This window comes from Pokkaliibacter sp. MBI-7, from assembly GCF_029846635.1.
In the GTDB taxonomy this organism is placed as follows: Bacteria; Pseudomonadota; Gammaproteobacteria; order Pseudomonadales; family Balneatricaceae; genus Pokkaliibacter.
Genome location: NZ_JARVTG010000003.1, coordinates 1 through 107,690, shown reverse-complemented (window position 1 = coordinate 107,690; position 107,690 = coordinate 1). Strand labels below are relative to the sequence as shown.

Sequence of the window (107,690 nt, the reverse complement as noted above, 5' to 3'; positions counted from 1 at the left end):
TCGCCATCCGGCGCCCCGAGTGCTACGCCCACCGCAACAGGCAATACCTGAGTCGCCTGGCCCGCACCTTCTGCCTCGACTCAACCATCGACTGACTGCCTCAGCCTCCCAGGACCGCTCCCAGTCATTTCCACACAAAAACTGCCTCAGCCCTTCCACTATCACGAACTGCCACAGCCAGGCTGGCCTGCCACTGATTCAGCCAGCCTTGTACAACGGATCAGCACCAAACACTTCTTCGGGCGCCTCTGGCCACTCGGCCCGGATGACATCAAACTCTCCCTCCGACCAGCAGCGCAGAAACGCCAGTCCGTCATCCCCTGACCCCAGCTGCAACGCATACTCAATCGCGGCCACCGCAGCCACCACCGGCGCTTCCGCTGTCTCCCTCATCGAGGTCATGCACTATTCTCCTTCACCCTGTCACAGACGGTATTCCGCCATCCTGCCAAAGCCCATGCGCTGCCACAGCAAACAACCCTCACCGCCCGAAGAGGGTTTACACGCGCCGTGGCCATCATCACCCCTGCGACCAAAGGGGAAGAGGGTGGCGGGAACTGCACTGCAACAATGTGATACTCAGCAGTTACATACGTTACGCATTCACCACCGGACGGACCCATGTCACCGAACACCGCACACCCTGCCAGCCCACTGCAACAGGACGCACAGGACTACACCACCTACCAGGACTGCCTGGAGGCACTGAAGCAGACAACACTCACACGGGGAATTTACTGGGCCAGCGGTTGCTAGTGGCCCTGGTGATACTGGCCAGAGGGATACTCTTCGATACAGACGGCGTTAACCTCACTAGCTTCTGGAATGAAGGCAGTATCGCCCTAGTGCTGCACGGGTGGCCATAGCCCAACTGATCAGAACCTACTGCGTATTACCGAACTGGAGCTGCTGCCCAAAAGAACAACTGTGCCAGCAGTGTTGAGCCTCACCACCGGGGCCACTCACCCGGTCTGACAGATCAATCCCTGTGGAATCAACAGATCAAACACCTGCTGCTCAAGGCCGCACTGTAGCCCCAGATTGACCATGGCCACGGCTGATAAACAGATATAGGTCTCCTCCATCTCACGGCCACTGCACAGCGCCCATTGATAATGCACAGCCAACTGTCCCATCAGACCGGCATTAAAGGTGTCCTGATCCTGGTTCAGTATCCCCAGCAGCGCCCAGGCCATGTTCACCAGCCCCTGATACCAGCCGGACAGGGCAGGATCCTCCGGCAGTTGCCCCATGCCAAGCTGCAGTACCTGCCGGGCTATGTCCGCATAGCCCGCCAAACAGGCAGCCATGGCCTGCAGAATACTGTCAGCCATACCATCCAGCACCAGTACCTGGCGCGTGAGGCGAAGGGGGCAGGTCGGGTACTGCTGCAGGATCTCCTCCTGCAGATCACGATCACCCGCAGCCAGCGCGCATACCACCAGACGAAGGACATCACAGGCCGTCGTCCCCTGTATGAGCACCGGGTCATCATCCGGCCTTTCCTGAGCCATGCGCAGCGGCTGTAAACCATACTGACAGGCCCGTTGCCAGTAACAGCGAGCCATCTCCCAGTCCCCCATCAACGCAAAGCCGGTCCCCAGCGTTTCTGCATCCAGCGACGTGGCCACATACAACACCTCCGGCACCCCAGGTTCCAGTGCTGCACGGTGCCGGATCAGCCGTTGCTGAGCCTGACGCAGCCATTGTGTTAGCTGACTGAGAGTAGGGGAGAGACGCAGAATCCCCGCCCCCTCCGGTGACGCTGCAGACGACATTGACCCGGCACCGTCCAGCGACAGCGCCGAACGCATCCAGGCAGACAGAGAAGGAGAGGGATCACCAGCCTGAACAGCGGCAGAAGGAAAGACGAAAGCAGAAGACAAAGACACCATGACCCTCCTTGGACATCGTGAAGAAAGCACTGACTAAACTGGACTACACCAGTCATCGAAACGATTGCTAATTAAGTAAACAAGAACGTCCACCAGTTCCGGTTCATTACAGGGTCATGTCGTTTTGATGACGTTCTGCGGTTGGCTCAACTGAGGTGAGCGCCGGTTATTCAGGCTGATCCTTAGGGGAAGAGGTCATCAGTAACTCTACAAAGCGGTGTAAGGTTTCTTTGTCGAGAAGCGGGGTAAAAATGTGGACACTGGCCATTCCCTGAGTTGAAGGAGATCGAAGTCGTGTCCGAACTGGAACAAGCCCAACAGAATCCTGCCACCCTGGCAGATCAGCCCCTGGCGCCGCCACAGCCTCCCAGCCAGTGTTGCGATGAACCCCTGCTGTTTGCCATGCGCGATAACTACCACGCCTTCTCCATGCCCCTGACTACCATCATGGGGTGTGTGGCTATCGCAGAAGCCCGTGGCATACTGCCACCGCTGCCAGAGTCCTGGTGGGTAGAGGTAGGGAATGCGTACAACTGGCCGATACAACAGTGGCAGCAAGCAGGGGCTGCTACTCTTCAGCCAGCGTCAGAGTAAAACCTAAGGAATTAAACGGTGAGCGATGTCGATCAAATGCTGACGTCGCTTGCTCTCATTGCCTTCCTTGCGCATGAGGCGTTCAAGGAAGTCATGGTCAAAGACCTGACGTTCTTTGTATACGATATGGCCTTCATCAAAGCTCATTCCCTCAGACACCACCATATCCACATACTCTCCCCCCTCGCCATCAGTTTGATGATGAATGAAGCACACGTTTAGTGTCACATATTGTCCAGGCTTATTCTCCAGACGATTGTTCGCATCAAATTGAACCGCAGTGATTTTTTTCAAAATGCTTTGCTGCATTTTTTCATTGGTGATCCGGCGCTTATACATCCCCTGTGAGTTTGAAAAATACGCCAGCATCCAGGGAATATTGATGAGCGATGACCCCACATAGGTGTGAGCACTTTGTTCCAGATAGCGGGTTAGCATGGCTTCGGCCATGTTGTCGCTGATCGAAATACCTGTTGTTTTCTCAAGCACGTACACAACCCGATCAAAATGTTCGCGGAGAATCGTAAGGATTTTGTTGCTGAGAGCTCCGCCAGAAGGCCGTCTCTGTTCTCTGTCATACGTTTTTCGGGCTGCCAGCGGACAGCAATCGTACTCGAACTGACTGTAGCGAGCTAAACCTGGGATCCCATTTCTGAAGTGTTTGCCGTACGGTGCTTTATCGTTGGTATGAGTAGGGATCAGTCCTATCAGCTGAATGGGATTGTCACACGCTGGACAGACGGCGAAATGTGACCCCCCAGAGTAGTAGGGAGTTTGTTTAAGGGTGACCTCTTCAAAAGTCTCTTTATCAATTGGATAGTGCAGAGTGTCGTTGGGTCGTAGCTTGAAAATCTTCAATCGTTACCTCTCATTTTCTATGAATGATGTGTTGGTATATAGCAGTCTGCCAGACAAGAGGCGTCTGGCAATCTAGGGGGGAGTATATGTTTCCACTGTGCGTATATCGAGTGAGCGCCAGGCAGGTCTGGCCTCACTGGCCACGCTCACGCCCTGACCACCAATAACAAAGGGTGACGTGCTCACACACCGTCACCCTTTGCTGTCCCCTCCACGTTATCCTGCCCCTCACGATGCTCTGTCAGCCTACCGACTGCCGCAGTCAGGCTGGGTGTAAACTGCTCCAGCCAGCCCTGCTACGGAGTGACTGACACTCCTGCCGATACAGCTGCGCACCTTCAGTACGGGTGGGGGTACCATGCCGGCTTCTTCGGCGAATAGATCCCGTCTGGATTCAGATGCTGGCAGAGCTCGCTGCTAATGCCGGCAGAACTGTTGACTCCCAATCCCCGCGCCTTGTCCAGCTTCTGAGCGATCATCAGGGCCGCCTCCAGCTCAGAGACACCGTGCTCATCCATCAACCCCTTACGGGCTTTCTTTTCCTCCTTCTCCGTCATCCCCAACGCCAGATACAAACTGGGCGGGACTGAGCGGAACAGCATCTGCAGATTCTTGCTGAGCACCACCCCTTCGGTGTACTTGTGCTTTTCCTTCTGGGCGGACAACACCAGGTGTTTTTGATCGGCACTCAGTGTCTTGAAGCGCGCCACCTGCTCTACTTCGGCAGGCTCCATCACCAGCAGGATCCACCACTCACAAAGCCCCAGTAGCTTCTTGGCAAAGTCCGGGAAGTCGTCCATGTTCTGGGTGGCCAGCCACAACCAGGCCCCCAGCTTTCGCCACATCTTGCCGATCTTGGCCACATAGGGAGCCAGTAGCGAGTTGACCGTCACAATGTGCGCCTCATCGATAGGCACCACGATCTGCCGCCCTGAGAACTGGTCACGCTCGGCAATGTTGTTGATGTGGTTAAACAGTGAGATCAGTGCGAGGGATAACTGCCCCTCGTAACCCTCACGCGATAACGTGGCCAGATCCACCACAGTAACGTCCACTTCTGGCCAGGGGGTACCTTCTTTGGCGAACATCTCTTCCTCAAACGAGCCCGGTGCACACATGAGATCGAGCGCATCCGCCATGCCCTCGATACGTAAGCGGCGGGTCTCAGACTGATCCGGATCACGGGCCATGGCACGCATGGCGCGCTGCAGGTCCGGTGCGGTCATCTGCCGTTTCCCGGCGTACGCCTCTTCCGCTGCCTGCTGAATGGCCCGACGCACCGCCGAGCGGTCCTGCCGCTTGTACTCTTTGATTTCAGCCTCTTCACCGCCGGTAATCATCAGCCGGGCAGCCACTTCCATTTCACCCAGCACATCCCGCTGCGCATCGCCTTCATCATCATCACTGTCGTCAGCCTCATCATCGCTGATGTCATCCGGGTCATAGCTTCGTCCTGACTCGAACAACAAATGGCTGTCGGCAAAGGGGTTCAGACGTACCCCCGAACCCGGTTTGAGCGACACCTTATTGACGCTGAGCCCCAGTGACTGACAGTAGTCCGCAAACAACCCAAAGCTGTTACCGGCCTCAATCAAAAAGACACGGGGACGATGGATGGCCAGCACTTGCGTCAGCATGGCCACCAGGGTGGCGGACTTACCGGCCCCTGTCGGCCCCAGCAACAGCATGTGCGCATTTTTTGCCCGGTCAGCGGTGGAGAGCATGTCAAAGGTAAGAGGGCCACCGCCCCGGTTGAACGCCGTAAAACCGGGATTGCCGGTACCGACGGCGCGGCCAAAGATGGGCACAATCGAGGCCAGATGATCAAAGTACGCCAGATTGACATACCAGTGCTTGCGGTCCTCATGTGGCTTGTAGTTCATAGGCAGCCAGCGCAGATAGCTATTGAGCGGTGCTACCTCATGGCGCGGATCCACCATTTCGATACCTGCTGTCTGCGTGACGGCAATAATCTGGTTGGTACGCTCATTTAACTGGGCCATATCCTGACCACGGACATAGAAGGCCAATGAAAAACGGCACATTTTGTCACCGGCCAGCAGCTTACGCTGTGCCACATCACACTCTTTACGTGCCGCTGTTGCATCATTGGAATGGCCGGACGAGCTGTCCCGGATTTTATCGATATGGGCTTCGATTGAGTCCTGTGGCGTGATCACCATCGTCATGGTCATGATGGTGGACTCCGGGAGGGAGTCGAATAGCGAATTGACCATGCGGCCACGTCGCAACTCCGCCGTCAGGATGCCGGGGCGAGGTACCTGCTTGAATCGATTCATCATGATCACGCGATGGGGCATACGATCAAACAGCCAGACACCGCGATTCACATCCGATGCCGGGTGGGAATACATCAGGCACTCGGAGAAATCGTCCAGCAGCGGACTTCGCCCCTCAGGGGGCTCCTCATCGACATAGTGTGCAAGCCGGCCGAGCGCTTCCGTATCACCCTGCGTCAGCGTGGGGCAGGGGTTAAACCAGGGCAGTAGCCACTGAAACACACTGCGGCCATCACAGCGCTGGACATCGATCCCGATGGACTCCAGGTTTGCCACCAGACGGGCACAGGTGTCATTGATGTCCTGCACCGCCGTCTCAAACTCATCCTCAGTCGAGTGGCCTTTGAGGGAAAAGTTCGCCTCAAAACGTCGGTACAACACCAGGCGAGTGCGGCGGATCTGGCCACGCCAGGGGTTGCGCGTCACTGCCGTGTCCTCAAACAGCCCGCCGGGCTTACTGATCCCCCGCAAATGGCCTTCCATCTGCTTCAGATAGGCCTGAGTAAACTCGGTATCCGCGATCATGGGATCGATATAGGCATCGAGATGTTCCAGGTACGAGCTAAAGCTGGTTTCATCCTGGCAGTAAAGCTGCACTACCCAAGGCTCCGTGTCATATTCATCGAAGGATGACTGCAGTACCTGTTGCACCTGAAAACGGACGTTTTCGATAAATGCATCGTCACGCCCTTCGGTAATCACGGGCTTAAGCTCAAACACCACGCCTACCGAGCTCCCGTCCTCCAGCTCAAACACCTGATGCTTATGGTTGTAATCCACCCAGGGCAGCAGGTCGACAAAGGAGCTGAATTCCTGCCCCTTATTCATAAACGCCTGCTCGTCTGCGATGGTCATGTTTGAGCGCGAAATACGCTCATGCGTGGACCCGTCTGCCAGGGACACAACGTGTTTACCATCGCCCTGCAGAGCAAAGGCGCTCCGCAACTTCTCCATGACTCCCATCATTGCTTCCTCGCTATCAGTAGTCGCCCAGGCGTTCGCCGGGCATCGCGTACTGGATCCGCGAATAGAACGGGATCACCGTGGAGTAACCCGGAATCGGTGCCGGCTCATTACCGGCCAGGTGCGGAAACACATACACCACCAGATCCGGGTTGGGCAGGCGCGGGAACTGGCTGACGATCTCATTGGCCGCCGTGCGGGTGTAATCCCCGTTCACCTCAGCCACCCGATTGCCCCATGCCTGCCTGGCCACCATCACCTCGGCGGTGGGCTTGCCTGCCGTGGCCAACGCCTGCTGATCATAGATACCGTCACCCAGCGGGCGACGAAGTGACGCGCGGGCATCCATCAACTGACGTTGGTTCGTACTGGTACCGCCCATCCCGCTCAGCCCTGCGGTATCAATCCCCTGACCATGGTAGATATCCAGCATGGTTGCCCCATTAGTGGGAAACATCTTGTCTTTGGAGGTCGAGCAGCCTGTCATACCTGCAACAGCAACCATCCCCAGCACCGCAATCCATTTACTTGCCATCATCCCATTCCCCCTCAATCCAACGCCCCAGAACGGCCACCCGCCCCCGACAGATAACTGACCTTGCGGCCATTCAGCTCATAATCGATCTTGAGCTCCCGGGTGATATGCAGCGCCACCGGCTGACCCGGTGGCACGTAGATAGCATCAAAGGTCTGGCCGTAACGCTGAGCGACCCACTCGCTGACTTTCTCCAGGCCGCCGGCGATGCCGCTATTCAGCGCATATTTACCCGCATCGCCTGTGACAGCAGTGACCACGGCATCCGTCCCGGTGACCGACGTGGTCTCTGACTGGGCAGAAGCGGAGGCCGCTGCGGTGGCCATCCCTAAACCGAACTGAGTCGACAGGTACTCCATGGCATTGGATTTTTTCTCACCGGAGATACAGGGAATCCCATAGGGATCGGATAACCATCCCAGGCTTTGTGTCGCTCCCTGCGCTCCGGCACCTGATGCCGATGATCCGTTGCCCTGACTTTGCCCGCCTTCTTCGCTCTGGCCGTTGATAGTGCGAATGGTGCCGTCGGTGAAAACGAAGGTGATGGAAGTGACAGAACCCCGCACACAGCTCAGTACCCAGTCGCCTGTGGCCACACCTGATACCACGGCCTGCGCCACATCCGGCAGCTCGATGCCGTTAGCCATCAGGTTGTCTGAACCGATGACAACCTTGAATGGGTAGGGGTCCTGCACAGAACCATTGATCGGGATACGTCCCAACAGCGCGGTCATAGAGACCGAACCCATCAGGGTGGCGTTCTCTGCGACGGTGTACACTGGCACAGCGTCTTCCTCTGCTGAACTTCCCAGCACCTGAGCCGCCGCACCGTTTGTGGCGCTGTTGAGTGAACTCAGTCCTTTGTCAGCCAGCGAACCCACCTCACCGAATGACGAGGGGAAACTGAACTGACTTCCCGTACTGGACACCATGCCGTTGGCATCGGTCTTACGCATGTCCTGCGGCTCCACCCACATATAGGTTTCCCCGCCGAAGGTCACGGTACCCCCCAGCCCCCCTAAACCCGCATCCGCAGGCAGGGGCACAGAGCCCGCTCCCCCCATGGATGAGCCTGAGACGGCGCCGTCGCTGCCCACTGCGTTCAGCTGGCTGGTGACGGTATTCATGCGGTTCTCGAACTGGGACAGCTGCTCACCGACCTGTCCCATCAGCTCGTTCTTGGCCGATGCCAGCTGACTGGAGACAGCGGTACTGGCTGCACCTTCCACATCCCCGGCCTTCTGCCGTAAGGTGTCGTTTTCCTCCAGCAACTGCTGCATCAGCTGGTTGGATTTCGACTGCGAATCGCGCATTTGATCAATCTTTGCGACCAGTGCGGACACCGTGTCCTGAGCACCGTCCATGCCCAACCGCTTTTTCTCCTCCGACGTCAACTCCCGCACAGAGGTACCCTGGGCTGCCTGCGCCGGCGTGTCGCTACTGCTGTCGTCGCGGCCAGAGTAGGCAATCGCGACGGCACCGATGACCGCAGCAGGAATGATGACCTTCAATAGTCCATTGCTTCTGATCGTCGCCATCATTTCGCTCCTTTAGCTGGGCGGTAGGGCAGGGGCAGCAGGGCGGACTCCAGACCTTTGCCCTGCGTCACCAGATACGCCGTCGTGGTATCCTCGGCGCTACCTGCCGGCCCCAGCGTCGGATGCTGAAAGGCGGCACTATACAGATCCCCATTCAGCAGACGGGGGTCGAGCAGGACCGCACGAGGAGCCCGATTGATCAGGCGTACTGCCGTGACGGTGTAGTCAGCCAGTTTCCAGGCCGCGACGGCACGGGCATCGACATCGAGCGAGGGCAGCAGCGATCCCAGCGGGCCTTTGGCGCGCACGGGTACCGCGCTCACACCAGGCAGTGCCTCGACGGTACGTAACGGGGCGTACATGTTCTGCGCGGCATAGCGCGTGAGAGAAATAGGGGCAGGAGTGCGAGAGGTGGCATCCGTGCGGCCAATGCGACCGGCGACGGCATCATCGGCCGTCGGGCGCGGTGCGGCGGGAGCCGCTGCGCTGTTCGCTGACGAACCTGACGCACGAGCAGACACGGCGCCCGCACCTGCACTGCCCGGCATCCCATCACTGGCATAGTTGGGCGACAGACCTGCCGTGATACCAAAGCTGCTCAGGTCATCCCCTTCCCCGTACAGCACCTTCATCGGCTCATAGGCCGAGCTGTTGGCTGTGACGGTGGCCGCATCCTGCGCGGTCACGTCCAGCAGAATAATCTCGCCTGTTTCCACTACCTGAAGCGGAATACGGGTTTCGGGAAAGGGTGCAGCGGCTTTGAGGTACAGCGCCCCACCGGCATTCTGTACCCGCAGGGTATCGGCCAGGGCCACCGGCAGGGCCAGCTTCACATTACGATCCACATAGACAATCCGTTCCTGGCCGACAGCCAGTGCGGTTTTGATCGGCACCCGATTCCAGTGCACCAGCTCCACGGCAGAAGCCAGGGGAGACAGCACCATCCCCACGACCAGGCTTACACCCATGCGTGTCATCATCTTCATTTCACCTCCTCCATCACACTGCCATCCAGTCGCTCTGGCAGGGAGTCATAGCAATCCAGGGCCAGTCCAAATGGGTTCGTTTCAGGATTCATATCCCAGCGCACCACCTTCAACGGATGCAGCATGGCCAGCTTCTTGACCGACTCACCATGAACGCTTTCGGTCAGCATTAACTCCAGATCCACCACCCAGTGGTCGCGATCCTGGATATGTACCCGGTCATCCGAAACCCCGCGCCCTGGAATCTCTGCGACAGAACGCACCCGGTCGGTCAGCTCCTGGCTCACCTTACGGCGTTCATAGTCGCTATCCAGCCAGGCCTTGCAGGACGGGGTGAGATACGCACGCAGCGTCTCAATCCGCTCGTGATAGTCACTCTCACCATCACGCGGCCAGTAGTTCAGTTGCTGGAAAATATAAAAGGCAAATGAGTAAACCGTGCTGGGTGGCACCTCCCACCAGGCGCGGGTACTGCCACTGCGCAGGTCAGGCGGGTTGTGTACAGTCAAATGACGGGGAGCGGTATACCACCCCCACGACGTGAACCCTGCAATCGCGGCTAACAGCGCAATCACCAGTCGCAGACTGGTGATGTGCGAGTCTCGTGATGACAGCGCAGTGCGATGTCGGCTCATAAAAACTCCAGAGTGAAATAGGAATACAGCGTGGGAAGAAGGTAGCTAGCAGTGGCGCGTTATCTGAGAGGTATCCAGGGCCATCAGTCGAACATGCCCTGGCGTTTCCGTCTCAATCGGCGCCGTACCCCCTCACGGCGGAGCCACCAGGTTGCATCCTGATCGATCAGTGATGCCTTACGAAAAAACAGGCGGCTGACACTGCCGTGATGCAGCCGCCACTCCAACATGCGGTAAAACCAGGCACCGGGCTTATTGCGTTTGGCGGCAGCCAGTCGGTCGCTGCCAAAACGCAGGGCCAGATAGCCACACACCGCCATACTGGTGGGGATGGCCGGCAATTGCCCTGGCAGTAGCAGAACGACGATGAACACTCCCAGCACGAGGCCCACTACCACACCACTGCCGATGACCAGTAACAGCTCGTTGTTGGTTAGCCCACGGATCACCGTGGGCTCCCGATTCAGCCGCTCAGGCAGGTAGCGTGCATCCTCGTTTTTAGTCACGACTCAGCCTCACGCGAGAATGGCGGCGGCTTTGTTGGCCAGGTAAAGCACCAGAATCACCAGTGCGACCCCCATGCCTGCGACCAGACCCAGCTCACTGAGTTCAGCCTTCTGCATACGCCAGGCCTTGTAGGTTGCTATCGTATTGGAGCTACGGCGGTAGCGCAGTACCACCGACGCCTCATTCCAGCGCACCCAGGCAAGTACACCAAAGCCGCACGCCACCCCGTAGCCTACCGACGGCGTGAGAGCCAGCGACCAGGGCGCGGTGGCAGACACAAAGGCCGCAGATACGGCCACTGCCACGGTATTAAGCTCCACCGCCGGGCGCAGCAACGACTCAATAACATGCTTGTCGGTCACGCCTCTGCTCCCTCGTCAGCCAACAATGCCTGTGCTGCCGTCAGTAACAGACACACCCGCTCGGCACTGAACCCCAGCAGCCGTATCAGCGCTGCACAGAGCCCATCATCTATCCGCAGTTGCCGTTCCCGAACCAGCTGCACGATGGCGATCATACGAGCATCCCGTCCCGCACACTCACGGGGAATGGCAGAGCGGTGCAGCTGTGCCTGCCGGTCGGACACCAGCATCCAGGTGAGGGGCTGCATCACATCCAGGTAGTGCGCGGTATATCGTTCACACAGGGCAAACAACCCTGAGCGATCACACATCACCGCCTGCAGATCCGTATTGCTCATTGATTCGCCCAGTACCCCCCGTGCCCGGCGCACCAGCGGAATCAACGCCCTGGACGCATCTTCCACCACCTGTGCGGCCACCCCGGATGCGCAGCGCGACAGATCCGGGTGCATGCTCAGCCGGGCCCAGGCCTGGCTGAACGCCAGCCCCTCTTCGGCCATGCCGGCAGGATCCGCATGCAGTGACGTGGGGCGGGGAGGGCGATCCTCATCCAGCGCCTGCCGCAGGGCCAGCTCAGCCAGACGGCTCTTGCCTACACGAGTCGTTAACATCTTGCGTCCTCTTATTGCTCGATGGCCGTGGCCGTGATCAGTACCGGATAGCCAGACAGCTGAAGACGCGAGCCCATATCATCGGCGGACTCTGGCAGCAACTGCACACCGGGTACCATGCGCTGCAGCTCCGCCAGTTGTGCCGGTGTTTGCACGTTCACGACCACGCCGGTGGCCCGCATCTGCTGCAACTGTCCACCGCGCACCTTCAACCACTGCAGACTCAGGTTGTCGTAGCCGACCAGAAACAACGGCGTCATCCCCGGCAGGCTCACGGCACGCCGTGCCACGCGCCTGGGCTGCAGCTGGCTGGTCACCGGCAGCATGTCGGCAATACTCACCTGATGGGGCAGACCTGCCGCTGCCAGAGGCGGGCGTACCGGCGCGGGTTCTCCAGCGATCTCCGGGTCCGACACGTTATTGATTGGTGAGTAATACGGCTGTGCTGGCACACCACCGTGATCCGCCACAACTTCCAGCGCCATGGCCTGACTCATCGCCACGGCCAACAAGCCCCCGACCACCCACCGCATCGCTTGCATACCTTGCATCACCCCCTCCTTATTCATCACACCTGTAATCCCAACTTGCGCAAAAACCGTCTGACGGTTGCCCGGTACTTCGCCGCAGGCTCACCGCCTGCAGGCCGGTGATACCGACCTGCAGCCCAGATCCAGTCGTCCACCGGGTTTCCCTGGCTGCCCTTGCTGGCCTCAAACTGCTCACGCAGGATCTGCGCGGCTGTACGCAGATTCAGCATTGGATCAAGTCCCGCACAGGGCGATGAAAAACGATGACCGTTGGCACCGATATTCACCTGTGCAATGCCGACATCGATGTTGCCCGGACGGTGACTCGCCAGTGCCTCCTGCAGGGCGCTGCAAGCCTCAGCACGGGAGTGATAACGAAACCCTTTACCCGCGACATTCAGTGTCCATGGCCACGGACTGAAGCTGCCATCCACCAAACCGGCATTGCTCTCGGTTTGCGTCAGGGCGTACAGCAGCACATCGGGAACGGCTGCCTCCTGGGCTACCATCTGAAACGACGGCGGAGGCACAAAACGGGCAGCTGTCGCCACGCCAGGCAACAGTGAAATGCCCCAGAGCAGGAGAGCGGCCGTCACAGTGACCGGCCTCATTCGTGCACGATTCGCCACTCACCGGCGACCTGTTGCATAAGACCGGGCAAATCACCGGCATGAGCAGCTCCGGCCATGGATGCCCAGGTGCCGTTATCATGGTTGAGGGTGATCTGCTTTGACTTGACGGCGGCGGGGCTGATCCCCCGTGCCAGTGCCCACAACTGAATGGTTCGGTCGTTACCCTCACTGCCGACCAGATAGATGTCGATCGGGCGGTTCTGGCTCAGCAGCTTTTTCAGCTCACGATCACAGAGCACGCAGTTATCACGCACAAATAATGAGACTCGTCCGGCGCTCATCACCCCCACCGATGGCACCGCAGGCTGACCAAAAGGTGACGCTGAAGAAGCAGGTGACGAACTGGCCAGCCCCATGATGGGCTGCGTGGTGGGGAGTAGCCGTGCCCAGGCCGCATCAACCGCTTTCTGGAAGGCGAGTTCTTTCTCCACCCGCACCGCCTCGGCTTTGACAAACAGCTCGGCGAAACGCCGTCTCTCTGCGTCTGTCTTAGCGGTGACCCCAAGGGTGGTAATCGGGTCCAGCCCCGGCGACCAGATCCCCCGCTGACCGGCCATGGCCTGCTGATATTGCGTCCACTCACCGGCGCTCAGCCCCCACTCCGCTGCGGTTGCAGAGGAATCGACGGCTTGTGATTGCGCCCCCTGAGACTGGGTCATCTGTGACGTTTCCGCGCGAGAGGTACCCACAGAACCTGCCAGACACTGACCCACAACCGACAGCGACACTCCCATTACCAGCCACTTTAGCGGCGTCATAACGCCACCTCCTGGCTACGCCCGCTGACGTTAAATACAGCGCGTCCATCACCCAGTGACTGCAATTTCCAGCCGGAATACACGCTCCCCACTTTCAGCAACACGACCTGCGATAACGATGAGGTCGCCGAGGGCGCGACGGATAAAAAGGACTCACCGCCCCGCACCTCAGCCCCCAGTACCACAAAGGGGGGCGTCAGGACCCGTGGCTTACTCGTGCGGGTCACCGGCTTTTTTGCAGAAGCCACCGTGACCTGCCGTGCCTGAACAGCGGCAGCGGCATTGGCCTCCACCTGAGCAGACTGCGCATCGAGACGGGCCGACATCACCGTGAGTGATGATTCCGCCACTCCCAGACGGTCACCGAGTCCGGCCAGCGCCTTGTGTAACTCCTCGGTCATGGCACTGCCGGCTCCCTGGCTGCGCTCCAGTTGATCGATTCGACTCGCCAGCCCGACCAGACCATTTGAGGTGGACGACAATGCCGTCAATTTCTGTTCCAGACCCGTGGTATAGCTGCGAAGCTCATTCAACTCCTTCTCCACTGCCGCAGCCTGAGCATTGATTACCGCTGACTGCTGCCGGTCGCTCGAACCCAGCTGCAGGTTCTGATAGATCCCAAAGCCCGACACCCCTAACGCCAGCACGCCGGAGATCAATGCCAGCACGGCCAGACCATTACCTGCACGCGGGGCTACTCGCCCGCTGCGATCCTGACGATCTGCGCCACTTCCAAGCGATGCTTGATGGGGTGCCCGCTGCATTGCGGGCTGGTCATCATCAAGCACATCCAGTGCAGAGGGTTGATAATCCTGACTCATGGCCGTGCTCCTCACTGCTCACCGGACTGACGACGCGGACGCACAGGCGTTGGCACCGCCGCGGCCTCCCTCTCATCCACCGTACCGGCTTCACTCGCCTGACCCACCTTCACTGTCGCCAGCGCCGACGCGCTGACATCCACCACCTCTGCCGGTGCGGCATAGCCCGGGCGAGGCACGTACTGCACCAGGCGGTGCAGCTCATCCACTTGCACCTGCCAGGCAGGACCTCCCAAGACTTGCAGCGCATCCCGCAGAGCCATCGGCCCAATGCGGTAAAGCGGCGCAGGCAATGGGGCGGTATAGAGCGGGTCGGTCACGGAGGAAGGGGCCGCCAGGCTGTAGCCCGACTTGGCCAGGACATAGCGCACGGCATCACCCACACTGGGCGACATGGAGGTAGGAATCTGGATATCGATGATCTGTGCCATCAGATCGCGCTGGGCCACGGTTGGACCCACTGCTACCTCGGTATAACGGCCATAGGTAACAGTCGCAGGGGATGCCCCCGCTTCGACACCCGGCAGATCGCCTGCATAGACATCAGGCGCAATCAGGTAGGGGCTGACCGACGATACAGGTTCAGGGGCCGGTTTAGGTTGCTGCTGGGCACACCCGGCCAGCACACCGCAGGCCAGCGCAACAGCCAGACCGGGTGACAGACAGGCAAACAGGGGAGTACGCCACTGGCGATAACGGATGGGATAGAACGGACTGCTCATAGGAACCTCGCGACAACGTTGTGCGAGGCACAGTGCCGCAGGTGACTGAGCGCGTCAGTAAACAACCCTAACGGAGAAAGCGAGGGTTTATTGCCCCCAAAACAAAATGGGGCTCACGCGGAGCCCCATTCGGTCATCAAAAACAACAGCATCAAAACAGGATCAACTGGACGTCGTGGCCGTGCGTTCAATACCCTGACGACGCAGAGCATCACGCTCCGCTTTAGGTATGCGATGACACAGATTGTCCTGCGTCTTCCCGACTATTTCAGCCACGTCCCGCAGCATGATGTTGTGAGACAGCATCTCACGCGCAACCTCCAGTGCATTGCGGCCCCCGGAGATCATCTGGCGGTACTCATCCAGGCGTTTTGCATCCAGCTCTTCCATCGACTTGGCCGAGTAATAGCTACCAGGCAACTCTGCCACCAACCTTTCTGGGTCAATAGCACACTCGGACGTGTCCCGCTTGGGCCAGAGAGTTTTCTTCTTGCCATACAGGGCGGCGACATCCACCCCAAAAACAGCCACAACGTCCTGAGTCACTCCATCGTGAGTCCCTAAACGTGCGTTCAAGGTATCCATCAAGCGCCCAGTTCTCATGGCGCTGTGTTTTTCAAGAATCGACTGAGCCAGGTCATCTTTACTCTGCAAGGCCTTCTGCTGGCCATACAATTTGAACAGCACGTAGATGACGACCGCACCCTCGACATTGGCCTCGTACAGCGCTGCAACAACAGCAGGGTAATCATAGTCATAGCCTGCACCACCAAACACTACCTCCTGATAGATGCCGATCATATCGACCCCCAAGGCAGTACGGAGGTCCAGCTGCATTCTGCTGTACACCTCGGGACGGCGATGACCGGGGACTTCTAACTTGTCTAGCAGTGTTGGGTAAGGCATACCGACAAAATCAGCCAGGAAGCCCAGTTTGATACCGCGCTTCCGCAACAACACATACAGGCACACGCTGGCAGGCACCTGCAGTTCATACAGCTGCTCAGTCAGCAGAGTGAGTTTAGGATCGTCATGGTAGTCACTCGGTATCATCATCGTTCTCCGTAGCCGTCTCTCCCGTCCCGAATGCATAGCGCAACGTGCGGTGGTGCTGTGTGCTGGTGGCTCATTTAAGTGGTATGTCAATATAAATGATATAGACAAATGCCGCCGAGTTACAAGGTTTCGGGGTTACAAAACACGTCATGATGCCTACCCCAGACCCAACAGAAACAAAAACGGCCCCCGAAGGAGCCGCACATCACGTCGTGTATCACACGACCAAAGAGAAAGGATTATTTTGCCGCTGACGCAGCAAACAGGGCATCCCACTGGGTTTTGAGAATGCACCCCTCACCGGGCACCAGTGTCCAGGGCGCGTCATCTAGTAGACTATGGAGTTCGGCGATACGCAGATCCGTATCGTCTGTCTCCTGGCCCATAGCGCACGCAAGTAGCCGTTGGTCCAGTTCGTCCTGCAGCTGCAGGAATTGAGACTGGGTCATGGGTTGAGTCAGTTCAGCCATGGTGGCCTCCAAAGGTTATGTTGAGTTGAGTGGTTGAGTTAAAACAGTTCGAGTTCAGCCATCGACGAGACGGCTTCTCGGCCTATGACGATATGATCGAGTAGACATATATCCACCAGTGCCAGCGCCGTTTTGAGGCTCTGGGTGATGGCGATATCGGCTTCACTGGGTGCGGGGTCTCCGCTAGGGTGATTGTGAGCAAAGATGACTGCCGCGGCATTGCGTTGCAGAGCCAGCTTGATCACTTCACGTGGGTACACCCGCGTTTTATCGAGGCTGCCGAAAAACAGCTCGTCGTAACTGATGACCCTGTGTCGGGTATCAAGAAACAACACTGCAAACACCTCACGCTCATGAGCGGCCAGCTGCAGCCACAGATAATCGCGTGCGGCGTCCGTCGCATGAATCGAAGCGCCTGGCTCTCGTAGAGACCCCATGAGAATCGCCTTTGCTTGATCGATAATGGCGCGTTCTTCCGCACTGAGAGAGAAACTCATGCTGCCACCTCCGATGACAGCCAGACATCCATCTCTGCAAAGAGCGTAGTGACACACTGCTGCCAGACTGGTGACAGAGAAAGGGCCATCACACACTGCCGATCCGTAGAAGACAGCGCCGCGACTTCCGTGGGCGACAGCCCACCGAACAAACGCCAGTCGACGGCACACTCCCCGGGCTCAGCCCAGGGACATTCGGGCCAAAACATCGCCGAGTGCGTGAATTTTGAGACAGGAAACTGCGCAGCACGCCGCTGCATTAGCATGGCGGCGAACTGAAACAGCGCTAGCACAGTGGTATCCATGATGGACCTCTGGGGTGAACACCCCGGTTGCGCCGGCAGGGAATCTGCCCATAGGGACAGATCCCCATGGGCAGTGAAAGAAAAGACAGTAACGAGAGAGAGAACGCTGATCAGCGCCCCGACTGCAGACGCAGCCCGGGCTCCTCAAAGCGCAGTAAAGCGCGTTCTATATTGAGCACATACTCAGCCACTCGGAGATTGCCAGAGCAACCCAGTCGATCAGCCAGTAACTTGATCTCATGATCCCAGGCCTGGCTTTTCTTGATCACACAGCTGTGGGCCTCACACTCAATGCGATAGGCCAACAGCTCTAGATAATGCGCTTCAAAACCGCCTGTCTGTTCGATGTTCCATGCGCGACAGCTTTCACGCCACCGACGTTTCAGTGCCACAATCTCCTGCGGAGTCTTGGGCACAGCATCGAACATGGACACAACAGCGCGAGTAGAAGAGATAGAGGAAAGAGTAACCATGGTGTTCTCCAAAACAGTAGTCGGAGAAACACCCCCTGGGGGAGTGTTTCCCCCAGGGATGGTTAATGTGAAACGTCAGCGTGTAGTCAGACGTCAGGCAGGTTCAGGTGAACCCGGCAAACGTCCCCATTGTTGAATCGCAGGCTCACCGGCCAGTACACAGGACAAGCTCAGCTGCTCACGCAGCCGATGCTCTTTCTCCTGCCAGGCCGACGCCTCGGCATACTGCTCCTGATGGATCAGCGATACCCAGGTATCGCTGATCTGATCCATCTGTGCCTGCGTAGCCAGCCACTGATGACGAGGAATCAGTACCACATTGTCCTGCCAGCTCCCCTGGGTGTAGCGCTGAAGTACCGCGCCTTCACACAGGATCTCCATGGACTGAGGAATAAGAACAGGGGCATGAGGGCCATGCTGCTCCGCTCTGACCTGAGCCAGGCGTGCCATTTCCCGGAAATGCCCCTCCGCGACCTGCATTGCTTCCGCCACCCTGACCGATGCCTGAAGCGGCAGACGGGTCGTGGTACGGGTACGCAGGGGACCGGAGTAATAAGGTGCACAGCCCAGCTCAAAAGCGATGTCACTGTGAATGACGATCAGGCCATCGGGCACGATCACATCCCACAGACACGTCACTGCTTGTGCCGCGTTCACCCTGGCGATAGTTGAGTTCATAACGTTCTCCCGAAGGTTCAAAGTGAAAAAAGCGTGAAACAGATCAGGCAGGTTCACCCGCCACAAGGCGGGAGAGCCTGAGCCGGTCAGCCAGTACGGCTTCCCGACCCTGCCAGTCTGCTGCTTCAAGCACGTCTCCGTGTCTGATCAGCTCACTGCAGGTGCGACCAAAGAAGTCGATCTTCTCCTGCGTCACACGCCATTGTTCAGGGGGAATCAGGGCATAGTCCTCTTCCCACTGGCCGTCCTGGTAGCGTTGAAAATTCACGCCCCTGAAACTGGCCTCCTGACTGCGAATGGTCATGCTGACAGGAAGAAGAACAGGGGCATGCGGTCCAGCCTGTTCCACGCTGACCTGTGCCAGATGGCGCAGGTATCGGAAATGCCCCTCCGCGTCCCTCATCGCCTCAGCCACACTGAGCGAGGCGTTGAGATCAATAGTCGCCTGCGACGAAAGACGTATCGGCGCCGTGCAGTACGGTGGGCAGACCACATCCAGCGTAATAGTGCTGTCAATGATGATCAGGCAACCAGGCACAATCACCTCAGACACCCGCGTGACGGTGTTAACCGTGTGTGCGGAAAAGGTAGTTGACGTCATAGCATGCTCCCGAAGGTTCCAATGGATAACGGGAAGCACCTGTCCCCGAAGGGAATGGGTGCCTCCGGGGTGGTAGTGAAATGGTTAATGAGAGGTGTCGGAGCTATCCGTTCTCCCCGGCGGCGTATGCCCAGCACTGGGCCTGTTGAGTATCACCTTCGTCCAGATAGGACTGCGCGGACGCTAAATGCTGCTGCATTCTGTCCAGCGCCTGAGCGATCACATGGCGCTCCTCGGCCAGCCACTGTTGCTTGGGCTGTCCGGTTAGCACGGAGGTGTCAGAGGCAAACGCTGAAATAAAGAGAATGCGCATAGTGGATCTCCAGGGTTCAAGGATGACCAGGAGAAACACCCCCAGAGGGAAGCATTTCCCCCAAGGGTGGTTGGTTAAATGGATAAGCGTAGGAGCGATCAGTTCACGTCATCATCGATGTCAGACAGATCAAACCCATGATGGGCATTGACCACCTGAGCTCGCCATGGGCGATCACTCCAGACCTCCCGCTGAATGAAGTACGGGTGTAGTCCCGTGCTCTCCAGTTCCTCCCGAATCCGTTCATATTCACGGACCCAGTAAACCGAAGAACTCCAGCTTTCGCCGTCGAACGACAGGAAACAGCCGTAGCCGCTGATGTCGTAGCCAGTCCAGGGATCGCGAACGGACTCGATACGCACCTCACGGAACGTCGATCCCATCACCGCCGCCATGGCCAGGCTCATGGCCTGTGCCGTGAACACCTGGTGAGGCAGGGGTACATAACGAAAAGGACTGTCATCCGACAGAACCACCACCCGACAGTGCCGAAGCACCCCCAGACGTTTGAACAGATACATATCGGTACCCAGTTCAAGAGACCGACGTTGCTGGGCCAGCCAGCGTTTGTCGTCATCGGTCAGGGCAGCAGTGGAGCGGATATGAACAGCGGCAGTGGATAAGGCTTTCATCGTGGATCTCCAGGGTTCAAGGATGGCCAGGAGAAACACCCCCCCTAGGGAAGCGTTTCCCCCAGTGGTGGTGTAATGAAAAAGCGAAAGAAAAATGCGTTACCGAGCGGTCTGCATCCAGCGCGTCACCGCGTGGATTTGCTTCAGCTCATGTAACTGCCAGTGTAGTCGGGACATTGAAACGGCTTCGCGAAGACGCTGGGCCTCAATCAATAATCTATTCGCAGTGTTGTAATTGCCTTCGCGGCGCTCGTTAATGCGCTGGATATCCAGCGCCTTCGCCATGGCTTCATGAAGTGGTAGATCTGCTATGGGCAGGTAACTATCAAACCATTGACCGTCATGACGCTGAATTACTTCGCCACAACGACTCATGATTAACACCTGCTCTGGGACAAATTGCCCAAAATAGACGCCCTCATCACAGAGGTTATCCAGCCAGATCGTATGTTTCAGGGCGATCCCCCAGGACTGCAATGCCTCCAGCTCCAGATACTGCGGTGCCTGGTAGGGCACGGAGTGAGGGGTGGCCTTGCATGTCCACGGTCGCTGCTTGTCGTACTGCAGTATTTTCTTACCCTGCAGAGCCACAAAAGCCCCGACCAGCGGTGTAGTGCAACGACCAAACCGACTATCGAAGATAGTGGCCATTTCACTCCTCAACCCACGCTGGAGCTGTGACAGAAACAGACGATCTTCTTGGGTCAGGTCGTGAGCACGCTCAGGTTGAGTGACCACGGTATTCCTCCATCATGGGGAATAGCCGTGCCCCCAGGGGAAACGGTTATTCCCCTAGTAGCAGTTGATCAGACAAAAAAAGACCCAGTACCGATCAGAGATCAGAACTGGGCCAATGACTGTGAAGCAAAATAGATTGAGTAGTTATGCCGCGTTAGCACCGGGTGTGCCTGCTGTATCAGCAGGAGCACCGCTCGCGTCGTCCGCTTTAGGCATCTGGTAAATCATTTCGCCATCTTTCTTGATCCAACGAATCATGAGCAGACGGCCTTTCAGACTGACACCTGTTTCACCCTTACGATCACCGGATGCATAGGTGAATACGTCAGGGTAGATGTCACCGATCTTGAAACTGATCAGCATCTTGCTGCCAGCCTCCACCGCTTGTTGACACCGAGCGATCAAACGCGCCGCTTCGGTGCCCGACACGCGGACATCGAAATAGGTGTATTCCACATTGTTCGTATCACCCCGCAAGGCGGCGATAGAACAGGCCCAGAAGGGCTCTCCTTTTTTTGGCTCAACCAGGCGAATGCGGTTGATATAGCCAATGCCAGAAGTGTGTAAATCGAAAAACTGAGAAGCGTTTTGAGTAGTCATGGTAGAGCCTCCAAAAGGTTCGGAACGAAATGAACCCTGTGAAAGCCATGACTCCCTGAAGGGAATAAAGACTCCCAGCAGGGTGATAACGACATGTCGAAATAACGAAAATGGATGGTCAGTCAGATCACTGAATGCGATCTGCCATCTTTCGGGCAAAACGAGCAGCGATCATCAGCCCCGTGTGCGCAGAGCGACGCAGGACAGATAAATCGACCATGGAGCAGGAACTTTCCCAGCGGCGTTGTTGGTGCCGGGCAACAGTTTCAGCGACGGCATCCATGTCATAAGGACAGGCTGCACTGTAGCTTTTGAGCCAGTCTGCGACGTCTGCAAGATGCAGATCGGGGCAGTCAGCAAAGGTAAACGCCTGTTCAGACGCATCAGCGTGAGAACGATGTTGAGTAGACATACAAGGTCACCTGTCGAGTCAATCCAATCAGAAGGCCGACAGGGTAGCGCCCTCAGGACGGCATGCCTGACGGACGGAAACGCGGAACAGTGTGCCCGGACACACCATTGAGGGGCCGGACCAAAGTAGTGCAGTACAACGTAATAAGAGAAAGTGGTATCAGCTGGCAGTGCCAGTGCGTGCCGTAGCCATGAGCCGAGATACTGTCCACGCAAATCACCACTAACCCGCAGGTTAGTCATCGCCTTAGGTGAAGCGACTGGGTTTCAGTCAACAGACTGATAACGTGCGGCCATTTTTTCCGCCGCACCGAGGGAAGTCAAGTCAACGCACATCGGCCAACCCTCAGCTCATCGATGAGGATTAACCCGCAGACAGGGCTTCCCCATCAACAACACATCAAAAAAAGCAAAATAATCAAAATAGGGAAACAAGGTAGGGCGACGTCATAGCGATACACAGCGCCACAACGAAGCGTCGGGACGGGATACAGCAGGTAGGGTAAGCGGCAGCAGCGCCGCCGCTCACATCATGGGAAGGGATAGATACAACGAATCACGTACAACAGCAGTAGAAAAACACAACAGCGGATAACAGAGCGACAGGAAAAGGATGGCTACTGCAATCTGTCGATTGCTGGCCGGTATCGTAGCCCGCGGCCTGATCAATGGCGTGGATCCCCACACAAACGGCTCCTGCAGCAGCTGGCAGGCACAGCGTTGAACAACATGGGGCCAGAGGCACACCCCGAAGTGCACTGCCATCAATCACATACGGCAGAAAACTTCGGTGGTATGCCTGCCCATCAGAAGAGCAGAAAAACGAAAGTCGCGAGAGGAAACAAACAGAGGAAGGCAGTGACCGTCGTCGGTACGGGAACCTCGTTCCCCTGTTTGTTGATCTGGCCTGGAACCCACATCGGGCGACGGGGCGACGCACTCTCACTCAGGCTGCGTCTTTGGGAGCCGCTATTGGACGTCAGCGGTCAACGTTTTGTAAGGCCATTATTACCAGCAAAAGTGAGCAGTGCAACCCATGAACCATGACGTCATGCCGTGCCCTCCACCCTCTTGCGTGCCCGCTTCTTCTTGCCGCCACCATCGACTACCCCCTTACAGTCAGGCCATCGAGTACAGCCCCAAAACGGGCCATTGGCGCCACTGCGCTTGCGCATGGGCGCAGAACACAGCGGACAGGCTTGTGTTGGAGTAGCGGCAATCTGTAACGCCCCGCGACCAGCCTGCTTGGCTTCATGAACAAGATGAGTGATCCATTGCGCCTGAGTCGCCACAAACTGATCAAGTGTCAGCTCACCCCGCTCAATGGCAGACAGCGCCTGCTCCCACAGTGCCGTGGTCCCGGGATCAGTGAGCGGCTGGGGCAGAGCATCAATCAGCGACTGTGCTGCTTCGGTGGTTTTGACCGACCGCTTACTGCTCAACAGAAACCCCCGTTTGATCAGCCCCTCGATAATGGCCGCCCGGGTGGCTTCGGTACCGATGCCAGACGTCTCGCTCAACTTGGCCTTCAGGCGTGGATCCGCCACATAACGCGCAATGCCTTTCATCGCGGCAATCAGCGTTCCCTGAGTAAAAAATTTGGGCGGCGTGGTCTTCTTCTCCACGACTTGGGCATCGGTGACCGGGCAAACTTGTCCTTGCTCCAACGGCGGCAACTCCTGCCCACCGGCATCGCTATCCTCAGCCTCATCAGACTCCGCCGCAGAAGACTTTGCCATCAGCGCCCGCCATCCGGTAACGGCGATCACTTTGCCCACAGCCTTAAACTGCTGCCCCAGCGCGACCAGCATCACCTCAGTCCGGTCATACTCGTGAGCAGGCATAAACTGCATCAGGTAATGAAGACGAATCAGTTCATACACCCGGCGCTCGTCCTCGGTCATCGCTGACAGATCAATCACTCCCATCGTCGGAATAATGGCGTGGTGGTCTGAGGCATTCACCTTCTCATCATTCCAGGCAGCTGACCGCAGCCGACTGTCCAGCTGCATCACCAGTGGCCCTAGGGACGGATCAGACTGAGCCAGTGCCTGCAGGACGGGTTTTACTTCCTCAAGCATCGCCACCGGCAGATAACGGCAATCACTGCGTGGATAGGTGGTGGCTTTATGTTTCTCATACAGCGACTGAGCGATATCCAGTGTCTGCTGAACGCCGAACCCGAATTTACGATCACAGATCTGCTGCAAGGCACTCAGGCTAAAGGGCAGGGGAGGCTGCTCCCGCATTCGCTTTACCTCCACAGAAGCGACCTGTGCCGCCTGCCCCCGGAGTCGGGCAGCCAGTTGCTGCGCAATCGGGCCGTTAATACAGCGGCCCTCCTCATCTGCCACCTGGGCCACGGGTAACCACTGCGCGGCAAAGGTGCGGCCATGGCCTCCGTCTGCCGTGATCACAACCTCAAAAAACGGCTTTGATACAAAGCGGGCGATCTCCCGATCCCGCGCGACCACCAGTGCCAGCGTAGGCGTCTGCACACGCCCGACTGATAGCACCCCCTGATAACCCTGCTGCTTTGCCAGCAGCGAGTACAGGCGGGTCATGTTCATACCGACGATATAGTCGGCTCGTGATCGGGCCAATGCCGACCAGTACAGGGGCTCCTTGGAGGCACCGGGCAACAGTGATGCCAGCGCTTTGCGCAACGTAGCCTCATCTTGAGAAGAAGCCCACAACCGATGCACAGGGCCTTTGCGCCAGTTGCAGTGCTCAATGATCTCACGGGCGATCATCTCCCCCTCACGCCCCGCATCTGTCGCAATCACTACTGAGGTGGCTTGAGTTAACAGAGACTTAATCGCTTTGAATTGCTTTGCCTTGTCAGCGTCCACCCGCATGGACCACTCGCCCGGGATCATGGGTAGCTGCTCCAGGCGCCATTCTTTCCAATTTGGGTTAATCTCGTCGGGTTCCGCCATCCGCAGTAAGTGGCCTATACACCAGGTCACTATGACGCCATTCCCCAGCAAACACCCCTCACCGCGCTTGCTTGCGCCAACGAGTGCGGCGATCTCTTTTGCTTGACTGGGCTTCTCACACAAAATCAGCTGCATTCCCCACCTCATCCCCTGTGCACATCACATATCAACGAGGCACAGGATCAGAAAAGACAGCGACAAATACCGCAGAGAACCCTCACGGGAACAGGAAGGAATGCCGCCACAGACAACTCATCAGCAGCGGCAGAAAGCAACGGAAGGGCAGGAGGAAAACACGGAACGAATCGCACCACCGGCCACGCAGTGGCCAGACGTGATGCCAGCCCCGCAGGGGCCAGCGGTGCCCAGCCACCCCACGGGGCGTTCGGTAGGACACCCACAGACATGCTAGCCCCGTAGGGGCCGGGCGCCGCCTCAGCTACTGGCTGACTTGGGTGTGAGCCTCTACCAGAGGCAGCCCGAGCAATATCTTGTTCAGCACCTGATCCACTGCGACTTTCGCTATCGACATCATCGCTGCAGGCGGTACGGTATCCCGGTTCTCGTAATGGCCACAGTCCTTTGTGACGGTGACGACAGGCGTCTTTTCCTGAAGATCAATGACCAGATGCTGAGCAATGCAGCGTGCGACAAACGCGCTGCCTGTGCGACTGGTGATGCTCTCACCCGGAAATACATCAAATAGCGCGAACGCTTGAAATTCGATCACTCGTTCTGCTCCATCGCGCAATGTCACAGTGGCTGTCGTTGTACCAGGTTCAAATCCCGATGACTCTGACTCAATGCGAACCACACTTGCATCCCTGAGTTGTTTAACTAGCGGATGATGCTCCAGTTGCTCGGACACCTCATGTAGCTGAACACGCCCTGCATCTACCCGGCTGTGCCAACCAGGAATGATGAAGACCCAGCAGATGATCACACATGCGATCAACACGCCCAGCGTGCCAAAAAACTGATCCAGATCATCCAATATACTCCCGCGTGAGTTTTTATCAGTCATACCCGCTCCTCACTCCACACGTTTTCTGCCGACTCCATCTTCGTCAGCCCATCGGTAGCCTGCCGGATCAGCGTGCTGCAGATACTCATCTGCAGATTGAACGCCACACGATCCTGCTCCATAGCCAGCAGTGACCGACGCACGCTGGCATCGACCTGTTTTTGCATGACCGACGCCCACAACGGTACGCCACTCTGCCCAGCTTGGTGATCCGGCAAACGCCAGCGCAGAAAAGTTGCCCCAGATCCTGCCCGCTGCAGTCGTAGAATCGCACCGAGCTGCCAGACATAGTTCAACTCCTCCGACTGCCGGACGATATACCGACCCAGGACCAGGAGCCCCTCACGGGACTCCTCGGCCTGCACACCCAATAGCGCGATTCTCCCCTTACCCTTAAAAGGAAAAAGGCCTTTTAGGGAGGGAACGTTTGCGGCCTGTGACAGCAGCTCTGGGGAGACATCGTTTGCGGGGGTGTAGACGCGAATCACGCCTCGGCCTCGATGTCAGATACCCCTGCCCCAGTCATCTTCGTAGCACCATTGATCACTGCCCCAGTCACTTCCTCTCCCGCCTCGTCCAGCGCTTCGGTAGCAGATACTGCGTCAGTCACTGTGTTGATCGGGGGGCGTCCGGCGGCCAGACCTGCCCGCGTGGCCAGCGCCTCATTCATGGCATCCAGCTGGGCCTTGGGCAGAGGAGGGGAGAACTGTGAGCGCAGGGTTCCATCCAGAATACCTGCCGGCAACTCCCCGTTGCGCTCGATGGCGGCCAGCACCTTGGCGCCACCAAGCACATAGTCGGCACGGGTCAGCCCGGTAAAGCGATAGCGGCGAGACTTATCAAACACACTGCGGACCACCCGGGCTGCATCTCTGATTAAGAGCTTCTTATCCACATTACCGATCAGCCCCACATGGCTGGCCAGCAATATCGACCGGATCAGCTCGTCAAAATCCGATACCAGGTAGCTGCCCTGGAACGCCAGTGGCGTGGCGCTAATGACCGGGAACTGCCGTGGACTGACCGACAGGTTGTCCGTCATGGAGATCGATGACGGCACCTGGCTCAACACCGCGCTGATGGTTTGTTTCTGCTCAAGCAGGGTCTGACGGGCTTTGGCGATGGCTTGCTCGATGTCCAGCATGTGCTTGTCGGCATAGGGATCGTACATCCCTGACGCGACTGTGGTCTGGTGCATATTGGACATGAACACGCGCATGCCGGGGCGATTGAACGGACGCCCATTGGACTCATCGGCATGGTTGTCGTCGTTGATGTTGACGCCTTCCCACAGCCGGCAAGCGTGGAAAGTATGCAGCTGGATAGTGATGGTCGAGCGCAGCGCCCCCAGCTGGGGGGCGGTTACGGAAATAGCAGAATCAGACATGAACACACTCCTGATTGAATGGCGAAGCGAAAATAGAAACGAAACATGAGCAAGAACAATCGAGAAAAGCGGCGCCGGATCTACGTCCGGCTGCCGCTACGCAGTGTGTTCAACAACGACCCGCAACTCAGCAGAAAACCCTCAGAGACAGGCTGAGAGTAGGGAAATGGAGGGGGAGAGGAGGGCATTGCCTCAGCTGACCGATATTTGGCTAAGTGATTCCCAGGGAATCACTTTACTAACCCTTGGTCACTTATCCGGGTGCGTTACAGCTGACCGATATTTGGCTAAGTGATTCCCAGGGAATCACTTTACTAACCCTTGGTCACTTATCCGGGTGCGTTACAGCTGACCGATATTTGGCTAAGTGATTCCCAGGGAATCACTTTACTAACCCTTGGTCACTTATCCGGGTGCGTTACAGCTGACCGATATTTGGCTAAGTGATTCCCAGGGAATCACTTTACTAACCCTTGGTCACTTATCCGGGTGCGTTACAGCTGACCGATATTTGGCTAAGTGATTCCCAGGGAATCACTTTACTAACCCTTGGTCACTTATCCGGGTGCGTTACAGCTGACCGATATTTGGCTAAGTGATTCCCAGGGAATCACTTTACTAACCCTTGGTCACTTATCCGGGTGCGTTATAGCTGACCGATATTTGGCTAAGTGATTCCCAGGGAATCACTTTACTAACCCTTGGTCACTTATCCGGGTGCGTTACAGCTGACCGATATTTGGCTAAGTGATTCCCAGGGAATCACTTTACTAACCCTTGGTCACTTATCCGGGTGCGTTACAGCTGACCGATATTTGGCTAAGTGATTCCCAGGGAATCACTTTACTAACCCTTGGTCACTTATCCGGGTGCGTTACAGCTGACCGATATTTGGCTAAGTGATTCCCAGGGAATCACTTTACTAACCCTTGGTCACTTATCCGGGTGCGTTACAGCTGACCGATATTTGGCTAAGTGATTCCCAGGGAATCACTTTACTAACCCTTGGTCACTTATCCGGGTGCGTTACAGCTGACCGATATTTGGCTAAGTGATTCCCAGGGAATCACTTTACTAACCCTTGGTCACTTATCCGGGTGCGTTACAGCTGACCGATATTTGGCTAAGTGATTCCCAGGGAATCACTTTACTAACCCTTGGTCACTTATCCGGGTGCGTTACAGCTGACCGATATTTGGCTAAGTGATTCCCAGGGAATCACTTTACTAACCCTTGGTCACTTATCCGGGTGCGTTACAGCTGACCGATATTTGGCTAAGTGATTCCCAGGGAATCACTTTACTAACCCTTGGTCACTTATCCGGGTGCGTTATAGCTGACCGATATTTGGCTAAGTGATTCCCAGGGAATCACTTTACTAACCCTTGGTCACTTATCCGGGTGCGTTACAGCTGACCGATATTTGGCTAAGTGATTCCCAGGGAATCACTTTACTAACCCTTGGTCACTTATCCGGGTGCGTTACAGCTGACCGATATTTGGCTAAGTGATTCCCAGGGAATCACTTTACTAACCCTTGGTCACTTATCCGGGTGCGTTACAGCTGACCGATATTTGGCTAAGTGATTCCCAGGGAATCACTTTACTAACCCTTGGTCACTTATCCGGGTGCGTTACAGCTGACCGATATTTGGCTAAGTGATTCCCAGGGAATCACTTTACTAACCCTTGGTCACTTATCCGGGTGCGTTACAGCTGACCGATATTTGGCTAAGTGATTCCCAGGGAATCACTTTACTAACCCTTGGTCACTTATCCGGGTGCGTTACAGCTGACCGATATTTGGCTAAGTGATTCCCAGGGAATCACTTTACTAACCCTTGGTCACTTATCCGGGTGCGTTATAGCTGACCGATATTTGGCTAAGTGATTCCCAGGGAATCACTTAGCAGAAAAAACTGAGGCAGCAACCCACAGACTGCCTCATTGTGTATTGACTTATTGCACTGGATATGGTTTAGGATTTTTTGAGACCTGCCCCAGTCTCTCTGCTTTGCCCAACCTATCAGCCAGCCTTCTCAGTGGCCGCTGCTGCAGTCTTGATGGATTGCCGATCCGCCTTCACCCAGCGATTGATATGCTGCGCCAGTTGTCTGACATCCGTGCCGGCTGCCTGAATATTCCGCTGCAATGCCACAAAGGCAGCCATTCGCTGCTCGGTCGGGGTATACGACGCTAGCACCGGATCGATTCGTTCAAACGCGGCGCACAGGGTGGCGGGGTACCGTGACCATGCAAACAGGCGGGGTACATGCACTTCACTGAGTAACAGCCGCCGTTGCTCAGGTGAGAGATCAGGGCGATCCTCAGGCAGGGCATCCAGCGAGCGCTCACTAAACTGGGCAAACGGCCTCCAGACGGCATAACGCTCTTCCTTATTCCACGTCAGGATGACACTCAGGGGGGCGGGCTTTTCCAGTCTCAACATAAGTCCCAGGATCACCAGCTGGATCATCATCGTCCCAGCCCATTGCACCCATCCCCCTCCGGTGACGCCTACATAGATCGCTGTCACAACACATCCGGCACTGCCTCCCAGGAGCAGCCGTGCCTTAAACGTTTCACGTGCCTGATCCCTGCCTGCCGCTCCATCTCATCAAGCTCTTTTAGCTGTTTCCGCTGATCGTTGGTCATTACTCACTGTCCCCATTCAAACGATACCCAGACATACCGCCGTTGCTCCGGTACCGGATGCTGGCTTGTCGTCACATCCACTAAAAACTGACACTGGGCCAGGATGGCATCGCCATCCGAGACCCATTCACCCGCCGCTTTGCGCTGATCCAGTTCGTGCTGGTTCAAGGTATAGAGTTTGCCCGGTGGATAGCGCGTGCCGTCGGGTGCCAGGCACCCAACAGCCGCACTGTCTGCTGCCGGCGTGGCGAGTGCAGGCAGGGCGGCGGCCCAACACACAGCACTGAGCACCACCGCGCCCCACCCTTGTTTCAGGGAGGGCCTAAAATGGAATGTCATCATCAAAGTCGTCAAAGTTGTTCTGTGGGTAACCGGAGTAATCGGGCGCAGGTGAGGCGGGTTGCTGGTAGGGTTGCTGTGGGACTCCTCCCTGGCGACCGGGGGCATTCGGCGCACTTCCACCCTGGCCTGCTCTCTGACCGTTGTCGGAACGGTTGTCCAGCAGCTGCATCGAGCCGCGCATGTCCACGACGATCTCGGTGGTGTAGCGATCCTGACCACTTTGGTCCTGCCACTTACGAGTCTGCAGTTTGCCTTCCACGTACAGCTTGGAGCCCTTGCGTGCATACTGACCGACCACTTCAGCCAGACGGGCGAAGAACACCACACGGTGCCACTCCGTTCGTTCTTGTACTTGGCCGGACTGTTTGTCTTTCCAGCTTTCGCTGGTTGCCAGGGTAATGTTGGTTACGGCAGTGCCGTTGGGCATGTAGCGGACTTCGGGGTCCGCGCCCAGATTGCCAATCAGGGTAACTTTGTTAACGCCTCGTGCCACGATGGACCTCCGAATGGATGGATGATGGAGATGGATGAATCGTCGGAAAGAGAGCCAGCTGCAGAGCACTGGGATCGGATGTGCCGGTCTGAGCTCTCGGGGCGGATCCTGCCTGCTCTGGCTCCAGTGTCGCGACCACCCCTGACTCCAGACGCTGCAGATCACTCAAGGTACGCTGCAACAGACGACCTGATAACGGCTGCGAATAGACCGTGTGCCAGCGCCATGCGTGCTGTACCGGATACCCGGCAGCCATCCAGCGTAGCTTCATCACCTGTTCCCAATCTGCTTGGTAGACCGACTCCGCCTGTCGCAACAAGACCTGAGCCAGGGCATGACTGACATCGGACAGACCCACCCCCATGGCCATGCTCAGTTGATACAGCGTCGTGATGGACGTGACCGCGGCCACCTCATACCACACCTGCACCAGATTGACAGGGACGACGGCCAGCCTGCGGGCTGCTGCCGTTGAACAGGACAGGCTACAGGTCAGCGCCCGGCAGCCGGGCAGTACCTGCTCTAACACCAACATGGCGGTGGCTTCAGACAGCCCGTCATCAAGGCCAGGCAGCACCGGGAACGTATCCCGGACGCGCTGGATAAAGGCCAGCAGCTGACGAATCTGATCGGCCTGCCAGGGCGTATCAATGCCGTACTGGCCGGACAGATGGGAGCGGGGATGGATCAAATGGTAGATGGCCATCGCAGTACCTCACCGAACGATGGCCGTAGTATTGGGAGAAAGGGGTGAGCCGACAGCAAGAAAGGCTCACTGAGGCTCAGAGGGTTTACGTGCCCGGCACAGGCATAGGGACGTGCTGGCCTTGTTCAGCATGGGGGTTGAGCAGCGTTGTCCAGGGGACATCCGACATCACGAACACCGACACCTGGCCGGCATCATTGGTACTGACCTGATAACGATAGTCCCCGAGCAATCCTGCTCTGACCCAGACCTCGGCCACCTTCATCTTCATAGACGGTTTTCCTTAACGTTGATGGTGGCATGGGGGTGACCTCACTGCTCCGTGGCCGCAGTGAAGTGGTAGTCACATTCCTCTCCGGTGGCAGTGGCCTCGTTCCAGATCCCCAGTCTGGCATAGCAGCAGGCCGACACTTCCATGTAGCTGAAATGGCGCTCCTGCACGATGCCAGCCCGGGAAGTGATGGTGGCCCGATGCTCTTCCAGTAATGTTTTTTCGCACTCCCCGCAGCCCCTGTCACAGCAGTACGTCTCATGTTCTGCCAGAGGCGGTACGGTATAGGTCCCCAGCAGCACTTTTTTAACACCGGGATGGAGGTGTGGCGCCGTCAGCGCTACGTTGTCCGCACTGTTTAACCGTTCACTGATCGACATGGGTATGGCCATGGTGCGACTCCTGATGTGCTGTGATGCAATGTTACGTCTGTGGGAATAGGGGGGTGGTGCAGTTATCCAGCATGCGTTTAGCCTGATCGTGTGACATCGCAGCCCGTGTTTTCCACGACGCTATATGAATCATTATCCAGCGGTCATAGCCCAGTGACCGCAAAAATTCCAGCAATGGCTGTGCTTCTTCCTGTACCTGTGCGCAGATCATGATCTTGAATGTATCCGGGGTCGCTCCATGACGCTGGAGGTAATCGATGCTGAGTGCATTGGGTTCACCCATTACATCGGTCAGGATCACGTTATTCTCTGTTATCAAAGGGGTGGGCGATTCCTGCAGGCGCCCCAGTGCATCCCATTCAATGGGTAAATCCAGTGCCTGATAGGCAGCGACACTTTTACCGGCCCCCGTCGCGCCGACCAGCACCACGACATGGTGATCCTGCATTGCCTGTTTGATGAGAGGGGTCATCCCGTTGTCTTTCATACGGTTATCCTGCGCTGTTTCATGGTTAACGAAGCAGGCAGTGTAGTTGTGGCTCATCAGCGTGTAGCGGGGGAAACCTGACTGGCAGAAGAAGGGTTTTGAGGATGAGTAAGCCCAGCAGCGTCACTGGGCCTTGTACGGGGAGTCGCAAGAGGGGAAGGGTTAACTATCCAGTTTTTTAAGACCGCGATGAGTCTGTTTTAATGATGTCTTCACTTTCTTGATGTCATCTGCCAGAGCCATATCTTCAGGGGCAATACCACTGATTTCTAACATGGTTTTGCGGATTTTAGAGCCCACTTCCCTGGCCGTATTTTCTGCCAGACGTTGACCTTGAATAGCTTCATTCTTCATCTTCAGGTCGGTCTGGGTGATACGAAAGAGATTGGCAGCCAGCTCTTCTTTACCCATAAAATCGAGCAAAGAGCGGTTTTTCTGGGCCAGTCCTTTGTATTCCTTGAGCTGAGTAAGGCTCATGTTGTACATGCCTCTATACCCCGCATTCTGAAAAAAGGCATAGTCCTTGTCTGTCTCAATGCCCGCAGCCTTGGCTGTGGATGCCAGGGTTTTCTCATGGGCGGTAATCTCGTCACGGATCAGGACACGCTCAACCTCTGCAGGATTGTCTACATAGCGCTGAATCGCTTCGGCCGTGACAGCAAAGAAGGCCTGCGCCTGAGCCACTTTTTCTTTCTTGTTATCACCGTTCATGGCGACCAGATAACACGCAAAGCGCGAGAGTTTGAAGTCTTTGACCTCTTTACCATCCAGCGTTCGGTGGGTCTGCTGAAAATTATCGGACGTGTCAATGTCCAGTGTCAGGCAGGTGGTCATGGCCTTATTGAGGACTTTGCGAAAGGTCTCGTACGAGCTGTAGCCGAGCATAAACATGAAGTCGCGGGCATACCAGTAAGTAAACCCATTCGCTCTGGCCAGATCGTTGAAGTTCATGAAGTCTTCCTCAAAGTGAAAGAGATCGACATCCTTACAGCGTTCGCCTTCATATTCACTATAGTCCATGGCATCCATCCTGTTCCAAAAAAACGCGTGATTCTAACACAGTCACAGAATGTATCCGTAAGTAAAAGTAGCACTTTAACAATGCGCCGGCTATGACTTGGCACCCTCGTTAAATGATTGGATGAAACACTGCCGGGCAGTGTAGTTCTGGCTCATCAGCGTGTAGCGGGGGAAACCTGACTGGCAGCGGGAGCGGGAGAGATAGAGAGGAATGGCCCAGCAAGACAGCTGGGCCAGGGCGCTTAATCCTGCTGTTCACGCCAGCGCAGATAATCGGCCTCGCGATAGAAGCCGGCCTGGATGTAGTTGATGTGATAGATGATCTGCAGATTAAACCAACACCCTTCCTTTCGCTTCGGGCACCATGCAGGGCCACTGTTCGTCGTGCCACGATGCCATGTCCTTGCCGTAGGTATCAATCAATACCTGACGCCGTGCCTCATCTGAGCCCCGATACCCCAAAAAAGGCAGGATCGCAGGGTTGTCTGAACAGCAGGATCTTTCAATCAGATCATCGACAACCGCCTTGCAAAGTGGGGTACCGGGCTGATCGAGAATGATGTTCCATTTCTCTGTGCCTTGAGACGGCATCGTGATGGTGTCGTGAGCCATGTTCGTTTCCGTGCCTGAATACATATCGCATGGGAGTATCGGAGCAAAGCAGCAGCGCCGTCCTGCATCAAGCCTGACGGCGGGGCAGAGGGTTGGGGCGGGCGCTGTAAGAGTGGCGGATCGCGCTAGCTATGACCTGCAGGACGGTATGTAAAAACATATGATATGTAAATCCATACGATTCACGCGGTCGGATTCTAACCCGACTAAATTGCGTGGAAAGTCGTCACGCGGTCGCTTCCTGACCAACCTGTGCATCACTCCCCCTTCGTTTTCGGCGTCTTGCCTTCGGCCTTCTCGGCGGCAACGGCTTTGTCCTGCTGCTGCTGTTGTTGCGCCTCAAGCTGACCGGCCAGTCGGGCGGCTTGCTCGCGAGCATCGGCGGCGGTCTTGCGGGCGTCGTCGCGTTCTGCTTGAGCCTGCCGGGCTTCCTGTGCGGCTGCGGCACGGGCGGTATCGTGGGCCCGCACCGTTTTGGCGGCCTGCTGCTCGACCTGCTCGGTGCGAGCCTCGGCACGGCTGGCCCGGTCGGCGGTGGCTTCCAGCTTGGCGGCTAGCACAGCGGCCTGCTGCTCGGCGGCGGTGCGACCACACTGCGCCTCGGCCAGTGCGATGCGTAGGCGCTCGATCTCTGCGGTCTGCTCGCTCACTCGCTCAGCCTGCGCCTCGATCTTGAGGCGGGCGGTTGCCACCTCCACGCGGGCGACCTCTGCCGCTTGTTGTTCGCGCTCGATGCGCTGCTGCGTGTCGGCAAGATCTGTGGCCTGCTGGGCGGCTTTGCCTGCCAGCGTGTCGCGCTCAGTGGTGAGGACGGCCACCTGCTCGGCCAGCGTGTCGCGTTCGGACTCCAGTGCTTCGCCTGCCACTGCCAGCTCGGCGGCCTCGGCCTGTGCCTGTACCAGACGGCCCTCGATCTCCCCGCGTGCCTGTACGGCGGCCCGCTCGATCTCGGCCGCAATTGCGGCGGTTAGCGCCTGCGGCAGTTCCTGCGCAGCGGCAGCGGCCACCGGGCGGGCCTCGCGCCAAGTCGAAAGATGCTTGTGGATCGTGTTCGGGCTCCCGGTATCTCCCAGCCGCTCACGCACCGCCCGGATAGTCGGCTGCTGCCCCTCGCCTGCCAGCGCATCAGCGACAGCCACGACCTGCTCAAAGGTGATTCCTGCTCGTGCCATGTCGTGCTCCTAGTCATGGTCAATCTGCTGCGAAAACCCGGCCCTCGGCGACTGCCTACCGGGCGACATCGGCGGAGGGGAAGAACTCGCCCGGCACTCCTCAAACGAGCCTCGCTCGCCCTCACACTGACGAACAGCCCCGTAAGCCCCTCGGATCGGGGATAACCACCCATTCGTCACACATGGATCATGTCGCGGAATTTTGTATATCATATCATGTATTTAGCATAATTACAGATATGATACATAATACAAAATATGATAATAAAGCAGCTTTCGTAACGTATCGCTGCGCCGGACGGCGGCACCTTGCGTCCGGTCGGGCGCAGACTACTCGCGTCAAGGGGAGAGCTCACGAAATGGCGGATTGGGACGTTAAGCAGTTGGCATGAGTCGGGAACGCTTGCTATGCCTGGTCATGTCCTTACCGCGTCTGGTTGAGGTGTGCCTCAGCCTGGACGTGCCCACTGATCGACGTGCTACATGGCGGCTGAATGGCCAGATCGTGACGGGTGACAAGACTGCTTTAGTCGTCAGGGCCGTGGCGGAAATGAGCCAAGATCGCAAGCTGATCTGGATTCGACTACTACAAAGGCCCTAACGGTTTGAGGTGGATCCGCGAGGGTGAAACCGTAAGTTTCTGTTCAAATGCCCCCGCTAGTCCATGATGCGGCCTAAATGCAGGTCTATCTTCTCCTGGAGCACTGCAGACCGCCAAAGTGGCTATATTTTATACGTATATATATTAAATATAGGTAGCAGATACTTCTCCTGGCTATTCGGATGTGGCCGGGAAAACCTGACTGGTAGTGGAAGAGTTGGGGCTGGAGACAGCGCCGTCATGCATCAAGCCTGACGGCGAGTCAGAGGGTTGGGGCGGCTTAATGAGACACGATGGTCGGCGGACAGTGCCTGCGCACAGCAGCGCTGGTCAGCTGAGCGATTTCCTGTTTGGAGTACATGCGCACCGGCGCGTATTCGGGGTAGAACTGCATCACTGGGAAGTACCGCTCGTCATCACTGAGTGACGTGGTTTCCTCTCCGACCACCCAGGCGACCAGTCCTGCTCCCATCTCGCTGGCCAGTGCCACCGCGGCGTAGCTATGACGTGCCACATCGTAAAATTCAGCCGGGCTCCGGGCATCGGAGTAATAGAGCATGACCGCATCCTGGTGGCATTTCGCGCACAGCAGGTCTTTGCTCTGCTGCCGGCGATAGTGCAGGGGCCGGACCGTGGTACTGGTGTCGAGGGGGAGGATCGCGGAGACATCCTCAATGGTGTTGAGGGCGGGCAGGGCGTTCAGCACGGCGGTGATCTCATCCGCCACGCTGTCAAAGCAGGCCTTTCGCCTGGCCGTCATGGGATCGTCCGGTTCCCCCAGGGCTTCGACATGAAAAAAGCCGGTAGTGGCCGCCGGATTTTTGACATCCATCCAGATACGGACCAGCAGCATACCCACATCACCGAGCACGGTATCCCGGAACAGATAACCGTGAGACTGTCCCTCACGGTCCAGCTCAGGGTCGGTAGGGCGAACCGACATCCCTGTCGGCAGAACGAGTAAACTCATGAATAACGGTCCTTACTGATGCGTCTGATGCTGTAAAAGTGGCTTAGGGTTGTCGGCGTGCCTGATCCTGCTGGTACAGCAGTTCGGCCTGCTCGTAAAAATCGGGCAGATTCAGCTGCCTGGCCAGGGCAATGATGTCTGCCGGATCCGGCATCTCATCCCCCCAGTTGAGATGGGTATAGAGCGGATGCGCTTCATCAATGCCTGCCAGGTAATCTTCCGCCCAGTCGTCATAGGTGTAAGGCGCATTCACCAGCTGCGCCATCATGGCGGACGAGATCTCGTTTTTGATCTGAGCGTCACGGGCATCGAGTACGGCAATCTCCCGATCAAGGGCGGCAAGACGTTTGTCAAACTGCCTGATGATGCGGCCTTCTTTTGCTTTTTGCTTGGCGCGTTGACGTCGCTTTTCGGGGCTGGCCATCGGTATGTCCTTCTGTGGCGGGGAGTTGCCTCTGATCATAGCCCAGGCTGACGGTGCGAGCCGATACGCAGGTGTAGCCCTCTGCTGCTTAGAGGGCTTTACTGTCCCTGTCTTTGCAGCCAGTTCTCGACAGAGAGGCCCCGGATGCGGCTGAATTCGCGTGTATTGTCGGTCACAAGCGTGAGGCCAAGTGCGTGGGCATGGGCTGCAATCAGCAGATCATTCATGCCGATAGGTTGGCCAGCGGCCTCCAGCTCGGCGCGGATACTCCCATATTTAGCATCCGTCGGAGCATCCAGTGGCAGCACCGGGATGGTAGCAAGGAGGCTATCCACCCTAGCCTGCAGCTGGGCAGACCCTTTCTTTGCACAGCCATAACGTAATTCAGCGGCAACGATGATGCTGGTGAATATCTCTTTCGGTCCGATGTGCTCAATGCGTTGGGCTGCGGAGCCATTCGGATGACGGATCACATCGCTGATGATGTTCGTATCCAGCAGGTAACCGCTCAAAATATCTCCTCCGACGAGGCAGGCATATCTTCAATGTCGGGTAATTGATCTTCCGGCCCCAGGGGGGCTTCTTTTCTCCATTCCGCCAGTAGCTCGATGATGTTCGTTGGTCGTGCCACGGGTTCAATGATGAGCTTGCTGCCTTCACGATGGATCAGTACACGCTCTCCTGGTAATTCAAACTCTGCAGGAATGCGCACCGCCTGGCTACGGTTATTGCGAAACAGCTTGGCTTCCTTGGATCTGGAGGGAGTCGGTAGGGTTGGCATGGTAGGTCGCTCCTGTGTATATGCCAAATTGTATATGCCATTTCTGCCACTCGTCAATTGACCCGCCATCGTACTCCTCCTGGACACCGGGGGGCTGGGGCGTAGCCCCAGAATAGGCGCTACACGGCCTGGCAGAGGGATGCCAGGTCTGGCCGCGCCGGTACCCGCCCATCTGTCCCGTCACCACGGCGGTTTGCCCCTCTGAGTTCCCCGTGGCCATTGTCGCGGGCACGGAACAATAGGCTGATTCTGCGCCCTCCCGCGCCCTGTTTAACCGATGGCGTTGGCATAGTGCGGTGCATTCAGTGGAGCACCGACCCTGCGGGAGATGGGGCGCAGCCCCGTCCGGGTGCGGGCTGGCCCGCGTAAGGCCGCATGCCCGCAGGGCATCGAGAGGCCGCTGCATTTTCAGCAGCGTAGCTGCCAGAAGAACAAGCAGATTTCTTAAGCAGATAAAGAGGCAAAGGACACTTAAAAGGATATTACTGACAGTTAAATCAAAACTACTGACACTTAATTTTTAACTCTCTGGTTAATAACGCCGTGAGCGCGGTCGTTCAGGACGCGCCGGGGCGGTCGACGTGGGTGGGATCGGTGTTTTAGGTTAAATAGTGATCAATCTGGGAGCCGCAAAGGCCAGTGGTGCAATGAGGGGAGAAATTCAGGCAAGGGGAGGCCGCGAGGCGTTCAATGGGCCGCCTCGGGGTGTTCGTGTTGTTCAAGTTGCTGCTCTTTCCAGGTCTCGAACGGTTGCAGCTGCTGCCTGACCCGTTCTCTCACCCAGTAAGGGGGATGGCCGTGCTGCTCCTGCTCTCGGCAGAGACTGGCCATCAGCAGGTGCTGGTAGCCCCGGTAACGCTGCCAGAGGCTGGCAGCCAGCTGTTGCTCCGGTGTTTTTTCAAGCGGGGTATAGCCGGGTCGGCAGCGACCTGCCAGGTTGCTGGGGCGCAGCTGACTGCGGACCGTGGCGCGGGCTTCACGCTCGGCCTGGCGTTTGGCTACAAAGTCAGGGCGCGTGGCGCGCCAGACATTGCGCCGTTTGGCCAGCTCACGGCGGCGGTTGTCACGAAACTCGCGCAGCTGCCGTTCGCTGACAACGCCGAGGGAAATCAAGGACGTAGCGCTGATGGATTTCACTGCCGTGAGGGCGTACTTGTGGCCATCGCGTTCTTCATAACGTTGCACAACCGTCAGGTGGCCTTTGTTCTTCAGGGCTTTGGTGGCGCGGCGATAGCGCTGTGTGGGCCTGAAGGTCCAGAGGTTGGGCGGCAGGTGGGGGTTTTCCGGCTCAACAAGACAGTCACCATCCGGCGTACTGGCTGACAGAGCAATCTCCAGCATTGATCGGTGACTGAAGGATCCATCATCACGCGGGGTGCCAATGTGGATGTCATCGCCGGTACTGGCAAAATTAGCCATCTCTACCATGGCGGCAAGGGTCCGCACCTCAATCAAGCGCAGCTCTGAACGGTCACAGCGGGGTGTTCCGTCCAGGTTGGCCTTGCCGGAATTGGTGAACAGCGGGTAGAGACGCGGGTTATCGTAGACCGGCGACACGGTACCTTTGTACTCGTGGCCATGGGTGCCGCTGTTCAAAAAGACATTTCGGATACGCTGGATGGCCTGGGGCAGATCATCAAAATCCACCAGGGGGTTAGCGATCCGTTCATTGACCGGGCGCTGGGGCCGATGGCCACAGCGGTTGCCTGTACCGATATACAGTCCGGGGTACAGGTAGGGCTGACGGCCATGCAGGACTTTGCCGGGCCGGGTGGTGTTGGCTTTTTTCTGTTCTTGCTTCTGCTCACGCGCATCCAGGGCTGCTTGGATGGCAAGACGCAGGGGGTGACGATAGGGCTCATCCCCCTCGCGTACAAGGAGATCGCCATCGAGCAGGTGCCGTAACACCTGCTCGTCATGGCAGTAGCGCTGCATAAGATACGGCATTAAGCCGGGGTTGATCCTCATGATCATCCCCCAGCTTTTATGCGGGCGCGCTTTGATGACAATCGTCACAGTCACAGGCGGCGCTTAGGCAGGCTTTTTCAGCAGTCTGACGTGCCGGATAAGCCCGTCAGTATTGCTTTGTTCACGCAGATGACGGGCACGGAATGCCTTCACGCCTTTGCCGAACAGACGTTCATCCTCGATCCAGCCACTCACGAGATGCCAGCAGCTGGCCAGTGAGAGCAGCGCCTGATCGGGACCAAAGAGGCCTGCGCGGGCCTCTTCCGTCAGCCGGCACATGGCTTCGAGGAAGGCATCCGTGCTTTCCGCGGCTTCTGGCTGCACGACTTCGTGCCACCGCTCCCACAGGGCTTTTTCCTGCTCCTCTGACGGCATTTGCTGCCGTCCCGAGGAAATCTGGATGCCCTGCAGTCGGCGAACCGACGCCGCCTCGGTGGAGTTCAGCCCAAAGAACTCCTCCAGCAGTGAGTACGAGGCGCCCAGGTTCATGGCTCTCACCATGCGCTCATCGCGGTTGCTGTCATTCAGCAACTGGCGAACCACGTTCCTCAGCACGGCACGATTCACCGACACCTCGGCCATGGGCACGGTGCAGTTGCACAGTCGGGCGAAGGCGGTTGAAGACAACAGCTGCAGCATAGCGGCATCGTCGGCCTCGACACCTAAATCCTGCAGGCGGGCCAGATCTCCCCGCTCAATGGTGCTCATGATCTCGTTGATCAGAGCCTGATTTAGCACGTGAACTAAACGTGGGGACATTTCCTTACATCCTTTATGGTACGGGTTGGGTTAGTTTTGCGTCCGACGGCGGATCTCGCGTCCGAGCCGGATCAAACGGAACAGGCGCAATACATCGGCATCGGGCAGATCGCCCAGCAGCAGTGCATGCGCGGGAAGCTCGAAGTCGACGTGGCCAGCGTCAGTGCGGGTCAGCAGACTCAGCCACTGAGCCAGGTGCCGTGCCGCGGGGGTGGCCAGGTCATCCAGCGCTTCGGGCTGGACGACAAAGCCGAGCAGCGCCTCCCCGTCCATATCTACCAGCTCCGGTGCGCCGGCCATCATGGCCATGACCATCGCAACGTCAGCTGCCTGATACTGCAGCTCAGCGACCGCTGTGTTGGCATCAACGAGCCACAGATCGTCAAAGCCGAGGCCAGGATCAGCCACCGCTGTTCGGGGCAGGACGGCAGGGGGAACTGGCGTGGGGGCAACAACAGGTGCTGCCGCAGGGGCTGGGCTACTGGCCGGGAACACCGAGGCCGGCGTGGGAGTAGGGCCCAATGGGTTAGGGGCAGCAGGAGACACCGGCGCGGTGGCGACGACGGTATTTACTTGCGGGGTGTGACTGGCACCCGGATGGGCTACTGTCTGGACGGAGGGGGACAGGGGCAGTGGGGCCTGATCGTCGATCAGATCCAGCTGCTCCTCCGTGTAGTCGTCATCGAGGCGGTCGTCGTCCGGCACGGTGTGACCCGCCTGAGCCGCAGCGGCTTCTGCTGCTCTGCGCTCGTTGGCCCGTTCCCGGCCTTCCTCCATTTTTAGCCTTCGTTCTTCGCGCTCTGCGTCCCGAATGGCCGCCGCTGCCGACTCGGATGCCAGTTCGGCATCGATCTCCAGCCACTTATCTTTGGTAGTCCGGCCCTGCAGAAACAGGAGCGCGTTGTTGTTGTGTCGCGTCCCGGGTTTCTGCATCTCCGGGTTATCCGGGTTCAGCTCGCGGGTGACCCGCGACAGCCAGCCGGCCAGATCTTCGGTGAAAAACCGAATGATCTCAGGACTGTTGGCTAACGCGATCAGTGCCGCCTCTTCGTCGTTGTCATGACGCTGCAGTGTTTCGTTCCAGCCCAGCTGGAACAGGCCTTCCCGCTCTTCGGGCTGGGGTATAAACGTTCTCCAGTATTCCCAGGCGCCGGAGCGCATTTTCAGCAGCTCTGAAATACGGTGTTTTCCCATGCCCAGGGTTAATAAATTCGGGATACAGGGGTAGAGGTACTGGATTGCCGCTTCCATTTTCGAGATGTGGGACTGGCCGATGGGGAAGCCGTCTTCTTTTAGTCTGTTGGCCAGCTCTCGCTGCGAGATCGCTGTGCCTTCCTGCTGTTCGTACAGGGTTCTGGCCTTGGCAATACCGAGGGCTTTTTCGATAAAGGTCAGGTCCGACCTCATGGAATTTTCTGCCAGGTGGCCGACCAAGGTATCCAGTTCGCCGATTGCTGGGCTTTCGTGACCGTCGGCATCCAGCAGTTTCCAGGGTTTGAACAGGACGGGGATCCTGAAAAATTTCTCGTCCTGGGTCTCTGTCCACAGTTCATTGAGGATGGCGAGGCGCGTATTGCCGCCATTGCGGATGATGTAATAGGTCTCACCCGGTCTGCGGGTCACCGGGGGTGGATTATCCAGACCTCGCTTCAGAATCGAGGCCTTGATGTCCTCATACAGCGGGTTTTTCGACAGCCTCGGGTTGTTGTCGAACGGGCGTAACTGATCCAGTGTCAGGATCATGGGCTGATCCGCGATGGGATCAGAAAAGGCGATAGCCCCCGAATGACTGGCACTGGGAACGGGGCGCAGCAGGTTGGCCCGCATGGCCTCGGCGGTGACTTTTTTACTCATAAGCAGGCTCCTGCGCGGTTCGATGGGCCAGGTAATGGGTCTGGTAGTGCGATTGATAACGGACTGGTGACCAGGAGGGCTTCGGCATGACTCCGCACTTCCGAATGCAGCCTGACGGCTTCGGACTCTGTGTCCTGACAGCCTTGGGTATCTGCTGGAAAAGGGCGCGCGGCACGTCAACGTCGGTGGTGTTGAGCTCATCAAGGGTGAAATCAGGGTCGTGGTGAGTCATGCCAAAAGCCTTCTAGTGCGAGTGAAACGGAGCTACGGCGTGATGCTGGCGTGCACGGAAGGCCAGCATCACGTCGTGAGACAGTGGGGTGTCAGGGTGCCCGTCACAGACGGTGTGGGGCAGGGCATCGATGTTGGAGCATGCGGTGGATCGGGGCGTCTGGACGTGACGTGCCCACAACGCCTGAAAGCGGTCATCCCCGGTGGGGATGACCTGATGAGGCATACGGCCTGTGGCCGCGTAGCCATAGAGCACGTTAAAGAACGCGGACTGGTCGTGAGCGCTCAGTTGCCTCAGGCAGGGCAGATCACCCATGTAGAACGCCAGCAGGCAGCGTGTGGTGGCCTCGCCGTGTTGCCCCTCTGTGCTGGCCAGCAACTGCTCCACCGCGGCGGGGTAGTCCTGATCTAGTACCTCTTCATGCTCCAAAGACAGCGGGAAGTGGAAAAAGTGTGAAGAGAACGGCCTAGTCATGGCACACCTCCTGACCATGGACATAGCCGAGGCGTTCAATGAGCGCTGAGAGCGACAGCTGAGACCAGCGTGTGACCAAGGCTGCAAAACGGGCATCGCCGTTGTCGATCAGCTCCTGTGGCCCTTTTCCCGTGTACGCCCGTGCGTAAACCACCATCAGGATGGCGCTCAGCAGATCCTCTTTCGCGTCAAGAATGAGTGACAGGCGGGCCATATCCCACGGGTAACACGTGCCGTCATAAGCCGAGAGCAGCACCTGGGCGGCAATATGTCCCGAGCTGGTCTCCTGCTGGGCCGTGGTCAGCAGGCGCTCTACTGCCTGCTGGTAATGGTGATTGAGCGCCTCGGGACCCATGGACTGCATCGGAACCTGCCAGCCATACGTGTTGTACTGGTGCTGAATGCGAACGATGGCATGCAGCCCATGCCAGTGCTGGCCCAACGCATAAAAACGGGCATCACCCTTATCGATCAGCCCCTGAGGCGCTATTCCAGTGCGTGCTCGGGCGTAAACCACGGTCAGGATGGCGTTCATGATCACTTCCTCATTGACGCCAAACCGCCCGAGATCCGTGATATTCAGCTGATAGTCATCGCCGTTATAGGCGGACAGCAGCACCTGAGCGGCGACACGAGCGCCCTCCGTGTCCTGGAGGGCAACAGGCAGCAGGTACTCGATGGCCTGCTGGTAATGGCGTACCAGATCCCGGCTGCTCAGGGTGAGCAACGGACTAAACAGGGAGGCATTAGTCATGATGTGGCTCCTGGTGAGGGGCGAGGTGACTGTGCGACTCGCACAGGGATTGCAGGCTGGGGGGCAGGTCCGCCAGATCGGCAAACCCGTGAAGCAGGGAATAGGTGTTGATGATGCGGGTATCGACAGAGCGGCTGGCCCGCTGCAAGGACGGGCTGTCGCCGTAGCAGGTCACATCGATATTGCATAATCCTGCAGAGATAACCTCGCTGTTGGCCAGCCCTGGCAATAATTGGGCAGCTTCAGCCATTTGGTCATGGCTGAACACATCCGGGAAAATGATGGGAAAATGGCGTAGCCCCTGTCCCATCGGGACGCCTAACATGATGTATTTCATGGTGGCGTCCTTACTTCAGGGTCTTGCAGTAGGCGGTGATGGCCGCCTCTTGCTCTGGCAGCAGTTCCAGAGCAAGATCAACCATCGTCTCCATACATGATGCTGCCTGGCGCCCCGCAGGGCGTTTGGGCTCATAGCGGTGAGCTGCCACGCCTAGCGCACTCGCGTTTTTGTAGGCCACAAGATCGGGGACTTCTGTCTGTAGTACCGTGAACCAGTCTTCTTCTGCCGCCATATCCTTTACGAGTTCAATAACCATTGAACTGTTATTCGTGTTGTCTATCTGGTTCAGAAGAATCTGCATTGTTGGAATGGTGATCCCCATAGCTTCGGCCATGGGAGACAGGTCGTTATAGAGCGTGCCCATGCCCCGGATAAATTCCCGGGCGCTGAGCGTTGCTGGGGTAACGGGAGATACCACCATGTCTGCAGCCAACAGTGCCATGTCGAGCACGACTGAACGGGCACCTTGGGTATCCAATAGAATGATGTCGTAGTCGCTGAATCGGGCCAGCAGACGTCTCAGACGAATACGCCCGTCGGGGGCATGTAAAAGTGACGTACTGAGCGAGCCTGATGGATCGTTGGACTTTACGAGGTCCAGTCCGTCGATACTGGTCCTGGAAATTATCTGATCGGACGGAGGCAGGTTTTGGCTCAGCAGTTCGCTGATGCCAAAAGGAGCTTCATACGACAGATGGAAATAACTGCTCGCTGTGGGCTGAATGTCCAGGTCAACGATCAGTGTCCTTAAGCCTACATCGGCGAGGAACGCCGACAAATTGACCACTGTTGTGCTCTTTCCAACTCCGCCTTTGGAGTTGGTTACTGCGATAATCTTCTTCATAGAGCCTCCGGAAAATGTCCTTGTATTCGTATGATTTCGGAGGTATGAGGGAGAGATTCTGGCGGCTCAGAAACTTGACATTATGAGTGTCGAGCAACAAAATATTTTATGTTTTGCCAAGAATCGTTGAGCTAACCCTCAGACCGATTCACCCAGAATCCCTGAGTTAACCCTCAGACCGATTCGCCCAGAATCGTTGAGCTAACCCTCACGATTCACCCGAATCCCTGAGTTACCCCTCAGGCCGATTCACTAAAAGTTGTTGAATCTATCCTCAGACTGAAACTTCTGAGGCACCCCTTAAACTGATTTGCTATCCGTTTATATCCTTACCGCTTTAACCATGCTGACTGCGTTTGCCGCGTCAGTCAGCAACTCTCTCCCCTACCACACACCACACAATACACTTATTTGTTTCTTTATCAATACCTGATTATCGATTATTTAACGCTTCTCTGATCTGATCCATGTCTACCGTGACATAACGCAGTGTTGAACGCAGGCTTCTGTGCCCCAACAAAGCCTGAGCAATCATCAAATTACGATCAGGATGCCGCATCAACGTGGTTGCAATCGTATGTCTGAAGGCATGAGACGTCACCTTACAATTCACCTGCCTTGATAGCTGGCCAAAGAAGTAGTGCACCTGACTCTTCTTCATTGGCGTATCTTCCTGCTGATACCGTTTCCTAAAACGATTCAGATTGAAAAGCTGCTCATTCCCGCGAATGCCTTCGCGTTTGGCATTTTCTAGCAATTGCTCAAGGTAGGGGCGAAGTGGCTCTGCAATCGGTATTGAATACGACTTTCCGTTCTTACTGATGGCTGCCCGAAGGTGAATCGTATTCTTCTGCAGGTTGATGTCTGTCTGGTGCAGATGTAGCAGCTGATGTAACCGCATGCCCGTATTGTAAAGCGTTTCAAGCAAGCAACGATGAAACCACACGGGTCGAAAGGAGACCTGCTTAGCCACCTTCTCTTTCTCTGCTAAACGGTCAAGGTGTTGCCGATAGGCATCCATATCCTCTGTACCCAATACGATAAACTCAACATCAGTCTCGCGTACTTTGAGTTTGTAGAAGGGATTCTGATCACACTGCAGAAGCGCTGACTCCAAACCAAAACGGAATAGATGGCGCAGCGTGTCGATATAGGTGTTCCAGCTTATAGGCTTCAGGCCAGGCTCACTGTCTAATGCGGCCTCACGCCAATACAGCAACTGTTTATGTGTGACTTGTTCTGGCAGAACATCTGGCTGGAACTTCTGAAAACATCGGATGGCAATACCGTAGTTTCTGAGTGTGACCGGCTTGACCCGTTTTTGAAGTCGATATTCCTCCAACAACTCTTCCCAGGTAATGGGCTTGGTTGATCCCTGTGCTTGCTGTTCCATGCTTGACTACTTCCCTCTGTACAACGTCTTTCACTTTCTTCATCCAGGTGTCTACCTGGTACTACTCAGACCTCTCCCTCAGCCACCCGCTCAGGGGCAAGTGTGAGAAACGGGTTGTTTCTGATGTTTGGCGCCACGTCTGTCGGATTGAGTAATAGGTAGCCCTTCAGTGACTTCCCTGTCTTTCTCGGCCCGTTGACGTAGCAAGTCCAGATATTTTCTCCATTGCCGGCGGCTTTGCGGTGGATACCCAGTTGCTGAAAGCTCACTTGCAACTCTCTCCACTCCATGTCTACGTTCGGGTGCTCTGCCAGGTATTTGGTAAAGATGGTCGGGGTTACCAGTAGCACCGTGTTATCGACTCCATGGACCAGTGCACGCGAGTCATTGGTAATCATGGAGCGATCCGCGACTCCTTGTTTAATCCATGTAACGAAATGTGTAGGTATTGTATCTTTAATTTTCTCTGGCGCGTTAGTGTTTGTTTCTGACGCCAAGTTCCTGCCGCCTGTAAAAGTTTTTGGATTGCCTGCCCGTTGTACCTCGGGCGTGGCTACAACAGGTTCCAGTGGGGCTACGGGAGCCTCTGGCGTTCGTGGGACCAAGGGGGCTGGAGCCGGTGTTGTCACCTGGGCCGCTGCCGGCATGAGTTGATCGAACAAGGACAACATGACGTCGGTGGCATCGGCAGAATGGGTTTGGGATGCTGAGGGTACTGCCCCAGTCATTTCCTGTTGCGTTGTCGCTGCCGCAGTTTCTATCTGCTGGGTCGTTGTCGCAGTCTTCTGTGTCGTCGAATCGGGCAGTGCTGATGATGTAGTGGACTGGAGCAGGTCATCGAGTGTGAAGGCTGTCGCAGCAGGCTGTGCTGTAGTGGCATCTGGCGCAGTGATCTTATCTGGAGCGCCTGTGCCAGCGTCTGTATGTTCAGGTACGACAGTGCCTTTGAGTACCGCTGGGCGATCACTGTTGTTCTCCCAGATCAGTGAAGGGGCGACTTTGAGCAGCGTCAGGCTTTGAGTCCAGGGGTCTTTGCCTTCAACAGTGATCTGGCATTTCCAGATGCTGCGTCCATCGGACGTAGGCTGGACCAGTCCATGGGCCTGCATTTCATCGAACAGGCGACTGTTGGACGAGGGTATGCCTTCAATGCCCTGCTGGAGCAGATGGGCCTTCAATTGATCAACGACGGCTTTGCTGACCAGCCAGAGTGCGTCGTCGGTCAGATAGGCAGCGGCGCCAGGCTGATTGAAGCGGATACCGCCTTGCTGCAGCAGGAAGCGTAGACCGCCAAGCAATTTGGACTGCAGGGAGCTCTTGGGAGCAGTGATCGCTTTACCAGGATTGCCGCCCAGGTTCGCGGCAACGCTGGCCTGATCCGCTTTGATAACGATCTCGCCCAGAATGCCGGCACGATCATTGTGGCCAGCAAGGACCGACAGCAGGGCACCGAATAAAGCCGGGAAATGACTGAGCCAGTCCAACACGTAAGGCGTCAGGATCTGGGAAACGAGCAGGGCGCCCGCAGGCGCATGCAAGTGGTAGTCACGTCCCTTGATATAGCGCACGCGGTACGGTTCCCGGATTGATCCATGCCAGGGATGCCAGGGCTTGCCAGAGGCTAGAGTGACCTCAATATCGACGGCGATCTTGCCGATGTCGTGACAAAGCGCACCGTAGGCTGCACCCGCTGTCCAGGCCTCGGCTTGCGCACTTTGTTCCTCGGGAGGCGCCCCTTGGGGCAATAGGTAGGATCGACGTAGCTTGAGAGCGTAGGCAATGATCTCAAGGCCGTGATCAAGCATACCGCCGAGGTGAGCGTGGTGATGACTTTCCGACGCAGGAAGTAGCTGGACCAGCTCTGCGTAGCGCTCGATAGGTTCCATGTAGAGCGATTTGAAATGGGCTTCGGGCAGACTGGTCATTTGCCAGATCAGCTGCAGCAGTTGTTGTCTGGCAGGGGGAGCCAGGAGCTGCTTTGCCGACAGGGGACGTATCAGGCCGCTGTCCGTCAGGTAGTCGCTGGGATCGAGCTCAGTAGGTGCTGTGGATGCGGGACCGGAGGGGGTCTTTGAAATGACTGGGGCAGTGGTCCCTTTTGAGCTTAGGCCAATCAGAGATCCTGAGCGTTTCAACAAACCGCGTAACATCAGACGTGCACCTCTTGCGCCTTTTGGCCGTTTGGCCGTTTGGCCTTTTCCATCCAGTTGAAAAGGGCCTTTTCCGGGTAAGCCCGTTACCTTTGACCCCCTTCCCTTGATGCCATTCCCTTCCGGCCATTCCCGTCAATCCATTCCCTTGTTTTCCCTTCCAGTCCTTTTTCGCCATTTTTCCGTTTGGGAACAAGAGTTAAACCTCAGAGGTGGCCAGAGTGATGAAGCTGGCTGATATAGCGCAGTGAATGTCTGGGATGGCATTGCTATCTTATGACGTTATTCGTAAAGCAGGTTGCTGGATCTGCGCCCACTTACTCATAGGACGTGATGATGTCTAATGCAAAAGAGGCCTTTCGGTATTCGATACGCGACGCTGAGGAGTTGTTGGAACATTTTGATGCGTTGAATAGCAACCCGCCCCCGGCCAATGCCGAAGTGCTAAAACGGGCAGGGTTGGTGATGGCGTTGACGGCGTGGGAAACCTATGTCGAGGACCGCATTGGTGAGGCGATCAATTCTCAGCTACGGCTGATTGCTGGTAGCCATTGTGGCGAGTTTATTCGGAAGAGGCTTGAGGGAGAGCTGAAACGTTTTCACAACCCGGATGCAAGCAAGACGAGGCAACTGTTTGTGGACTATCTGGGGGTTGATGTCACCGACAGTTGGGTTGGTCTGAATGCCGATGCGGCTACCAACAGAAAAGCATTGGACAACTGGATCAATAAACGAGGGCAAGCTGTACATCGTTCCAAAGTAAATGTTCCAGGGGCAACAGCTGCCCACCTGGTACGACGTGAGGATCTGGAGAGGGCTATTCGGTTTGTGAAAATGCTGGTTGAAACGACTGACTCCTGTCTGGAACAAGTGCTCATGGGAAGGAATGGGGTACTTTGAACATGTTGCAAGGTGTCAGCGGCCAAGCCACACTCCAATACAGAGCTTTTGTGCTGAAGATTGAGGAGTACCTAATGCGGCCTTTCTCGTGAATATTAGTTGCATAGCGCAGATTAATAATAGGATGCGAAACCGGCGTTATTAGAGTAGGCCAGGAGGAGATCACTGTAGCGCTATAGGTTTGATTTTTCGAGTTAAAAGTTGTGACGCTTCATACCTTTAACGGCAAACATGCCCAATTGTAGAGCTGCATTTTCTAGGAAAGCTGACCTAAGCACAGAATGGGCTCTTCTTGCCCTTCCGCCACGCAGTGAGCCCTAGATGGGCTACTTATCCTGGTAGACTTGCAGAGCAACTGATAACATTGACAGAGCGGTTTAGGTTGATGTAGGGAAGGTTAGATGTTGTCGGTAGATGAGAAGATTATAAAAAAGATTCACTCTCTATATGATGTAGACAAAGAGTATTGGTCATTCTCTGGTAGGTCAAAGAGGACCCATTGCCATGGTTTCATAAAGTATCCAGCAATGATGGTTCCTGAAATGCAAGGGGAACTAATTGATTTGTTTCTGAGCGTTCGAGAGGGTATTAACTCTGTATTTGATCCATTCGTAGGCTCTGGGACTACAATGGGAGAGTCAATTATTAGAGGTCTTGATTTTCAGGGTGTAGATATTAATCCTTTGGCAATATTAGCCTGCGAAACTAAATCAGATTCCTTCTATCTATCTTCACTTGAGGAAAAAATAAATTTATTAAACCGCCGGTTGATTTTAGATAAGTCAGAGGCTGTTGAGGTTGATTTTCCAAAAATTGATAAATGGTTTACCCCTAGAGTAAAAATTGAGTTAAGCAAGATCAGAAGAGCAATAACTGCTGAGCCTAGTAAGTGGGCTAGGAGGTTCTTTTGGGTAGCTTTCAGTGACACGGTCAGAGATAGTTGTAATTCAAGAACCTCAACTTATAAGCTTCATATAAAACCACCTGGTTATTTAAATGATACAAACTGTTGTCGTGATGTGTTTATAAGAAAGATTGAATCAAATTTCAATTTGAAAAAAGAACAAAGAGAGTTATTGAAAACAAGGGGTCTTCTTCCTCGTTCCCGCATAACTAACACAGTAGACTTGCAAATATCTGATATTCGTAAGAAGCCTAATAAGCACGATTATGAAAGACATGACCTGCTAATAACATCTCCTCCATATGGCGATAACCAGACTACAGTTCCATACGGGCAGTTTTCATATCTTCCATTAATGTGGATTGATACAAAGGACTTGCGAAATAGTGTGCCAGATAACCTCCTTTTAAATTCATCATCAATAGATGCGGCTAGCCTTGGAGGCTCAAAGAGAGGTGCGTTGTTAAATATTGATCGGCTTCGAGGATTATCAAAGAACTTTTCATCCAGCATGGATATTCTACTGAAGAGTAATAGTAGCGGTGTTGGACGTTTATCATCATTTATTAGAGATTTAGATGATTCCCTAGATAATATTCTTTTAAGAATGAAGTCAGGAGGATTCCTTGTCTGGACCTTAGGTAATCGACATATATCTGGTAATAAAATACCGCTAAATGAAATTTTGAGAGAGTTGCTGGAAAATAGGCGGTGCAGCTTTATAACGGAAATTGATAGAACTATTCCCTTTAAACGGATGGCAAGTAGAAATAGTAGCTCTCAGACTATGAATGAGGAAAAGGTCTTGATAATGACAAAAAGATAGTCCTTGTACACTCTCAATGTTTTTTAAATCTATATTTTGATTCTTATATAAAAGGGATGGGGTATGTCAGAGGTATATTTAAAATTTGGGGGGAAAATTATCGAGGAGCTCTCACAGAAAATTCCTTCCACGCTGTTTGCGCTTAATGAACTAATTAAAAATGCTTATGACTCTTTCTCTCCGGATGTCACAATAAAAATTGATCCATTAAGGCAGACTGTAATTGTTTCTGATCATGGGAATGGGATGGGGGAGGATGATATTGCAAAATTATTTCATATATCTAGAAGTTCGAAGATTTATGGTTCTTTGATTAGCCAAGATGGGATAGAAAGAGTTACCCAAGGGTCTAAAGGTCTGGGATTTTTAGCTGCATTTAAATTTGGAGATAGAGTTGAATGGGTTACCTGTAAAAATAATATTCGTAGTAGGTTCTCATTAAAAAAGTCTACCTTAGTAGATAAAGAGGACTTAAGCGATACAAAAATTAGTGTGATAACTGACTCTTGTGAGAGAAAAGGAACAGAAATAATAATTCACTCGAGTGATAGAATAATTGAAGAGTTATTAGAAGATTTAAAAGATGACAGGATGATCGAAAAACTGGTTGCTACTATCCAGGATGAATCATTTGAGATTAAAGTTGATATTGAAAATCAAAAAAATAAATATTCAACTGGAAGGCTAGTGTCATATTTAAAAGAGAGCGAGGAGGATCAACTGTTTTATGTTAAGTACGACTCTGAAGAAAATGAAATATTATTCTATCATAACAAGGAATTGTTGAGATCTTATCCAGGACTTCTAGAGTCTGAAATTAGAACCGATTATGCAATAAATATAGAGCTGGTTATTTTCCATTTTGAAAGTGGAAGGAACTCAAAGCAAGTATCACCATTAAATAGAAGAATTCATGATAGTGCTCTCTATCCATTGGTTTATATAAATAGAAACTTATTCAATAACAACATTATCTTTGACCCAGAACTTCTTAGAAAGTCCAAGTCTACATTGGCCTTGCCTCAGATGATTGGTAGGATTAATCTGACAAGTCAGAGTAATGAGCTGGAGTTTAATTCGGACAGGACTAATTTTGTTGAAAATACACTGACGAAAAAAATAGTTAAAGATTTAAGAACACTGAATGAGGAAATCCAGACTAAAGGCTCTGAGTTAAAAAGAGAACTTAAAAGTAAACATGGAGGCCAGCTCCCAACTGGTAAAGCAATCGAAGTTCCAGAAGCTGAAGAGAATAAAATAAAGGCCGCAGCTATACTTATTAATCGGCAGTTGCCTTCATCTTATTTCATTCCTTCTGAACAAATTGATTTGGAGGATTATATTTATCAAGTAAGAAATAGTCGTGGAGAGGAGGTTGGGAAAGACAATGTGGAGATTACTGTAGATAGCACATTAGTGAATAATAGAATTTTGCCATCTATTGAGGACGTATGTGAAAAAGTAGTCTCTTTCAGATATAGAGATGAACATACAGATCTGGTGTTGTCTGAAGTTGTTTTGAGGTTTGAAAGAAAAAATTCAAATGTTGCAGGTGAACCAAAAAATAAGTCTATATTTACAATAGAATCTAATTCCGAGTATAAGATTAAGGAAGGCGTTGTCTCTAATTTAATATATGCGATTGATAAAGCCTATTTGACAAGGAGTCGAGGTGATTATTTACCACTGGTTGCGTGTTCTATTAGGACTATTTTTGAATGCTCTGCTAATAAGTTATTAAAATCAAAAAAGCAATGGTTCGCTAAGATTGCTTTTGGCACCTCAGATAAAGAAGCTAAAAAGGAGTTTGGTAATAGTTCGTTGTTGATGGATGTTTTCCATATTCTGATTTTACTTAAGAAAAATCAGCCCCTTGTGAAAACAATTGCTGACGCTACAGGTATTAGCTTCAGTACCATGAATAATCTTTTGATTCTAGCAGATTTCAAGAATGCTGTAAGACTTTCAAATGTGGGGGCACACTCCTCATCTAGTTATCTAACGAAGTCTAAAATTGAGGAGTGTGCAGACAAGTGTGGTCTATTCGCGGTAATTTGTGATGTGTTGATAAATCTTGACAGTAGCGTTGCTAGTAGTTTCAGCGTTGTCAAAGTAGATGTTGATGATTTTAGACAAGTCCTAGGGGCATAAGTTTAGATCAATGTACATCACATCATCTTTTATACTGCCTTACGATGAAATGTATGCGGTAGTGGTGTTAGCCAAAAAGAGCAAGGCCCTTCTGGAGCCTTGCTGACTGGAATGATTCTATCGTGGTGATGGGTCAAGCTGGCTGGGTTTGGGCACAGCAGAGACTGGCTGATAGGGCAGGTGGCGTAGCCTGTTGTCCGTGGTAGGATTTTGCGCTTTCAGGTACTGGTGAGGAATGCTGGTACCGCTTCACCTCAACAAGGAACGTGCTATGAGCAATCCCAGCGTTTGTCCTACACCCACAGGCTCAGCAGTGACCAGCAATCCCGCCGGTCAGCCCTACCTTGACGAACTCACCCCCATCGCCGAATACATGGCCAGAGAGATCAGCACTAACCTGCGTTCTCGTGATGTGCGGGCGATGAAGCACCTGAATCATTCCGCTGACTACTTTCTAAATCATGCGCGCGAGCTGAAGTCGTGGGGCCTGGGCGAGTTGCTGGATTGGGGCAAAGACAAGGCCAAAGGGCTGACGGCCCGGGAGGCGGCCATGATGATCTGGACCATGAAGGTGGCGCAGGACAGCAGCTGGGATCATAAGCCGGTGATTAGTCGGTGCTTTCATCCGCGTGATCCGCAAGAGCAGCAGTATCATGCGTGGAAGGATCGGCGTTACTTCTACGACATCTGGTCCAACATTCACTATGGCTTTATCGGTGCCGCGTCCGGCTTTACCAATTCGCAGTTGTCAGATGGGGCTGGTCTTGAACAGATAGGCAGTACACTGTTCAATCTCAAATGGCCAGCCAGGGAGGGGATTCCCACTGGTCGCTTACGTGATTTTGACGGGGTAAATGATCGAAAAAGTGTGCAGTTAGGAATAGACCTCTATGCAAAATATCCGGTAGGCCCAAGTGCCAAGGCGTTGGTTGATAGCATATTAAAAAGCAATATCCTGTTTTATCCACCTAAGCCATAAGGACTTGCATCCAATGAAAGGTGTTTTAGTGGGTGCATTAGTAGCTGTTGCATCTCTGTGGTTTTTCTTTGGACCAGACAGCTCTGTTAGTTATGTGGAAATTGAATTTTTAGCCCCTGTTGGGGCTACTCCAATACGTACTGTATCTATCACCTCTGGCAAGGATAAGAGTGCTCTTACTGATATTGAGCCCGGTGAAACACGAACGACACGTATCTATCCTGCAGACGGTACGGACAATCAGATTGGTCTGCAGATATTAATGTCCCCACTGCCTCCAGAGCATTGGGAAGGATGGATGGGCCAACGCTACTACCCTCCAGGCACTGCTTTCCGTACCCATATCCAGATTGATCAGGAAGGTAAGGTGATTTCTGAGAAGTCCTGTCAGTTACCGTGCTCCTTTGACTGATTCTGCTGGTTTGTGTTTGTCTTAGATGAGTAAGGCCCCACTGGGGCCTTACTGCATTAGGGTGAAGTTAAACGGGCAGGTTGGTTTAGTCTGTCAGTGTATCCGTGCTCCACACGTGTTGCAGATCCTGTATGTGCTCGTAGCCATCGGCGACTAGCCGTTGCTGCAGACGATCTGCATCTACTCCCTGGATCTCATCGGGAGAGAAGCGAACCACGACCCAACCGGGTTTATCCGGGTTGAGATGAGTGGCTAGTTTCTGCAATGCATCCAGGATAGATGCCTTTGCAGTGCCCGCTGGATCCGTGCCTTCGCCGTAGGCAGGATGAGGGTCATAGAAGATGTCTCCCATGTTCTGTACTGCCTGGGTAGCCAGTTGCTCAATCAATTGGCTCAGCGAGTTCTCTGCGTCCGTGTTCATGAGTGCATGTCCTTATGCTGCGACAGGTGTTGGCTTGGTAGTGACGGTATAGGTTGCCCGTGGACTTTCAATCAGAGAAAGCTGGGTCAGTGGTGCGATACGGTCTGTATAGCGTACTGCTTCCGTTTCCGTGCTGACCTCATCGGCTGCATTGACCTCACCGACTGACGAGGCTGGCGATGTGGCTGGTTCAGTGATGATGTGACCCACTTTCTGATCCAGATCTGTCCCAGGCTGTAGCAGTTTTCGCATGGCTTCTGCCTGAGTTCTACGCCGTAGTTTGGCGCTCCAATCGCCGAGGTAGTGGGCGAGGGTGTACATGCGCCGACTGAATGCCATCGACAACGTGTTGCCGATGATAACCTCTGCTGGAATATGCAGGAGGGTCAGCTGGATGTAGCACATCCATGCAGCAATCGGGTCAATGTCGATGCACTGTGCCCACATCTGTTGCTGGGGTGAATGTCCACGCTCCTGAAGTGCTTCTGCAAAGGCAATGATCATACCTCCGGCACCGCAGGCGGGATCGCTGACAGAGACAAATCCATGCGGATTCTCGGCATAGGGATCGTTATTACCTAGCTGGAGTCTGGCCATCATTCTCGATATCGAAAACGGGGTGAAAAACTGCCCCAGGTGACCTGATGAGATGTCCAGGCTCATATAAAGCTCTCCCAGCACGTCACGGGGATGGCTCTCCAGTTCCATGGTGAGTACAGCGAACAGTTGGGTGAAGCGCATCACATCGTCTTTCTCATACTGCTTTACGATGTCGAGGTATTGCTGCTCCAGTTCCTGATCAAAGGCAGCGGCATTGTGTAGTGCGATACCTGCCACGGTGACAAAGTCCGCAAAGACCTTATAGCGGTGATGGTAGCGAGCAGTCTGGTTGAAGAGGGAGATGAACTCACGGGTACTCGCCGACTGGGCTGTCGCCGTCACTTTTTCGGATGGGGTCATGATTGAGTCTCTGTGGTGAGGAAAAAGAAAAAGGCCCCGAAGGGCCTGAGTGAGAAGAGGATTCCAGTGAAGTTGAGAGAGGTCAGTCGATGGCACTTAGAATGCTGCTTGCTTCGGCATGCGCACAGGCAAAGTCTCTGAGTCTGTAGAAACTCTCACCAACGTCGTCGTTATTTGTTTTCCATGCCAACATGTTGAGCGTAAACAGCGAGGCGACGATGCCGGCGGCATCAAAGCTCATGCTTCCAGTAAAGTGATTACTAGGGACTTCAAGCGTCAGTTGACCCTCTCCTATCGGGGCCATGTAGACCCCTCGATTCGACAGCGCGAAGAACTGCCATTGTCCACCGTGGTAGGCATCGGCGTAGCTATTAAGCTGACGAAAGGTGTTAATCACAAAGAGGATGGAATGGGCAGGCTTGCCTCCCAGATACTGAGAGAGCGTACTGCCAACATCGTCTGGCTGAATAAGGGTGCGGGTGATGCGGTTTTCTGAGGTCAGTGTCGACATGGTGATCTCCATAAAATGAGCACGGAGATACCGCCCGCTGGGGAGGTATCCCCATGCGGGCTGGTTGAGAAGCGAGCCTGGTGTCAGGCTACAAACGTGATATGTTTCACCGAGCCGAAGACCTGATGCCAGGGCGTGCGGTGTTCAATATACATATCCTGGTGAGTGTCATAGCTACCCGCCTTAAAGGCGCCGATAGTTTCATGCACTTCATCCCGAGTAGGACCTCCTTCCCATCGCACAATGATCTCGGTGAAACCATTCATCCGAACAGAGAAGGTATGGCCAGGAAAACGGTGTTTCAGTGAAGCACGGATGTTCCGTGACGCGAGCTTCGTGCTGTAGACGTCACCTGCGCCTGTTCGTTGCAGGTGCCGGTATTCAGCCGCCTGGCTAAGCCGTTTAACTTCGTCACTGAACCGCTTGTTAGCGGCCAGGATGTCCGTTGCGTTCATGGTTGATCTCCGAAAAGGGTTGCACGGAGATACCACCCACCGGGGACAGTATCCCCGAGTGGGTGAGGTGAAGTGGCCTGATAGTTCAGGCGGGTTATACGTCGAGCATCGATGACTGACTCTCAGGCCACGTTGATCATGACACTGGGTTGAGCCAGGTCATGACAGGTGGCCACCAGTTGGACTGGGGGCTGTTGTCGATCAAAGACAGTAAAGGTCAGCTGCCTGGCTGTGGGGTTGGACTTCATGGCCATGAACAGGCTGTGAAGCAGCCTTGGTACAGCGGCGAGCGCTTGACTGCTCTGATCATGGCAATGGCTGACATGATCGATAGCGTAGGAAGAAATGAGTACACGAAAAGGCCTCACCGCTTCTGCAGGGAAATACTTCCGCGCAAACTGCTGGCCAGCCAGGGTGATGCAGGTTGAGTACATGATGAGTCTCCAGACAGCGGGAGACACATCGCCCCAGCGGGAATGTGTCCCGCTTGGGTAGAAGAGTGAATGGGCGATCTGTAGCGAGCGCTACCGCCACCGAAATGAAGAACAGCAAGGCCTCCTGATATGAGATGTCATCATCGTCAGACAGGTGACCACCCAGCGGGCTAGCCGCTTTGGGGTGAGAAGTTACTGCATCGGCGCGTAGCGCATGGCGGTCAGGATAATTCCAATACCGACGACTAACAGACTGCCAAGGCGGAAGGTCAGTTGCAGGCTCAGCTTATCGACTTTGCTATCTAGCTGATCAATGCGCCGCTCAAGTTTTTGCTCAAGCAGTGCCAGATCAGCTTTGGTGGCCAGTTGGTCGCTCATCGCTTCTCCCAATGCATCGACAACCGCCCGGGCGTTAGCCTCTGGGACGTTGATCGATACAAGAGCCGTATACAGTGCAATATCCAAGTGCATAAAAGGTCTCCGGTTGAAAACGGGAGACCACCCATGGGGATGTCTCCCGCAGGGGTGTGAAAAATATAGTGAAGTCGGTGCCAGTCTCAGTAACTGAGTGCGTGTCTTCGCCAGGAGCTGAGGCACATCGCGCATTTTTGCCGAACTGATCAGCGATCAGTGCCACCTGATCGGCAGTGGCTGGGGTTCAGTCAACAGACTGATACGCGGGAGTAATGATCAGGGAGGGGAGGGATGGGCGTCAAGGGAATGTTGGTGGCTCAGGATGGGCTGAGTATGCAGTTATCAGCGTGGGGAAACTCTCTTGTGCCGTCACTGCATGGCCTCCCACGGGTTGATGACGTTGAGGCCGGCCGCCTGGAACGGCGCAACGTCGCGCGTGGCGACGGTGAAGCCGCGAGCGTTCGCAATGGCGGCGATGTAGCCGTCCGGCGTGGGGAAACCCTTGCCAGCGGCACGGGCGCTAACGGCCAGCTCGGCATAGTGCCGGGCTGCGCTGGCGTCGAAGGCAAGCACGCGATCCCTGAACAGCTCCAGCAAGCCATCCAGTGTCTGCGACAGTGCATCCTTGCGGCGGCCGGACGGCAAGGTACCGATGCCGAACAGCAGTTCGGCAAGCGTGACACTGGACAGGTAGAGGGTTTCCGCTGCTTGCTCATCCAGCCACGCCTGCACGACGGGATTCGGTTCCGCTTTCATCACCTCGGAAACGACGTTGGTATCCAAGACAATCATTCAAACCTCACAGGCTCGGCCGGAGCCTTGTCGCGCACTTGCTCGAAGGCTGCGATGTCATCATCGGTCAGCCCGACGCGGCGGCCCAGCTCGGCCAAGGCCGTGCCCAGGCGAAGCCGCTCCGGCGGACGAACGGTCAATTCGAGGATGTCGCGGATTTCGGCCTCGGTGCTGCGGCCGTGCATTGCTGCGCGTACACGAAGCGCGCGATGCACCTCGTCCGGCAGATTTCTAACGGTAACTGTCGCCATGTTGGCCTCCTGCGCTTTACGCTATCAATGAAAGCATTTTAATCCGAATGCTATCACGACGAAAGGGTCCTAAATAGATCGTTTTCGGACCCCCCTCAAACACCCTGTCCTAAAATTAGCCTTCTCCTATTTTGGACATGCCGTATGATACGAACACTGATTTCGTACATGTAGGTGCACGTATGTCCCGCATTTTCGTCTATGCCCGTGTCAGCACTGCTGACCAACATACTGATAACCAGATACAAGAAGTTGTTGCGGCGGGCTTTGCTGTAAATCAACGGCGGATCGTAACAGAGCACATCAGCGGCAGTGTAGCAGCGCTTGAGCGTCCACAGTTTGCCAGACTGCTGGATCGCCTGGAGCCCGGAGATATATTGATCGTGACCAAGCTGGATAGGCTGGGTCGCAATGCCATGGATGTTCGGGCCACCATAGAACTTCTGGCAGAAGATGGTATCCATGTTCATTGCCTGGCATTGGGAGGTGCGGATCTGACCAGCCCTGCAGGCCGGATGACGATGATGGTGATGAATGCGGTCGCGGAGTTTGAGCGAGATTTGCTGATAGAGCGCACTCAGGCAGGTCTGGCAAGAGCGCGTGCCGAAGGGAAGAGGCTAGGGCGCCCACCGGCATTGAGTGACGAAGATCAGGTCAAAGTCATTGACCGCTTAGCGGCAGGGGTGTCTGTCGCTCAGGTAGCGCGGGATTTTGGGACTACCCGACAGTCGATCATGCGGATTAGAGCTAAACACGAAACAGCTGGCGTTCATGAGGCTGTCCAACATGATACATAGCAATAAGCTACCTGTAGCCTAAAGCTACTAAGTAACGTGCTGCTCGTTTATATTTTGTAACTGTTTAGAACTTTATCGTTCGGTTTACATTTATTTTGTCAGTCAATACCAGGGAAGGATCTATACCGGAAACCATGAAATAGGGGAATGGATATGTACGGCAGTATGCCGTATCATATTATCAGGAGGACACCACTATGCCCGCAGCTACATCTACCGCCCGACTCGAAGCCAGGATCAGTACCGATCTGCATTCTATGCTCAAGCGCGCTGCTGAACTGCAGGGACGCACCATGACTGATTTCGTGGTCGCAGCCGTGCAGGAAGCTGCACAGCGTGCCATCGAGAAAGCTGAGGTCATTCGTCTGTCGATGGCTGATCAGGAGTGCTTTTCACAAGCATTGCTTTCACCACCGGAGCCCACACCTGCCTTGGAGCGCGCTTTCGCTCGCCGTAGCAAGCTATTGCGCGCTGAATGAGCACTGCGCCGTTCCTGCTCGTTCCACTCAATGCTGCGCATGACCGCGCTGCTTTTGACTGTGGCTCAGAATCACTTGACCGTTATCTGCGAGAGCAAGCCACCCAGGATATGCGCCGGCGTGTGGCCGCCTGCTTTGTGGCATTAGATGGAGAGCAGCGCATAGCAGGCTTTTATACTCTGGCATCTGCAAGTCTGCTGCTGGCCGATCTTCCGGCTGAGGAAGGAAAGAAGCTACCACGCTACCCGACCGTACCTGCAGTACGCATGGGACGTCTGGCCGTCGATCAGGCTTTTAAGGGGCAAGGGCTAGGAGGAGCACTGTTAGCTGATGCACTTGAACGTGCTGTTCGGTCAGAGATTGCCGCCTATGCCTTAATGGTCGATGCTAAGGATGAAATGGCATCTTCTTTCTACCAACATCATGGCTTCATCGCTTTGCCGGATTCGCCGTTGACGCTTTTCCTGCCTCTGGCAACAGTGCCCACATCTCGGAAGGCATAAGCTTCACATCTAAGAACGGGTTCACGATTTTTTGAGCAGTATTGCCAGATGAGCGCATCTTAAGCTGGTATTGAGCCACCGCACGCCATTCTTCTAGAGTTGAGAATATTTGGACGATGTAGTGTGCGGCATCCAGAAATGAAAAAAGCCAAGCGTTCAGCTTGGCTTTTTTCATAACGAGGTGGAGCGGTACCGCATTGTGAGAACATACAGCCTCGCTAAACAAAGACTGCGACAACTGAATGCCTTTTCGCCCCGGCTCGGACTGATCTCGCCGGAAAAAGTGAAGTTAACCACCAGGGGCATTGGTATCAATGCTGCTGATGTTTACAAAGCAGATGGACGGTATAATGCTTGAACTGGTTATACTCTTACCTTCTGGAGGTTCGTCATGCAAAACTCAGCTCCACTTCCCTCTGTACCGGAAGGTGTAATCAAGTGTTTTGGTGCATTTGGCCCAAAATATGAGGTGGGTAAGGCGCTGCGGCAGCTGGATGATGGTGACTGGTTAGTAGAAGTAAAGCTGCTTGAAACGGGCGAAAAAGCTGAGTACCGCCTGACTAACATCACGGATGATCCAGAGGCTCACTGATGTACGCAATTGCATTTGATTTGGTCGTCGCAGATACCCAAAACAATCACCCTAAAAGTGTGGCGCAGGCTTACATTGATATTGCAGCAACACTTGGACAGTATGGCTTTAGTCGCATTCAGGGCAGCTTGTACGTCACTGAAAAGGAAGATATGGCAAATCTCTTCTTAGCCATTCAAGCCTTGCGGGGCATGACATGGTTCCCACAGTCAGTACGCGATATTAGAGCTTTCCGTATAGAACAGTGGTCTGACTTCACGTCTTTGGTAAAACAGTAAACAGAGATCTATTGCCTAAAGGTGCATTAAACGAAGGTTTTTCTCAATACTTGGGGCGGTATGACATTTCCGCTCTAATTGCGTGGTGTGAGGGACCGTCTCAAGCGGCACCGAAGCGCTGCTCTACCTGCTAGTCAAACAGCCCCCAGCAATTCCATTCCGCAGATTTTTCCAGTCTCGCTGGTCTAACTTACCCTTCGTTTTTCTGGCTGTAGATGGGCATACATGCTCTGTATTTCCCTAGCAGTCGTGACAGGTAATTCTTTTATAATAAAGTGAGCGCTCCCTTCCTCCTCAGCAATTTTTAATACATCACTCTCTGCATTTTCAGCAATGACCACCCTATAGGTCTCTGGATGCAGGTGCCAAATACGATTTAGAAAGTCTAATAGATCGGTATCAACAAGATTTTGAGCAATAAGCACCATGCCTATTTTGTAAGTCGCCATCATATCCAGCGCTGAATGTGCTGTGTCTGCGATTAAAATGTCCTGAGTAATATTAGCTAGTGATCGTTTTAAAGCCTGCTGCTGTGTTTTGCTATAGTGAATAATAAGGGTATGAGAGGTATCGTTTTTAAATAGTTCGATTTCTTCTTTATCTATATATTGCGCTTTAAGCAGCTCTGAAAACTCTTCAGATGTTACGGGCCTTGAAAAGAAATACCCCTGTACAGTATTGCATCCATGCAGTTCGAGAAGGCGTATTTGTCCAAATGTTTCTGTTCTCTCAGCAATGATCTCAATCTTAAGTTGTTTTGACATGCTCACAATGCTGTCAATGATGGCCATATTCCGAGGGTCATGGGAAATTTCTGTAACAAAGGAACCATCTATTTTTATCTTATCAATTGGGAATTTTTTTAGGTGGCTCATATTGGAGTAGCCCGTGCCAAAGTCATCAATAGCAATTTTCACTCCAATACTTTTTAACCTGCGCAGTAGTGGTGCGATTTGACTGTTTTTCTCCAGAGAGAAGCTTTCCGTTATTTCCAGTTCCAGATATTCTGCTGGCAAGGAATATCTTTCCAGACTGTCAATGATAATCTGCTCTAGATTTTCGGCCTGTCTTAAGGTGTATGGTGAAATATTGACTGCCATGGTTATTTTTTTCTGATATTTTTCATGCCATGACTTTAAGGTTCTGCAGGCTTCATCAACTACCCAGGCGGTGATGGACATAATCGTGTTTGACTGTTCAGCAATAGATATGAATCTATCGGGAGCAATCAGTCCAAGTGATGGATGACTCCAGCGGATCAGGGCTTCAGCACCAATAATTTCACCTGTCCGCGACACGACCTGTGGCTGGTAATACAGAACAAACTCTTGATTGCCAACCGCCTCCTGCAGATCTTTCTCTAGGCTATTACGTTGAGCATTTTGCTCATGGGTCTCTGTGTTGAAATGGCAGTAGGTGTTAGGTCCTTTCACTTTACTCTGGTACATCGCAGATTCAGCGAGATGAAGCAGCTCTTCGCCCATTTCGGCATCCTGTGGGTACTGACTGAACCCTAAGCAGGCAGTGCAGTTGAGCACTCTGCCATCAATACAGTAATCCTTGTTGATCTGGGCTTGGAGTCGATGAGCAATGGCATGCTCACTGTTTGGATTTTCTAAACTAACGATCAATGCAAATTGGTCAGTGCCTAGTCGGGCAATCGTGTCTGAATCTCTGACTGTTTTTTTAAGGGAAGTCGCAATTTCTCTGAGTAATAAATCACCCGTATGATGCCCATAAGCACTATTGATCCATTTGAAGCCATCCAGATCGATAACGCATACAGAAAAGGAAAGGTTCTTTCTGCCCAAGTGAATAATAGCTTGCCTTAATCGATCCATTAATAATGTACGATTTGGTAGGTTTGTTAACGTATCGTGTGTTGCCTGGTAAATGAGCTGATGTTGAAGCTGTGTTCTATCCGTCGTATCTCGGATAATGATTTGTATTGTTTTTTCACCTGCATACCAGTGCGGTTGTCGAGTGACCTCAACATCAAATACGGTATCATCAAGCCGTTTTGCCTTTTCATTCTGTCGATAGGTAGCAGATTTTCCCTGAAATATTACCTGCATGGCTTGTTGGGCTATGCTTATACTTTCGGGTGCGACCAGGAGTACGATGGGTTTGCCGATTAATTCTGATATTTTATTTGCTCTGTATAGAATACAGGCCGTATGGTTGGCGTAAACAACTTTTCCCTGCGAAACAATCAGTATGCCATCGGGTGACTCTTCCACCAGTTGTCTGTATCTGTCCTCGCTACGAGCAGAAACTTCACATTGATGAGCCAGCTCTCTCCATATATCACGTATTTCCAAATGAAGGCTTAATCGATACTTAATTTCATTTATGTCATAAGGATTTACCAGACAGTCTGAACCGCCGGCATCAATCACATTCTGTATTGCATACGCTTCATCTGGGTTCAGCATGAAGATAATAGGAATGCCGGAGAGTAGGTGATGACTCTTTATCTTCTGGCTACAGCTATAACCATCCATGTCTGCAGGCTGTGAGTGCAGGAAAATGAGATCAATGGCATTGCGTTCAGCAATAGAAATGCCGGCTTCTCCTGTACTTGTACAATATATATTGTATCCAATTTTCTGAAGTGTCTGCTCCAGGAACTGTCGACGCGATTCGATACCATCGATAACGAGTATGGAAGCTAAGTGAGCCATAGTGACCTCCTGAAAGGAGCTTTATATTTTCATAATTATGCGCCCATAAGGTGTTTATGAAAGGGGGCAAGTGATAAAGTTATAAAAAGGGCAACACTGCTGGAACTATTCTTATATCGCATGTGGGATAAAAGTAATATTGTTCTTTATATTCGTATTGTGACTTTTTATCCGCTTCTGGTGACAAAATCTGTCTCGCGCCGCCGGAACATGGCGCCATGTATGTAATGTGACGCAGAAAAGGGTGGCTGCTGACTGACAGCACTCTGTTTTTGATTGATCAAGGACGATCTGATGCATCTACTTTCCAATAAGTGGCTTGTGGCCACTGCTCTCTTTGTCACTCTGATGTGGGGCGCGTACTTTCTGGACCAGCCTCTCATTCTGCTGTTGAATCTCCTGCTGCTGGGCTATGTCTTTCTTGCGGACTCCTTTTATCCCTCTGGCCCCGCTGACAACGCCATCATTGATGAGCTGGTCAAAACCTGTGAGCGTGAAACCCAGCAACGTTGCATTATTCACACTTATCGACTGACTCAGCAGGAGTCATCGAGAGGGCAACTGGTCTACCACGCCAAGGCTACCTTCAGTGTGCCAGCAGAGGCTGGCCACCACCTCATTAAAGAACTGGATAAGGTCATTATCTACCAGCGCAGAGGCTCGGGTGTCTGGCTGTTGGAGTACATGGCTGATCTGGACGTCGACTTTTGAGCTTCGTGCTCAACATCACAGGTAGCCTGGCTGCCTTTCCCCTGACTCAGATAAGGAGATATTCATGAATATCAGGGACATTCTGCACTTCGATACCATGATCACCCCCAAGATCATCACTGTTGTCTATTGGTTGATGCTGCTGTTTGCAGTGGTATCAGGTCTGGGCATGATGTTCGGTGGCTATCGGATAACTTTTTTTGGTTTTCTGACAGGGCTGGCTGCCATGATTGGTGGCGCAGTGGCTGCCCGGATCTGGTGTGAGCTGTTCCTGGTGCTGTTTAAGATCCATGAAAACCTACAGAAAACAGCGGCAGCGACAGAGTTAAAAGAGCCTGTTTGATGATGTTGGCAGGCCGTACTCTCAGGCGGTCTGCCGTTTTTTCGTCAGTGTCACGCGAAAAGAACCATGTGAAAGGGATGCTAGAACGATGAGGAAGGGTAAGCTCAGTCTTCATAGCACAGCCCGTTATGGGTCGCCCAAATATTGATCAAATATTCCGCAAAGGTTATATTTGAATGAGCCATGAGGTTGAATACACGGATGAGTTTGAAGTGTGGTGGAATGCTTTGACTGAGAGTGAGCAAGTCAGTGTCACGGCTTCAGTTGAGCTTCTTGAACAGCATGGCCCGAATCTGCCTCACCCACATAGTTCAGCAATAAGTGGCTCCCGCCATGGTCACATGCGAGAGCTAAGGATCCAACACTCAGGTCACCCATATCGTATTTTCTACGCCTTTAACCCCAGACGTATGGCAATACTGCTGATTGGAGGCGATAAAACAGGGAACAAGCGCTTTTATGATCAGTTTATCCCTGTTGCTGACAGGCTCTATGACGAGCATCTGATGGAGCTTGAGCAAGAGTCTGCCACTAGCGACTCAGGAGAAAATTAAGATGGCCAAATCATTCAGTGTATTGAAAGCTAAAATGTCTCCTGAAGCCCAAAGAGCTGTGCAGGAGAAAGTACATGCAATGATGCAGGAGATGCCTCTTGCTGAACTTCGCCATGCTAGACAGCTATCGCAACAGGACCTGGCGGATAAACTAAAGGTCAAGCAAGCTGCAATTTCAAAACTGGAACGTCGAACCGACATGTACATCTCCTCTTTGAGAGATGTTATTCAGGCTATGGGGGGCGAGCTGGAGATCAAAGCTAAGTTTCCAGACGGTGATGTGAAAATCACCCAGTTTGAAAGTATTGAAGGTGCAAATCCCGCGTAATTTAAGAGGCGCTCGAATAGGCTCAGGGAGAGGAATACATGTCAAACGATTGGCAGATTGCACTGATCGTCGTTATCGAGAAAGAGCTTGCACAGCTCAAATGGCTCATTGAGCGTGAGCAGCATGGTGAAGACGAAGTTGAGTCTGGTGATGTTCACTCTCAAATCAGCCGTATAATATAAGTGGCCTAACAGATCTCGTCTATGCTGAAGGCCTGCCTCTCAGTGAAACTACCCGTGCGAAACTTCGTTCTCAGAATGAGATAGCTATGCAATGGATGCGCACTAGGGCATTTGGAATCTAATAGGGTAGCGAAGAAGGGGATTACGTATGGCTTGGTTAGAACAGCCCATCGCAGTTGTGGTTGCGGCTTTCATGGGGTCGGTGGTAGGCCCGTTGGTGGTTGATCTATGGAAGAATAAGCGATCCAAAGGCAGCTTTCATCGGATGGTGACTTCGGACGTAGCTTCGCGGGTCAAAGTGATGAAATCTTCTGCAGAAGGCTTGGAATCAGCGATTACTAGGGCAGAGTCTGAATCAGACTATTTTCCCTATGTCATTGTCACGCAGGGGATTACGGATCTAATTGTCTGGGGGCAAGACAAGTGGCATCTGCCTGAAGCGCTATCTGCAGATATATTGGAGTTCTACAACCAAATTCTTGCGATCCAAGAATGCACCACTCATATGTACAGTAGTGATTTTGAGTCACGTAATTTTGATAGGGAAAGGAAGCTGAAACTACTAAGACGTGTTCTGAGCGACATGAACGATGCCGTGGCAACGGGAAATGATCTTCTCGCAAAGCTCAGAACGTCAGTGAATGGTAACACTAAACTATAATGGGGCCGGGGCCTGGTTGATACATAATTAACACTCCTACATAGCTTGCCTATTCAAAGTACTTCTGGAGAGGGATATTGTCAATATCTTTTATATTGACAAATTTGCTCAATATAGTTTGCTTTTGTTTTGTCGAAGCGACTGACCGGATGAGATCGAGCGCTTCCCAGCTAGAGCAATCTAGTGCCCACGCAAGGTGAGCCGAGGTGAAAACCGAGTGGTGTCCGGATCTGCTTTAATGCACGAAAATAGCGCCTCTTGGCGCTTTTTTCGTTTCTAGGCCTATCGTTTTGTCGCCACTGGTTTGTTTGTATAGATCTTACCGCAAAGAAGCACAAATCCCATGCTCCCCAATACCGACGGTTTATCCTCTGTCTCGTGGTACGCGCTTTCCACGACCAGGTTCAAGTCTTGTGGCTTTTCCTTTGCAGCACGTTTCAACTCAAAAAAACATGGTAGGGGCCTGAAGGATCTTCAATAGTGATGGAGTAGACCCAAGTGCGGCGAGCAGCCGTTTGCTTCACTTTAACTTTCGGATCATTTAACTGTTGATACCGAATGGCAGCACGTATCGATATTGGTGTGCGGAGGCCTGATTTCAAGTGATGTAATCCGATGAATATATGTATCTTTTTTCCGTACTATGTACGGCTATTGACTTGTCTTGAAAGAGGGTCGTATAGTTTTAAAACCGTACCATGTACGGCTTTAAAAACTTGACTCACTATCTACCGCAGGAGTTTGATCATGCCAAGACATGACATGAAATGAAATGGCCTTTTGGCTAGTGACCTACCTTACGTAGGTAAAAGCATATCACGGCAACGATGCCCTGTGGCTGCAGTCGCCCTGTGATGTTCTGGAGAGAGACGAAGAGGATTAGCTATGGCTAACCAAGCTTTGAGTGATGTCGCCTCAAAGAGTGCGCGCATTGAACTTAAAACAACGCCGGAAGTGAAATTGATGCTAGAGCAGGCTGCACGGTCTGCTGGAGTGAATCTGAGCGCTTTTATCATTGCCCAAGCCCAAGAGCAGGCCAGACGTATCATCGCAGAATCCAGCGTGATTCGTCTAAATGCGGAGGCATGGTCAATGTTGGAAGAGGCTGTTCAGAATCCAGCTCCCCCTACTGAAGCGCTGAGGGCCCTGATGAACAGAAGAAAAAGATGACCCATGACCATGAGAAAACCAGTAATGTATTGATTTCTACCTTTACCCAATCTGATATTGCCATCACTCCAGCGAAACTTAAGCAGTTTGACTGTGGTGATACTTTTCTAAATAGCTCGGCCAGAAAACTTCAGAAGACTGCTAAAGAGCATCAACTGAAAGTATATGTGGCCACCCTTGACGATAACTTGGTGGGATACTGCACAACCCGCGTTGGTCAGCTGATGCGAGATGATTTTGCAGGCGGCTCCTACACAGGCATGCCCCGACTTATCCCGGTACTGCTGCTAGAGCAGATTGCGACGGATATCCGCTATCAGAAGCAAGGTATTGGTTCTGATTTGTTGGTAGAGGCGGTATTTCACTCAGCCCTGAAGGTGTCAATGCATGCAGGTCTGCAGGGGGTAGCCCTCTGGTCCCACCCAAGAGCTGTCGCGTTCTATCGTAGTTTGGGCTTTATCACACTACCAACCACGCAAAGTATATCTGACGGTGATCAGGCGATTGAGTTGTCGCTGATGTATCTTGATATAGACACCATTATTGCTTCGTTGGGCGATGGGTAGAGATATTCAGAAAGGTGTTACCAGGAACCAGCTCTGCTATCCGGCTCAGCTGGTTTTTCTTTACAACCCGCTCATTTTCTATTCAACTTACCCCCACCACAGGCGTACAAGGAGAGTCCCATGCCCGCCCACACCTCAGCTACCAAGGCTGGTTTTCTGCAACGTCTAAAGGATCGACGTTTCCAGATACTGCTGTCCAAACAACTACTGCTACTGGCAACGAAGATAGCCGCCATCGTACTGGGTGCAGTTGGCGGGTTGTTCAAGGATCTTGCTAAACATCTACCTGACGCGATTGCAGATTGCGATGTTGGCGGAAGCGTTTGCAGCGATTCATCAAAGTCAGGTTATCGTCATAGAAGGAGATGGCTATTATAGCGGTGGGGTTAAGATAGACTGAAATGAGATGGTGTTTGATTGCACCATCTCATCTGGCTTCAATTTAAGTTACGTCTCTATTACTGCTGATTTTCTTCATCGCTGTATCCTTAAGTAGTTTTCCACCCGTTTCTCCTGCGTCTCCAGCTTGCTTGGTCCCTGATCCCATATCATCAGAAATCAATGCCATCTTATATCCAGCCCAACCCATCGCAGCCAGAAAGAACGCAGGCCATACCAGAAACATGGTGACCGTCACAAAGTCACTGACCCAGTTGTCAAAGTCATCAGCCAGGTAACCCAACAGGGAACCGTCACTGGGGCTGCTGTAGAGGATCTCCACCAGTTTGTTGTCCACGAACCGGGCCAGCTCCCACCAGAAGGTCATAAAGACCAGCGCGCAGTAGGCGAGGGTGATCGACATCAGCGTGGCAAAGCTATAGCTACCCATGACCATGACGATGGGCATCGAGATGATCAGGGCCATCATCAGCATGCTCTGTACCATGGGCAATGACGTTTGCACCAGATACATAGCAGGCATGACGGTGGCAGTCGCAACCCCCATACCCACCGCTGCCGTGGCGGTTTTCAGGGCTGCGACGGGCGCCCCTACAACGCTTCCCCCTTCCGACTCAGAATAGCCATAGCTTCTGAAGGCACGCCCTGGCCGCTCCATCGTGGTGGAGGACATCAGGGTACGCAGCAAGTCTTCATCGGAGACACCGATCGCGAAGAGCTGTTCCAGCAGATCGTCTGTCAGCTCCGCTTTCGCACGCGCGGCCAGACCGACTTTTCCATCACTCCACCACTGTTTACAGGTGGGATAGCCACCGGCCCCGGTATTGGGCAGAGCCACGTCCCTTGCCGCATCATACGGAAAGTTGGGGTTAGGCAGACTGGCATGATGGGTGTCGTAGTAGCCCGGCGTAGTCAGAAAGTAGTTCGAACCAACCCAGTCCACGTCACGCAGCTGCTCTTCGTTGAACTTGTAATAGTCCGCACGCTTCAGGTTCGTCAGGCGTGACTTGGATACGGCAAAGCAGTCCCGCGCAAAGTCACCCAGTTCTGCGGCCAGGCCTCCAGAGATATATTCCTGATTCAGTTCGTACTTCACTTGCCGGAGGTTGATCTCACAGGGGATCGAGGCAATCGCGGGGTAGGTGATCATCTTGGCCACGACATGCCAGCTCCACCACCAGAAAGGCACTTGAGGCGTCATACCGTTGACGCTGGCAAAGCCTGTCGTCCAGGCATTTTCACCGCCTGCAGGTTTGCCCTGATCACTCATAGAGCATTGTGCCGAATGCAGGTTGTCTGCGTTAGGGGGATAGACGACCTTGAGATTGACGTTAATGAAGGGCTGCAGTGCAATCAGGATCACGATGAGCGCCTGATACAGATCGATCTCAAGGTTGTTCAGCCCCAATGCGCCCTTGTTACCCTCATCGGCCCCCTGACGACGCATTTCTGCAAAGTTGCTGTAGACCATAAACATCAACGGGATCGCAAACACCCCGGAGTCAGAGAGCACGGCCCATATCTTTTCGCTGATATACCAGCCCAGCAGCACCATGGAGTATTCCAGGTGCGAGTCCACGGCCATGATCATGCCGCACCTCCTACGATCTGAATCAGGCGGATCACTTCAACGGCGGCGATAATGCTGACGGCACGCCAACCAAAACGGCGCACCTTTGCCGCGCCATGGTGCTCTACCATGTAGTGATGGCTGGTACGCCACATCCAGTAGAAGCCCCCGTACAGCGGTATGCGCCACAGATACAGCCAGGGGCTGAGCCGGCTCCACCACTGACTAAAGTGCTCCAGTTGTTCGGTGTGGTTCATGCTAAAGCGAGCCAGTACCAGCAGGGTGGCAATGCACGCTACCAGGATGGCCACTGCGATCAGCAGCTTCCTGGTCAATGTCAGTCCACGCTGAGCCAGCTGCAACATCTGAGGGTTATGCCAGAGTTTCATATCCATCATTCCTCATCCTTCGGGTACAGACCGGGTGCGGTATTAGGTAAGGGACGTGCATTGGTACCTTCATTGCTGGTACGACGGTCAGCAGTACGGGTCAGTGAGGTGAGTGCGGTGTTCTCGGCCAGCATTTTGCGGATCTCCATTTCCTGTTTGAGGGAGCCGATTTCCCGGTCCAGCTGATCCAGGCTGCTATCTACAGCGGTTTGTAGCTCATCGGAGTTCTGCACTTCAGGAATACTGGCACCGGCGACGAGGGCACGGCGCATCAGGATGGCTTTGTCCAGTACCCGCGACAGTGCCAACTCACCGGACAACCGCTGTACCAGCAGGGAGCGTTCAGGGTCATCCCGTAAGCTGTCGATGATGGAGCGTGAGACCTGCAACAGTTCGCCCCCGGACACTTTGGCCAGGTTGTCATTGGTCACCTTGAGCGAGCCACTGGCGAGGCCTGCCAGGGTGGTGGCAATGGAGTCCTGGGCCTCGGCGACCATCGGAATCAGCCCCGTACCGGCTTTACCCGCCACTTGTTCGCAGGTGGTGCAGGTGGTCAGGGTTTTCTCACCCAGCACCTTCACCATGTCGTCAGCCAGTTCGGCAGGAGAGCTCCAGACCTGACACATCGAGCCACCGGCACAGGATTCACTCCCTGTCGCATGGGAGAAGGTGCCCGTGTCGGTGACGGTACGGTTGGTCAATACGTTGGCACCGGCCACTGCCGTATCACGGATGACTTTAATGGGATCCTGGCCCTTACCACCTTTACGGGCACCGCCTACCCACTGAATGCCCTCATCGCCGCCTTTACTCTCGGCCTGCTCCTTGGCCTGTACGGCATCGGTTGTGGAGGCTGCTGCCCGCTGGTAGGCATCGGCCTTGGCTTGCTGGGCCAATCGAGACCCCATGACCACATCGGTCATATCGGAGGCCATGCTCTCGCAGGTGAGCTTGGCAGAGTCGAAGGACAGTTTGCCTTGCAGTACGCCATTCTGCAGCAGGTCATAGAGCTGTGGATTGCTGCGCTGAATGATCATGGCCGGCAGTGAAGCCACGGCGCCAGTCGCGGCATTAATCACGTTACTCATCAACGACTTGAAGCCGTTAGTAACGCCGTTCAATTGGTTCTGTACCGTTGCTCCGAGATCAAAATTGCCGCACATGAGGTTGGCATTCCAGCCGACCCCCAAGCCAATGGAGTTGGGCGTCTTCCGGCTGACTGGGCCTGCAATCACATTGCCGCCGCCAATGGCGTAATACACCGAGTCATTGAGCACTTTGTCATGCACATCAAACCCGTAGTCGGTGTCTGCACCAGCCAAACCACTGCCCATCGCTGCACCCGTCAGGCCGACGGCCAGGGTCACGGTTTTTACTGCCTTCACTGCACCAGCCCTCTTTATCCTTACGTTCATTGCTGCTCCCTCACATGAAATCCGTGTAACCCAAGAAGGTTTGCCCTCGCCGCTGACAGCAGCTATAGGGGCGCCACAGTGACCAGACATAGCCACCGTTTTCGCTTAAACGATCGGAGTAGGTTTCAGATGCCCCACCGTTGGGGAAAATCGCGCAGGTGTACTCAAGTTTCGGACTGAGTTGCTGCCATTTGTGCGTCTTCTTATCCCCTTCGGTGATCGGGCCGGGTGGCCAGTAGCCATCGCGACTGGAGGCCGTCAGCGGGGTATAGACGTGCATCTGCCCGGAGCGGGTGACCAGATCGCCTACGCGCTGGGCCACGACAGCCCCTGCTTTGTAATCGTGGGTCTGGATCAATGCGCCGGCACGCGGATAGACGCTGCCCCACATATCGCCCGTCTGGCCGACTTCACGCTGTCCGGGGATCAGCGCTTCAGGGTAAACAGACTCAGGCACACCCCAACGCCAGGCCAGGGTATCCAGGGTGGAGACGAAGTAGGGGTAAACAGGAGTGGCACTGGTTGAACAGGCATAGCCTGACTGAGAGGCCAGATTAGAGGCGATATAGCCGCCCGGATGCCCGATGGCATCTGCACTCTTGAAGCGCACCTTGCTGTGTTCATTGGCATGCCGGCCATGGGTATCCCCACCACCTTCCGCTCCCGGGAGCTGCGCACCCACAAACGACATCTCAGACCAGGGGTTATCCCCTGGTCCGCTGTACGCCGAGACCACCAGATCCGGCACGTAGTGCCGGACCTTAACTGAGGTCCGCACTGTGCAGCCCCACAAGGTGCAGAACAGCCAGTAACAGACACCGACTACCCGGTACTCCACACAATCCGGCGCCATGGCTGACTGGGTGATGGTGGCAGTGGTAATAGCAAAAGTCGGTGTAGTCACCAGGCAGAACGACATCGCCATGCTGCGCAGTCGCTTTTTCCATGACAGAGGTACCGGGATGGCGCGGGGGGAAGAGGCCACTACGGGCAAGGTATCGGGCACTGTCATTGGCCACCCCCAGTGCGCTGCTGGATCTGAGCTACTGCGGCAGCCACATCAGTCTGGCCATAGACGACATAACGTCCCCCCACCACCACGGCAGGCACTTTCAGCACCTTCAGTTCATGGGCGCGCACGACACCGGCATACGCTGCCTGCAGCTGCTGCTGGAATTGCTGGCCGGCAGGGCCTGCTAATCGCTGCTGCACCACTGCAGCGGCCTGTTCAGGGGGCTGCGGCAGGTTCGCGGAAAACGACTGTTCCAGCCGCGCGGGTTCGTCCAGATAAGCCACGCGAGTCTGTGCCATGAGTGCCGGCGGCACCGTGACGGGCTGTGCATGGACGGTGAAAACCTCAATGGAGGGGGGAGCAGATGGTGAGGGCGCAGCGGCCCAAACCGCTGCACTGACGATGGCCAGCACACCACCGGCCCATGCTGCTGTTTTGCGAAGATGGATGGGAACCATACCTGACCCCTTGAAAACGGTGACTGAAACTCAGCCGACAGCTTCAAGAAGAAAGGGGGAAAAATCCGCAGTTAAACCTATCTCCGGGCTGGAGGGTTACCAGGTGCCGTCTGGTAGTGGCGTGCTCTGCACTTGGCCATGGACGAAGAGCAGCGCAAAGCCGGGATCATCGTCAGATGTCCCGGCTTTGTGTTTTTAAGGAGGGGAGGAGCAAGAAGGTATTATTTAAGTCGCTGAGTGGTATGACCCAGTTGCTTCAGCAGATTGACTGCTTTCTTGTCAAAGGAAACAAAAGTATTACCACCTTGAAGCCGCCCATCATAAGCAATGATGCCATCGGCAAAATCTCCCCCTGCGTCAAAAAGCTGAAGACCTGCTTCGACAGCTGATTTATTGACCACGACGTTTGCGGTATTCATCAATTGACGGATGACTGACGCAATATCGGTGCGCGCAACCTGATAGCCTCTGCCCAGAACCCAAACGAGCTCACACAATGAGTGCAGGCTAATCACCACAGAACTGGCCTGGTTAAGTGTCTGTATGGCCACCCTTGACTGATGTAGATCATCCTCTGTCAAAAGACGCACCAGAACATTGGTGTCAGCGGTAATGTTCATGCAGGCGTGGCCCCTGCTTCGGCAGAAGCCTCTCTGATGACGTCATTCATTTCTTCTACAGAGAGAACGCGTCCATTGGTTTTGCCTTTGAGAAAGCCTTGTAGAGATTCAAACGTATTTTTGGGGGGAAGGGCTTTGATATTGGCCCGCCCTTCAGAGAGCAGCTCCAGCTCAACTTTGTCACCGGGCTTGAGCCCTAAATGGCGGAGCACTTCTTTATTAAAAGTGACCTGGCCTTTGGCGGTAATTGTCAGCGTAGCCATGGGATGACCCTCCAAGTGGTATAGATACATGGTAAGGCATATCTGCCTTACCATCTACTATGACCAATACGGGCTATCGTTCAACTCAGCTCACCACACGAAACTGCTGCCGGCGCTGACTGGCCGTATTCTGCAGTTCAATACAGTGGTCCACCATGCGCCCCTCACTGTCCGTCAGCAGGCATCCGGCATCACGTAAGATATTCAGGTGAGGCTTCATCAGCGGTACAGAAGGGTAGACCTGCCATACACGCAGACCATCACTGCTGGCCATATTGATATGGAGTTGCTGAGGATGCCCATAGCCGGCATCAGAGGAGGGATACACCGAACGGGGAGCATGGCGCGCTGCCTGATAGTCCTGCCAGCGGTCTTTCAGCACGATGCCTGCCAGGATCGCTACCAGGTTAAGCAGGCCAAACAGCAGCAGATAACCACCGACCTGTACATTGAGCCCCAGGGTGACGGCCAGCACGATCCCCAGCCCCATCCAACCAATACCGCGCAGACCTGCCCAGTAGGCCTGCCTGATCATGCGTCCTGCTTTCATTCTGATCATCCGTATCATGGTGTGCACACTCCGCCGCCGATAACGGCTATTAAGTGTGCTAAAGCGTTATTCGGTTTCCGTGACAGCAACAGGTGCCGTGGCCTGATCACCCTCGTCCGGCTCCCCGTTGTCCTCACCGCCTTTGATGTGCTTCAGTGTGGCTTCCGCTGTGGCTACGCGCCCGGGCAGCTGGTCAGGCGCAATGGCGCGTCGCGTGGTGACATCGTAGCCGAAATGGATCACCAGCCTGGCTGCAGCCAGTTGCCGCGCCTCCTCGGAGACGTCGCCAGCAGCCCCCTCCAACGGCTGACCGTCCAGCCCGATACGACGTGCTCCTTTCCAGACCGCGATCAGATAGTGCCGGCGGCTGGTGTAGGCCTTGAGTGCAGCCCGCACCCGTTTCAGTGACACCCCCATCGCCTCAGTCACCACGATGGTCCGGATCTGCTCACCCACCCCGATGGCTAACGGCTGGGCCGGTTCCGGCAGGCAGGCGGGGAAATGCGCACGCACGATCTCCAGGCTGGCCTGAGCATAGGTTTTCGGTTTTTTGGGCTGACTGGCAGGAGGAGGTGTCACCGGCGCCGCTGCGGGTGGACTGGCTACAGGCGTACTGACAGGGGGCTGTTCATTTGTACTCGGTATGGCCACAGCGGGCGTGGAGGGTGCCTCCACTGTTTCTGCAGTTACAGCCACTTTGCGCTTCAGACTCAGCTTAGGGCGGGAAGGCGGGGTAGTTATCATGAGATCCATCGGTTCCGTGTCAGGCTGTTCTTCCGGGGAACAGCTTACCGCAAAAGGCCGTACCCCCTACAGACCATGCTGTATCAACGCTTTTGGCACATACCCCAGCTGCAGCTGGTGTGAGTGCGGCCACTGACCACAGAGCACGGTCACTGAGTCCCCGTCGTGTTTGAAGGGTATCATTTCGACCTGCGGATTGGGTTCACAGCGCCCCTCCAGGTCTGGTACGACCTTCACCCCCATCATATTGCCTACCGGAATCGGTGCGATCAGCAGGCTGTAGTGGCCTTCGCCGTAGAACTCGGCCACTTCCTTACCCCGACGGTAATCGACATAACTGTCTGCACTGATCCATGCCAGTAACATCATCGGTACCATGACGAACAGATTGGCGCGCTTCATATCGTGCTGCATAACGGGGGACGTCCTTGTAACGGGTGATCCAGGATCACGATTGGGAATCGATCGGTACCGGCTCGGCCCAGTACAGAATCTCTTTCATCTGTTTTTGTACCTCGGTGGCCAGCTGGTTGGCCTCCTTCAGCACGGCCAGCTGGTTGGCCTCCTTCAGCACGGCCATCTGGTATGCCATCCAGCGCTTGTCATCTTCACAGGCCCCCTCCCGTACCTGACCGGCGATGGCCACCGCCTTGCGTCGGGCCTTGGCCTCCATCTGTCGAATGACCATGCAGGCCTCCCGCGCGCTCTGCACAACCTCATCACTCAGTAGCATTTCACCGTCATAGATACGCTGGAGCGTCAGTGCACGGTCTCTCAGCACCGACAGTGCTCCCTCACACTCACGGTACAGGTCCATGACGACATCGGTGGGGTTGGGTTTAGCGGCATCCGTTGTCAGGTCATCCATATCAAGGGACATGGATAGTGGTTGAGCAATAGCCATAGCGAACTCCTTCTCGATTGTTTTTGTTATGGCCAGAAAGTGATCATTGAACACAATGCGCCTGAATCGATATAGATACCACCCCAGTGGGCGTCATTGAACTGGCACAAGGGACAGCCGCCTTACCGTTTACGTGCCTCGATCTCTTTGATCAGGGATGAAAAGTCATAGCCTGCCACCGCCGCCTGCTGCTGCAGTGCGCGGGCCGGATCCTGCTGACGCAGCCGCCGCTGTGCCTCACGCTTTTCGGCAATCTTACGAATTAAATGCACCCGGAACTGGGACAGCTCCTCAATGGTCGCGGCCTCGATCTGCGCGGCCCAGGCCTGCCGGCGGCGTTTATGAGTGGAAAGGGAATCAGTACCTGACATCATCGGGGTGGCCTCCTGCTACACCATCACTACGACAAAGCACCCAAAACAACACTGCCAGGATCAACCTGGCAGTGAGACACCCTATCACAGCCCACGCAAAGGCTCAGCGACCTCAGCCCAGCGCCTTTTGGACACGGGCTTTTAGTGCCGACTCCAGCTGACTGACATTGGCACCGGCAGGATTGCGATACGTCATGGTCAGGGCCGCTTTGCCTGAGCCCAGCTTGTCGATCACCATATCCAGCACAATATCCTGACCGCTCACGGTCGCATCACTGCGCATGTGATAGGTCACACCCGGTGTGGCCTCATAACGCCAGCCAGCGTCCTGCATTCTCATGCGGGAAGCCAGGTCGCCACGGGCAGCTCTCAGCTCTTCCGGGGACTGAAAACCAAACTCCCGTTTCATCCGAATAAACACCAGATCCACATCCTGATTCACGGCCATACTCACGACATGGCGCCCTTCGGAATAGGGAGCGTTGTTCGGGGCGCCCAGGCCGATACTGCGCGGACCACTGTTATCCGTGGTGGTCCCTGAGCTGACGGACACAATCCCAAACGGATCCTTGAAACAAGTAACGCAGCTGCCGTCCTTGGTATACAGATTGCAGCCGGCTAACAACCCTGCTGATGCCAACACCACCGCACCCACTCCTGCCTTGACCCTGGCGGTTATCCCCACACTGCACTCCTTATTGATTGTCATTGAATACACCAGTTGACCTGCCACAGCCGACTGTCGCTGTCAGTGCTTGCCACTGACATCCCCCTGTACCTTACTACTGACGCTGTACTGAGACCGCGTTACTGAGGCCGGTTGGCCATTTCCTGCTCGGTCATGTGCCCTATGGCCATATCGATAATGTTGCGGCAGCCACGTCGCTTGGCCGCCTGATAGGCCTCCTCCAGCGCCACTGTTTCCGACGTGGCCAGCACGGTGACATGCACCACACCCGCTGCCACATCCAGTACCGAACAAGGATATTCATGCCGATAATCCGGCACCGGCCTGTTGACTGAGTGGACCGAATCCACCGGAGCCACCTCACTTGCAGCGGGTGGCGACGTGCGCTCACCAAACAACGGCACCACCACACCGGGTCCACCGGGGCGCTTGTTCACAGTTCTCTCCTTATTCGGTTCATGGCCCGGATTCATTCCAGACCGTTTCAACATGCCCTCCACCGCATTGACAGGGCAGGGCAACCTTTCAACAATACCCAAGCCAGTCTGCGACCTGCTGGAAACAGGCGAAACAGCAGGTGGCAGGCTGGCAATCTACTGACTCAGGATGGAACCCATGTCCCGCGCTCCTCATACCTCCAGGGCCCGGATGGCCTTTGGCCTTATCCGCTACCTGATCACCGTCAAGCCGCGCCCGTACTTCCAGCAGACGCTGCTCAAGGCTCAGTGGCACGGCCACCTGATCCTTAACCGGAATCGCGGTGAGCGCATCGTCCTCACCCAGCCCGATGGCCAGCAGATCATCCTGCTGGTCTACGATGTCAAAGACACTGAATCGCAGCAGCAGGTATGGATAGGTGTCGAGGCACCGCGCCATATCGCCATCCGGCGCCCCGAGTGCTACGCCCACCGCAACAGGCAATACCTGAGTCGCCTGGCCCGCACCTTCTGCCTCGACTCAACCATCGACTGACTGCCTCAGCCTCCCAGGACCGCTCCCAGTCATTTCCACACAAAAACTGCCTCAGCCCTTCCACTATCACGAACTGCCACAGCCAGGCTGGCCTGCCACTGATTCAGCCAGCCTTGTACAACGGATCAGCACCAAACACTTCTTCGGGCGCCTCTGGCCACTCGGCCCGGATGACATCAAACTCTCCCTCCGACCAGCAGCGCAGAAACGCCAGTCCGTCATCCCCTGACCCCAGCTGCAACGCATACTCAATCGCGGCCACCGCAGCCACCACCGGCGCTTCCGCTGTCTCCCTCATCGAGGTCATGCACTATTCTCCTTCACCCTGTCACAGACGGTATTCCGCCATCCTGCCAAAGCCCATGCGCTGCCACAGCAAACAACCCTCACCGCCCCGAAGAGGGTTTACACGCGCCGTGGCCATCATCACCCCTGCGACCAAAGGGGAAGAGGGTGGCGGGAACTGCACTGCAACAATGTGATACTCAGCAGTTACATACGTTACGCATTCACCACCGGACGGACCCATGTCACCGAACACCGCACACCCTGCCAGCCCACTGCAACAGGACGCACAGGACTACACCACCTACCAGGACTGCCTGGAGGCACTGAAGCAGACAACACTCACACGGGGAATTTACTGGGCCAGCGGATGGTTGCTAGTGGCCCTGGTGATACTGGCCAGAGGGATACTCTTCGATACAGACGGCGTTAACCTCACTAGCTTCTGGAATGAAGGCAGTATCGCCTTAGTGCTGCACGGGGTGGCCATAGCCCAACTGATCAGAACCTACCTGCGTATTACCGAACTGGAGCTGCTGCCCAAAGAACAACTGTGCCAGCAGTGTTGAGCCTCACCACCGGGGCCACTCACCCGGTCTGACAGATCAATCCCTGTGGAATCAACAGATCAAACACCTGCTGCTCAAGGCCGCACTGTAGCCCCAGATTGACCATGGCCACGGCTGATAAACAGATATAGGTCTCCTCCATCTCACGGCCACTGCACAGCGCCCATTGATAATGCACAGCCAACTGTCCCATCAGACCGGCATTAAAGGTGTCCTGATCCTGGTTCAGTATCCCCAGCAGCGCCCAGGCCATGTTCACCAGCCCCTGATAACAGCCGGACAGGGCAGGATCCTCCGGCAGTTGCCCCATGCCAAGCTGCAGTACCTGCCGGGCTATGTCCGCATAGCCCGCCAAACAGGCAGCCATGGCCTGCAGAATACTGTCAGCCATACCATCCAGCACCAGTACCTGGCGCGTGAGGCGAAGGGGGCAGGTCGGGTACTGCTGCAGGATCTCCTCCTGCAGATCACGATCACCCGCAGCCAGCGCGCATACCACCAGACGAAGGACATCACAGGCCGTCGTCCCCTGTATGAGCACCGGGTCATCATCCGGCCTTTCCTGAGCCATGCGCAGCGGCTGTAAACCATACTGACAGGCCCGTTGCCAGTAACAGCGAGCCATCTCCCAGTCCCCCATCAACGCAAAGCCGGTCCCCAGCGTTTCTGCATCCAGCGACGTGGCCACATACAACACCTCCGGCACCCCAGGTTCCAGTGCTGCACGGTGCCGGATCAGCCGTTGCTGAGCCTGACGCAGCCATTGTGTTAGCTGACTGAGAGTAGGGGAGAGACGCAGAATCCCCGCCCCCTCCGGTGACGCTGCAGACGACATTGACCCGGCACCGTCCAGCGACAGCGCCGAACGCATCCAGGCAGACAGAGAAGGAGAGGGATCACCAGCCTGAACAGCGGCAGAAGGAAAGACGAAAGCAGAAGACAAAGACACCATGACCCTCCTTGGACATCGTGAAGAAAGCACTGACTAAACTGGACTACACCAGTCATCGAAACGATTGCTAATTAAGTAAACAAGAACGTCCACCAGTTCCGGTTCATTACAGGGTCATGTCGTTTTGATGACGTTCTGCGGTTGGCTCAACTGAGGTGAGCGCCGGTTATTCAGGCTGATCCTTAGGGGAAGAGGTCATCAGTAACTCTACAAAGCGGTGTAAGGTTTCTTTGTCGAGAAGCGGGGTAAAAATGTGGACACTGGCCATTCCCTGAGTTGAAGGAGATCGAAGTCGTGTCCGAACTGGAACAAGCCCAACAGAATCCTGCCACCCTGGCAGATCAGCCCCTGGCGCCGCCACAGCCTCCCAGCCAGTGTTGCGATGAACCCCTGCTGTTTGCCATGCGCGATAACTACCACGCCTTCTCCATGCCCCTGACTACCATCATGGGGTGTGTGGCTATCGCAGAAGCCCGTGGCATACTGCCACCGCTGCCAGAGTCCTGGTGGGTAGAGGTAGGGAATGCGTACAACTGGCCGATACAACAGTGGCAGCAAGCAGGGGCTGCTACTCTTCAGCCAGCGTCAGAGTAAAACCTAAGGAATTAAACGGTGAGCGATGTCGATCAAATGCTGACGTCGCTTGCTCTCATTGCCTTCCTTGCGCATGAGGCGTTCAAGGAAGTCATGGTCAAAGACCTGACGTTCTTTGTATACGATATGGCCTTCATCAAAGCTCATTCCCTCAGACACCACCATATCCACATACTCTCCCCCCTCGCCATCAGTTTGATGATGAATGAAGCACACGTTTAGTGTCACATATTGTCCAGGCTTATTCTCCAGACGATTGTTCGCATCAAATTGAACCGCAGTGATTTTTTTCAAAATGCTTTGCTGCATTTTTTCATTGGTGATCCGGCGCTTATACATCCCCTGTGAGTTTGAAAAATACGCCAGCATCCAGGGAATATTGATGAGCGATGACCCCACATAGGTGTGAGCACTTTGTTCCAGATAGCGGGTTAGCATGGCTTCGGCCATGTTGTCGCTGATCGAAATACCTGTTGTTTTCTCAAGCACGTACACAACCCGATCAAAATGTTCGCGGAGAATCGTAAGGATTTTGTTGCTGAGAGCTCCGCCAGAAGGCCGTCTCTGTTCTCTGTCATACGTTTTTCGGGCTGCCAGCGGACAGCAATCGTACTCGAACTGACTGTAGCGAGCTAAACCTGGGATCCCATTTCTGAAGTGTTTGCCGTACGGTGCTTTATCGTTGGTATGAGTAGGGATCAGTCCTATCAGCTGAATGGGATTGTCACACGCTGGACAGACGGCGAAATGTGACCCCCCAGAGTAGTAGGGAGTTTGTTTAAGGGTGACCTCTTCAAAAGTCTCTTTATCAATTGGATAGTGCAGAGTGTCGTTGGGTCGTAGCTTGAAAATCTTCAATCGTTACCTCTCATTTTCTATGAATGATGTGTTGGTATATAGCAGTCTGCCAGACAAGAGGCGTCTGGCAATCTAGGGGGGAGTATATGTTTCCACTGTGCGTATATCGAGTGAGCGCCAGGCAGGTCTGGCCTCACTGGCCACGCTCACGCCCTGACCACCAATAACAAAGGGTGACGTGCTCACACACCGTCACCCTTTGCTGTCCCCTCCACGTTATCCTGCCCCTCACGATGCTCTGTCAGCCTACCGACTGCCGCAGTCAGGCTGGGTGTAAACTGCTCCAGCCAGCCCTGCTACGGAGTGACTGACACTCCTGCCGATACAGCTGCGCACCTTCAGTACGGGTGGGGGTACCATGCCGGCTTCTTCGGCGAATAGATCCCGTCTGGATTCAGATGCTGGCAGAGCTCGCTGCTAATGCCGGCAGAACTGTTGACTCCCAATCCCCGCGCCTTGTCCAGCTTCTGAGCGATCATCAGGGCCGCCTCCAGCTCAGAGACACCGTGCTCATCCATCAACCCCTTACGGGCTTTCTTTTCCTCCTTCTCCGTCATCCCCAACGCCAGATACAAACTGGGCGGGACTGAGCGGAACAGCATCTGCAGATTCTTGCTGAGCACCACCCCTTCGGTGTACTTGTGCTTTTCCTTCTGGGCGGACAACACCAGGTGTTTTTGATCGGCACTCAGTGTCTTGAAGCGCGCCACCTGCTCTACTTCGGCAGGCTCCATCACCAGCAGGATCCACCACTCACAAAGCCCCAGTAGCTTCTTGGCAAAGTCCGGGAAGTCGTCCATGTTCTGGGTGGCCAGCCACAACCAGGCCCCCAGCTTTCGCCACATCTTGCCGATCTTGGCCACATAGGGAGCCAGTAGCGAGTTGACCGTCACAATGTGCGCCTCATCGATAGGCACCACGATCTGCCGCCCTGAGAACTGGTCACGCTCGGCAATGTTGTTGATGTGGTTAAACAGTGAGATCAGTGCGAGGGATAACTGCCCCTCGTAACCCTCACGCGATAACGTGGCCAGATCCACCACAGTAACGTCCACTTCTGGCCAGGGGGTACCTTCTTTGGCGAACATCTCTTCCTCAAACGAGCCCGGTGCACACATGAGATCGAGCGCATCCGCCATGCCCTCGATACGTAAGCGGCGGGTCTCAGACTGATCCGGATCACGGGCCATGGCACGCATGGCGCGCTGCAGGTCCGGTGCGGTCATCTGCCGTTTCCCGGCGTACGCCTCTTCCGCTGCCTGCTGAATGGCCCGACGCACCGCCGAGCGGTCCTGCCGCTTGTACTCTTTGATTTCAGCCTCTTCACCGCCGGTAATCATCAGCCGGGCAGCCACTTCCATTTCACCCAGCACATCCCGCTGCGCATCGCCTTCATCATCATCACTGTCGTCAGCCTCATCATCGCTGATGTCATCCGGGTCATAGCTTCGTCCTGACTCGAACAACAAATGGCTGTCGGCAAAGGGGTTCAGACGTACCCCCGAACCCGGTTTGAGCGACACCTTATTGACGCTGAGCCCCAGTGACTGACAGTAGTCCGCAAACAACCCAAAGCTGTTACCGGCCTCAATCAAAAAGACACGGGGACGATGGATGGCCAGCACTTGCGTCAGCATGGCCACCAGGGTGGCGGACTTACCGGCCCCTGTCGGCCCCAGCAACAGCATGTGCGCATTTTTTGCCCGGTCAGCGGTGGAGAGCATGTCAAAGGTAAGAGGGCCACCGCCCCGGTTGAACGCCGTAAAACCGGGATTGCCGGTACCGACGGCGCGGCCAAAGATGGGCACAATCGAGGCCAGATGATCAAAGTACGCCAGATTGACATACCAGTGCTTGCGGTCCTCATGTGGCTTGTAGTTCATAGGCAGCCAGCGCAGATAGCTATTGAGCGGTGCTACCTCATGGCGCGGATCCACCATTTCGATACCTGCTGTCTGCGTGACGGCAATAATCTGGTTGGTACGCTCATTTAACTGGGCCATATCCTGACCACGGACATAGAAGGCCAATGAAAAACGGCACATTTTGTCACCGGCCAGCAGCTTACGCTGTGCCACATCACACTCTTTACGTGCCGCTGTTGCATCATTGGAATGGCCGGACGAGCTGTCCCGGATTTTATCGATATGGGCTTCGATTGAGTCCTGTGGCGTGATCACCATCGTCATGGTCATGATGGTGGACTCCGGGAGGGAGTCGAATAGCGAATTGACCATGCGGCCACGTCGCAACTCCGCCGTCAGGATGCCGGGGCGAGGTACCTGCTTGAATCGATTCATCATGATCACGCGATGGGGCATACGATCAAACAGCCAGACACCGCGATTCACATCCGATGCCGGGTGGGAATACATCAGGCACTCGGAGAAATCGTCCAGCAGCGGACTTCGCCCCTCAGGGGGCTCCTCATCGACATAGTGTGCAAGCCGGCCGAGCGCTTCCGTATCACCCTGCGTCAGCGTGGGGCAGGGGTTAAACCAGGGCAGTAGCCACTGAAACACACTGCGGCCATCACAGCGCTGGACATCGATCCCGATGGACTCCAGGTTTGCCACCAGACGGGCACAGGTGTCATTGATGTCCTGCACCGCCGTCTCAAACTCATCCTCAGTCGAGTGGCCTTTGAGGGAAAAGTTCGCCTCAAAACGTCGGTACAACACCAGGCGAGTGCGGCGGATCTGGCCACGCCAGGGGTTGCGCGTCACTGCCGTGTCCTCAAACAGCCCGCCGGGCTTACTGATCCCCCGCAAATGGCCTTCCATCTGCTTCAGATAGGCCTGAGTAAACTCGGTATCCGCGATCATGGGATCGATATAGGCATCGAGATGTTCCAGGTACGAGCTAAAGCTGGTTTCATCCTGGCAGTAAAGCTGCACTACCCAAGGCTCCGTGTCATATTCATCGAAGGATGACTGCAGTACCTGTTGCACCTGAAAACGGACGTTTTCGATAAATGCATCGTCACGCCCTTCGGTAATCACGGGCTTAAGCTCAAACACCACGCCTACCGAGCTCCCGTCCTCCAGCTCAAACACCTGATGCTTATGGTTGTAATCCACCCAGGGCAGCAGGTCGACAAAGGAGCTGAATTCCTGCCCCTTATTCATAAACGCCTGCTCGTCTGCGATGGTCATGTTTGAGCGCGAAATACGCTCATGCGTGGACCCGTCTGCCAGGGACACAACGTGTTTACCATCGCCCTGCAGAGCAAAGGCGCTCCGCAACTTCTCCATGACTCCCATCATTGCTTCCTCGCTATCAGTAGTCGCCCAGGCGTTCGCCGGGCATCGCGTACTGGATCCGCGAATAGAACGGGATCACCGTGGAGTAACCCGGAATCGGTGCCGGCTCATTACCGGCCAGGTGCGGAAACACATACACCACCAGATCCGGGTTGGGCAGGCGCGGGAACTGGCTGACGATCTCATTGGCCGCCGTGCGGGTGTAATCCCCGTTCACCTCAGCCACCCGATTGCCCCATGCCTGCCTGGCCACCATCACCTCGGCGGTGGGCTTGCCTGCCGTGGCCAACGCCTGCTGATCATAGATACCGTCACCCAGCGGGCGACGAAGTGACGCGCGGGCATCCATCAACTGACGTTGGTTCGTACTGGTACCGCCCATCCCGCTCAGCCCTGCGGTATCAATCCCCTGACCATGGTAGATATCCAGCATGGTTGCCCCATTAGTGGGAAACATCTTGTCTTTGGAGGTCGAGCAGCCTGTCATACCTGCAACAGCAACCATCCCCAGCACCGCAATCCATTTACTTGCCATCATCCCATTCCCCCTCAATCCAACGCCCCAGAACGGCCACCCGCCCCCGACAGATAACTGACCTTGCGGCCATTCAGCTCATAATCGATCTTGAGCTCCCGGGTGATATGCAGCGCCACCGGCTGACCCGGTGGCACGTAGATAGCATCAAAGGTCTGGCCGTAACGCTGAGCGACCCACTCGCTGACTTTCTCCAGGCCGCCGGCGATGCCGCTATTCAGCGCATATTTACCCGCATCGCCTGTGACAGCAGTGACCACGGCATCCGTCCCGGTGACCGACGTGGTCTCTGACTGGGCAGAAGCGGAGGCCGCTGCGGTGGCCATCCCTAAACCGAACTGAGTCGACAGGTACTCCATGGCATTGGATTTTTTCTCACCGGAGATACAGGGAATCCCATAGGGATCGGATAACCATCCCAGGCTTTGTGTCGCTCCCTGCGCTCCGGCACCTGATGCCGATGATCCGTTGCCCTGACTTTGCCCGCCTTCTTCGCTCTGGCCGTTGATAGTGCGAATGGTGCCGTCGGTGAAAACGAAGGTGATGGAAGTGACAGAACCCCGCACACAGCTCAGTACCCAGTCGCCTGTGGCCACACCTGATACCACGGCCTGCGCCACATCCGGCAGCTCGATGCCGTTAGCCATCAGGTTGTCTGAACCGATGACAACCTTGAATGGGTAGGGGTCCTGCACAGAACCATTGATCGGGATACGTCCCAACAGCGCGGTCATAGAGACCGAACCCATCAGGGTGGCGTTCTCTGCGACGGTGTACACTGGCACAGCGTCTTCCTCTGCTGAACTTCCCAGCACCTGAGCCGCCGCACCGTTTGTGGCGCTGTTGAGTGAACTCAGTCCTTTGTCAGCCAGCGAACCCACCTCACCGAATGACGAGGGGAAACTGAACTGACTTCCCGTACTGGACACCATGCCGTTGGCATCGGTCTTACGCATGTCCTGCGGCTCCACCCACATATAGGTTTCCCCGCCGAAGGTCACGGTACCCCCCAGCCCCCCTAAACCCGCATCCGCAGGCAGGGGCACAGAGCCCGCTCCCCCCATGGATGAGCCTGAGACGGCGCCGTCGCTGCCCACTGCGTTCAGCTGGCTGGTGACGGTATTCATGCGGTTCTCGAACTGGGACAGCTGCTCACCGACCTGTCCCATCAGCTCGTTCTTGGCCGATGCCAGCTGACTGGAGACAGCGGTACTGGCTGCACCTTCCACATCCCCGGCCTTCTGCCGTAAGGTGTCGTTTTCCTCCAGCAACTGCTGCATCAGCTGGTTGGATTTCGACTGCGAATCGCGCATTTGATCAATCTTTGCGACCAGTGCGGACACCGTGTCCTGAGCACCGTCCATGCCCAACCGCTTTTTCTCCTCCGACGTCAACTCCCGCACAGAGGTACCCTGGGCTGCCTGCGCCGGCGTGTCGCTACTGCTGTCGTCGCGGCCAGAGTAGGCAATCGCGACGGCACCGATGACCGCAGCAGGAATGATGACCTTCAATAGTCCATTGCTTCTGATCGTCGCCATCATTTCGCTCCTTTAGCTGGGCGGTAGGGCAGGGGCAGCAGGGCGGACTCCAGACCTTTGCCCTGCGTCACCAGATACGCCGTCGTGGTATCCTCGGCGCTACCTGCCGGCCCCAGCGTCGGATGCTGAAAGGCGGCACTATACAGATCCCCATTCAGCAGACGGGGGTCGAGCAGGACCGCACGAGGAGCCCGATTGATCAGGCGTACTGCCGTGACGGTGTAGTCAGCCAGTTTCCAGGCCGCGACGGCACGGGCATCGACATCGAGCGAGGGCAGCAGCGATCCCAGCGGGCCTTTGGCGCGCACGGGTACCGCGCTCACACCAGGCAGTGCCTCGACGGTACGTAACGGGGCGTACATGTTCTGCGCGGCATAGCGCGTGAGAGAAATAGGGGCAGGAGTGCGAGAGGTGGCATCCGTGCGGCCAATGCGACCGGCGACGGCATCATCGGCCGTCGGGCGCGGTGCGGCGGGAGCCGCTGCGCTGTTCGCTGACGAACCTGACGCACGAGCAGACACGGCGCCCGCACCTGCACTGCCCGGCATCCCATCACTGGCATAGTTGGGCGACAGACCTGCCGTGATACCAAAGCTGCTCAGGTCATCCCCTTCCCCGTACAGCACCTTCATCGGCTCATAGGCCGAGCTGTTGGCTGTGACGGTGGCCGCATCCTGCGCGGTCACGTCCAGCAGAATAATCTCGCCTGTTTCCACTACCTGAAGCGGAATACGGGTTTCGGGAAAGGGTGCAGCGGCTTTGAGGTACAGCGCCCCACCGGCATTCTGTACCCGCAGGGTATCGGCCAGGGCCACCGGCAGGGCCAGCTTCACATTACGATCCACATAGACAATCCGTTCCTGGCCGACAGCCAGTGCGGTTTTGATCGGCACCCGATTCCAGTGCACCAGCTCCACGGCAGAAGCCAGGGGAGACAGCACCATCCCCACGACCAGGCTTACACCCATGCGTGTCATCATCTTCATTTCACCTCCTCCATCACACTGCCATCCAGTCGCTCTGGCAGGGAGTCATAGCAATCCAGGGCCAGTCCAAATGGGTTCGTTTCAGGATTCATATCCCAGCGCACCACCTTCAACGGATGCAGCATGGCCAGCTTCTTGACCGACTCACCATGAACGCTTTCGGTCAGCATTAACTCCAGATCCACCACCCAGTGGTCGCGATCCTGGATATGTACCCGGTCATCCGAAACCCCGCGCCCTGGAATCTCTGCGACAGAACGCACCCGGTCGGTCAGCTCCTGGCTCACCTTACGGCGTTCATAGTCGCTATCCAGCCAGGCCTTGCAGGACGGGGTGAGATACGCACGCAGCGTCTCAATCCGCTCGTGATAGTCACTCTCACCATCACGCGGCCAGTAGTTCAGTTGCTGGAAAATATAAAAGGCAAATGAGTAAACCGTGCTGGGTGGCACCTCCCACCAGGCGCGGGTACTGCCACTGCGCAGGTCAGGCGGGTTGTGTACAGTCAAATGACGGGGAGCGGTATACCACCCCCACGACGTGAACCCTGCAATCGCGGCTAACAGCGCAATCACCAGTCGCAGACTGGTGATGTGCGAGTCTCGTGATGACAGCGCAGTGCGATGTCGGCTCATAAAAACTCCAGAGTGAAATAGGAATACAGCGTGGGAAGAAGGTAGCTAGCAGTGGCGCGTTATCTGAGAGGTATCCAGGGCCATCAGTCGAACATGCCCTGGCGTTTCCGTCTCAATCGGCGCCGTACCCCCTCACGGCGGAGCCACCAGGTTGCATCCTGATCGATCAGTGATGCCTTACGAAAAAACAGGCGGCTGACACTGCCGTGATGCAGCCGCCACTCCAACATGCGGTAAAACCAGGCACCGGGCTTATTGCGTTTGGCGGCAGCCAGTCGGTCGCTGCCAAAACGCAGGGCCAGATAGCCACACACCGCCATACTGGTGGGGATGGCCGGCAATTGCCCTGGCAGTAGCAGAACGACGATGAACACTCCCAGCACGAGGCCCACTACCACACCACTGCCGATGACCAGTAACAGCTCGTTGTTGGTTAGCCCACGGATCACCGTGGGCTCCCGATTCAGCCGCTCAGGCAGGTAGCGTGCATCCTCGTTTTTAGTCACGACTCAGCCTCACGCGAGAATGGCGGCGGCTTTGTTGGCCAGGTAAAGCACCAGAATCACCAGTGCGACCCCCATGCCTGCGACCAGACCCAGCTCACTGAGTTCAGCCTTCTGCATACGCCAGGCCTTGTAGGTTGCTATCGTATTGGAGCTACGGCGGTAGCGCAGTACCACCGACGCCTCATTCCAGCGCACCCAGGCAAGTACACCAAAGCCGCACGCCACCCCGTAGCCTACCGACGGCGTGAGAGCCAGCGACCAGGGCGCGGTGGCAGACACAAAGGCCGCAGATACGGCCACTGCCACGGTATTAAGCTCCACCGCCGGGCGCAGCAACGACTCAATAACATGCTTGTCGGTCACGCCTCTGCTCCCTCGTCAGCCAACAATGCCTGTGCTGCCGTCAGTAACAGACACACCCGCTCGGCACTGAACCCCAGCAGCCGTATCAGCGCTGCACAGAGCCCATCATCTATCCGCAGTTGCCGTTCCCGAACCAGCTGCACGATGGCGATCATACGAGCATCCCGTCCCGCACACTCACGGGGAATGGCAGAGCGGTGCAGCTGTGCCTGCCGGTCGGACACCAGCATCCAGGTGAGGGGCTGCATCACATCCAGGTAGTGCGCGGTATATCGTTCACACAGGGCAAACAACCCTGAGCGATCACACATCACCGCCTGCAGATCCGTATTGCTCATTGATTCGCCCAGTACCCCCCGTGCCCGGCGCACCAGCGGAATCAACGCCCTGGACGCATCTTCCACCACCTGTGCGGCCACCCCGGATGCGCAGCGCGACAGATCCGGGTGCATGCTCAGCCGGGCCCAGGCCTGGCTGAACGCCAGCCCCTCTTCGGCCATGCCGGCAGGATCCGCATGCAGTGACGTGGGGCGGGGAGGGCGATCCTCATCCAGCGCCTGCCGCAGGGCCAGCTCAGCCAGACGGCTCTTGCCTACACGAGTCGTTAACATCTTGCGTCCTCTTATTGCTCGATGGCCGTGGCCGTGATCAGTACCGGATAGCCAGACAGCTGAAGACGCGAGCCCATATCATCGGCGGACTCTGGCAGCAACTGCACACCGGGTACCATGCGCTGCAGCTCCGCCAGTTGTGCCGGTGTTTGCACGTTCACGACCACGCCGGTGGCCCGCATCTGCTGCAACTGTCCACCGCGCACCTTCAACCACTGCAGACTCAGGTTGTCGTAGCCGACCAGAAACAACGGCGTCATCCCCGGCAGGCTCACGGCACGCCGTGCCACGCGCCTGGGCTGCAGCTGGCTGGTCACCGGCAGCATGTCGGCAATACTCACCTGATGGGGCAGACCTGCCGCTGCCAGAGGCGGGCGTACCGGCGCGGGTTCTCCAGCGATCTCCGGGTCCGACACGTTATTGATTGGTGAGTAATACGGCTGTGCTGGCACACCACCGTGATCCGCCACAACTTCCAGCGCCATGGCCTGACTCATCGCCACGGCCAACAAGCCCCCGACCACCCACCGCATCGCTTGCATACCTTGCATCACCCCCTCCTTATTCATCACACCTGTAATCCCAACTTGCGCAAAAACCGTCTGACGGTTGCCCGGTACTTCGCCGCAGGCTCACCGCCTGCAGGCCGGTGATACCGACCTGCAGCCCAGATCCAGTCGTCCACCGGGTTTCCCTGGCTGCCCTTGCTGGCCTCAAACTGCTCACGCAGGATCTGCGCGGCTGTACGCAGATTCAGCATTGGATCAAGTCCCGCACAGGGCGATGAAAAACGATGACCGTTGGCACCGATATTCACCTGTGCAATGCCGACATCGATGTTGCCCGGACGGTGACTCGCCAGTGCCTCCTGCAGGGCGCTGCAAGCCTCAGCACGGGAGTGATAACGAAACCCTTTACCCGCGACATTCAGTGTCCATGGCCACGGACTGAAGCTGCCATCCACCAAACCGGCATTGCTCTCGGTTTGCGTCAGGGCGTACAGCAGCACATCGGGAACGGCTGCCTCCTGGGCTACCATCTGAAACGACGGCGGAGGCACAAAACGGGCAGCTGTCGCCACGCCAGGCAACAGTGAAATGCCCCAGAGCAGGAGAGCGGCCGTCACAGTGACCGGCCTCATTCGTGCACGATTCGCCACTCACCGGCGACCTGTTGCATAAGACCGGGCAAATCACCGGCATGAGCAGCTCCGGCCATGGATGCCCAGGTGCCGTTATCATGGTTGAGGGTGATCTGCTTTGACTTGACGGCGGCGGGGCTGATCCCCCGTGCCAGTGCCCACAACTGAATGGTTCGGTCGTTACCCTCACTGCCGACCAGATAGATGTCGATCGGGCGGTTCTGGCTCAGCAGCTTTTTCAGCTCACGATCACAGAGCACGCAGTTATCACGCACAAATAATGAGACTCGTCCGGCGCTCATCACCCCCACCGATGGCACCGCAGGCTGACCAAAAGGTGACGCTGAAGAAGCAGGTGACGAACTGGCCAGCCCCATGATGGGCTGCGTGGTGGGGAGTAGCCGTGCCCAGGCCGCATCAACCGCTTTCTGGAAGGCGAGTTCTTTCTCCACCCGCACCGCCTCGGCTTTGACAAACAGCTCGGCGAAACGCCGTCTCTCTGCGTCTGTCTTAGCGGTGACCCCAAGGGTGGTAATCGGGTCCAGCCCCGGCGACCAGATCCCCCGCTGACCGGCCATGGCCTGCTGATATTGCGTCCACTCACCGGCGCTCAGCCCCCACTCCGCTGCGGTTGCAGAGGAATCGACGGCTTGTGATTGCGCCCCCTGAGACTGGGTCATCTGTGACGTTTCCGCGCGAGAGGTACCCACAGAACCTGCCAGACACTGACCCACAACCGACAGCGACACTCCCATTACCAGCCACTTTAGCGGCGTCATAACGCCACCTCCTGGCTACGCCCGCTGACGTTAAATACAGCGCGTCCATCACCCAGTGACTGCAATTTCCAGCCGGAATACACGCTCCCCACTTTCAGCAACACGACCTGCGATAACGATGAGGTCGCCGAGGGCGCGACGGATAAAAAGGACTCACCGCCCCGCACCTCAGCCCCCAGTACCACAAAGGGGGGCGTCAGGACCCGTGGCTTACTCGTGCGGGTCACCGGCTTTTTTGCAGAAGCCACCGTGACCTGCCGTGCCTGAACAGCGGCAGCGGCATTGGCCTCCACCTGAGCAGACTGCGCATCGAGACGGGCCGACATCACCGTGAGTGATGATTCCGCCACTCCCAGACGGTCACCGAGTCCGGCCAGCGCCTTGTGTAACTCCTCGGTCATGGCACTGCCGGCTCCCTGGCTGCGCTCCAGTTGATCGATTCGACTCGCCAGCCCGACCAGACCATTTGAGGTGGACGACAATGCCGTCAATTTCTGTTCCAGACCCGTGGTATAGCTGCGAAGCTCATTCAACTCCTTCTCCACTGCCGCAGCCTGAGCATTGATTACCGCTGACTGCTGCCGGTCGCTCGAACCCAGCTGCAGGTTCTGATAGATCCCAAAGCCCGACACCCCTAACGCCAGCACGCCGGAGATCAATGCCAGCACGGCCAGACCATTACCTGCACGCGGGGCTACTCGCCCGCTGCGATCCTGACGATCTGCGCCACTTCCAAGCGATGCTTGATGGGGTGCCCGCTGCATTGCGGGCTGGTCATCATCAAGCACATCCAGTGCAGAGGGTTGATAATCCTGACTCATGGCCGTGCTCCTCACTGCTCACCGGACTGACGACGCGGACGCACAGGCGTTGGCACCGCCGCGGCCTCCCTCTCATCCACCGTACCGGCTTCACTCGCCTGACCCACCTTCACTGTCGCCAGCGCCGACGCGCTGACATCCACCACCTCTGCCGGTGCGGCATAGCCCGGGCGAGGCACGTACTGCACCAGGCGGTGCAGCTCATCCACTTGCACCTGCCAGGCAGGACCTCCCAAGACTTGCAGCGCATCCCGCAGAGCCATCGGCCCAATGCGGTAAAGCGGCGCAGGCAATGGGGCGGTATAGAGCGGGTCGGTCACGGAGGAAGGGGCCGCCAGGCTGTAGCCCGACTTGGCCAGGACATAGCGCACGGCATCACCCACACTGGGCGACATGGAGGTAGGAATCTGGATATCGATGATCTGTGCCATCAGATCGCGCTGGGCCACGGTTGGACCCACTGCTACCTCGGTATAACGGCCATAGGTAACAGTCGCAGGGGATGCCCCCGCTTCGACACCCGGCAGATCGCCTGCATAGACATCAGGCGCAATCAGGTAGGGGCTGACCGACGATACAGGTTCAGGGGCCGGTTTAGGTTGCTGCTGGGCACACCCGGCCAGCACACCGCAGGCCAGCGCAACAGCCAGACCGGGTGACAGACAGGCAAACAGGGGAGTACGCCACTGGCGATAACGGATGGGATAGAACGGACTGCTCATAGGAACCTCGCGACAACGTTGTGCGAGGCACAGTGCCGCAGGTGACTGAGCGCGTCAGTAAACAACCCTAACGGAGAAAGCGAGGGTTTATTGCCCCCAAAACAAAATGGGGCTCACGCGGAGCCCCATTCGGTCATCAAAAACAACAGCATCAAAACAGGATCAACTGGACGTCGTGGCCGTGCGTTCAATACCCTGACGACGCAGAGCATCACGCTCCGCTTTAGGTATGCGATGACACAGATTGTCCTGCGTCTTCCCGACTATTTCAGCCACGTCCCGCAGCATGATGTTGTGAGACAGCATCTCACGCGCAACCTCCAGTGCATTGCGGCCCCCGGAGATCATCTGGCGGTACTCATCCAGGCGTTTTGCATCCAGCTCTTCCATCGACTTGGCCGAGTAATAGCTACCAGGCAACTCTGCCACCAACCTTTCTGGGTCAATAGCACACTCGGACGTGTCCCGCTTGGGCCAGAGAGTTTTCTTCTTGCCATACAGGGCGGCGACATCCACCCCAAAAACAGCCACAACGTCCTGAGTCACTCCATCGTGAGTCCCTAAACGTGCGTTCAAGGTATCCATCAAGCGCCCAGTTCTCATGGCGCTGTGTTTTTCAAGAATCGACTGAGCCAGGTCATCTTTACTCTGCAAGGCCTTCTGCTGGCCATACAATTTGAACAGCACGTAGATGACGACCGCACCCTCGACATTGGCCTCGTACAGCGCTGCAACAACAGCAGGGTAATCATAGTCATAGCCTGCACCACCAAACACTACCTCCTGATAGATGCCGATCATATCGACCCCCAAGGCAGTACGGAGGTCCAGCTGCATTCTGCTGTACACCTCGGGACGGCGATGACCGGGGACTTCTAACTTGTCTAGCAGTGTTGGGTAAGGCATACCGACAAAATCAGCCAGGAAGCCCAGTTTGATACCGCGCTTCCGCAACAACACATACAGGCACACGCTGGCAGGCACCTGCAGTTCATACAGCTGCTCAGTCAGCAGAGTGAGTTTAGGATCGTCATGGTAGTCACTCGGTATCATCATCGTTCTCCGTAGCCGTCTCTCCCGTCCCGAATGCATAGCGCAACGTGCGGTGGTGCTGTGTGCTGGTGGCTCATTTAAGTGGTATGTCAATATAAATGATATAGACAAATGCCGCCGAGTTACAAGGTTTCGGGGTTACAAAACACGTCATGATGCCTACCCCAGACCCAACAGAAACAAAAACGGCCCCCGAAGGAGCCGCACATCACGTCGTGTATCACACGACCAAAGAGAAAGGATTATTTTGCCGCTGACGCAGCAAACAGGGCATCCCACTGGGTTTTGAGAATGCACCCCTCACCGGGCACCAGTGTCCAGGGCGCGTCATCTAGTAGACTATGGAGTTCGGCGATACGCAGATCCGTATCGTCTGTCTCCTGGCCCATAGCGCACGCAAGTAGCCGTTGGTCCAGTTCGTCCTGCAGCTGCAGGAATTGAGACTGGGTCATGGGTTGAGTCAGTTCAGCCATGGTGGCCTCCAAAGGTTATGTTGAGTTGAGTGGTTGAGTTAAAACAGTTCGAGTTCAGCCATCGACGAGACGGCTTCTCGGCCTATGACGATATGATCGAGTAGACATATATCCACCAGTGCCAGCGCCGTTTTGAGGCTCTGGGTGATGGCGATATCGGCTTCACTGGGTGCGGGGTCTCCGCTAGGGTGATTGTGAGCAAAGATGACTGCCGCGGCATTGCGTTGCAGAGCCAGCTTGATCACTTCACGTGGGTACACCCGCGTTTTATCGAGGCTGCCGAAAAACAGCTCGTCGTAACTGATGACCCTGTGTCGGGTATCAAGAAACAACACTGCAAACACCTCACGCTCATGAGCGGCCAGCTGCAGCCACAGATAATCGCGTGCGGCGTCCGTCGCATGAATCGAAGCGCCTGGCTCTCGTAGAGACCCCATGAGAATCGCCTTTGCTTGATCGATAATGGCGCGTTCTTCCGCACTGAGAGAGAAACTCATGCTGCCACCTCCGATGACAGCCAGACATCCATCTCTGCAAAGAGCGTAGTGACACACTGCTGCCAGACTGGTGACAGAGAAAGGGCCATCACACACTGCCGATCCGTAGAAGACAGCGCCGCGACTTCCGTGGGCGACAGCCCACCGAACAAACGCCAGTCGACGGCACACTCCCCGGGCTCAGCCCAGGGACATTCGGGCCAAAACATCGCCGAGTGCGTGAATTTTGAGACAGGAAACTGCGCAGCACGCCGCTGCATTAGCATGGCGGCGAACTGAAACAGCGCTAGCACAGTGGTATCCATGATGGACCTCTGGGGTGAACACCCCGGTTGCGCCGGCAGGGAATCTGCCCATAGGGACAGATCCCCATGGGCAGTGAAAGAAAAGACAGTAACGAGAGAGAGAACGCTGATCAGCGCCCCGACTGCAGACGCAGCCCGGGCTCCTCAAAGCGCAGTAAAGCGCGTTCTATATTGAGCACATACTCAGCCACTCGGAGATTGCCAGAGCAACCCAGTCGATCAGCCAGTAACTTGATCTCATGATCCCAGGCCTGGCTTTTCTTGATCACACAGCTGTGGGCCTCACACTCAATGCGATAGGCCAACAGCTCTAGATAATGCGCTTCAAAACCGCCTGTCTGTTCGATGTTCCATGCGCGACAGCTTTCACGCCACCGACGTTTCAGTGCCACAATCTCCTGCGGAGTCTTGGGCACAGCATCGAACATGGACACAACAGCGCGAGTAGAAGAGATAGAGGAAAGAGTAACCATGGTGTTCTCCAAAACAGTAGTCGGAGAAACACCCCCTGGGGGAGTGTTTCCCCCAGGGATGGTTAATGTGAAACGTCAGCGTGTAGTCAGACGTCAGGCAGGTTCAGGTGAACCCGGCAAACGTCCCCATTGTTGAATCGCAGGCTCACCGGCCAGTACACAGGACAAGCTCAGCTGCTCACGCAGCCGATGCTCTTTCTCCTGCCAGGCCGACGCCTCGGCATACTGCTCCTGATGGATCAGCGATACCCAGGTATCGCTGATCTGATCCATCTGTGCCTGCGTAGCCAGCCACTGATGACGAGGAATCAGTACCACATTGTCCTGCCAGCTCCCCTGGGTGTAGCGCTGAAGTACCGCGCCTTCACACAGGATCTCCATGGACTGAGGAATAAGAACAGGGGCATGAGGGCCATGCTGCTCCGCTCTGACCTGAGCCAGGCGTGCCATTTCCCGGAAATGCCCCTCCGCGACCTGCATTGCTTCCGCCACCCTGACCGATGCCTGAAGCGGCAGACGGGTCGTGGTACGGGTACGCAGGGGACCGGAGTAATAAGGTGCACAGCCCAGCTCAAAAGCGATGTCACTGTGAATGACGATCAGGCCATCGGGCACGATCACATCCCACAGACACGTCACTGCTTGTGCCGCGTTCACCCTGGCGATAGTTGAGTTCATAACGTTCTCCCGAAGGTTCAAAGTGAAAAAAGCGTGAAACAGATCAGGCAGGTTCACCCGCCACAAGGCGGGAGAGCCTGAGCCGGTCAGCCAGTACGGCTTCCCGACCCTGCCAGTCTGCTGCTTCAAGCACGTCTCCGTGTCTGATCAGCTCACTGCAGGTGCGACCAAAGAAGTCGATCTTCTCCTGCGTCACACGCCATTGTTCAGGGGGAATCAGGGCATAGTCCTCTTCCCACTGGCCGTCCTGGTAGCGTTGAAAATTCACGCCCCTGAAACTGGCCTCCTGACTGCGAATGGTCATGCTGACAGGAAGAAGAACAGGGGCATGCGGTCCAGCCTGTTCCACGCTGACCTGTGCCAGATGGCGCAGGTATCGGAAATGCCCCTCCGCGTCCCTCATCGCCTCAGCCACACTGAGCGAGGCGTTGAGATCAATAGTCGCCTGCGACGAAAGACGTATCGGCGCCGTGCAGTACGGTGGGCAGACCACATCCAGCGTAATAGTGCTGTCAATGATGATCAGGCAACCAGGCACAATCACCTCAGACACCCGCGTGACGGTGTTAACCGTGTGTGCGGAAAAGGTAGTTGACGTCATAGCATGCTCCCGAAGGTTCCAATGGATAACGGGAAGCACCTGTCCCCGAAGGGAATGGGTGCCTCCGGGGTGGTAGTGAAATGGTTAATGAGAGGTGTCGGAGCTATCCGTTCTCCCCGGCGGCGTATGCCCAGCACTGGGCCTGTTGAGTATCACCTTCGTCCAGATAGGACTGCGCGGACGCTAAATGCTGCTGCATTCTGTCCAGCGCCTGAGCGATCACATGGCGCTCCTCGGCCAGCCACTGTTGCTTGGGCTGTCCGGTTAGCACGGAGGTGTCAGAGGCAAACGCTGAAATAAAGAGAATGCGCATAGTGGATCTCCAGGGTTCAAGGATGACCAGGAGAAACACCCCCAGAGGGAAGCATTTCCCCCAAGGGTGGTTGGTTAAATGGATAAGCGTAGGAGCGATCAGTTCACGTCATCATCGATGTCAGACAGATCAAACCCATGATGGGCATTGACCACCTGAGCTCGCCATGGGCGATCACTCCAGACCTCCCGCTGAATGAAGTACGGGTGTAGTCCCGTGCTCTCCAGTTCCTCCCGAATCCGTTCATATTCACGGACCCAGTAAACCGAAGAACTCCAGCTTTCGCCGTCGAACGACAGGAAACAGCCGTAGCCGCTGATGTCGTAGCCAGTCCAGGGATCGCGAACGGACTCGATACGCACCTCACGGAACGTCGATCCCATCACCGCCGCCATGGCCAGGCTCATGGCCTGTGCCGTGAACACCTGGTGAGGCAGGGGTACATAACGAAAAGGACTGTCATCCGACAGAACCACCACCCGACAGTGCCGAAGCACCCCCAGACGTTTGAACAGATACATATCGGTACCCAGTTCAAGAGACCGACGTTGCTGGGCCAGCCAGCGTTTGTCGTCATCGGTCAGGGCAGCAGTGGAGCGGATATGAACAGCGGCAGTGGATAAGGCTTTCATCGTGGATCTCCAGGGTTCAAGGATGGCCAGGAGAAACACCCCCCTAGGGAAGCGTTTCCCCCAGTGGTGGTGTAATGAAAAAGCGAAAGAAAAATGCGTTACCGAGCGGTCTGCATCCAGCGCGTCACCGCGTGGATTTGCTTCAGCTCATGTAACTGCCAGTGTAGTCGGGACATTGAAACGGCTTCGCGAAGACGCTGGGCCTCAATCAATAATCTATTCGCAGTGTTGTAATTGCCTTCGCGGCGCTCGTTAATGCGCTGGATATCCAGCGCCTTCGCCATGGCTTCATGAAGTGGTAGATCTGCTATGGGCAGGTAACTATCAAACCATTGACCGTCATGACGCTGAATTACTTCGCCACAACGACTCATGATTAACACCTGCTCTGGGACAAATTGCCCAAAATAGACGCCCTCATCACAGAGGTTATCCAGCCAGATCGTATGTTTCAGGGCGATCCCCCAGGACTGCAATGCCTCCAGCTCCAGATACTGCGGTGCCTGGTAGGGCACGGAGTGAGGGGTGGCCTTGCATGTCCACGGTCGCTGCTTGTCGTACTGCAGTATTTTCTTACCCTGCAGAGCCACAAAAGCCCCGACCAGCGGTGTAGTGCAACGACCAAACCGACTATCGAAGATAGTGGCCATTTCACTCCTCAACCCACGCTGGAGCTGTGACAGAAACAGACGATCTTCTTGGGTCAGGTCGTGAGCACGCTCAGGTTGAGTGACCACGGTATTCCTCCATCATGGGGAATAGCCGTGCCCCCAGGGGAAACGGTTATTCCCCTAGTAGCAGTTGATCAGACAAAAAAAGACCCAGTACCGATCAGAGATCAGAACTGGGCCAATGACTGTGAAGCAAAATAGATTGAGTAGTTATGCCGCGTTAGCACCGGGTGTGCCTGCTGTATCAGCAGGAGCACCGCTCGCGTCGTCCGCTTTAGGCATCTGGTAAATCATTTCGCCATCTTTCTTGATCCAACGAATCATGAGCAGACGGCCTTTCAGACTGACACCTGTTTCACCCTTACGATCACCGGATGCATAGGTGAATACGTCAGGGTAGATGTCACCGATCTTGAAACTGATCAGCATCTTGCTGCCAGCCTCCACCGCTTGTTGACACCGAGCGATCAAACGCGCCGCTTCGGTGCCCGACACGCGGACATCGAAATAGGTGTATTCCACATTGTTCGTATCACCCCGCAAGGCGGCGATAGAACAGGCCCAGAAGGGCTCTCCTTTTTTTGGCTCAACCAGGCGAATGCGGTTGATATAGCCAATGCCAGAAGTGTGTAAATCGAAAAACTGAGAAGCGTTTTGAGTAGTCATGGTAGAGCCTCCAAAAGGTTCGGAACGAAATGAACCCTGTGAAAGCCATGACTCCCTGAAGGGAATAAAGACTCCCAGCAGGGTGATAACGACATGTCGAAATAACGAAAATGGATGGTCAGTCAGATCACTGAATGCGATCTGCCATCTTTCGGGCAAAACGAGCAGCGATCATCAGCCCCGTGTGCGCAGAGCGACGCAGGACAGATAAATCGACCATGGAGCAGGAACTTTCCCAGCGGCGTTGTTGGTGCCGGGCAACAGTTTCAGCGACGGCATCCATGTCATAAGGACAGGCTGCACTGTAGCTTTTGAGCCAGTCTGCGACGTCTGCAAGATGCAGATCGGGGCAGTCAGCAAAGGTAAACGCCTGTTCAGACGCATCAGCGTGAGAACGATGTTGAGTAGACATACAAGGTCACCTGTCGAGTCAATCCAATCAGAAGGCCGACAGGGTAGCGCCCTCAGGACGGCATGCCTGACGGACGGAAACGCGGAACAGTGTGCCCGGACACACCATTGAGGGGCCGGACCAAAGTAGTGCAGTACAACGTAATAAGAGAAAGTGGTATCAGCTGGCAGTGCCAGTGCGTGCCGTAGCCATGAGCCGAGATACTGTCCACGCAAATCACCACTAACCCGCAGGTTAGTCATCGCCTTAGGTGAAGCGACTGGGTTTCAGTCAACAGACTGATAACGTGCGGCCATTTTTTCCGCCGCACCGAGGGAAGTCAAGTCAACGCACATCGGCCAACCCTCAGCTCATCGATGAGGATTAACCCGCAGACAGGGCTTCCCCATCAACAACACATCAAAAAAAGCAAAATAATCAAAATAGGGAAACAAGGTAGGGCGACGTCATAGCGATACACAGCGCCACAACGAAGCGTCGGGACGGGATACAGCAGGTAGGGTAAGCGGCAGCAGCGCCGCCGCTCACATCATGGGAAGGGATAGATACAACGAATCACGTACAACAGCAGTAGAAAAACACAACAGCGGATAACAGAGCGACAGGAAAAGGATGGCTACTGCAATCTGTCGATTGCTGGCCGGTATCGTAGCCCGCGGCCTGATCAATGGCGTGGATCCCCACACAAACGGCTCCTGCAGCAGCTGGCAGGCACAGCGTTGAACAACATGGGGCCAGAGGCACACCCCGAAGTGCACTGCCATCAATCACATACGGCAGAAAACTTCGGTGGTATGCCTGCCCATCAGAAGAGCAGAAAAACGAAAGTCGCGAGAGGAAACAAACAGAGGAAGGCAGTGACCGTCGTCGGTACGGGAACCTCGTTCCCCTGTTTGTTGATCTGGCCTGGAACCCACATCGGGCGACGGGGCGACGCACTCTCACTCAGGCTGCGTCTTTGGGAGCCGCTATTGGACGTCAGCGGTCAACGTTTTGTAAGGCCATTATTACCAGCAAAAGTGAGCAGTGCAACCCATGAACCATGACGTCATGCCGTGCCCTCCACCCTCTTGCGTGCCCGCTTCTTCTTGCCGCCACCATCGACTACCCCCTTACAGTCAGGCCATCGAGTACAGCCCCAAAACGGGCCATTGGCGCCACTGCGCTTGCGCATGGGCGCAGAACACAGCGGACAGGCTTGTGTTGGAGTAGCGGCAATCTGTAACGCCCCGCGACCAGCCTGCTTGGCTTCATGAACAAGATGAGTGATCCATTGCGCCTGAGTCGCCACAAACTGATCAAGTGTCAGCTCACCCCGCTCAATGGCAGACAGCGCCTGCTCCCACAGTGCCGTGGTCCCGGGATCAGTGAGCGGCTGGGGCAGAGCATCAATCAGCGACTGTGCTGCTTCGGTGGTTTTGACCGACCGCTTACTGCTCAACAGAAACCCCCGTTTGATCAGCCCCTCGATAATGGCCGCCCGGGTGGCTTCGGTACCGATGCCAGACGTCTCGCTCAACTTGGCCTTCAGGCGTGGATCCGCCACATAACGCGCAATGCCTTTCATCGCGGCAATCAGCGTTCCCTGAGTAAAAAATTTGGGCGGCGTGGTCTTCTTCTCCACGACTTGGGCATCGGTGACCGGGCAAACTTGTCCTTGCTCCAACGGCGGCAACTCCTGCCCACCGGCATCGCTATCCTCAGCCTCATCAGACTCCGCCGCAGAAGACTTTGCCATCAGCGCCCGCCATCCGGTAACGGCGATCACTTTGCCCACAGCCTTAAACTGCTGCCCCAGCGCGACCAGCATCACCTCAGTCCGGTCATACTCGTGAGCAGGCATAAACTGCATCAGGTAATGAAGACGAATCAGTTCATACACCCGGCGCTCGTCCTCGGTCATCGCTGACAGATCAATCACTCCCATCGTCGGAATAATGGCGTGGTGGTCTGAGGCATTCACCTTCTCATCATTCCAGGCAGCTGACCGCAGCCGACTGTCCAGCTGCATCACCAGTGGCCCTAGGGACGGATCAGACTGAGCCAGTGCCTGCAGGACGGGTTTTACTTCCTCAAGCATCGCCACCGGCAGATAACGGCAATCACTGCGTGGATAGGTGGTGGCTTTATGTTTCTCATACAGCGACTGAGCGATATCCAGTGTCTGCTGAACGCCGAACCCGAATTTACGATCACAGATCTGCTGCAAGGCACTCAGGCTAAAGGGCAGGGGAGGCTGCTCCCGCATTCGCTTTACCTCCACAGAAGCGACCTGTGCCGCCTGCCCCCGGAGTCGGGCAGCCAGTTGCTGCGCAATCGGGCCGTTAATACAGCGGCCCTCCTCATCTGCCACCTGGGCCACGGGTAACCACTGCGCGGCAAAGGTGCGGCCATGGCCTCCGTCTGCCGTGATCACAACCTCAAAAAACGGCTTTGATACAAAGCGGGCGATCTCCCGATCCCGCGCGACCACCAGTGCCAGCGTAGGCGTCTGCACACGCCCGACTGATAGCACCCCCTGATAACCCTGCTGCTTTGCCAGCAGCGAGTACAGGCGGGTCATGTTCATACCGACGATATAGTCGGCTCGTGATCGGGCCAATGCCGACCAGTACAGGGGCTCCTTGGAGGCACCGGGCAACAGTGATGCCAGCGCTTTGCGCAACGTAGCCTCATCTTGAGAAGAAGCCCACAACCGATGCACAGGGCCTTTGCGCCAGTTGCAGTGCTCAATGATCTCACGGGCGATCATCTCCCCCTCACGCCCCGCATCTGTCGCAATCACTACTGAGGTGGCTTGAGTTAACAGAGACTTAATCGCTTTGAATTGCTTTGCCTTGTCAGCGTCCACCCGCATGGACCACTCGCCCGGGATCATGGGTAGCTGCTCCAGGCGCCATTCTTTCCAATTTGGGTTAATCTCGTCGGGTTCCGCCATCCGCAGTAAGTGGCCTATACACCAGGTCACTATGACGCCATTCCCCAGCAAACACCCCTCACCGCGCTTGCTTGCGCCAACGAGTGCGGCGATCTCTTTTGCTTGACTGGCTTCTCACACAAAATCAGCTGCATTCCCCACCTCATCCCCTGTGCACATCACATATCAACGAGGCACAGGATCAGAAAAGACAGCGACAAATACCGCAGAGAACCCTCACGGGAACAGGAAGGAATGCCGCCACAGACAACTCATCAGCAGCGGCAGAAAGCAACGGAAGGGCAGGAGGAAAACACGGAACGAATCGCACCAACCGGCCACGCAGTGGCCAGACGTGATGCCAGCCCCGCAGGGGCCAGCGGTGCCCAGCCACCCCACGGGGCGTTCGGTAGGACACCCACAGACATGCTAGCCCCGTAGGGGCCGGGCGCCGCCTCAGCTACTGGCTGACTTGGGTGTGAGCCTCTACCATAGGCAGCCCGAGCAATATCTTGTTCAGCACCTGATCCACTGCGACTTTCGCTATCGACATCATCGCTGCAGGCGGTACGGTATCCCGGTTCTCGTATGGCCACAGTCCTTTGTGACGGTGACGACAGGCGTCTTTTCCTGAAGATCAATGACCAGATGCTGAGCAATGCAGCGTGCGACAAACGCGCTGCCTGTGCGACTGGTGATGCTCTCACCCGGAAATACATCAAATAGCGCGAACGCTTGAAATTCGATCACTCGTTCTGCTCCATCGCGCAATGTCACAGTGGCTGTCGTGTACCAGGTTCAAATCCCGATGACTCTGACTCAATGCGAACCACACTTGCATCCCTGAGTTGTTTAACTAGCGGATGATGCTCCAGTTGCTCGGACACCTCATGTAGCTGAACACGCCCTGCATCTACCCGGCTGTGCCAACCAGGAATGATGAAGACCCAGCAGATTGATCACACATGCGATCCAACACGCCCAGCGTGCCAAAAAACTGATCCAGATCATCCAATATACTCCCGCGTGAGTTTTTATCAGTCATACCCGCTCCTCACTCCACACGTTTTCTGCCGACTCCATCTTCGTCAGCCCATCGGTAGCCTGCGGATCAGCGTGCTGCAGATACTCATCTGCAGATTGAAACGCCACACGATCCTGCTCCATAGCCAGCAGTGACCGACGCACGCTGGCATCGACCTGTTTTTGCATGACCGACGCCCACAACGGTACGCCACTCTGCCCAGCTTGGTGATCCGGCAAACGCCAGCGCAGAAAAGTTGCCCCAGATCCTGCCCGCTGCAGTCGTAGAATCGCACCGAGCTGCCAGACATAGTTCAACTCCTCCGACTGCCGGACGATATACCGACCCAGGACCAGGAGCCCCTCACGGGACTCCTCGGCCTGCACACCCAATAAGCGCGATTCTCCCCTTACCCTTAAAAGGAAAAAGGCCTTTTAGGGAGGGAACGTTTGCGGCCTGTGACAGCAGCTCTGGGGAGACATCGTTTGCGGGGGTGTAGACGCGAATCACGCCTCGGCCTCGATGTCAGATACCCCTGCCCCAGTCATCTTCGTAGCACCATTGATCACTGCCCCAGTCACTTCCTCTCCCGCCTCGTCCAGCGCTTCGGTAGCAGATACTGCGTCAGTCACTGTGTTGATCGGGGGGCGTCCGGCGGCCAGACCTGCCCGCGTGGCCAGCGCCTCATTCATGGCATCCAGCTGGGCCTTGGGCAGAGGAGGGGAGAACTGTGAGCGCAGGGTTCCATCCAGAATACCTGCCGGCAACTCCCCGTTGCGCTCGATGGCGGCCAGCACCTTGGCGCCACCAAGCACATAGTCGGCACGGGTCGCCCGGTAAAGCGATAGCGGCGAGACTTATCAAACACACTGCGGACCACCCGGGCTGCATCTCTGATTAGAGCTTCTTATCCACATTACCGATCAGCCCCACATGGCTGGCCAGCAATATCGACCGGATCAGCTCGTCAAAATCCGATACCAGGTAGCTGCCCTGGAACGCCAGTGGCGTGGCGCTAATGACCGGGAACTGCCGTGGACTGACCGACAGGTTGTCCGTCATGGAGATCGATGACGGCACCTGGCTCAACACCGCGCTGATGGTTTGTTTCTGCTCAAGCAGGGTCTGACGGCTTTGGCGATGGCTTGCTCGATGTCCAGCATGTGCTTGTCGGCATAGGGATCGTACATCCCTGACGCGACTGTGGTCTGGTGCATATTGGACATGAACACGCGCATGCCGGGGCGATTGAACGGACGCCCATTGGACTCATCGGCATGGTTGTCGTCGTTGATGTTGACGCCTTCCCACAGCCGGCAAGCGTGGAAAGTATGCAGCTGGATAGTGATGGTCGAGCGCAGCGCCCCAGCTGGGGGGCGGTTACGGAAATAGCAGAATCAGACATGAACACACTCCTGATTGAATGGCGAAGCGAAAATAGAAACGAAACATGAGCAAGAACAATCGAGAAAAGCGGCGCCGGATCTACGTCCGGCTGCCGCTACGCAGTGTGTTCAACAACGACCCGCAACTCAGCAGAAAACCCTCAGAGACAGGCTGAGAGTAGGGAAATGGAGGGGGAGAGGAGGGCATTGCCTCAGCTGACCGATATTTGGCTAAGTGATTCCCAGGGAATCACTTTACTAACCCTTGGTCACTTATCCGGGTGCGTTACAGCTGACCGATATTTGGCTAAGTGATTCCCAGGGAATCACTTTACTAACCCTTGGTCACTTATCCGGGTGCGTTACAGCTGACCGATATTTGGCTAAGTGATTCCCAGGGAATCACTTTACTAACCCTTGGTCACTTATCCGGGTGCGTTACAGCTGACCGATATTTGGCTAAGTGATTCCCAGGGAATCACTTTACTAACCCTTGGTCACTTATCCGGGTGCGTTACAGCTGACCGATATTTGGCTAAGTGATTCCCAGGGAATCACTTTACTAACCCTTGGTCACTTATCCGGGTGCGTTACAGCTGACCGATATTTGGCTAAGTGATTCCCAGGGAATCACTTTACTAACCCTTGGTCACTTATCCGGGTGCGTTATAGCTGACCGATATTTGGCTAAGTGATTCCCAGGGAATCACTTTACTAACCCTTGGTCACTTATCCGGGTGCGTTACAGCTA

The 107,690-nt window shown here is 55.4% G+C and carries 132 protein-coding genes and 3 pseudogenes; 25 read left to right on the top strand and 110 right to left on the bottom strand.

All coding sequences use genetic code 11. The annotated features are described in order from the left end of the window. Positions 1-198: 198 nt before the first annotated feature. Positions 199-402 carry a hypothetical protein gene (locus QCD60_RS30395; protein WP_279781329.1) on the bottom strand — a complete coding sequence of 68 codons (204 nt, stop codon included), beginning with the start codon at positions 400-402 and terminating at the stop codon, positions 199-201. Positions 403-621: 219 nt separating this feature from the next. Between QCD60_RS30395 and QCD60_RS30390 the strand changes: the two genes are divergently transcribed. Next, positions 622-756, top strand: coding sequence for a hypothetical protein (locus tag QCD60_RS30390; RefSeq protein WP_279791168.1), 135 nt, complete (start codon positions 622-624; stop codon positions 754-756). A gap of 206 nt (positions 757-962) precedes the next feature. On the opposite strand, the gene QCD60_RS30385 is transcribed toward QCD60_RS30390, so the two are convergent. Continuing rightward, positions 963-1,895, bottom strand: coding sequence for a hypothetical protein (locus QCD60_RS30385; protein ID WP_279791166.1), 933 nt, complete (start codon positions 1,893-1,895; stop codon positions 963-965). Positions 1,896-2,189: 294 nt separating this feature from the next. On the opposite strand from QCD60_RS30385, the gene QCD60_RS30380 reads away from it, so the two are divergent. Further along, entirely contained in the window at positions 2,190-2,489 is a 300-nt protein-coding gene (locus QCD60_RS30380) for a hypothetical protein (protein ID WP_279781324.1), read from the top strand. Between the two features lie 3 nt (positions 2,490-2,492). Here the strand turns inward: QCD60_RS30380 and QCD60_RS30375 are convergent, their stop codons facing one another. The 40 genes from QCD60_RS30375 to QCD60_RS30180 all read right to left on the bottom strand — a co-directional run bounded on the left by QCD60_RS30375 (position 2,493) and on the right by QCD60_RS30180 (position 35,521). After that, positions 2,493-3,347: a hypothetical protein gene (locus QCD60_RS30375; protein ID WP_279781322.1), complete on the bottom strand. Its 855-nt coding sequence runs from the start codon at positions 3,345-3,347 to the stop codon at positions 2,493-2,495. Between the two features lie 338 nt (positions 3,348-3,685). After that, positions 3,686-6,601, bottom strand: a complete 2,916-nt coding sequence (locus tag QCD60_RS30370; RefSeq protein WP_279781320.1) for a conjugative transfer ATPase — start codon at positions 6,599-6,601, stop codon at positions 3,686-3,688. 25 nt (positions 6,602-6,626) lie between these two features. Next, positions 6,627-7,148: a TIGR03751 family conjugal transfer lipoprotein gene (locus tag QCD60_RS30365; protein ID WP_279781318.1), complete on the bottom strand. Its 522-nt coding sequence runs from the start codon at positions 7,146-7,148 to the stop codon at positions 6,627-6,629. 11 nt (positions 7,149-7,159) lie between these two features. Then, positions 7,160-8,686: a TIGR03752 family integrating conjugative element protein gene (locus tag QCD60_RS30360; protein WP_279781316.1), complete on the bottom strand. Its 1,527-nt coding sequence runs from the start codon at positions 8,684-8,686 to the stop codon at positions 7,160-7,162. Then, complete coding sequence (locus tag QCD60_RS30355) at positions 8,683-9,669, bottom strand: TIGR03749 family integrating conjugative element protein (RefSeq protein WP_279781314.1); 987 nt, start codon at positions 9,667-9,669, stop codon at positions 8,683-8,685. Before QCD60_RS30355 ends, QCD60_RS30360 begins: the two co-directional genes overlap by 4 nt. After that, positions 9,666-10,304 (bottom strand): PFL_4703 family integrating conjugative element protein, encoded by a 639-nt coding sequence (locus tag QCD60_RS30350; RefSeq protein ID WP_279781312.1) that lies wholly within the window; start codon positions 10,302-10,304, stop codon positions 9,666-9,668. Before QCD60_RS30350 ends, QCD60_RS30355 begins: the two co-directional genes overlap by 4 nt. Positions 10,305-10,387: 83 nt before the next feature. Further along, entirely contained in the window at positions 10,388-10,810 is a 423-nt protein-coding gene (locus tag QCD60_RS30345; protein WP_279781310.1) for a TIGR03750 family conjugal transfer protein, read from the bottom strand. Between the two features lie 9 nt (positions 10,811-10,819). Then, positions 10,820-11,173 carry a DUF2976 domain-containing protein gene (locus QCD60_RS30340; protein WP_279781308.1) on the bottom strand — a complete coding sequence of 118 codons (354 nt, stop codon included), beginning with the start codon at positions 11,171-11,173 and terminating at the stop codon, positions 10,820-10,822. Beyond that, positions 11,170-11,784, bottom strand: a complete 615-nt coding sequence (locus QCD60_RS30335) for a hypothetical protein (RefSeq protein ID WP_279781306.1) — start codon at positions 11,782-11,784, stop codon at positions 11,170-11,172. Before QCD60_RS30335 ends, QCD60_RS30340 begins: the two co-directional genes overlap by 4 nt. Positions 11,785-11,795: 11 nt before the next feature. Next, a complete protein-coding gene (locus QCD60_RS30330; RefSeq protein WP_279781304.1) occupies positions 11,796-12,335 on the bottom strand; it encodes an integrating conjugative element protein in 540 nt (179 codons plus the stop codon). A 17-nt stretch (positions 12,336-12,352) separates the two neighbouring features. Continuing rightward, positions 12,353-12,910: a lytic transglycosylase domain-containing protein gene (locus tag QCD60_RS30325; RefSeq protein WP_279781302.1), complete on the bottom strand. Its 558-nt coding sequence runs from the start codon at positions 12,908-12,910 to the stop codon at positions 12,353-12,355. Between the two features lie 11 nt (positions 12,911-12,921). After that, positions 12,922-13,704, bottom strand: a complete 783-nt coding sequence (locus QCD60_RS30320; protein WP_279781300.1) for a TIGR03759 family integrating conjugative element protein — start codon at positions 13,702-13,704, stop codon at positions 12,922-12,924. Then, entirely contained in the window at positions 13,701-14,525 is an 825-nt protein-coding gene (locus QCD60_RS30315; protein ID WP_279781298.1) for a hypothetical protein, read from the bottom strand. Before QCD60_RS30315 ends, QCD60_RS30320 begins: the two co-directional genes overlap by 4 nt. Positions 14,526-14,536: 11 nt before the next feature. Further along, complete coding sequence (locus QCD60_RS30310) at positions 14,537-15,247, bottom strand: PilL N-terminal domain-containing protein (RefSeq protein WP_279781296.1); 711 nt, start codon at positions 15,245-15,247, stop codon at positions 14,537-14,539. A 162-nt stretch (positions 15,248-15,409) separates the two neighbouring features. Continuing rightward, positions 15,410-16,303: a hypothetical protein gene (locus tag QCD60_RS30305; RefSeq protein ID WP_279781294.1), complete on the bottom strand. Its 894-nt coding sequence runs from the start codon at positions 16,301-16,303 to the stop codon at positions 15,410-15,412. A 239-nt stretch (positions 16,304-16,542) separates the two neighbouring features. Beyond that, a complete protein-coding gene (locus QCD60_RS30300; RefSeq protein WP_279781292.1) occupies positions 16,543-16,773 on the bottom strand; it encodes a hypothetical protein in 231 nt (76 codons plus the stop codon). 38 nt (positions 16,774-16,811) lie between these two features. Beyond that, complete coding sequence (radC, locus tag QCD60_RS30295) at positions 16,812-17,270, bottom strand: DNA repair protein RadC (RefSeq protein ID WP_279781290.1); 459 nt, start codon at positions 17,268-17,270, stop codon at positions 16,812-16,814. Further along, the gene (locus QCD60_RS30290; RefSeq protein ID WP_279781288.1) at positions 17,267-17,575 is read right to left on the bottom strand and encodes a hypothetical protein; all 309 of its coding nucleotides are present in this window, start codon (positions 17,573-17,575) and stop codon (positions 17,267-17,269) included. The genes radC (QCD60_RS30295) and QCD60_RS30290 overlap by 4 nt, the downstream gene beginning before the upstream one ends. Before the next feature lie 110 nt (positions 17,576-17,685). Next, positions 17,686-18,048, bottom strand: coding sequence for a hypothetical protein (locus QCD60_RS30285; RefSeq protein ID WP_279781286.1), 363 nt, complete (start codon positions 18,046-18,048; stop codon positions 17,686-17,688). 93 nt (positions 18,049-18,141) lie between these two features. Continuing rightward, a complete protein-coding gene (locus QCD60_RS30280; RefSeq protein WP_279781284.1) occupies positions 18,142-18,726 on the bottom strand; it encodes a hypothetical protein in 585 nt (194 codons plus the stop codon). Between the two features lie 43 nt (positions 18,727-18,769). Next, positions 18,770-19,327: a hypothetical protein gene (locus QCD60_RS30275; protein ID WP_279781282.1), complete on the bottom strand. Its 558-nt coding sequence runs from the start codon at positions 19,325-19,327 to the stop codon at positions 18,770-18,772. 103 nt (positions 19,328-19,430) lie between these two features. Further along, positions 19,431-19,640 (bottom strand): hypothetical protein, encoded by a 210-nt coding sequence (locus tag QCD60_RS30270; protein ID WP_279781280.1) that lies wholly within the window; start codon positions 19,638-19,640, stop codon positions 19,431-19,433. 98 nt (positions 19,641-19,738) lie between these two features. Next, a complete protein-coding gene (locus QCD60_RS30265) occupies positions 19,739-20,272 on the bottom strand; it encodes a hypothetical protein (protein ID WP_279781278.1) in 534 nt (177 codons plus the stop codon). A gap of 99 nt (positions 20,273-20,371) precedes the next feature. Further along, the gene (locus QCD60_RS30260) at positions 20,372-21,010 is read right to left on the bottom strand and encodes a hypothetical protein (RefSeq protein WP_279781275.1); all 639 of its coding nucleotides are present in this window, start codon (positions 21,008-21,010) and stop codon (positions 20,372-20,374) included. Positions 21,011-21,154: 144 nt separating this feature from the next. Continuing rightward, positions 21,155-21,610, bottom strand: a complete 456-nt coding sequence (locus QCD60_RS30255) for an STY4534 family ICE replication protein (protein WP_279781273.1) — start codon at positions 21,608-21,610, stop codon at positions 21,155-21,157. Positions 21,611-21,737: 127 nt separating this feature from the next. Further along, positions 21,738-22,022: a hypothetical protein gene (locus QCD60_RS30250; protein WP_279781271.1), complete on the bottom strand. Its 285-nt coding sequence runs from the start codon at positions 22,020-22,022 to the stop codon at positions 21,738-21,740. A gap of 1,048 nt (positions 22,023-23,070) precedes the next feature. Then, positions 23,071-25,095, bottom strand: coding sequence for a DNA topoisomerase III (locus QCD60_RS30245; protein WP_279781270.1), 2,025 nt, complete (start codon positions 25,093-25,095; stop codon positions 23,071-23,073). Between the two features lie 304 nt (positions 25,096-25,399). Then, entirely contained in the window at positions 25,400-25,984 is a 585-nt protein-coding gene (locus QCD60_RS30240; RefSeq protein WP_279781269.1) for a hypothetical protein, read from the bottom strand. Beyond that, positions 25,981-26,472, bottom strand: coding sequence for a DUF3158 family protein (locus tag QCD60_RS30235; protein ID WP_279781267.1), 492 nt, complete (start codon positions 26,470-26,472; stop codon positions 25,981-25,983). Before QCD60_RS30235 ends, QCD60_RS30240 begins: the two co-directional genes overlap by 4 nt. After that, positions 26,469-27,371 carry a PFL_4669 family integrating conjugative element protein gene (locus tag QCD60_RS30230; protein WP_279781265.1) on the bottom strand — a complete coding sequence of 301 codons (903 nt, stop codon included), beginning with the start codon at positions 27,369-27,371 and terminating at the stop codon, positions 26,469-26,471. The genes QCD60_RS30235 and QCD60_RS30230 overlap by 4 nt, the downstream gene beginning before the upstream one ends. Before the next feature lie 2,026 nt (positions 27,372-29,397). Further along, positions 29,398-29,907: a hypothetical protein gene (locus QCD60_RS30225; RefSeq protein WP_279781263.1), complete on the bottom strand. Its 510-nt coding sequence runs from the start codon at positions 29,905-29,907 to the stop codon at positions 29,398-29,400. A gap of 122 nt (positions 29,908-30,029) precedes the next feature. Beyond that, complete coding sequence (locus QCD60_RS30220; RefSeq protein WP_279781261.1) at positions 30,030-30,320, bottom strand: hypothetical protein; 291 nt, start codon at positions 30,318-30,320, stop codon at positions 30,030-30,032. Between the two features lie 28 nt (positions 30,321-30,348). After that, positions 30,349-30,861, bottom strand: a complete 513-nt coding sequence (gene ssb / locus QCD60_RS30215; RefSeq protein WP_279781259.1) for a single-stranded DNA-binding protein — start codon at positions 30,859-30,861, stop codon at positions 30,349-30,351. After that, entirely contained in the window at positions 30,845-31,567 is a 723-nt protein-coding gene (locus tag QCD60_RS30210) for a hypothetical protein (protein WP_279781256.1), read from the bottom strand. The genes ssb and QCD60_RS30210 overlap by 17 nt, the downstream gene beginning before the upstream one ends. A gap of 85 nt (positions 31,568-31,652) precedes the next feature. Further along, a complete protein-coding gene (locus tag QCD60_RS30205) occupies positions 31,653-31,838 on the bottom strand; it encodes a hypothetical protein (protein WP_279781254.1) in 186 nt (61 codons plus the stop codon). A gap of 41 nt (positions 31,839-31,879) precedes the next feature. After that, positions 31,880-32,230 carry a hypothetical protein gene (locus tag QCD60_RS30200; RefSeq protein ID WP_279781252.1) on the bottom strand — a complete coding sequence of 117 codons (351 nt, stop codon included), beginning with the start codon at positions 32,228-32,230 and terminating at the stop codon, positions 31,880-31,882. A 31-nt stretch (positions 32,231-32,261) separates the two neighbouring features. Then, positions 32,262-32,717 (bottom strand): hypothetical protein, encoded by a 456-nt coding sequence (locus tag QCD60_RS30195; RefSeq protein WP_279781250.1) that lies wholly within the window; start codon positions 32,715-32,717, stop codon positions 32,262-32,264. Positions 32,718-32,879: 162 nt separating this feature from the next. Further along, positions 32,880-33,737, bottom strand: a complete 858-nt coding sequence (locus QCD60_RS30190) for a BRO family protein (protein ID WP_279781248.1) — start codon at positions 33,735-33,737, stop codon at positions 32,880-32,882. Positions 33,738-34,067: 330 nt separating this feature from the next. After that, positions 34,068-34,349, bottom strand: coding sequence for a hypothetical protein (locus QCD60_RS30185; protein ID WP_279781246.1), 282 nt, complete (start codon positions 34,347-34,349; stop codon positions 34,068-34,070). 257 nt (positions 34,350-34,606) lie between these two features. Continuing rightward, a complete protein-coding gene (locus QCD60_RS30180) occupies positions 34,607-35,521 on the bottom strand; it encodes a DNA-binding protein (protein ID WP_279781244.1) in 915 nt (304 codons plus the stop codon). Between the two features lie 388 nt (positions 35,522-35,909). On the opposite strand from QCD60_RS30180, the gene QCD60_RS30175 reads away from it, so the two are divergent. Beyond that, positions 35,910-36,122 carry a hypothetical protein gene (locus tag QCD60_RS30175; RefSeq protein ID WP_279781242.1) on the top strand — a complete coding sequence of 71 codons (213 nt, stop codon included), beginning with the start codon at positions 35,910-35,912 and terminating at the stop codon, positions 36,120-36,122. Between the two features lie 280 nt (positions 36,123-36,402). Here the strand turns inward: QCD60_RS30175 and QCD60_RS30170 are convergent, their stop codons facing one another. The 13 genes and pseudogenes from QCD60_RS30170 to mobH all read right to left on the bottom strand — a co-directional run bounded on the left by QCD60_RS30170 (position 36,403) and on the right by mobH (position 48,993). After that, positions 36,403-37,092: a hypothetical protein gene (locus QCD60_RS30170; protein ID WP_279781240.1), complete on the bottom strand. Its 690-nt coding sequence runs from the start codon at positions 37,090-37,092 to the stop codon at positions 36,403-36,405. Between the two features lie 43 nt (positions 37,093-37,135). Next, positions 37,136-37,516 carry a hypothetical protein gene (locus tag QCD60_RS30165; protein WP_279781238.1) on the bottom strand — a complete coding sequence of 127 codons (381 nt, stop codon included), beginning with the start codon at positions 37,514-37,516 and terminating at the stop codon, positions 37,136-37,138. Positions 37,517-37,614: 98 nt separating this feature from the next. Then, positions 37,615-38,028: a type II toxin-antitoxin system VapC family toxin gene (locus tag QCD60_RS30160; RefSeq protein ID WP_279781236.1), complete on the bottom strand. Its 414-nt coding sequence runs from the start codon at positions 38,026-38,028 to the stop codon at positions 37,615-37,617. Next, positions 38,025-38,297: an antitoxin gene (locus tag QCD60_RS30155; RefSeq protein ID WP_279781234.1), complete on the bottom strand. Its 273-nt coding sequence runs from the start codon at positions 38,295-38,297 to the stop codon at positions 38,025-38,027. Before QCD60_RS30155 ends, QCD60_RS30160 begins: the two co-directional genes overlap by 4 nt. Before the next feature lie 687 nt (positions 38,298-38,984). Next, positions 38,985-40,244, bottom strand: coding sequence for a hypothetical protein (locus QCD60_RS30150; RefSeq protein WP_279781232.1), 1,260 nt, complete (start codon positions 40,242-40,244; stop codon positions 38,985-38,987). 84 nt (positions 40,245-40,328) lie between these two features. Continuing rightward, positions 40,329-41,024 carry an STY4526/YPO1902 family pathogenicity island replication protein gene (locus QCD60_RS30145; RefSeq protein WP_279781230.1) on the bottom strand — a complete coding sequence of 232 codons (696 nt, stop codon included), beginning with the start codon at positions 41,022-41,024 and terminating at the stop codon, positions 40,329-40,331. A gap of 1,053 nt (positions 41,025-42,077) precedes the next feature. After that, positions 42,078-42,851 (bottom strand): annotated as a pseudogene (locus tag QCD60_RS30140) (ParB family protein); the annotation flags it as partial. 271 nt (positions 42,852-43,122) lie between these two features. After that, positions 43,123-43,584: a hypothetical protein gene (locus tag QCD60_RS30135; RefSeq protein ID WP_279781228.1), complete on the bottom strand. Its 462-nt coding sequence runs from the start codon at positions 43,582-43,584 to the stop codon at positions 43,123-43,125. Then, positions 43,577-44,338 (bottom strand): hypothetical protein, encoded by a 762-nt coding sequence (locus tag QCD60_RS30130; protein WP_279781227.1) that lies wholly within the window; start codon positions 44,336-44,338, stop codon positions 43,577-43,579. The genes QCD60_RS30135 and QCD60_RS30130 overlap by 8 nt, the downstream gene beginning before the upstream one ends. Further along, the gene (locus QCD60_RS30125; protein WP_279781225.1) at positions 44,331-44,675 is read right to left on the bottom strand and encodes a hypothetical protein; all 345 of its coding nucleotides are present in this window, start codon (positions 44,673-44,675) and stop codon (positions 44,331-44,333) included. The genes QCD60_RS30130 and QCD60_RS30125 overlap by 8 nt, the downstream gene beginning before the upstream one ends. Before the next feature lie 10 nt (positions 44,676-44,685). Continuing rightward, positions 44,686-45,522, bottom strand: a complete 837-nt coding sequence (locus QCD60_RS30120) for a ParA family protein (RefSeq protein ID WP_279791163.1) — start codon at positions 45,520-45,522, stop codon at positions 44,686-44,688. 433 nt (positions 45,523-45,955) lie between these two features. After that, positions 45,956-46,915 (bottom strand): site-specific integrase, encoded by a 960-nt coding sequence (locus QCD60_RS30115; RefSeq protein ID WP_279781220.1) that lies wholly within the window; start codon positions 46,913-46,915, stop codon positions 45,956-45,958. Positions 46,916-46,980: 65 nt separating this feature from the next. Further along, complete coding sequence (gene mobH / locus QCD60_RS30110) at positions 46,981-48,993, bottom strand: MobH family relaxase (protein WP_279787857.1); 2,013 nt, start codon at positions 48,991-48,993, stop codon at positions 46,981-46,983. A gap of 405 nt (positions 48,994-49,398) precedes the next feature. Between mobH and QCD60_RS30105 the strand changes: the two genes are divergently transcribed. The 5 genes from QCD60_RS30105 (at position 49,399) to QCD60_RS30085 (ending at position 55,237) form a co-directional block, all read left to right on the top strand. Continuing rightward, positions 49,399-49,965, top strand: a complete 567-nt coding sequence (locus QCD60_RS30105; protein WP_279781218.1) for a HEPN domain-containing protein — start codon at positions 49,399-49,401, stop codon at positions 49,963-49,965. Positions 49,966-50,366: 401 nt separating this feature from the next. After that, entirely contained in the window at positions 50,367-51,695 is a 1,329-nt protein-coding gene (locus tag QCD60_RS30100; RefSeq protein ID WP_279791161.1) for a hypothetical protein, read from the top strand. Between the two features lie 63 nt (positions 51,696-51,758). Beyond that, a complete protein-coding gene (locus QCD60_RS30095) occupies positions 51,759-53,846 on the top strand; it encodes an ATP-binding protein (protein ID WP_279791159.1) in 2,088 nt (695 codons plus the stop codon). A 271-nt stretch (positions 53,847-54,117) separates the two neighbouring features. Next, positions 54,118-54,825 carry a polymorphic toxin type 44 domain-containing protein gene (locus QCD60_RS30090; RefSeq protein WP_279791157.1) on the top strand — a complete coding sequence of 236 codons (708 nt, stop codon included), beginning with the start codon at positions 54,118-54,120 and terminating at the stop codon, positions 54,823-54,825. 13 nt (positions 54,826-54,838) lie between these two features. Further along, positions 54,839-55,237 carry a hypothetical protein gene (locus tag QCD60_RS30085; protein ID WP_279791155.1) on the top strand — a complete coding sequence of 133 codons (399 nt, stop codon included), beginning with the start codon at positions 54,839-54,841 and terminating at the stop codon, positions 55,235-55,237. Between the two features lie 85 nt (positions 55,238-55,322). On the opposite strand, the gene QCD60_RS30080 is transcribed toward QCD60_RS30085, so the two are convergent. From QCD60_RS30080 to QCD60_RS30045, 8 genes are all read right to left on the bottom strand, one after another. Beyond that, complete coding sequence (locus QCD60_RS30080; protein ID WP_279781203.1) at positions 55,323-55,658, bottom strand: hypothetical protein; 336 nt, start codon at positions 55,656-55,658, stop codon at positions 55,323-55,325. 12 nt (positions 55,659-55,670) lie between these two features. After that, positions 55,671-56,618, bottom strand: coding sequence for an N-6 DNA methylase (locus QCD60_RS30075; RefSeq protein ID WP_279791153.1), 948 nt, complete (start codon positions 56,616-56,618; stop codon positions 55,671-55,673). Between the two features lie 82 nt (positions 56,619-56,700). After that, positions 56,701-57,129 (bottom strand): antirestriction protein, encoded by a 429-nt coding sequence (locus QCD60_RS30070; RefSeq protein WP_279791151.1) that lies wholly within the window; start codon positions 57,127-57,129, stop codon positions 56,701-56,703. Between the two features lie 83 nt (positions 57,130-57,212). Next, the gene (locus QCD60_RS30065; RefSeq protein ID WP_279791149.1) at positions 57,213-57,584 is read right to left on the bottom strand and encodes an LPD29 domain-containing protein; all 372 of its coding nucleotides are present in this window, start codon (positions 57,582-57,584) and stop codon (positions 57,213-57,215) included. Between the two features lie 122 nt (positions 57,585-57,706). After that, complete coding sequence (locus QCD60_RS30060) at positions 57,707-58,018, bottom strand: hypothetical protein (protein WP_279791148.1); 312 nt, start codon at positions 58,016-58,018, stop codon at positions 57,707-57,709. A gap of 192 nt (positions 58,019-58,210) precedes the next feature. Then, the gene (locus QCD60_RS30055) at positions 58,211-58,489 is read right to left on the bottom strand and encodes a hypothetical protein (RefSeq protein WP_279781389.1); all 279 of its coding nucleotides are present in this window, start codon (positions 58,487-58,489) and stop codon (positions 58,211-58,213) included. A 312-nt stretch (positions 58,490-58,801) separates the two neighbouring features. Next, complete coding sequence (locus tag QCD60_RS30050; protein ID WP_279791146.1) at positions 58,802-59,224, bottom strand: type II toxin-antitoxin system VapC family toxin; 423 nt, start codon at positions 59,222-59,224, stop codon at positions 58,802-58,804. Continuing rightward, the gene (locus QCD60_RS30045) at positions 59,221-59,475 is read right to left on the bottom strand and encodes a plasmid stabilization protein (RefSeq protein WP_279791144.1); all 255 of its coding nucleotides are present in this window, start codon (positions 59,473-59,475) and stop codon (positions 59,221-59,223) included. The genes QCD60_RS30050 and QCD60_RS30045 overlap by 4 nt, the downstream gene beginning before the upstream one ends. Positions 59,476-59,657: 182 nt before the next feature. Here QCD60_RS30045 and QCD60_RS30040 point away from each other — a divergent pair, with 182 nt between their 5' ends. From QCD60_RS30040 to QCD60_RS30020, 5 genes are all read left to right on the top strand, one after another. Continuing rightward, a complete protein-coding gene (locus tag QCD60_RS30040) occupies positions 59,658-60,272 on the top strand; it encodes a recombinase family protein (protein ID WP_279781385.1) in 615 nt (204 codons plus the stop codon). Positions 60,273-60,469: 197 nt separating this feature from the next. Then, positions 60,470-60,751, top strand: coding sequence for a DUF1778 domain-containing protein (locus QCD60_RS30035; protein WP_279781383.1), 282 nt, complete (start codon positions 60,470-60,472; stop codon positions 60,749-60,751). Continuing rightward, a complete protein-coding gene (locus tag QCD60_RS30030) occupies positions 60,748-61,254 on the top strand; it encodes a GNAT family N-acetyltransferase (RefSeq protein ID WP_279781381.1) in 507 nt (168 codons plus the stop codon). Before QCD60_RS30035 ends, QCD60_RS30030 begins: the two co-directional genes overlap by 4 nt. Positions 61,255-61,645: 391 nt before the next feature. Next, positions 61,646-61,846 carry a DUF5397 family protein gene (locus QCD60_RS30025; protein ID WP_279781380.1) on the top strand — a complete coding sequence of 67 codons (201 nt, stop codon included), beginning with the start codon at positions 61,646-61,648 and terminating at the stop codon, positions 61,844-61,846. Continuing rightward, a complete protein-coding gene (locus QCD60_RS30020; RefSeq protein ID WP_279781378.1) occupies positions 61,846-62,124 on the top strand; it encodes a virulence factor in 279 nt (92 codons plus the stop codon). The genes QCD60_RS30025 and QCD60_RS30020 overlap by 1 nt, the downstream gene beginning before the upstream one ends. Before the next feature lie 185 nt (positions 62,125-62,309). On the opposite strand, the gene QCD60_RS30015 is transcribed toward QCD60_RS30020, so the two are convergent. Next, the gene (locus QCD60_RS30015; protein ID WP_279781376.1) at positions 62,310-64,808 is read right to left on the bottom strand and encodes an EAL domain-containing protein; all 2,499 of its coding nucleotides are present in this window, start codon (positions 64,806-64,808) and stop codon (positions 62,310-62,312) included. A gap of 294 nt (positions 64,809-65,102) precedes the next feature. Here QCD60_RS30015 and QCD60_RS30010 point away from each other — a divergent pair, with 294 nt between their 5' ends. The 9 genes from QCD60_RS30010 (at position 65,103) to QCD60_RS29970 (ending at position 69,701) form a co-directional block, all read left to right on the top strand. Continuing rightward, on the top strand, positions 65,103-65,519 hold the full coding sequence (locus QCD60_RS30010) for a hypothetical protein (RefSeq protein WP_279781374.1): 417 nt from the start codon (positions 65,103-65,105) through the stop codon (positions 65,517-65,519). A gap of 64 nt (positions 65,520-65,583) precedes the next feature. Next, positions 65,584-65,862 (top strand): DUF4282 domain-containing protein, encoded by a 279-nt coding sequence (locus tag QCD60_RS30005; protein WP_279781372.1) that lies wholly within the window; start codon positions 65,584-65,586, stop codon positions 65,860-65,862. A gap of 176 nt (positions 65,863-66,038) precedes the next feature. Further along, positions 66,039-66,416 (top strand): type II toxin-antitoxin system RelE/ParE family toxin, encoded by a 378-nt coding sequence (locus QCD60_RS30000; RefSeq protein ID WP_279781370.1) that lies wholly within the window; start codon positions 66,039-66,041, stop codon positions 66,414-66,416. Position 66,417: 1 nt separating this feature from the next. Then, the gene (locus tag QCD60_RS29995; RefSeq protein ID WP_279781368.1) at positions 66,418-66,744 is read left to right on the top strand and encodes an XRE family transcriptional regulator; all 327 of its coding nucleotides are present in this window, start codon (positions 66,418-66,420) and stop codon (positions 66,742-66,744) included. 38 nt (positions 66,745-66,782) lie between these two features. Beyond that, positions 66,783-66,926 carry a hypothetical protein gene (locus QCD60_RS29990; protein WP_279781365.1) on the top strand — a complete coding sequence of 48 codons (144 nt, stop codon included), beginning with the start codon at positions 66,783-66,785 and terminating at the stop codon, positions 66,924-66,926. 148 nt (positions 66,927-67,074) lie between these two features. Continuing rightward, positions 67,075-67,587, top strand: coding sequence for a hypothetical protein (locus QCD60_RS29985; protein WP_279781363.1), 513 nt, complete (start codon positions 67,075-67,077; stop codon positions 67,585-67,587). 885 nt (positions 67,588-68,472) lie between these two features. Continuing rightward, positions 68,473-68,757: a DUF1778 domain-containing protein gene (locus tag QCD60_RS29980; protein ID WP_279781361.1), complete on the top strand. Its 285-nt coding sequence runs from the start codon at positions 68,473-68,475 to the stop codon at positions 68,755-68,757. After that, positions 68,754-69,323: a GNAT family N-acetyltransferase gene (locus tag QCD60_RS29975; RefSeq protein ID WP_279781359.1), complete on the top strand. Its 570-nt coding sequence runs from the start codon at positions 68,754-68,756 to the stop codon at positions 69,321-69,323. The genes QCD60_RS29980 and QCD60_RS29975 overlap by 4 nt, the downstream gene beginning before the upstream one ends. Positions 69,324-69,443: 120 nt before the next feature. Continuing rightward, complete coding sequence (locus QCD60_RS29970; RefSeq protein ID WP_279791142.1) at positions 69,444-69,701, top strand: hypothetical protein; 258 nt, start codon at positions 69,444-69,446, stop codon at positions 69,699-69,701. Positions 69,702-69,765: 64 nt separating this feature from the next. Here QCD60_RS29970 and QCD60_RS29965 read toward each other — a convergent pair whose 3' ends face one another. The 14 genes from QCD60_RS29965 to QCD60_RS29900 form a co-directional block, all read right to left on the bottom strand. Beyond that, positions 69,766-71,313, bottom strand: a complete 1,548-nt coding sequence (locus tag QCD60_RS29965) for a conjugal transfer protein TraG N-terminal domain-containing protein (protein WP_279781354.1) — start codon at positions 71,311-71,313, stop codon at positions 69,766-69,768. Then, positions 71,310-71,681 (bottom strand): hypothetical protein, encoded by a 372-nt coding sequence (locus tag QCD60_RS29960; RefSeq protein ID WP_279781352.1) that lies wholly within the window; start codon positions 71,679-71,681, stop codon positions 71,310-71,312. Before QCD60_RS29960 ends, QCD60_RS29965 begins: the two co-directional genes overlap by 4 nt. 5 nt (positions 71,682-71,686) lie before the next feature. After that, positions 71,687-73,066, bottom strand: coding sequence for an integrating conjugative element protein (locus QCD60_RS29955; RefSeq protein WP_279781350.1), 1,380 nt, complete (start codon positions 73,064-73,066; stop codon positions 71,687-71,689). 40 nt (positions 73,067-73,106) lie between these two features. After that, on the bottom strand, positions 73,107-74,021 hold the full coding sequence (locus QCD60_RS29950; protein ID WP_279787858.1) for a TIGR03756 family integrating conjugative element protein: 915 nt from the start codon (positions 74,019-74,021) through the stop codon (positions 73,107-73,109). 83 nt (positions 74,022-74,104) lie between these two features. Then, positions 74,105-74,566 (bottom strand): TIGR03757 family integrating conjugative element protein, encoded by a 462-nt coding sequence (locus QCD60_RS29945; protein ID WP_279781348.1) that lies wholly within the window; start codon positions 74,564-74,566, stop codon positions 74,105-74,107. A 221-nt stretch (positions 74,567-74,787) separates the two neighbouring features. Further along, entirely contained in the window at positions 74,788-75,186 is a 399-nt protein-coding gene (locus QCD60_RS29940) for a type II toxin-antitoxin system VapC family toxin (RefSeq protein ID WP_279781158.1), read from the bottom strand. Next, on the bottom strand, positions 75,183-75,449 hold the full coding sequence (locus tag QCD60_RS29935) for a transcriptional regulator (RefSeq protein ID WP_279781157.1): 267 nt from the start codon (positions 75,447-75,449) through the stop codon (positions 75,183-75,185). The genes QCD60_RS29940 and QCD60_RS29935 overlap by 4 nt, the downstream gene beginning before the upstream one ends. Before the next feature lie 85 nt (positions 75,450-75,534). Next, entirely contained in the window at positions 75,535-75,999 is a 465-nt protein-coding gene (locus QCD60_RS29930; RefSeq protein ID WP_279781346.1) for a hypothetical protein, read from the bottom strand. A 66-nt stretch (positions 76,000-76,065) separates the two neighbouring features. Beyond that, positions 76,066-76,752 (bottom strand): ProQ/FinO family protein, encoded by a 687-nt coding sequence (locus tag QCD60_RS29925; RefSeq protein ID WP_279781344.1) that lies wholly within the window; start codon positions 76,750-76,752, stop codon positions 76,066-76,068. 57 nt (positions 76,753-76,809) lie between these two features. Continuing rightward, a complete protein-coding gene (locus QCD60_RS29920; RefSeq protein ID WP_279781342.1) occupies positions 76,810-77,157 on the bottom strand; it encodes a hypothetical protein in 348 nt (115 codons plus the stop codon). 34 nt (positions 77,158-77,191) lie between these two features. After that, positions 77,192-77,647: a hypothetical protein gene (locus QCD60_RS29915; protein ID WP_279781340.1), complete on the bottom strand. Its 456-nt coding sequence runs from the start codon at positions 77,645-77,647 to the stop codon at positions 77,192-77,194. Positions 77,648-77,769: 122 nt separating this feature from the next. Further along, positions 77,770-78,021 carry a hypothetical protein gene (locus QCD60_RS29910; RefSeq protein ID WP_279781338.1) on the bottom strand — a complete coding sequence of 84 codons (252 nt, stop codon included), beginning with the start codon at positions 78,019-78,021 and terminating at the stop codon, positions 77,770-77,772. A gap of 112 nt (positions 78,022-78,133) precedes the next feature. Further along, positions 78,134-78,730 (bottom strand): hypothetical protein, encoded by a 597-nt coding sequence (locus QCD60_RS29905; RefSeq protein WP_279781336.1) that lies wholly within the window; start codon positions 78,728-78,730, stop codon positions 78,134-78,136. A 98-nt stretch (positions 78,731-78,828) separates the two neighbouring features. Further along, positions 78,829-79,146 carry a hypothetical protein gene (locus QCD60_RS29900; protein WP_279781334.1) on the bottom strand — a complete coding sequence of 106 codons (318 nt, stop codon included), beginning with the start codon at positions 79,144-79,146 and terminating at the stop codon, positions 78,829-78,831. A 178-nt stretch (positions 79,147-79,324) separates the two neighbouring features. Between QCD60_RS29900 and QCD60_RS29895 the strand changes: the two genes are divergently transcribed. After that, a complete protein-coding gene (locus tag QCD60_RS29895; RefSeq protein WP_279781331.1) occupies positions 79,325-79,681 on the top strand; it encodes a carbon storage regulator in 357 nt (118 codons plus the stop codon). A gap of 103 nt (positions 79,682-79,784) precedes the next feature. Here QCD60_RS29895 and QCD60_RS29890 read toward each other — a convergent pair whose 3' ends face one another. Beyond that, positions 79,785-79,988, bottom strand: a complete 204-nt coding sequence (locus QCD60_RS29890; protein ID WP_279781329.1) for a hypothetical protein — start codon at positions 79,986-79,988, stop codon at positions 79,785-79,787. Between the two features lie 220 nt (positions 79,989-80,208). On the opposite strand from QCD60_RS29890, the gene QCD60_RS29885 reads away from it, so the two are divergent. After that, positions 80,209-80,535, top strand: coding sequence for a hypothetical protein (locus QCD60_RS29885; protein WP_279781327.1), 327 nt, complete (start codon positions 80,209-80,211; stop codon positions 80,533-80,535). 19 nt (positions 80,536-80,554) lie between these two features. On the opposite strand, the gene QCD60_RS29880 is transcribed toward QCD60_RS29885, so the two are convergent. After that, on the bottom strand, positions 80,555-81,487 hold the full coding sequence (locus tag QCD60_RS29880; protein ID WP_279781326.1) for a hypothetical protein: 933 nt from the start codon (positions 81,485-81,487) through the stop codon (positions 80,555-80,557). Positions 81,488-81,781: 294 nt separating this feature from the next. Here QCD60_RS29880 and QCD60_RS29875 point away from each other — a divergent pair, with 294 nt between their 5' ends. Then, the gene (locus QCD60_RS29875) at positions 81,782-82,081 is read left to right on the top strand and encodes a hypothetical protein (RefSeq protein ID WP_279781324.1); all 300 of its coding nucleotides are present in this window, start codon (positions 81,782-81,784) and stop codon (positions 82,079-82,081) included. Positions 82,082-82,084: 3 nt separating this feature from the next. On the opposite strand, the gene QCD60_RS29870 is transcribed toward QCD60_RS29875, so the two are convergent. From QCD60_RS29870 to QCD60_RS29725, 30 genes and pseudogenes are all read right to left on the bottom strand, one after another. Further along, a complete protein-coding gene (locus QCD60_RS29870) occupies positions 82,085-82,939 on the bottom strand; it encodes a hypothetical protein (protein WP_279781322.1) in 855 nt (284 codons plus the stop codon). A 338-nt stretch (positions 82,940-83,277) separates the two neighbouring features. After that, positions 83,278-86,193, bottom strand: coding sequence for a conjugative transfer ATPase (locus tag QCD60_RS29865; protein WP_279781320.1), 2,916 nt, complete (start codon positions 86,191-86,193; stop codon positions 83,278-83,280). A 25-nt stretch (positions 86,194-86,218) separates the two neighbouring features. After that, positions 86,219-86,740, bottom strand: a complete 522-nt coding sequence (locus tag QCD60_RS29860; protein WP_279781318.1) for a TIGR03751 family conjugal transfer lipoprotein — start codon at positions 86,738-86,740, stop codon at positions 86,219-86,221. 11 nt (positions 86,741-86,751) lie between these two features. Next, a complete protein-coding gene (locus QCD60_RS29855) occupies positions 86,752-88,278 on the bottom strand; it encodes a TIGR03752 family integrating conjugative element protein (RefSeq protein WP_279781316.1) in 1,527 nt (508 codons plus the stop codon). Then, the gene (locus QCD60_RS29850) at positions 88,275-89,261 is read right to left on the bottom strand and encodes a TIGR03749 family integrating conjugative element protein (protein WP_279781314.1); all 987 of its coding nucleotides are present in this window, start codon (positions 89,259-89,261) and stop codon (positions 88,275-88,277) included. The genes QCD60_RS29855 and QCD60_RS29850 overlap by 4 nt, the downstream gene beginning before the upstream one ends. Then, positions 89,258-89,896, bottom strand: coding sequence for a PFL_4703 family integrating conjugative element protein (locus QCD60_RS29845; RefSeq protein WP_279781312.1), 639 nt, complete (start codon positions 89,894-89,896; stop codon positions 89,258-89,260). Before QCD60_RS29845 ends, QCD60_RS29850 begins: the two co-directional genes overlap by 4 nt. An 83-nt stretch (positions 89,897-89,979) precedes the next feature. Next, the gene (locus tag QCD60_RS29840; protein ID WP_279781310.1) at positions 89,980-90,402 is read right to left on the bottom strand and encodes a TIGR03750 family conjugal transfer protein; all 423 of its coding nucleotides are present in this window, start codon (positions 90,400-90,402) and stop codon (positions 89,980-89,982) included. Positions 90,403-90,411: 9 nt separating this feature from the next. Next, positions 90,412-90,765, bottom strand: coding sequence for a DUF2976 domain-containing protein (locus tag QCD60_RS29835; protein WP_279781308.1), 354 nt, complete (start codon positions 90,763-90,765; stop codon positions 90,412-90,414). After that, entirely contained in the window at positions 90,762-91,376 is a 615-nt protein-coding gene (locus QCD60_RS29830) for a hypothetical protein (protein ID WP_279781306.1), read from the bottom strand. The genes QCD60_RS29835 and QCD60_RS29830 overlap by 4 nt, the downstream gene beginning before the upstream one ends. Before the next feature lie 11 nt (positions 91,377-91,387). Then, the gene (locus QCD60_RS29825; RefSeq protein ID WP_279781304.1) at positions 91,388-91,927 is read right to left on the bottom strand and encodes an integrating conjugative element protein; all 540 of its coding nucleotides are present in this window, start codon (positions 91,925-91,927) and stop codon (positions 91,388-91,390) included. Between the two features lie 17 nt (positions 91,928-91,944). Continuing rightward, positions 91,945-92,502 carry a lytic transglycosylase domain-containing protein gene (locus QCD60_RS29820; RefSeq protein ID WP_279781302.1) on the bottom strand — a complete coding sequence of 186 codons (558 nt, stop codon included), beginning with the start codon at positions 92,500-92,502 and terminating at the stop codon, positions 91,945-91,947. A gap of 11 nt (positions 92,503-92,513) precedes the next feature. Further along, positions 92,514-93,296, bottom strand: coding sequence for a TIGR03759 family integrating conjugative element protein (locus tag QCD60_RS29815; protein ID WP_279781300.1), 783 nt, complete (start codon positions 93,294-93,296; stop codon positions 92,514-92,516). Beyond that, positions 93,293-94,117, bottom strand: coding sequence for a hypothetical protein (locus QCD60_RS29810; RefSeq protein ID WP_279781298.1), 825 nt, complete (start codon positions 94,115-94,117; stop codon positions 93,293-93,295). Before QCD60_RS29810 ends, QCD60_RS29815 begins: the two co-directional genes overlap by 4 nt. Before the next feature lie 11 nt (positions 94,118-94,128). Continuing rightward, the gene (locus QCD60_RS29805) at positions 94,129-94,839 is read right to left on the bottom strand and encodes a PilL N-terminal domain-containing protein (protein ID WP_279781296.1); all 711 of its coding nucleotides are present in this window, start codon (positions 94,837-94,839) and stop codon (positions 94,129-94,131) included. Between the two features lie 162 nt (positions 94,840-95,001). Next, the gene (locus QCD60_RS29800; protein ID WP_279781294.1) at positions 95,002-95,895 is read right to left on the bottom strand and encodes a hypothetical protein; all 894 of its coding nucleotides are present in this window, start codon (positions 95,893-95,895) and stop codon (positions 95,002-95,004) included. Between the two features lie 239 nt (positions 95,896-96,134). Then, positions 96,135-96,365: a hypothetical protein gene (locus QCD60_RS29795; protein ID WP_279781292.1), complete on the bottom strand. Its 231-nt coding sequence runs from the start codon at positions 96,363-96,365 to the stop codon at positions 96,135-96,137. Between the two features lie 38 nt (positions 96,366-96,403). Then, entirely contained in the window at positions 96,404-96,862 is a 459-nt protein-coding gene (radC, locus tag QCD60_RS29790) for a DNA repair protein RadC (RefSeq protein ID WP_279781290.1), read from the bottom strand. Beyond that, entirely contained in the window at positions 96,859-97,167 is a 309-nt protein-coding gene (locus QCD60_RS29785) for a hypothetical protein (RefSeq protein WP_279781288.1), read from the bottom strand. The genes radC (QCD60_RS29790) and QCD60_RS29785 overlap by 4 nt, the downstream gene beginning before the upstream one ends. A gap of 110 nt (positions 97,168-97,277) precedes the next feature. Continuing rightward, on the bottom strand, positions 97,278-97,640 hold the full coding sequence (locus QCD60_RS29780) for a hypothetical protein (RefSeq protein WP_279781286.1): 363 nt from the start codon (positions 97,638-97,640) through the stop codon (positions 97,278-97,280). 93 nt (positions 97,641-97,733) lie between these two features. Continuing rightward, complete coding sequence (locus tag QCD60_RS29775) at positions 97,734-98,318, bottom strand: hypothetical protein (RefSeq protein WP_279781284.1); 585 nt, start codon at positions 98,316-98,318, stop codon at positions 97,734-97,736. Positions 98,319-98,361: 43 nt separating this feature from the next. Beyond that, on the bottom strand, positions 98,362-98,919 hold the full coding sequence (locus tag QCD60_RS29770; protein ID WP_279781282.1) for a hypothetical protein: 558 nt from the start codon (positions 98,917-98,919) through the stop codon (positions 98,362-98,364). 103 nt (positions 98,920-99,022) lie between these two features. Beyond that, a complete protein-coding gene (locus tag QCD60_RS29765; RefSeq protein ID WP_279781280.1) occupies positions 99,023-99,232 on the bottom strand; it encodes a hypothetical protein in 210 nt (69 codons plus the stop codon). Between the two features lie 98 nt (positions 99,233-99,330). Beyond that, on the bottom strand, positions 99,331-99,864 hold the full coding sequence (locus tag QCD60_RS29760; protein WP_279781278.1) for a hypothetical protein: 534 nt from the start codon (positions 99,862-99,864) through the stop codon (positions 99,331-99,333). Positions 99,865-99,962: 98 nt separating this feature from the next. After that, a complete protein-coding gene (locus QCD60_RS29755) occupies positions 99,963-100,601 on the bottom strand; it encodes a hypothetical protein (protein ID WP_279781275.1) in 639 nt (212 codons plus the stop codon). Between the two features lie 144 nt (positions 100,602-100,745). Continuing rightward, on the bottom strand, positions 100,746-101,201 hold the full coding sequence (locus QCD60_RS29750; protein ID WP_279781273.1) for an STY4534 family ICE replication protein: 456 nt from the start codon (positions 101,199-101,201) through the stop codon (positions 100,746-100,748). Positions 101,202-101,328: 127 nt separating this feature from the next. After that, positions 101,329-101,613, bottom strand: a complete 285-nt coding sequence (locus tag QCD60_RS29745; RefSeq protein ID WP_279781271.1) for a hypothetical protein — start codon at positions 101,611-101,613, stop codon at positions 101,329-101,331. Between the two features lie 1,048 nt (positions 101,614-102,661). Next, positions 102,662-104,602, bottom strand: a complete 1,941-nt coding sequence (locus tag QCD60_RS29740) for a DNA topoisomerase III (RefSeq protein ID WP_279791139.1) — start codon at positions 104,600-104,602, stop codon at positions 102,662-102,664. A gap of 969 nt (positions 104,603-105,571) precedes the next feature. Further along, positions 105,572-105,949 (bottom strand): annotated as a pseudogene (locus QCD60_RS29735) (DUF3158 family protein); the annotation flags it as partial. Positions 105,950-106,060: 111 nt separating this feature from the next. After that, positions 106,061-106,369 (bottom strand): hypothetical protein, encoded by a 309-nt coding sequence (locus QCD60_RS29730; protein WP_279791137.1) that lies wholly within the window; start codon positions 106,367-106,369, stop codon positions 106,061-106,063. An 82-nt stretch (positions 106,370-106,451) separates the two neighbouring features. Then, positions 106,452-106,867: pseudogene (locus QCD60_RS29725) on the bottom strand (AcaB family transcriptional regulator). Positions 106,868-107,690 lie beyond the last annotated feature (823 nt).

Bases quoted from the DNA above. Each gene is read 5' to 3' on its own strand.
- QCD60_RS29935 (WP_279781157.1), bottom strand. From the start codon at position 75,449: ATGGCTACGCTGACAATTACCGCCAAAGGCCAGGTCACTTTTAATAAA.
- QCD60_RS29925 (WP_279781344.1), bottom strand. From the start codon at position 76,752: ATGGATCTCATGATAACTACCCCGCCTTCCCGCCCTAAGCTGAGTCTG.
- QCD60_RS30155 (WP_279781234.1), bottom strand. From the start codon at position 38,297: ATGCCAACCCTACCGACTCCCTCCAGATCCAAGGAAGCCAAGCTGTTT.
- QCD60_RS29895 (WP_279781331.1), top strand. From the start codon at position 79,325: ATGTCCCGCGCTCCTCATACCTCCAGGGCCCGGATGGCCTTTGGCCTT.
- QCD60_RS30045 (WP_279791144.1), bottom strand. From the start codon at position 59,475: ATGGCGACAGTTACCGTTAGAAATCTGCCGGACGAGGTGCATCGCGCG.
- QCD60_RS30120 (WP_279791163.1), bottom strand. From the start codon at position 45,522: ATGAAGAAGATTATCGCAGTAACCAACTCCAAAGGCGGAGTTGGAAAG.
- QCD60_RS29800 (WP_279781294.1), bottom strand. From the start codon at position 95,895: ATGATGATACCGAGTGACTACCATGACGATCCTAAACTCACTCTGCTG.
- QCD60_RS30075 (WP_279791153.1), bottom strand. From the start codon at position 56,618: ATGACCCCATCCGAAAAAGTGACGGCGACAGCCCAGTCGGCGAGTACC.
- QCD60_RS30280 (WP_279781284.1), bottom strand. From the start codon at position 18,726: ATGAACTCAACTATCGCCAGGGTGAACGCGGCACAAGCAGTGACGTGT.
- QCD60_RS30250 (WP_279781271.1), bottom strand. From the start codon at position 22,022: ATGTCTACTCAACATCGTTCTCACGCTGATGCGTCTGAACAGGCGTTT.
- QCD60_RS30145 (WP_279781230.1), bottom strand. From the start codon at position 41,024: ATGTCCCCACGTTTAGTTCACGTGCTAAATCAGGCTCTGATCAACGAG.
- QCD60_RS30170 (WP_279781240.1), bottom strand. From the start codon at position 37,092: ATGAGTTTACTCGTTCTGCCGACAGGGATGTCGGTTCGCCCTACCGAC.
- QCD60_RS29865 (WP_279781320.1), bottom strand. From the start codon at position 86,193: ATGGAGAAGTTGCGGAGCGCCTTTGCTCTGCAGGGCGATGGTAAACAC.
- QCD60_RS29970 (WP_279791142.1), top strand. From the start codon at position 69,444: ATGCCCGCCCACACCTCAGCTACCAAGGCTGGTTTTCTGCAACGTCTA.
- QCD60_RS30055 (WP_279781389.1), bottom strand. From the start codon at position 58,489: ATGCACTTGGATATTGCACTGTATACGGCTCTTGTATCGATCAACGTC.
- QCD60_RS29775 (WP_279781284.1), bottom strand. From the start codon at position 98,318: ATGAACTCAACTATCGCCAGGGTGAACGCGGCACAAGCAGTGACGTGT.
- QCD60_RS30300 (WP_279781292.1), bottom strand. From the start codon at position 16,773: ATGGCTGAACTGACTCAACCCATGACCCAGTCTCAATTCCTGCAGCTG.
- QCD60_RS29975 (WP_279781359.1), top strand. From the start codon at position 68,754: ATGACCCATGACCATGAGAAAACCAGTAATGTATTGATTTCTACCTTT.
- QCD60_RS29995 (WP_279781368.1), top strand. From the start codon at position 66,418: ATGGCCAAATCATTCAGTGTATTGAAAGCTAAAATGTCTCCTGAAGCC.
- QCD60_RS29860 (WP_279781318.1), bottom strand. From the start codon at position 86,740: ATGATGGCAAGTAAATGGATTGCGGTGCTGGGGATGGTTGCTGTTGCA.
- QCD60_RS29965 (WP_279781354.1), bottom strand. From the start codon at position 71,313: ATGATCATGGCCGTGGACTCGCACCTGGAATACTCCATGGTGCTGCTG.
- QCD60_RS30150 (WP_279781232.1), bottom strand. From the start codon at position 40,244: ATGCCGTATCTTATGCAGCGCTACTGCCATGACGAGCAGGTGTTACGG.
- QCD60_RS30275 (WP_279781282.1), bottom strand. From the start codon at position 19,327: ATGACGTCAACTACCTTTTCCGCACACACGGTTAACACCGTCACGCGG.
- QCD60_RS30040 (WP_279781385.1), top strand. From the start codon at position 59,658: ATGTCCCGCATTTTCGTCTATGCCCGTGTCAGCACTGCTGACCAACAT.
- QCD60_RS30255 (WP_279781273.1), bottom strand. From the start codon at position 21,610: ATGACTACTCAAAACGCTTCTCAGTTTTTCGATTTACACACTTCTGGC.
- QCD60_RS29770 (WP_279781282.1), bottom strand. From the start codon at position 98,919: ATGACGTCAACTACCTTTTCCGCACACACGGTTAACACCGTCACGCGG.
- QCD60_RS30365 (WP_279781318.1), bottom strand. From the start codon at position 7,148: ATGATGGCAAGTAAATGGATTGCGGTGCTGGGGATGGTTGCTGTTGCA.
- QCD60_RS29850 (WP_279781314.1), bottom strand. From the start codon at position 89,261: ATGAAGATGATGACACGCATGGGTGTAAGCCTGGTCGTGGGGATGGTG.
- QCD60_RS30035 (WP_279781383.1), top strand. From the start codon at position 60,470: ATGCCCGCAGCTACATCTACCGCCCGACTCGAAGCCAGGATCAGTACC.
- QCD60_RS30100 (WP_279791161.1), top strand. From the start codon at position 50,367: ATGTTGTCGGTAGATGAGAAGATTATAAAAAAGATTCACTCTCTATAT.
- QCD60_RS30330 (WP_279781304.1), bottom strand. From the start codon at position 12,335: ATGCAAGGTATGCAAGCGATGCGGTGGGTGGTCGGGGGCTTGTTGGCC.
- QCD60_RS30230 (WP_279781265.1), bottom strand. From the start codon at position 27,371: ATGTCTGATTCTGCTATTTCCGTAACCGCCCCCCAGCTGGGGGCGCTG.
- QCD60_RS30090 (WP_279791157.1), top strand. From the start codon at position 54,118: ATGAGCAATCCCAGCGTTTGTCCTACACCCACAGGCTCAGCAGTGACC.
- QCD60_RS30050 (WP_279791146.1), bottom strand. From the start codon at position 59,224: ATGATTGTCTTGGATACCAACGTCGTTTCCGAGGTGATGAAAGCGGAA.
- QCD60_RS29785 (WP_279781288.1), bottom strand. From the start codon at position 97,167: ATGGATACCACTGTGCTAGCGCTGTTTCAGTTCGCCGCCATGCTAATG.
- QCD60_RS29885 (WP_279781327.1), top strand. From the start codon at position 80,209: ATGTCACCGAACACCGCACACCCTGCCAGCCCACTGCAACAGGACGCA.
- QCD60_RS29805 (WP_279781296.1), bottom strand. From the start codon at position 94,839: ATGAGCAGTCCGTTCTATCCCATCCGTTATCGCCAGTGGCGTACTCCC.
- radC (WP_279781290.1), bottom strand. From the start codon at position 96,862: ATGAGTTTCTCTCTCAGTGCGGAAGAACGCGCCATTATCGATCAAGCA.
- QCD60_RS30000 (WP_279781370.1), top strand. From the start codon at position 66,039: ATGAGCCATGAGGTTGAATACACGGATGAGTTTGAAGTGTGGTGGAAT.
- QCD60_RS29815 (WP_279781300.1), bottom strand. From the start codon at position 93,296: ATGACGCCGCTAAAGTGGCTGGTAATGGGAGTGTCGCTGTCGGTTGTG.
- QCD60_RS29940 (WP_279781158.1), bottom strand. From the start codon at position 75,186: ATGAACATTACCGCTGACACCAATGTTCTGGTGCGTCTTTTGACAGAG.
- QCD60_RS30080 (WP_279781203.1), bottom strand. From the start codon at position 55,658: ATGAACACGGACGCAGAGAACTCGCTGAGCCAATTGATTGAGCAACTG.
- QCD60_RS30165 (WP_279781238.1), bottom strand. From the start codon at position 37,516: ATGGCCAGCCCCGAAAAGCGACGTCAACGCGCCAAGCAAAAAGCAAAA.
- QCD60_RS30025 (WP_279781380.1), top strand. From the start codon at position 61,646: ATGCAAAACTCAGCTCCACTTCCCTCTGTACCGGAAGGTGTAATCAAG.
- QCD60_RS29795 (WP_279781292.1), bottom strand. From the start codon at position 96,365: ATGGCTGAACTGACTCAACCCATGACCCAGTCTCAATTCCTGCAGCTG.
- QCD60_RS29745 (WP_279781271.1), bottom strand. From the start codon at position 101,613: ATGTCTACTCAACATCGTTCTCACGCTGATGCGTCTGAACAGGCGTTT.
- QCD60_RS30135 (WP_279781228.1), bottom strand. From the start codon at position 43,584: ATGACTAGGCCGTTCTCTTCACACTTTTTCCACTTCCCGCTGTCTTTG.
- QCD60_RS30115 (WP_279781220.1), bottom strand. From the start codon at position 46,915: ATGGAACAGCAAGCACAGGGATCAACCAAGCCCATTACCTGGGAAGAG.
- QCD60_RS30005 (WP_279781372.1), top strand. From the start codon at position 65,584: ATGAATATCAGGGACATTCTGCACTTCGATACCATGATCACCCCCAAG.
- QCD60_RS30395 (WP_279781329.1), bottom strand. From the start codon at position 402: ATGACCTCGATGAGGGAGACAGCGGAAGCGCCGGTGGTGGCTGCGGTG.
- QCD60_RS30020 (WP_279781378.1), top strand. From the start codon at position 61,846: ATGTACGCAATTGCATTTGATTTGGTCGTCGCAGATACCCAAAACAAT.
- QCD60_RS30130 (WP_279781227.1), bottom strand. From the start codon at position 44,338: ATGACTAATGCCTCCCTGTTTAGTCCGTTGCTCACCCTGAGCAGCCGG.
- QCD60_RS30070 (WP_279791151.1), bottom strand. From the start codon at position 57,129: ATGTCGACACTGACCTCAGAAAACCGCATCACCCGCACCCTTATTCAG.
- QCD60_RS29985 (WP_279781363.1), top strand. From the start codon at position 67,075: ATGGCTTGGTTAGAACAGCCCATCGCAGTTGTGGTTGCGGCTTTCATG.
- QCD60_RS30065 (WP_279791149.1), bottom strand. From the start codon at position 57,584: ATGAACGCAACGGACATCCTGGCCGCTAACAAGCGGTTCAGTGACGAA.
- QCD60_RS29810 (WP_279781298.1), bottom strand. From the start codon at position 94,117: ATGAGTCAGGATTATCAACCCTCTGCACTGGATGTGCTTGATGATGAC.
- QCD60_RS30355 (WP_279781314.1), bottom strand. From the start codon at position 9,669: ATGAAGATGATGACACGCATGGGTGTAAGCCTGGTCGTGGGGATGGTG.
- QCD60_RS29760 (WP_279781278.1), bottom strand. From the start codon at position 99,864: ATGAAAGCCTTATCCACTGCCGCTGTTCATATCCGCTCCACTGCTGCC.
- QCD60_RS29830 (WP_279781306.1), bottom strand. From the start codon at position 91,376: ATGTTAACGACTCGTGTAGGCAAGAGCCGTCTGGCTGAGCTGGCCCTG.
- QCD60_RS30030 (WP_279781381.1), top strand. From the start codon at position 60,748: ATGAGCACTGCGCCGTTCCTGCTCGTTCCACTCAATGCTGCGCATGAC.
- QCD60_RS30390 (WP_279791168.1), top strand. From the start codon at position 622: ATGTCACCGAACACCGCACACCCTGCCAGCCCACTGCAACAGGACGCA.
- QCD60_RS29960 (WP_279781352.1), bottom strand. From the start codon at position 71,681: ATGAAACTCTGGCATAACCCTCAGATGTTGCAGCTGGCTCAGCGTGGA.
- QCD60_RS29930 (WP_279781346.1), bottom strand. From the start codon at position 75,999: ATGAAAGCAGGACGCATGATCAGGCAGGCCTACTGGGCAGGTCTGCGC.
- QCD60_RS30270 (WP_279781280.1), bottom strand. From the start codon at position 19,640: ATGCGCATTCTCTTTATTTCAGCGTTTGCCTCTGACACCTCCGTGCTA.
- QCD60_RS29845 (WP_279781312.1), bottom strand. From the start codon at position 89,896: ATGAGCCGACATCGCACTGCGCTGTCATCACGAGACTCGCACATCACC.
- radC (WP_279781290.1), bottom strand. From the start codon at position 17,270: ATGAGTTTCTCTCTCAGTGCGGAAGAACGCGCCATTATCGATCAAGCA.
- QCD60_RS29920 (WP_279781342.1), bottom strand. From the start codon at position 77,157: ATGCAGCACGATATGAAGCGCGCCAATCTGTTCGTCATGGTACCGATG.
- QCD60_RS30350 (WP_279781312.1), bottom strand. From the start codon at position 10,304: ATGAGCCGACATCGCACTGCGCTGTCATCACGAGACTCGCACATCACC.
- QCD60_RS30320 (WP_279781300.1), bottom strand. From the start codon at position 13,704: ATGACGCCGCTAAAGTGGCTGGTAATGGGAGTGTCGCTGTCGGTTGTG.
- QCD60_RS30385 (WP_279791166.1), bottom strand. From the start codon at position 1,895: ATGGTGTCTTTGTCTTCTGCTTTCGTCTTTCCTTCTGCCGCTGTTCAG.
- QCD60_RS30210 (WP_279781256.1), bottom strand. From the start codon at position 31,567: ATGGCCATCTACCATTTGATCCATCCCCGCTCCCATCTGTCCGGCCAG.
- QCD60_RS30315 (WP_279781298.1), bottom strand. From the start codon at position 14,525: ATGAGTCAGGATTATCAACCCTCTGCACTGGATGTGCTTGATGATGAC.
- QCD60_RS30205 (WP_279781254.1), bottom strand. From the start codon at position 31,838: ATGAAGATGAAGGTGGCCGAGGTCTGGGTCAGAGCAGGATTGCTCGGG.
- QCD60_RS30265 (WP_279781278.1), bottom strand. From the start codon at position 20,272: ATGAAAGCCTTATCCACTGCCGCTGTTCATATCCGCTCCACTGCTGCC.
- QCD60_RS30360 (WP_279781316.1), bottom strand. From the start codon at position 8,686: ATGATGGCGACGATCAGAAGCAATGGACTATTGAAGGTCATCATTCCT.
- QCD60_RS30015 (WP_279781376.1), bottom strand. From the start codon at position 64,808: ATGGCTCACTTAGCTTCCATACTCGTTATCGATGGTATCGAATCGCGT.
- QCD60_RS29915 (WP_279781340.1), bottom strand. From the start codon at position 77,647: ATGGCTATTGCTCAACCACTATCCATGTCCCTTGATATGGATGACCTG.
- QCD60_RS29765 (WP_279781280.1), bottom strand. From the start codon at position 99,232: ATGCGCATTCTCTTTATTTCAGCGTTTGCCTCTGACACCTCCGTGCTA.
- QCD60_RS30010 (WP_279781374.1), top strand. From the start codon at position 65,103: ATGCATCTACTTTCCAATAAGTGGCTTGTGGCCACTGCTCTCTTTGTC.
- QCD60_RS29780 (WP_279781286.1), bottom strand. From the start codon at position 97,640: ATGGTTACTCTTTCCTCTATCTCTTCTACTCGCGCTGTTGTGTCCATG.
- QCD60_RS29905 (WP_279781336.1), bottom strand. From the start codon at position 78,730: ATGACAATCAATAAGGAGTGCAGTGTGGGGATAACCGCCAGGGTCAAG.
- QCD60_RS30370 (WP_279781320.1), bottom strand. From the start codon at position 6,601: ATGGAGAAGTTGCGGAGCGCCTTTGCTCTGCAGGGCGATGGTAAACAC.
- QCD60_RS30290 (WP_279781288.1), bottom strand. From the start codon at position 17,575: ATGGATACCACTGTGCTAGCGCTGTTTCAGTTCGCCGCCATGCTAATG.
- QCD60_RS30310 (WP_279781296.1), bottom strand. From the start codon at position 15,247: ATGAGCAGTCCGTTCTATCCCATCCGTTATCGCCAGTGGCGTACTCCC.
- QCD60_RS30125 (WP_279781225.1), bottom strand. From the start codon at position 44,675: ATGAAATACATCATGTTAGGCGTCCCGATGGGACAGGGGCTACGCCAT.
- QCD60_RS30105 (WP_279781218.1), top strand. From the start codon at position 49,399: ATGATGTCTAATGCAAAAGAGGCCTTTCGGTATTCGATACGCGACGCT.
- QCD60_RS29910 (WP_279781338.1), bottom strand. From the start codon at position 78,021: ATGATGTCAGGTACTGATTCCCTTTCCACTCATAAACGCCGCCGGCAG.
- QCD60_RS30240 (WP_279781269.1), bottom strand. From the start codon at position 25,984: ATGACTGATAAAAACTCACGCGGGAGTATATTGGATGATCTGGATCAG.
- QCD60_RS30305 (WP_279781294.1), bottom strand. From the start codon at position 16,303: ATGATGATACCGAGTGACTACCATGACGATCCTAAACTCACTCTGCTG.
- QCD60_RS29855 (WP_279781316.1), bottom strand. From the start codon at position 88,278: ATGATGGCGACGATCAGAAGCAATGGACTATTGAAGGTCATCATTCCT.
- QCD60_RS29880 (WP_279781326.1), bottom strand. From the start codon at position 81,487: ATGGTGTCTTTGTCTTCTGCTTTCGTCTTTCCTTCTGCCGCTGTTCAG.
- QCD60_RS30245 (WP_279781270.1), bottom strand. From the start codon at position 25,095: ATGCAGCTGATTTTGTGTGAGAAGCCCAGTCAAGCAAAAGAGATCGCC.
- QCD60_RS29945 (WP_279781348.1), bottom strand. From the start codon at position 74,566: ATGGTTCCCATCCATCTTCGCAAAACAGCAGCATGGGCCGGTGGTGTG.
- QCD60_RS30195 (WP_279781250.1), bottom strand. From the start codon at position 32,717: ATGAAAGACAACGGGATGACCCCTCTCATCAAACAGGCAATGCAGGAT.
- QCD60_RS29990 (WP_279781365.1), top strand. From the start codon at position 66,783: ATGTCAAACGATTGGCAGATTGCACTGATCGTCGTTATCGAGAAAGAG.
- QCD60_RS30335 (WP_279781306.1), bottom strand. From the start codon at position 11,784: ATGTTAACGACTCGTGTAGGCAAGAGCCGTCTGGCTGAGCTGGCCCTG.
- QCD60_RS30285 (WP_279781286.1), bottom strand. From the start codon at position 18,048: ATGGTTACTCTTTCCTCTATCTCTTCTACTCGCGCTGTTGTGTCCATG.
- QCD60_RS30085 (WP_279791155.1), top strand. From the start codon at position 54,839: ATGAAAGGTGTTTTAGTGGGTGCATTAGTAGCTGTTGCATCTCTGTGG.
- QCD60_RS29980 (WP_279781361.1), top strand. From the start codon at position 68,473: ATGGCTAACCAAGCTTTGAGTGATGTCGCCTCAAAGAGTGCGCGCATT.
- QCD60_RS29950 (WP_279787858.1), bottom strand. From the start codon at position 74,021: ATGGCGATGTCGTTCTGCCTGGTGACTACACCGACTTTTGCTATTACC.
- QCD60_RS29890 (WP_279781329.1), bottom strand. From the start codon at position 79,988: ATGACCTCGATGAGGGAGACAGCGGAAGCGCCGGTGGTGGCTGCGGTG.
- QCD60_RS30180 (WP_279781244.1), bottom strand. From the start codon at position 35,521: ATGGCACGAGCAGGAATCACCTTTGAGCAGGTCGTGGCTGTCGCTGAT.
- QCD60_RS29825 (WP_279781304.1), bottom strand. From the start codon at position 91,927: ATGCAAGGTATGCAAGCGATGCGGTGGGTGGTCGGGGGCTTGTTGGCC.
- QCD60_RS30175 (WP_279781242.1), top strand. From the start codon at position 35,910: ATGAGTCGGGAACGCTTGCTATGCCTGGTCATGTCCTTACCGCGTCTG.
- QCD60_RS30060 (WP_279791148.1), bottom strand. From the start codon at position 58,018: ATGTACTCAACCTGCATCACCCTGGCTGGCCAGCAGTTTGCGCGGAAG.
- QCD60_RS30095 (WP_279791159.1), top strand. From the start codon at position 51,759: ATGTCAGAGGTATATTTAAAATTTGGGGGGAAAATTATCGAGGAGCTC.
- QCD60_RS30185 (WP_279781246.1), bottom strand. From the start codon at position 34,349: ATGGCTCACGACACCATCACGATGCCGTCTCAAGGCACAGAGAAATGG.
- QCD60_RS29750 (WP_279781273.1), bottom strand. From the start codon at position 101,201: ATGACTACTCAAAACGCTTCTCAGTTTTTCGATTTACACACTTCTGGC.
- QCD60_RS30190 (WP_279781248.1), bottom strand. From the start codon at position 33,737: ATGGACTATAGTGAATATGAAGGCGAACGCTGTAAGGATGTCGATCTC.
- QCD60_RS30200 (WP_279781252.1), bottom strand. From the start codon at position 32,230: ATGGCCATACCCATGTCGATCAGTGAACGGTTAAACAGTGCGGACAAC.